Source organism: Enterobacter quasiroggenkampii (assembly GCF_043972695.1).
GTDB lineage: Bacteria > Pseudomonadota > Gammaproteobacteria > Enterobacterales > Enterobacteriaceae > Enterobacter > Enterobacter quasiroggenkampii.
Genome location: NZ_CP143745.1, coordinates 3,096,712 through 3,211,478 on the forward strand (window position 1 = coordinate 3,096,712; position 114,767 = coordinate 3,211,478).

Consider the following 114,767-nt stretch of genomic DNA (forward strand, 5'->3'; position numbering starts at 1 on the left):
CCTGCGGCAGGTCAATCGACGCCGAGAAGCTGCGGGTCAACAGCAGACCAAAAATGGCGATCCCCAGCCCAGCCCCCAGCTCATAGGACATGGTTTCAATCGCCCCTGCGGCGGCGGCTTTCTCCTTCGGCGCAGCAGCCATAATGGCGGAAGTCGAGGCCAGCAGCGCGCTGGCGGCACTGAAGCCGAGCAGCACCATCAGCCCCCACGCCTGCCACTGCTGCGTGCTGAAGTCGAGCGTCGACAGGCCGATAAAGCTGACGGCGCTGAGCCCCATGCCCCCCGCAGCGACAATGCGTAGCCCCAGACGGCCCACCAGCACACCGGCAATCGGTCCGCTGAACCCGCTAGCCACCATTACCGGGAGCATAAACATGCCCGCCTCGAACGGCGTAAAACCATGGACAAACTGCAGCTCCTGCGCCATCAGCAGCTCAAACCCGACCAGGGCAATCATGGCGGTCATCGCCATCACCACGCCGCTCAGAATAATGCGATGGCAGAAGAGACGCATATCGATCATCGGTACGCGGGCACGAAGCTGAATACGCACAAAGATAAACAACAGCACCGAGCCGGTAACCAGCGCGGCGGCCACCAGCCACGGCGACAGTACGCCCTTAAGCGCGGTTTTGGCGCTGTAGACCAGCAGCAAAATCGCCACAATCAGCATGATGGCATGGCTGATATTCAGCGGCTGCTCCGGGCGGCCCTGCTGACGGGGCACAAAACGCGCGGCCAGGGACACGACCACCAGCACGATCGGCACGTTGATTAAAAACACCGATCCCCAGTAAAAATGCTCCAGCAGCATACCGCCAATCAGCGGGCCAAACGCCGCCCCGCCGGAACCGACCGCCGCCCAGACGCCGAGCGCGATGTTGCGATCTTTCGCGTCGGTAAAAAGCGTGCGGATCCCTGCCAGGGTGGCCGGAATAATCATCGCCGCACCGATCGCCAGCGAGGCGCGCGCCGCGATCAGCCACCCTGCTGAGGGGGCAAACGCAGCCGCCAGCGATGACAGACCAAACAGCGTACTGCCGATCATCAACAGCCGTTTAAAACCGATGCGGTCACCCAGGGCGCCCATCGGCAGCACCATACCCGCCATCACCAGCGAGTAGATATCGATGATCCACAATAATTCGTTACCGCTGGCGCCCAGCGTCATGCTCAATGTTGGCGCCGCCACGTGCAGCACCGTCGCGTCAATCGCGACCGGGATATACACCAGCACGATAATCACTAACGCTAACCACTGACGAAACATAAATTTCCTTTTCATTTTAAACCTGGACACATGTCCAGATTGCGATCCTACGTAAAGTTGAACGCGTGTCCAGCTTTTTGTTACACTCGTTTCGTTCCCATTGAGAGTGAGTAACGATGCGATATCTGAGCAAGGATGAACGGCGCGAAGCCATCTTACAGGCCGCCATGCGCGTGGCGCTGGCCGAAGGACTGGCGGCAATGACGGTACGCCGCGTTGCGGCTGAAGCCGGCGTCGCGACCGGACAGGTTCACCATCATTTTACCTCCGGCGGGGAGTTAAAATCGCTGGCCTTCGTACGGTTAATCCGCGAACTGCTGGATGCGGATGTTGCGGGTGAACAGGCCGGATGGCGGGAACAGCTTCATGCCATGCTCGGCAGCGATGACGGCAGGTTCGAGCCTTATATTCGTCTCTGGCGTGAAGCGCAGATCCTGGCCAGCCGCGATGCCGACATTAAGGGCGCCTATGTGATGACCATGGAGATGTGGCATCAGGAAACGGTGACGTTGATCAACGCGGGAACGGAGGCCGGGGTATTTCGTCCCGGCGATCGGCCGGAAAATATCGCCTGGCGCTTGATTGGTCTGGTGTGTGGTCTTGACGGGATGTATATCTTAAACATGCCCGAAATGGATGAGGTCGCGTTCAACAGGCATCTCGATAAATTGATCGACCTTGAATTGAATTAATCCTCCTGAGTCGTTATTTAACCCATATATTAAGCGCCTGTTGCGTAGCACAGGTTCTTAATTTTCGCGCCCCCTTTCACACCCATTCATGCCATGAATATTTAACGCATTATCAGAAATAATGAGAGCCACCTCAAATTCCTTAACAAAAGAAACATATTGTACTAAATCACTCGCGTTCTCATATACACTTCATACTGCCCTTCCTATAAAAAGGACAATTTAGCCAAAAGTAAATAATACAATATTTGAGTAGATTTTCTCCATTACAAGCAAAGATAACTTTTTACTCAACGTGGGATTAAATCATGCCTTCATATGTTATGTCTGTTCGTAAAGCAACAAGAGGTAAATTTACCGCCGACATTGGTGGTACAAGCTATTTGGTTGTTCCTGATGGTGAGGACCCCAGCCCCGACCATGCCATTCCTGAGCAAAAATGGTTTGATCAGGTTATACAAGGTGCGCAGTGGAGAAACGAGAAAGGTGAAAAGCGCGGGGACTTACTGTTTTCTGTTCATGGTTACAACATGAGCGAGAGCGAAGTGATCGAGCGACACAGGCTTTTGGCAAACGGATTGTCTGATATTGGTTTTAAAGGAATAGTGGTTTCATTTGACTGGCCAAGTGATGATAAGGCACTGGCCTACTTACCTGACCGTCACAAGGCAAAACTTACCGCAATGCGCCTTATGACAGAAGGAATTTCCTACGTATCAGAAAAACAAAAACCCGACTGTCCCATCAATATTCATGTTCTGGGCCATTCAACTGGGGCTTATGTGCTCACTGAAGCATTTGATGATGCGGATGATACTAACCTGCCAAATAGTGCCTGGAAAGTGAGTCAGATCATTTTCGTCGCAGGCGATGTATCGAGCAGCGTAATGTCAAACCCTGACCCGCGAAGTGATTCGATTTACCGTCATGGCATTCGTCTCACTAATTATTCCAGCCGTCGCGACCAGGCTCTGGATATATCAAATGTCAAACGTGTCGGCGTAGCTCCTCGGGTTGGGCGTGTTGGTCTTCCTGAGAATGCACCTTCAAACGCAATAAATGTAGACTGCACGCAGTATTACGAAAAACTAGAAAGTGATTCTGCTATTCTCGAGCAGGATGAACCCGCAGGGATTAAAGGAATGCCATCCCATTCGTGGTATTTCGGAAATAAAATATTTACCCGAGATTTGTTTTGCACACTAATTGGCATTGATCGCTATGTTATTCCAACCCGATCGGTTGATGGCGAAGGAAAAACGATCCTTATTCGCTAAGCGGAATTTGTGACAGGTGCCGGGTGGCGGCTACGCCTTACCCGGCCTACAGTTTTAACCTTTCCTAGCCTGGTAAAGTGTAGCCGCCATCGGGCAATTAAGACTGCAACATGCCGTGTTGCAGCAGGAAAACCTACCACGGAATGCCAACGGGATAGAGAATCTTCAGTTCGCACTCACGCTGGACTGCGTGGCGGAAAAGGCCTGTATGAGCCGACGCAGTTTTACCCGGCGGTTTCAGCAAACGAACGGGGAGAGTTTTTCGAGCCGGCTGCTCAAGCAACGCATCACCGTCGCGCAACGTTACCTCGAAAAAACAGATCGGCCGGTTGACGATATTGCCGAGCGTGTCGGTTTTCCCTCGACAACGTCCTTGCGCCGTCACTTTAATAATCTGCTTAATACTTCGCGTTCCCGCTATCGACGCGAATTTCGTGGCTGATAGCAAGCGACGTTATTTCCCGTGACTTTCAAACCCGGCCATCACCGCCGTCAATTCTGCGAGTGAAAAACCGTGCTTAGGATCGTCAACGCCCAGCCCAAAGCGTTTCTGCATCAACTGGTAAAGCGCCTCAGCATCCGGCAAGTTGATCTGCTCCTCCACGTGACCGTTCTGCCAGTGGGTAAAGTTGAAGTTGGTCAGCGTCAGCTTGCCGCCGTCCGGCAGATGGCGGCACATCAGCAGATGATGGCGGAAGTGCGACTGCGGCCAGTGCGCCGACCAGAAATTCCCCATCACGTAATCACTGAAATACTGTGTCGTCAGGTCGAAATGGTACATCGACTGCCAGTGCTCGTGGTGACGGAACTGCAGCACCCAGTCGTTACCCTCGCTCAGCAGACGATACAGGCCGTGCGGCGTTTCCTGTTCCTCACCTGCGAGCAGACGAATTGGCGCCGTCAGCGTCTGGCCGCCAAACCCCACGTCCGCAATCCAGCGCTCGCCGTTAAGCTCAACCAGCAGCAGGCGGTGCGTGCGCGGCGGCATTTGCGGCGGGCTCGCTAATACCACGCGTCCCAGCACGCTGCGCACCGTGAAGCCGACTTCACGCAATACCCGCTCAAACAGGCCGTTTTGCTCAAAGCAATATCCTCCGCGACGGGCGGCGATCAGCTTGTCGACCAGGCACCGATCGTCAAGCTGGATTTCTCGCGGCAGCACGACGTCAATATTCTCAAAAGGGATCGCACAGTTATGGTGTAAATGCAGCGCTCGCAGGGTATCGATATCCACCCGTGTCGGTTGCGTCCAGCCGATGCGGGCGAAATAGGCGGTCAGGAATGGGGACATGAATCAGTTTCCTTTGATTGTGATGTTCTGTTTATAAACTAATTTTACGCACTCACTTTGATTTACGTGCTTTTTCGTCATACTCATCGTTACAGATGAGGAGATCCTATGAGCCACTTTCGCCCTGTTGAATTACGTCATGCCAGCCGTCTGCTGAACCACGGCCCTACCGTGCTGATCACCAGCCGCGATGAGAGCCTGGACAGACGTAACGTTATGGCCGCCGCATGGTCAATGCCCGTTGAGTTTGAACCGCCACGCATCGCGATAGTCGTGGACAAAAGTACCTGGTCACGCGAGCTGATCGAACGCAGCGGGAAATTTGGCATCGTTATCCCCGGCGTGGCGGCGGCCAACTGGACTTACGCGGTCGGCAGCGTCAGCGGGCGCGATGAGGACAAATTCAACTGCTATGGGATCCCGGTGGTGAATGGCCCAGAGCTCGGCCTGCCGGTCATTGAAGAGAAATGCCTGGCGTGGATGGAGTGCCGGTTATTACCCGTGACCTCCGCTGCAGAGAAATACGACACGCTGTTTGGCGAAGTGGTTTCAGCGGCAGCGGATGAACGGGCGTTTATCGCCGGACGCTGGCAGTTTGACGGGGATAAACTCAATACTCTGCATCATCTTGGAGCCGGGACGTTTGTGGCGAGCGGAAAGATGGTGAAGGCGCTGGATTGATTGTTTAAATCATATATGGCTGAATTATATTAAATTTCTATGGCATTTTATGTTTACTCTTGAGTTGTAAAACGGAGGATATTTCCGGAGTTGCAGCATTAGCACTCTCCCGTTAAGGAAATATCAATGTCATGGAATAAAGATGGCGCAATCTCCTATGCCAAATCACACGCCCAACCGAAGAGCACCGGTTATTGTGCTCGCTACGTCACCGAAGCGATCAGAACGGGGGGAAAATTAAAAATTCCCAATACGCGTCTGGCAAAAGATATGGGGCGTACATTGGTCAACGCTGGATTCCGCCTGGTATACGATCAACCTCATGCCGGAGACGTAGCCGTTATCCAAAATATAGTGGGTCACGATAGCGGGCACGTTTGCATTTATGATGGTCAGCAGTGGATAAGCGATTTTGTACAACGCACCCTGTATCCGGGACAGGCTTACCGAAACATACAGCCTCATTACGAACTGTTCAGGCACGACTAATGAAAATACTCTGCTTTTTCCTTTTTTCCCTGTCTCCCTTCGCGGTCGCAGATAGCCTATCTTCACCAGGCCAGGCTGCGCTTAAATTCAATCAATGGTATATCGCTCAGCTGAATCAGGACAAACCACCAGTGCTGAATCCAGACATTATGAATGAATACGTTGCCTCCGGGACAATTGATGCAATTAAGGAGATGTACTCAGGAGACAGTAACGAAAAAGACATGCCCGATGCTGATATGTTCATTAAAGCGCAGGACTGGGATGAGGACTGGGATCAGATAACCGTTCTGCATTCTGATTTTGATGCCGTTTGCACAAACGTTTATATCGCATTTGGTAAGAAACAAGATCACGTTGTAGCAGATTGTCTCGTTCAGGAAAAAGGGAAATGGAAAGTTCGATCGGCCACGCTGATCAAGTAATAAACGTCTATGAAAGCCCTCTGCTACAGCGGCAAAAGCACATGGTAGCCCAGCGACTACCATGTGCAATTCATTAACTACTTCGCACGCCGTGAAATAATCTCATCCGCAACATTCCGCGGGGCTTCCGCAAAATGGTGGAACTCCATCGTATACGTCGCGCGTCCCTGGGACATCGAACGCAATGTCGTGGCATAACCAAACATCTCTGCCAGCGGTACATCGGCGCGGATAATCTGGCTGCCGTACTGCTCTGCCATCCCCTGCACCATGCCGCGTCGGGATGAGAGATCGCCCATGATGTTACCGGCGTACTCTTCCGGTGTTTCCACCTCCACGTGCATGATCGGTTCAAGAATCACCGGATCCGCCCTGCGGGCCCCCTCTTTAAAGCCGAGGATCGCCGCCATGCGGAACGCCATCTCCGAGGAGTCGACGTCGTGATACGAGCCAAACGTCAGCGTCGCTTTGACATCGACGACCGGATAGCCCGCCAGCACGCCGCTGTTCATCGCTTCCCGCAGCCCTTTCTCAACGGACGGAATATACTCACGCGGCACCACGCCGCCCTTAGTGGCATCTTCAAATTTAAAGCCACTTCCGGGCTCCAGCGGCTCCAGGCTCAGCACCACATGGCCGTACTGGCCTTTACCGCCGGACTGTCGGACAAATTTGCCTTCGATATCCTTCACCGTTTTACGCAGGGTTTCACGGTAGGTCACCTGCGGACGACCGATATTTGCTTCGACGCCAAACTCACGCTTCATGCGGTCGACGATAATCTCAAGGTGTAACTCACCCATCCCGGAGATAATGGTCTGGCCGGACTCCTCGTCAGTGTGCAGGCGGAAAGACGGGTCTTCTGCCGCCAGACGCTGCAGCGCAATGCCCATTTTCTCCTGATCGCCTTTGGTTTTCGGCTCAATCGCCAGCGAAATCACCGGATCCGGGAACTCCATGCGCTCAAGCGTAATGACGGCGTTCGGATCGGTGAGCGTGTCACCGGTGGTCACGTCTTTCAGCCCGACGCAGGCCGCGATATCCCCGGCGCGCAGTTCGTCCACCTCGTGGCGATCGTTGGCATGCATCAGCACGATACGTCCGATGCGCTCTTTCTTCCCTTTCACCGGGTTATACACCGCGTCGCCTTTGCGCAGTACGCCAGAGTACACGCGGATAAAGGTCAGTTGTCCGACGTACGGGTCGCTCATCAACTTGAACGCCAGAGCCGAGAACGGCTCATCATCACTCGGGTGACGCTCCGCGTGCTGCCCTTTTTCATCCACGCCATCAATGGCCGGCACGTCCAGCGGCGACGGCATAAGCTCAATCACCGCATCGAGCATGCGCTGTACACCTTTGTTTTTGAACGCGCTGCCGCACAGCATCGGCTGGATTTCCCCCGAAATGGTGCGAATACGTAGCCCTTTGATAATTTCCGCTTCCGTCAGGTCGCCGGTTTCCAGGTATTTGTCCATCAATTCATCGCTGGCTTCCGCCGCCGCAGAGACCATTTTTTCCCGCCATTCCTGGGCGGTACTGACCAAATCGTCCGGCACGGGGGCATAGGTAAACACCATGCCCTGCGTCGCATCGTCCCACAGAATGGTGCGCATCTTGATCAAATCCACCACGCCGGTGAAGTGATCTTCGGCCCCCACCGGGATGACAATCGGCACCGGATTGGCCTTCAGGCGTTCCTGCATCATCCGCACGACGCGGAAGAAATCGGCACCCGGACGGTCCATTTTGTTGACGAAGGCCAGACGCGGAACGTGATATTTATTGGCCTGACGCCAGACGGTTTCCGACTGCGGCTGCACGCCGCCCACGGAGTCATACACCATCACGGCACCGTCGAGTACGCGCATGGAACGCTCCACCTCAATGGTGAAGTCCACGTGCCCCGGGGTGTCGATGATGTTGATCCGGTGCGGTTCATAGCCTCTGTCCATGCCTGGCCAGAAGCAGCTAACCGCCGCGGACGTAATGGTGATCCCGCGCTCTTGCTCCTGCGCCATCCAGTCAGTGGTTGCCGCGCCATCGTGTACTTCACCCAGCTTGTGGCTCATCCCGGTATAAAACAGGATGCGCTCAGTGGTGGTGGTTTTACCGGCATCGATATGCGCGGAGATACCGATGTTGCGATAACGTTCGAGAGGGATGGGTCGGGGCATGATATTTCCTTAGTCACTATGACATGTTTGTGACGACCAGGATGGTCGTGCATTCGTTCGTTTGCTATAATAGTCCTATTGTACGAGTATTATCGAACTATTTTTTAAGGGTTGACCTATTGTTGATATAGCTCAATCTGACGCCATACGCAGGAAAACGATGATCCCTAACCACCCTGAAACTGAACAAATACTGCTGGAAAATGTGCTCTTTGCCCTCGGCAACCCGCTCCGGCTATCGATTATTCGTCGGCTGGCCGATGGCAGCGAACTCAGCTGCAACGCGCTGCGCCCGGAAGATGTGGTGAAGTCCACGATGACCCATCACTGGCGCGTATTGCGCGACAGCGGGGTCATCTGGCAACGTCCGCAGGGACGCGAAAACATGATTTCATTGCGACGAGACGATCTGGATACCCGCTTTCCGGGGTTGATGGCGATCCTGCTGCAGGTTAAGTAACTTCTGTCCCTTCCAGGCGATAGACCGGGACCTGCCGGGTTGTTTTGGTAAGCGTATCGAACACCTCGGCGTTGGACGTCACGATCCGCATCCCTGTTTTGCGTAACCGTTGTACATCAGCCGCGATGCGCTGAATGCCAAACCAGAAAAGCCCGTCGAGCGCGGTCACAGACAGCCCGTTTTCCAGCGCCAGTTTGAGGCGCTCTTTTGGCGCTTTCACCTGCTGGGCAATTTGCCGGTAAGACGCTTCCGTCGCACCCGTGGCATCACTGCGCTGGATCCGCGTCTTCAGGTGATAGGTAAACTCGTCAGGTATGCCGTCCAGATCCCGTTTAAGGCTGTAGACGCAGCCAAAGCGCTTGCCATTGAACAGAACATTTTTCTGACTGAGCTGAAGCTCTTTTCTGACAGCATCAATCAACTGGGGCGCACGGGTGAGAAGCAGCCTGAAGGGCAGCTCGAAGCTGGTGACGTAATCCACATTAAGCAACGCGAGACGCAGACGATCCTCCGCACCGGACTGTTGCTCACGACACTCCTCCAGCACCTCCGCCCACTGGCGCGTCAGGCGCTCCGGTTCGGCGGCTTCGGTCAGGAGATATTTTTCAATCTGATAATCAACTCTTCCGGTCATCGTGTGGTATCCCGTCGCTGTGGCTGCGGTAATTCTATACAGCGCGGTGAGTTTTATAAAGGACTGAACCGCAGCGACACGCTGTAAATGTCGTTGCGATTCAGTATCCTGAGGTTTCGAATCAGTGCGCCATAACCCAGCCCATCAGCAGCGTGGCGAAAATGACCGTCGAGGCACCGCCGATACGCGTCGCAATCTGCGCGAACGGCATGAGCGACATGCGGTTGGAGGCGGACAGAATGGCCACATCTCCCGTACCGCCCAGCCCACTGTGGCAGCAGGTTACAATCGCCGCTTCCACCGGATACATATTCAGACGCGACGCAATCACGTAGCCGCTCAGCGCCATCGCAATCACCACCGATCCGCATACCACTACATAGCCCACCGAGAAGACCGACACCACGCTTTCAAGCGGCACGTATAGCATCCCGAGGCCGATCATCAGCGGCCAGACCAGCGCAGCCGAAACGAATTTATAGCAGCTGTGCGCCCCCTGCTCCATTGAGGCCGGGATCACCCTGAAGTATTTACACAGGACGGCAATCAGGATCATCAGCACCGGGCCGGGAATGTGGACCAGTTTTTCAAACAAGCCTCCGACGATGAAAAACGCGCACACCATCAGCAATCCGCCGCCCATCAGATGAAAATCTGTCTGCTGTGCGCCTGGCGCCCCGGCAAACAGGCTGGCGTCGTCTTTACTCCGCGTGAGCATGCCATTTCCTGAAAGCGCAGGACGTTTCGTCCCGAGACGCGCCAGCGAGCCCGCACAAATAATGGCGAAGATATTTCCGACGACCGCAGCGGGAGCCAGCTGCGCCACGTAGACGTCCGGCGTCTGCCCCAGTATGGCCGAATAGGCCAGAGACAGGGGCAAAATCCCCTCGCCAATTCCGCCGCCAATGATAGGGACAATGATAAAGAAGAAGGTGTGGTAAGGCGTATACCCAAACAGCGTTCCCACAATGAGGCCGCTCAGCACGGCCATCAATGTTCCCGCCACCAGCGGAACAAACATGCGCATCATGCCCTGGATCAGCAGCACCCGGTTCATCCCCAGAATACTGCCGACTACCAGGCAGGCGATGACGAAATAGAGCAGATTCGCCTCCTTCATCAGCAGATGCACCGTATCAAGGGTTTGTTTCCCGAATGCGCCAAAATAGACCAGCACGGAAGGCACCATCAGACACAGGATCGCCGGGCCGCCGATGTCCTTCAGCACGGGGATTTGACGCCCCACTTTGGCAAACGCAAAGCCAAGGGTCATGATGACTGCCAGTCCGCCTATCATATTTTTCGGCAGCAGCCCTGCCCAGGCGGACGTCGCCACAATCGCGGCAATCCCCACGAACAGCATCAACGGGACTGCGCCAACCTCAGTATTGTTGAGCCCAAAGGCGAAACGCGAGGTCGACAGCTCAGAAGTCGGTACAGGATTATCTTTCATATAATCACCTGAAATTTGTGTTCGGATATGCAGAGAACGGAATAAACGAAAACTATTCCTGATTCGAATAAATGTTCTTAAATAGAAAATAAAAACTTTGGTGGCCTTTTCTAAAAACAGGCTCAGCGTGAAATTAACATGCCCTCCCAAAGAGAAATGTGAACACAATAGCCCTTTCCTTTTAAATAATTTAATTCATTATTATGTAACTAAAGTTATTCATTACATTCAATGCAATTCTTTTGAAATTAATAAAACCAGAAAGAATGTGAACCTTGTCACTCCTGATCCGTTAGCTAAGCGCTAAATTAGCTCCCCAACAAAACACAGAAAACTCCGTGCCTTTATCATCCTTAAAGTCACTGTTTCTGCACGTCTTATTTCTGTTTCGTTTAAATATTCAGGAGTTGACCATGTCTCGTAAAGACGTTCTGTACACGCCCTATAATGGCGCCGTACTGCTGGAAAATCCGTTATTAAATAAAGGCCTCGCCTTTATTAAAGAAGAACGGGATAATTTTAATTTGCATGGATTATTGCCGCATAACGTTGAAACCATTGAAGAGCAAACCGAGCGCGCCTGGGTGCAGTTCTGCCATTTTAAAAGCGATATTTCCCGTCATGTTTATTTGCGCAATATACAGGACACCAATGAAACTCTCTTTTACAACCTCTTGCGTTCGCATCTGAAAGAGACGTTACCGATTATCTATACCCCGACGGTGGGTGAAGCCTGCGAGCATTTCTCCACGATTTATCGCCGCGCGCGCGGCTTGTTTATTTCATGGCCTAACCGCCATCGTATTGATGAGATGCTGCAAAGTTTCTCGCGCAACGACGTTCGGGTAATTGTGGTAACGGACGGAGAGCGCATTTTAGGGCTCGGCGACCAGGGTATCGGCGGTATGGGCATTCCGATTGGCAAGCTGTCGCTCTATACCGCCTGCGGAGGGATCCATCCGGCCTCCACCCTTCCGATTATGCTGGATGTCGGCACCAATAATCAGCAACACCTCGACGACCCGATGTACATGGGCTGGCGTCATCCGCGCATCAGCGACGATCAATACGCTGAATTTATGGATATGTTTATCAGCACGGTTAAAGCGCGCTGGCCCAACGTTCTCCTGCAATTTGAAGACTTTGCACAGAAAAATGCCACCCGGCTTCTTCAGCGCTACCGCGATCAGCTGTGCTGCTTCAATGATGATATCCAGGGCACGGCAGCCGTCACCGCAGGGACGCTGATCGCAGCGTCCCACGCGGCGGGCACGCGCATTCGCGATCAGCGCGTGGTCTTCCTCGGCAGCGGCTCTGCGGGATGCGGGATCGCTGAAAAAATTGTGGCGCTGATGGTCGATGACGGCCTGACCGAGTCCGAAGCCCGCAGCAGGATCTTCATGGTCGATCGCTTCGGCCTGCTGACCGACGACATGACCAACCTGCTCGATTTCCAGAAAAACCTGCTTACCGCGCGCGACGCCGTAAGCCGCTGGCAGGTAGACGCGAAGAATATTTCCCTGCTGGACGTGGTGAAGAACGCACATCCAACGGTGATGATCGGCGTTTCAGGTCAGCCGGGGCTGTTCAGTGAAGAGATCGTCAAAGAGATGCATCGCCACTGCCCACGCCCGATTATCATGCCGCTCTCGAACCCAACGTCGCGGGCGGAGGCCCAGCCTCAGGATCTTATCGCCTGGACCCAGGGGGCCGCGCTGGTGGCCACCGGCAGCCCGTTCGCGCCGGTATTCTGGGAGAATGCGCACTACGAGATTGCCCAGTGTAACAACGCCTATATCTTCCCGGGTCTTGGGCTTGGCGTTCTGGCCTGTAACGCGCGCCGGGTGACGGAAGAGATGCTGATGGCAGCAAGCCGCAGCCTGGCCGCCCAGTCTCCGCTCGTGACCACGGAAAGAGGAGGATTGCTGCCGCCGGTAGATCAAATTGAAACTGTCTCGCGCCAGATTGCCGTTGCCGTCGCCCGGGCCGCGATTGAACAAGGCGTGGCGCCATCGTTAGATGATGAAACCCTGCTGGCGCGTATCGAGAAGACCTGGTGGCAGGCGGACTATGCGCCGTACCGCCGATCCGCGTTGTAGCGCCGGTCATGCCCTCACCGCAGGGTGAGGGCATCGCTGTGGTGTCAGTGCTGTATGCCTGAGCGGTCAGAAAAATCGCTGGCGGAGAGATTATCACCCCGAGTTGCCGCCTGTTTCAGACGGGCATACCGATCAGGTACCCCTTCAGGACGCGTTTTGAAGCGACGGTGCAGCCACATATACTGCTCTGGGGCCATGCGTACGGCCTGCTCAATTGCCCTGTTCATCTGCGTCGCCACGGCTTCTTTATCGCCGCCCTGCAACGCCTCACTGATATCCTCCAGAATAATCAGCTCGTAACCGGTGCCATCCGCCCTGCGACGCGGCACAAAGGGGATGACGGCAGGCTTAGCGCTTTTGACCAGCATATAGCTGCCCGCCGTCGTTGCGGCATCCGGCACCGCAAAGAACGGCACAAACACGCTGTTGGTTTTGCCATAGTCGTGATCCGGGGCGTACCACAAAATTTCATTCTGCTTCAGCGAGCGGATCATTCCCTTTAAATCATGGCGATCGAGCATGGTTTTGTTGGAGCGCAGGCGCCCTCGCGTCTGAAGCCAGTCCAGCAGAGCATTGTTATTAGGGCGATACACCCCGATACCGGGGTTGAGCATGCCAAATATCCGCGCGCCCAGCTCAAGGGTCAGAAAATGCATCCCCACCAGCACCACGCCTTTTGCCTGCGCCCTCGCCTTTTCCATGTGCTCATACCCCTGCACGGTAAAGCATTTCTTCACCCGCCACGCAGGCCAGAACCATGCCATCCCAGTTTCAATCACCCCCATTCCTACCGATTCAAAATTACGCTGCAGCAATGACTCGCGTTCATCCTTTTTCATCTCCGGGAAACAAAGTTCCAGGTTGCGGCGGGCAATCTCGACGCGGCGAGGAAGTAAGCGCATCGCCAGTCGCCCCAGGCCATGACCGATTCTGAACAGAAGCGGATAAGGGAGCAGCATGATGAGCCACAGAGCCGCAATGCCGGCCCAGCTTAGCCAGTAACGGGGATGAAGAAAGGCGAATGAAAAACGGGGTAATTTTGTCATCAGAAAATTATCCTTTAACGTGTCTGTCCTTAATTGATTCTGTTGGAGATCTTTCCTAAGGATGAATAATATGCCAGTCAGAAACGTTAATTGTAGCGGATAAGACAAAACGCATTTTTATCGATTTTTGCGAAAACGGGAAAACAAGCCGGGGAGGATTTATTCGCTCCCCGGCAGAAGATCTTACATCGAATACCCGGGCTTCTTAATAAGCTCCTCCAGCTTCGGTCCAATTTCGGTATCCCAGACCTGCGCCTTCCAGTCTTCAGGCGCGATCTGCTTCAACGCCACCGACACGGAACTGTCTTTGCTGTTGAAATGGCGAATAATCACGTCGGCAATATCTGCCGCCAAGGCAGCTTTTTGTTCGTCGTTCAAATCACGGGGAAAACATTTGATATCTACGTGTGGCATGTACAGGCTTCAGGTTGTGAATGAGGGTTCCACGTTATCAGATAATATTGTTTGCCTTTAACACCTTGTGCAGTTCCGGTCGCTGACATACGGCGTCCGCAATCGCCGTGAATTTAGGGGTATTTTCGGCAAACCAGGCGTGACGGGGCCCCCAGGTGCGCGCCACCGCAATATACACATCCAGCAGCGTCAGCCGTTCCCCCAGCGCAAACGGGGCAGCCTTAAGCTGGCTTTCGAACCACAAATAAAGAGATTTCCGGTATTCGATGCAGTTTTTCTGCAGCTGTTCCGGCGCATCCGGCACCCAGCGTTCGGGATAGTCTGCATAGGTAAACGTGGGATAGACGTTGGCTACGAACCAGATGAGCAAACGCTGAAACTGCTGACGTTCAGCCTGCCCCACGGGCGGGGCGAGCTCGGGACACCGGTCGAGCACCATCAGGGCAATCGCCGCCGTTTCGGTCATGATGGCGCCATTTTCCAGCTCCAGCGTCGGCACCTGGCACAGCGGATTGAGCTTGTGCAGCAATTCACGCTGCGGACCGGGCTGGTCAAACCCGTCCACGTTGATAAATTGATAAGGGATATCAGCCAGGGTCAGCATCACCTCACTGATTGCCGAGCCCCAGCCGGGTACGCCATAAAGTTTAATCATGTTGCCCCCTCAGGAGTGAAATCCTAAGTGTAGAGCACCATTAGTATGTTATCCCAGGCGGGTTGACCTCCGATTGCGCCACCGCTTCGCCCTGCTCGCCCCAGCGCGCCAGCACCTTCTGGTACTCTCCGCGCTCAATCGCACCGTTCAGCGCGGCCTGCAAGGCATAAACCAGTTGATTGCCTTTTTTGGTCGTGGTGGCGACATAAGCTTTCTTCGGCCCTAAACCGACCACGCGGGTTTTGCCGGTGAGCGCCGCTTTGTAAGCTGAAACCGACTGGGGGCCAAAGAACACATCCGCCCTGCCGGACTGGATATAGAGATTGCCCGAGGCATCGTCGTGAAGATAGACCGGCAGCGCAGGCGCCCGCCCCGCCTTTTTATTTTCTTCGTTCCAGCCCAGCAGGATGCGCTCCTGATTGGTACCCGAGCCGACAATCACCCTTTTCCCGGCCAGATCTTCCGCGCTTTTGATTGACTGAATCTCGTTGGTGGATTTCACCGAAAATGCCAGCGAATCGACGCGGTAGGTCGCAAAATCAAACTTCTCTTTACGCTGTTCGGTCACCGCAATGTTCACCAGCGCCACGTCGTAGCGCCCGGAAGCGATTCCCAGCGGCCAGTCTTCCCACGCCGTCGGCACCAGCTTCAGCTTCAGCCCCAGGCTGCCCGCCAGCAGGCGGGCAATATCCGGGTCGCTGCCGATCCGCGTGCGGTTATCGCTGGCCAGTAGCGCCAGCGGCGGGGAGTTCAGCATCGAGACGGCGACCGTCAGCGTACCTGGCTCAACGAATTTATAACCGGCGGGGATCTTCGCCACGGCCTGCCGATCCACCGTCACCGGCAGCGGCTGCTCGTTGGCTTTCAGATCGATGCTGGCGTGGCTCGCCGTCGTAAAAAGCAGTCCTGCCAGAAGTCCATATTTCATCTGCGCTCCTTACAGCACTTTTGACAGGAACTGGCGCGTTCGCGCGTGCGACGGGCGGTTCAATACCGCGTCGCTGCTGCCCTGTTCCACGATTTTTCCGTCGACCATAAACACCACCTGATCCGCCACTTCCCGGGCAAAGCCGATCTCGTGAGTGACCACCACCAGCGTAGTGCCGGACCGGGCCAGTTTTTTGATTACGTCCAGCACTTCCCCTACCAGCTCCGGATCCAGCGCCGAGGTGGGTTCATCAAAGAGCATCACGCGGGGACGTAACGCCAGCGCGCGGGCAATCGCAATGCGCTGCTGCTGGCCGCCGGAGAGATGGCGGGACCAGGCATCGGCTTTATCCCGCAGCCCGACCACGTCCAGCAGGCTGTACGCTCTTTCCACCGCCTCTCTTTTGCTGAGCTTTTTATGCGCGATGGGCGCTTCAATCAGGTTTTCCAGCACCGTGAGATGGGGAAAGAGATTGAAGTTCTGAAACACATAGCCCACGTTGACGCGCTGTTTGAGGATCTCTTTCTCCTTCAGCTCGTAGAGCTTGTCGCCCTGGCGACGGTAGCCAATGTAGTCCCCGTCGATCTGAATAAAGCCTTCATCGACGCGTTCCAGGTGGTTAATGGTACGCAGCAGCGTCGATTTTCCCGACCCGGACGGCCCGAGGATGACCGTCACGGATCCCGGCGGGATCTCAAGCGACACGTTGTCGAGCGCCTTATGGCGTCCAAAATATTTGCTGACGCCAGTAATCGAGATATGTCCTTCAGGAGAGGCTTGCATGGATAGGCTCCTGTGCTGGCGTGGTGGTGACAGAACGGGTACGACGGGCGGCACGGTTCTGATTAACCGCAGAGCGGCGTTCGCTGCGGGCAAGTGCGCGTTCAACACCGTACTGGATAGCGGACAGGACGGTGGTGATCGCCAGGTACCAGGCGGCACCAACCATCAGCAGCGGAATCACCTCCTGCGTGCGGTTGTAGATCATCTGGATGGTATAAAACAGCTCCGGCATCGCCAGGACGTACACCATCGCCGTGCCCTTGGCGAGGCTGATGATTTCATTGAATCCCGACGGCAGAATGGTACGCAGCGCCTGAGGCAAAATGATGCGCACCGTGCGGCGCCAGGCCGGCAGACCGAGCGCGGCGGCGGCCTCATACTGCCCGTGATCGACCCCGAGGAAACCACCGCGAATGATCTCGGCGGTATAGGCGCTCTGCACCAGCGTTAGCCCCACCACGGCGGTAGAGAACTGCCCCAGCACGTTGATGGTTTCAAAACTGCCCCAGGTAATACCGGTAAACGGCACGCCGAGCGAGAGCGTGTCGTAGAGATAGGAAAAGTTGTACAGGATAATCAGCACGACGATCAGCGGCAGCGACCGAAACAGCCAGATGTACGCCCACGCCAGGCTGCTCAGCAGCCAGGATGACGAGAGTCTCGCCAGCGCCAGCATGCCGCCAAACACCACGCTCAGCGCGGTGCCGATCAGCGTCAGCAGCAGGGTCTGCCCGACACCTTCGAGGATCACCGGGTCGAAGAACCAGCGGGCGAACACCGCCCACTCCCAGCGCGGGTTAAAGGCTACGGACTGAATCACGACCGCCAGGACAAACAGCGCCACCGCGGCGCCGACGGCCCGCAGCGGATAACGCGCCGGGACCACCTTAATGGTTTCAACGTTGCTCATCGTCGTTCCTCATGCGGTTTTACTGAACGCTTCACGTACCAGCGTTTTGGTGAAACGCAGCCGACCGTCAAACGGCGGCTGGCTATACTCTTCCGGATCGCGGTTCAGATCGAACTGCGGCTGATAGCCCTGGCTAAGATAGAGCCTGACCGCTTCCGGCTGACGAAAGCCGGTTGTCAGGTAGATCTGACTGTACCCTGCCAGCACCGCCCTGCGCTCCAGCTCCTGCACCACGCGCCCGGCAAGCCCCTGCTGACGCAGGGTTTTGTCCGTCCAGATACGTTTGATTTCCGCGGTGCGTTCGTCGAACGGTTTGTACGCGCCGGTGGCAATAATCTTCCCGTCGCGCTCCAGGACGATAAACAGCCCCTGCGGCGCCAGATACCACTCGGTGAGCTCCACTTCAGCGTCTTTAGAGAAGTAGTCCCCGTAGCGGGCCGCATATTCCCCGAACAGCCCCTCGATAATGGGCTGAAGTTCGGCATCTTCCGGTGATACATCACGAAATCGTTCGCTCATTACGCCTCCTTAATCGCCCAGGCCAGCCGGGTTCACTTCGGACTGAGGAATGCGCTCAACCCCTTCTCCCCAGCGGTTCAGCACTTTGTCGTAATCGCCGTTTTTGATGACACCGTTCAGCGCGGTTTGCACCGGCTCAACCAGTCCGCTGCCTTTTTTCAGCGTCACCGCGATGTGTGCCGCCTTCGGCCAGCCGCCGTCGACGCTGCCCACCAGTTTGGTTTTCCCGTTCAGCGCCGCTTTCCAGGCGCCAATCACGTTCGGGCCAAAGTAGGCATCCGCGCGTCCGGACTGCAGCGCCAGGGTTTGGGCCGCATCGTCTTTGGTGTAGATCGGGGTAAAGGGCTTCAGCCCCTTCTTCAGGTTTTCGGCATTCCATGCCAGCAGGATGGCCTCCTGGTTGGTGCCGGAGCCGACGATAATCTTCAGCCCGGCGATGTCTTCCGCCTTCTGCAGCGATGTAATCGGGCTGGTGGATTTCACGTAAAAGCCGAGGGAATCCTTACGATAGGTGGCAAAATCAAACTTCTGTTTGCGCTCTTTAGTGACGGTGATGTTGCTGATGGCGGCATCGTATTTCCCGGACGCCACGCCCAGCGGCCAGTCCTCCCAGGAGGTGGGCACCACGTTGAGCTCCAGCCCGAGGCTGTCGGCGACCAGACGCGCGACGTCAACTTCGCTTCCCAGCAGCGTTTTGTTGTCGTCGGAGAAGACCGTCAGCGGCGGCTGGTTGAGTCCCGCCACCGCAACGGTAAATTTCCCGGGCACGGCAAAGCGATAGTCTTTCGGCAGCTGCGCTACCGCCTCGCTATTTTTCGCGGTGTTAATCGGGGTTTTATTGGCCTCGATGCTCACACCGGTGCCGTTAATATTGACGTTCTCTGCCCAGACGGCAGGGGTAAAGGCCAGCGCGAGCGCCAGAATAAGCGATGATTTCTGCATAGCGGGGTTCTCTTTTATTGTTGTGTGTACTGGTTTTTCGGTTGGTCTAAGCCAAGGCTTTCGCGCAGCGTGGTGCCCGGGTAGTCGGTACGGAACAGGCCGCGGGCCTGAAGAATGGGCACCACCTGATCAACAAAGCGCGGGAAGGTGTCCGGCGTGCCGCCCTGAATAATGAAGCCGTCTGCGGCATAGCCTTCAAACCAGGCCTGAAGACCGTCTGCCACCTCCTCCGGCGTGCCGAAAAAGCGCGGACGCGGCGAAGCGGCCTCCAGCGCCACCTGACGCAGGGTTAAGTTGCGTTCGCGGGCGTTACGCTTGATTTCATCGGTGGTGCTGCGGAAGCTATTTTTGCCTAAGTCGCCGATATCCGGGAACGGCTCGTCGAGCGGATACTGGCTGAAGTCGTGATGTTCAAAATAACGCCCAAGGTAATTGAGGGCGTCATTAATCGACACCAGCGCCGCCGTGGTCTGGTACTGGTTTTCCACATCATCGGCATCTTTCCCCACAATCACGCTGACGCCCTGGAAAATATGGAGATCCGACGCGCGACGGCCGTTTGTTTCCAGCTGCTGTTTTACGTCGCGGTAAAAGGCTTTTGCCTCGTCGAGCGTCTCGTGGTGGGTAAAAATGGCGTCGGCATGTTTCGCCGCCAGCTTTTTCCCGTCGTCCGATGCCCCGGCCTGAAAGACAATCGGGCGACCCTGCGGCGTGCGGCCAATATTCAGCGGACCGGCGACCTGGAAGAAGTCACCGTGGTGATCGAGCGTATGCAGTTTCGCCGGGTCAAAAAACTGGCCGCTCTCTTTGTTACGAATAAACGCGTCCCCTTCCCAGGAATCCCACAGCCCTTTCACCACGTCGAGATACTCATCCGCAATCCGGTAGCGCAGCGCATGCTCGGGGTGTTTTTCGCGGGAAAAGTTCTTGGCCGACCCTTCCAGCGGCGAGGTCACCACGTTCCAGCCCGCGCGGCCGTTGCTCAGGTGATCGAGGCTCGCGAACTGGCGCGCCGTGGTGAAGGGCTCGCTGTAGGAGGTGGATAAGGTTCCCACCAGCCCAAGACGCGAGGTGATGCTGGCCAGTGCGGAAAGCACGGTTAACGGTTCAAAACGATTCAGAAAATGGGGGATCGATTTCTCGTTAATATAGAGGCCATCGGCCACAAAGAGAAAATCGAGCTTCCCTTCCTCGGCCTTTAACGCCGTCGCTTTCACAAAGTCGAAATTAATACTGGCGTCGGCGATCGCTGCAGGATGGCGCCAGGCGGACATATTCCCGGATGCACCATGCAGAATGGTGCCCAGCCGCAGTTGTCGGGTTGCAGACATATTTATCTCTCCTGAATTAAACGTGTTGCAGGGCTTTTTCCGCAAGCTGTGCAAAATAGCGGGCGGCGGGCTCAATCAGTGCTTCATCCGGGTTAAAGGCCGGGTGATGTAAACCAAACGGACTGTTGCTGCCAATGCTGACAAACGCGCCGGGAACAGACTGCAAATAGACCGCAAAATCTTCCCCGCCCATATGCAGTTCCGCGTGCCGGGTTTCATATCCGGCCTCACGCGCGACCGAGGTGGCAAAATCAGCCCAGCGCTCGTCATTCACCAGCGCGGTAGGCCCGGCATACCAGGTGATATCAATCTGCGCGCTGAAGGCGCTGGCAAAACCGGCGGCGATTTCGCCCACGCGGGCTTTCACATTCTGCTGTACTTCCGTGCGATGGGTTCGCAACGTGCCTTCCAGCTCGACGCTTTCCGGCAGCACGTTCCAGGTGTTGCCGCCCGCAATACGTGTCACGCTCAGCACCACCGAATCCAGCGTGTTGACGTTGCGACTGGCGACGCTTTGCAGCGCCGTTACCAGCTGGCTCGCCAGCACAATGGCGTCGTTACCTTCATGAGGACGTGCGGCGTGCGCGCCTTTGCCGGTAATGCGGATCACGAAGCGGTCGACGTTGGCGTAGAACGGCCCGCCGCGGGTGGCGAACTCACCGACCGGCAGGCCGGGCTCGTTGTGCATACCGAAAATCGCGCTGACATCGCGCAGGGCACCGGCGCGCACCATGCTCTTCGCACCGCCAAAGTTCTCTTCAGCAGGCTGAAACAGGATGCGCACCCGGCCGTTAAGCGAGGCCTCCCGCTCTTTCAGCTTTAACGCGGCGCCGAGGATGACGCTGGTGTGAATATCGTGTCCGCAGGCGTGCATCACCCCTGCATGCTGTGAGCTAAACGGCACGCCGCTGCGCTCCTCGATCGGCAGCGCGTCAATGTCGGCGCGCAGCGCAACCAGCCTGCTGCCCGTTCCGATTTCCGCCACCAGCCCGGTCGACAGGTCGTAAGGCTGTGGGGTGATCCCGGCGTTGGTCAGCCACTGGCGCAGGCGCGCGGTGGTTTCGACCTCCTGGCCGGACAGCTCCGGGTTCTGGTGCAGTTCGCGGCGCCAGGCAATCAGTTGTTCGCCAAAACTCATACGGTAACCTCCTTGTTAAGACGCGCCCCGGCCAGCAGGCGCAGCGACGCAACGCGCGTAGCCCCCTCCGCTACCGGCGTGTCGATGATAAATTCGTCAATGCCCCACTGCTGATGCAGCGCGTTGAGCTGTTCCACTACCGACTCAGCGGTACCCGCCAGCAGCGACTGCGCCCGGCGTGCAATGCGCACCGGCTCACTGCCCGCCTGGCGTGCAAACGCGTAGGCCTGTTCTTCGCTGGCCACGGTGACACGCTGCCCGTTTGCCAGCTCAACGCCCCACACTTCGACCTTCTGCGCCAGCACGTCTGCCTCAGCCTGCGTCGGCGCGACAATCGCCTGCACCGCCACTATCACATCCCGCGCGCTGTTCTCACGCCAGGTCGATACCACCTCGCGCAGCAGTTCCGGGTCACCGTTCAGGTGTGCGGCAAACACAAAGTGCCAGTCGAGCCTGGCGGCGAGCAGCGCGCTTTCGGTACTCGCGCCCAGCAGAAAACCCTCAGCAGGCAACGGCGGCAGCGGCGTGGCGCGGACGGCCTCTTCATTAGCGTGATGCTCAGGACGGATCCAGCGGTCGAGCTGGGCCAGTTGTTCGGCAAAGCTGCCCTTTTCCTGTTGATTCAGGCCCTGCTGCAGCGCGCGGGTTGAGAGCGGTAATCCGCCGGGGGCTTTCCCGACGCCGAGATCGACGCGGCCAGGCGCCAGCGCGGCCAGCACGTTGAAGTTCTCGGCGACTTTATAGGGGCTGTAGTGCTGAAGCATTACGCCGCCGGACCCGACGCGAATGCGCGTGGTTTGCCCGAGGATCCAGGCAATCAGCAGCTCCGGCGAAGGGCTGGCAAGCTGTGGGGTGTTGTGGTGTTCGGCAATCCAGAAGCGGTGATAGCCCAGATTTTCTGCCTGCTGCGCCAGCGCCAGGGTACGCGCCAGTGCATCGGCAGCCGTTTCGTTTTCAGCGATGGGGCTTTTATCCAGAATGCTGATTCGCCATGACATGTTGCGTTCTCGTTTGACTTAACATGTCGACATTATTAAAGGCGCATTTCACCACTGAGAAACAATTAATTTACATTTAGTTTGCCGGAAAACAGATATATAAAACCCTGCTAAGAATAAGACTTTAAGGAGGCAATCAGAGATTCCACCTGCTCCCGACGGGTAATGCGGACGAAGCGAATATGGCTATATTGCGGGTTTTGCAGATCGGCTTCATAGCGCGTACGGTTATTACGCCAGGTTTTCATCGTCCAGATGATAATGGATTCTCTGCTGAAGAACGCGCGCCGGAAACTCTCTTTATTCCCCGTTCCCGGCCAGAGCTCGTGCTTATGCCAGGCCCGCTTCATTGCTCGCGTGACGGCCTGCCAGAGGGTGCGGGTAAACCCGTAATCCACCCACACCACCACATCGATATCGCGCCATTTCACAGGCCGCGTGCGGTTGTAGTTACCGTCCAGTACCCAGTCTGGCGAAGCCTGTAGCGCCTGCGCCAGCTTTGCCTGAAATTCGTCGTCCGGCGTGCCCTGCCAGTCAGAGCGCCAGTAGAGTCTGTCCATCTCGATACAGGGAATAGCCAGTTCGGTCGCAATCTGCTTCGCCAGCGTGCTTTTTCCACTCCCGCTGGTTCCTATGACGTTAATTTTCACCTCAGCCTCCCTGTATTCACGAAAATGAGACCAAATCATAGCGTTTTCATTCTGTTAACGAAACGCTATTTCAGCATGACAATTTTTCCAGGGAGGCGATCTCCCTCTTGCAGTTTGGCTTATGTCATTTATTTAAATCGATTCAAAATAACACCCACTAAAATATTTTCAATTTTATTACATTCGACAACATTAACATATTAAAAATAATGAATGCCGGGTATTTCGGAGGATCTCAATTTCAGCGAGAATATGCGCAGATCGTTATTAAAATAATCACTTTTATCTTGCCGGAGCGCTTTCCGGATTCTTTATTCTTGCACAACATCATGGAGTTACTCATGAGGCGTAACACCCCCGTTACACAAAACGAGTATTTACTTAACGCTGGTTCGACATTAATGTCCACCACCGATACAAAAAGTCATATAACTTATGCCAACTCCGCTTTTATAGAAGCCAGCGGATATAAAGAAGAGCATCTTCTGGGTGAGCCGCATAACCTCATCCGCCATCCCGACATGCCTGCCGAAGCGTTTGGCGACATGTGGTTTACCCTCCAGCAGGGTGAGACCTGGACAGGGCTGGTGAAGAATCGTCGTCATAATGGCGATCACTACTGGGTGCGTGCCAACGTGACGCCGGTCTGGCAGGGGGAATCCCTGACCGGCTATATTTCGGTGCGCAATATCCCCTCACGGGAGGAGATCGCGGCCAGTGAAAATCTGTATGCAAAAGTACGTAATAATGAATTAAAACAGTACCGTTTTTATAAAGGACTGTTCGTTCGGCGCGGTTTATTTTCCTTTTTATCGCTCTTTAAATGTCTCAGTACCGGAAAACGAATTCAGCTTGGTATTACTGCGACAGCGTTACTTTCCTGCCTGGCGGTATATTTATTCCGCGATCGTCTCGTTCAGGCCACCACTCTGGTGCTGCTTTTTTCTGCGCTGTCCTGTTATCTTCATGCGCAGATCGCCCGGCCGGTAAAATCCATTGTTCAACAGATGCAGCGCGTGGTTTCAGGACGTAAAACGGACTATTACCATTTTGACAGGATCGATGATATCGGGCTGATGATGCGCCTGGTGAATCAGTCTGGTTTAAACCTGAACTCGCTGGTTGATGATGTCGGGGCGCAAATCAGCGGTATTGGCACCATCAGCCAGCAGGTCGCGAAAGAAGGTGCGGCGCTGCAGACGCGCTCTGAGGAAACCGCAGATTTCTTGCAGCAAACCGCATCTGCGGTGGAAGAGATCGCCAGCGCCGTGAAGCAGACGGCCGAAACCGCGAACGAGGCGATTCAGATGGCGGATCGCACCCGCGACAGCGCCCACTGCGGTGAAGCGATGATGAAAGAGACCATCGGTATGATGCAGTCCGTTTCGCAGGATAACGGCCAGATCGTCGATATTATTAGCGTTATCGATCGTATTGCCTTCCAGACCAATATTCTTGCGCTGAATGCCGCCGTGGAAGCGGCGCGCGCGGGTGAAGCCGGCCGCGGCTTTGCCGTGGTCGCGGCTGAGGTGCGCAATCTTGCGCAGCACTCCGCGACGGCGGCGAAAGAGATCAAAGCGCTGATCGAGAAAAACGTCGCCAGCGTCAACGCTGGCGTGGAGAAGGTGGTACAAACCGAATCACAGCTGACGGTCATGATCGACCATGTTCTGCAGGTTTCCACCTTGATTAAGGAGATTGGCCTCGCCACGCAGGAGCAAACTCAGGCGCTGACGCTGATTAACGCCTCCCTCTCCCGTATCGGCGCAATGACCCAGAGCAATACGGGGATGGTGGATAACGTCACTCACGCCGCGAATCACCTGACGCAGCGGACGACGCGCCTGCAGCAGGCGATTGCCGTTTTTGGCGGTTAGCCGTTCGGGTACTGCTCGTCGGTCACTTTTTCCAGCCATGTTACCGGGCTGCCGTTTACCGCTTCGGCGATGGCAAGATGCGTCATCGCCGTTTGCGCACTTGCGCCGTGCCAGTGCTTCACGCCGGGTGGGATCCAGGCGATATCGCCCTGATTCAGGATTTCCGCCTCTTTGCCCCACTCCTGTAACCAGCCACGACCCTGCGTCACAATCAGCGTTTGTCCCAGGGGATGCGTATGCCAGGCCGTGCGCGCGCCCGGCTCAAAGGTTACGGTTGCCCCTCCGACGCTGGCAGGTTCGGTCGCCTGAAAGGGCGCGTCAATCCGAACAACCCCGGTAAACCAGGCTTCCGGTCCTCGTACTGAAGGTAATGAACCGCTGCGGATAATTTTCATCTTTTGCTCCTCGTTGACTGTTGCGTTAACAGTAGCGCAAAGCACTCCGCAGCATTAGGGTGCATAATCAGATAGGACACATGACTGAAACTCATAAATAGAACCGCGATGCTAAAAGATAATTTCAACGATCTGCTCTCCTTTATGGTGGTGGCCCGCGAGCGCAGCTTTACGCGCGCAGCGGCGCAGCTGGGCGTCTCGCAATCGGCACTGAGCCATGCGATGCGCAAGCTTGAGGCGCGATTAGACGTTCGCCTGTTAACCCGCACAACCCGCAGCGTGGTTCCTACACCCGCGGGTGAGCAGCTTTTTTCGCGCCTCAGCCCGCATCTGCTGGAGATCGAACAGGAACTCACGGCGCTTCGTAGCAGCCGCGACAAACCCGCAGGCGCTATCCGCATCGTCGTCGGCGAGCACGCGATGGACGCCGTGCTCTGGCCGGTACTGAAGCCTTTTATGCTGCAGTATCCTGACATTAACGTCGAAGTGACGGTCGACAATGGCCTGACAGATATCGTAGATGGCCGCTTCGACGCGGGGGTTCGCCTGGGTGAACAGGTGGCAAAAGACATGATTGCGGTGCGGATTGCGCCGGACATGCGCATGGCGGTCGTCGGCTCCCCGGATTACCTGGCTCGTTTTGGCGTGCCGCTCGTGCCGGAGCAGCTGGGTGAACACCGCTGTATCAATCTCCGCCTGCCCACCCGAGGGGGATTGTATGACTGGGAATTTGAGCGCGACGGGCGCGAGCTTCGCGTGCGGGTTGACGGACAGCTTACGCTGAATAACCTGTCGCAGCGCATCGACGCCGCGGAGAATGGTCTCGGATTAGCCTACGTGCCCGAGTCCTCGGTTCTGGACGCTCTGAATCAGGGACGGCTGGTCAGGGTCCTTGAATCGTGGTGCCCCACGTTTGAAGGATATCACCTCTATTATCCGAGCCGTCGGCAGCACACAACCGCGTTCAGGTTACTTCTCGATGCCCTGCAGCAGCAAAAATTTATACCATCTGGTAATAATTAAGAGAATCTGATGATTAAATAATCAACCCCACCATTGTTTTGACTAAAAACTCATCACGTTTCAGCGTGTTGTGATCCCCGTCTGCTCTGACCACACGATTTCCTTCGACGTGCATCACTTTCGGCACGGTTATATTTTGCGTCGCTTATGAATTGCAGGTAGGATGCCTCGCCATGTTTCGCCTTATCCATACGCAGAATGATTGGGGAGGCGACATGTGTTTGCGCAGAAGCAATCGTTTGTATTGCGCTCTGCCAGGCAGGACTATCACGATAATGGTTCAGACAGGCAAACAGGTAACTCAATGAAAACAAGCAATAAAAGCGCAGCCGATCATCATGCTGCTAAACGTCGCTGGTTGAACTCCCACGAAGAGGGCTATCACAAAGCGATGGGCAACCGTCAGGTTCAAATGATCGCCATCGGCGGCGCTATCGGAACGGGTCTGTTTTTAGGTGCTGGTGCACGCCTGCAGATGGCTGGCCCGGCTCTCGCCCTGGTCTATCTGGTGTGCGGGATCTTCTCTTTCTTCATTCTTCGTGCACTGGGCGAACTGGTACTGCATCGCCCTTCCAGCGGCAGCTTCGTCTCTTACGCACGTGAATTCCTCGGTGAAAAAGCCGCTTACGTCGCGGGCTGGATGTACTTCGTCAACTGGGCGATGACCGGTATCGTCGATATCACCGCCGTTGCGCTGTATATGCACTACTGGGGCGCGTTTGGCGATGTGCCGCAGTGGGTCTTTGCGCTTGGCGCGCTGGCGATTGTCGGCACCATGAACATGATCGGCGTGAAGTGGTTCGCGGAGATGGAGTTCTGGTTTGCGCTGGTTAAAGTGCTGGCCATCGTGGTGTTCCTGGTCGTGGGTACCGTCTTCCTCGGCAGCGGTAAGCCGCTGGATGGCAATGCCACCGGCTTCCACCTGATAACCGATAACGGCGGATTCTTCCCGCACGGTCTGCTGCCTGCGCTGGTTCTGGTTCAGGGCGTCGTGTTCGCCTTCGCCTCCATCGAGCTGGTGGGTACCGCTGCAGGTGAATGTAAAGATCCGCAGACGATGGTGCCAAAAGCCATCAACAGCGTGATCTGGCGTATCGGTCTCTTCTACGTCGGTTCCGTGGTGCTGCTGGTGCTGCTGCTGCCGTGGAACGCCTACCAGGCGGGCCAGAGTCCGTTCGTGACCTTCTTCTCTAAGCTGGGCGTGCCTTACGTGGGCAGCATCATGAACATCGTGGTGCTGACGGCTGCGCTCTCAAGCCTGAACTCCGGCCTCTACTCGACCGGTCGTATCCTGCGCTCCATGTCGATGGGCGGTTCTGCACCGAAGTTCATGTCCAGGATGAGCAAGCAGCACGTGCCGTACGCCGGTATTCTGGCGACGCTGGTGGTCTATGTCTTCGGCGTGTTCCTGAACTACCTCGTCCCGTCACAGGTGTTCGAAATCGTTCTGAACGTGGCTGCACTCGGGATTATCGCATCCTGGGGCTTTATCGTGGTCTGCCAGATGCGTCTGCGCAAGGCGATTAAAGAAGGCAAAGCCGCTGACGTCAGCTTCAAGCTGCCTGGCGCGCCGGTAACGTCCTGGCTCACCCTGCTCTTCCTGTTCAGCGTGCTGGTGCTGATGGCGTTCGACTACCCGAACGGCACCTACACCATCGCGACCATTCCGCTGCTGGCCGTGCTGCTGATTGCAGGCTGGTTCGGCGTGCGTAAACGCGTTCATGAAATTCACAGCACCGCGCCGGTTCATCCTGATGATGAAAAACACGACGCGCCGCTGGTGGAAGAAACCTCGCGTTAAGCATCCGGAAAGCATTAAAAAGGGAAGGCAAAAGCCTTCCCTTTTTTATCTTACAGCGCGATACGAATCACGTCGTCAGGCTGGGTGGCTTCCTGCTGGCGGGTGGATTTTTGTTTCACCGTCACGTACAGGGTTTTGCCATCCGCAGAGAGCGCCAGGCTGTTCGGGTAGACCGGCGTGTCGAACGTTTTAGTCACCTTATACGTTTTCCCATCAATCACGCTCACCTTGCCGGCTTCACGGTGCGTCACGTAGGCTTCATTGCGGGCCGGGTTAAACAGGACCGCCAGGGATTCCGGCGCGGCGATTTTCGCGATCACGCTGCCGTCTTTCAGGCTCACCACCAGCACTTCCGGCTGTTTTGAATCGGTCAGGAACGCACGCTGACCGGCTGTATCGAGGCTCAGGTTCAGGTAGAAGTGCTCTTTCCCGTCATCCTGCACTTTTTTACGGCTCAGGATTTTGTTCGTTGCCCTATCAATGGTTAACAGCTCGCCGTCCGCATTCGTGGTGTACAGACGTTTCGCCTGCGCATCCAGCGCCAGGCCGGTGCTGTAAGTACCGGTATTGGCAATGGTCTCTTTCAGCTTCAGCGTGGCGCCATCCACCACCCAAATCACGCTCTCTTTACCGACACCGGTGATGTAAATCGTGTTGCTTGCGTCATCCGCCACCAGCTGGCGCGGCTGCAGCGGTTTGACGGTTTCGCTGCGTTGACGCCCGTCCAGTACCAGTCGCCCTTTTACGTCCCCCGTTTTTGCATCAATCGCGGTTACCGCGCCGTTGATCGTATTACCGAACCACAGCGTTTGGGTCGCGTTGTCAAAGGTGGCACCAAAGGGTTTGAGATCGCTATGGATCGCCTGCGTCACGTCCAGCGTGACCGGATCAAGACGGTAAACAACCCCGCCCTTGTCGGTTTTACGGCTTTGCGAGGTCGCCACCCACAGCGCATTCTCCTGCTGGCTCACGGCCATTTCATACGCCCCTTTGCCCACCGCTTTACGCAGCACCTCTTCGGCGGCATGCACCTGGAACGTCCCGGCAAGCAGTAAAGTGGCAGACAGCAGTGACAGGCTCAGACGCGGCGAGCACAGATGACGTAAAGACATAACAATTCCTTTTCTGAAAAGTGGGGTTTGGGCTGACATCACTTCCGGCAGACAACGTCATGGCATTGCCTTTTGATAATGAGAATAATAATCATTAATCAGATGAATGTGGAGTTTTTCTTTCCCCTCTCGCCTTTCATTAACGCAATGTGCGGTTATAGTTTTCAAAACATTTACAAAACCTTTAACATGTATGGACATGTTCCATTTGGTTCGTTTACATACCACAACCGGTTTTATTCATGAAAATCATTTCTGCCCGTAAGGCTTCTCTCCCGCTGCTGCTGGTTCCTGTTATTTTTGCGCCGCTCACCGCCATGAGCGCAGAGGAACAGACCATGATCGTCAGCGCCACGCCGCAAACCGTATCGGAACTCGATACCCCGGCAGCGGTCAGCGTCGTCAATGGCGATGATATGCGCCAGGCTGCACCCCGCATCAACCTGTCTGAATCCCTTGGCAGCGTACCCGGGCTGCAAATTCAGAACCGTCAGAACTACGCCCAGGATCTCCAGCTGTCGATGCGCGGGTTTGGCGCTCGCTCAACCTTCGGGGTGCGCGGTATCCGTATGTACGTCGACGGTATTCCAGCCACCATGCCGGACGGACAGGGCCAGACCTCCAACATCGACCTCTCCAGCGTGGAGAGCGTTGAAGTGCTGCGCGGCCCCTTCTCAGCCCTGTACGGCAACGCCTCCGGCGGCGTGATTAACGTCAACACCCAGACCGGTCAGCAGCCACCGACTATTGAAGCGAGCAGCTATTACGGCAGCTACGGTACCTGGCGCTACGGTATGAAAGCCACCGGCGCGATGGGTGATGGCACCCACGCGGGCGATGTGGATTACACCGTTTCCACCACCCGTTTCACGACCAAAGGCTATCGCGACCACAGCGGCGCGCGTAAGAATCTTGCCAACGCGAAGCTGGGCGTGCGCATTGATGACGTCAGCAAGCTGACGCTGATCTTCAACAGCGTGGACATGAAGGCCAACGATCCGGGTGGACTGAATTATCAGGAGTGGCGGGACAACCCGCGCCAGTCGCCGCGCGGCGATCAGTTTAATACCCGTAAAACCATCAAACAGACCCAGGCCGGCCTGCGCTACGATCGCCAGCTCAGCGCTCAGGACGACCTCAGCGTGATGATGTACGCCGGCGAGCGTGAAATGACGCAGTATCAGTCGATTCAGGCGAAGTTTCAAAAACCTCCTACTCACTCCGGCGGCGTGATCGACATGCAACGCCACTATCAGGGCGTGGATACCCGCTGGACGCACCGCGGCGAGCTGCTGGTGCCGGTGACCTTTACCACCGGTCTGAACTACGAAAACCTGAGTGAAGATCGTCGCGGCTACGAGAACTTCGTGATGAGCAACGGCGTGCCGGACTACGGCGTCAAAGGCGATAAACGTCGCGATGAACGCAACCTGATGTGGAACGTCGATCCTTATCTGCAGAGCAGCTGGCAGCTGACGCAGAAACTCTCTGTCGATGCGGGTGTTCGCTACAGTTCGGTCTGGTTTGATTCCAATGACCATTACGTTACGCCGGGCAACGGCGATGACAGCGGTGACGCGAGCTATCACAAATGGCTCCCGGCGGGCGCCGTGAAGTATGCGGTGACTGACGGGTGGAACCTCTACGCTGCCGCAGGGCGTGGGTTTGAAACGCCAACCATCAACGAACTCTCCTATCGTGCCGATAATCAGGGCGGTCTGAATATTGGCCTGAAGCCATCCACGAATAACACGTATGAAGTGGGCAGCAAAACCCGAATCGGCAACGGTCTGCTGACGGCGGCGTTGTTCCGCACCGATACGGACGATGAGATCGTGGTGGACTCCAGCTCCGGCGGCCGCACAACCTATAAAAATGCCGGGAAAACCCGCCGTCAGGGTGTGGAAGTTTCCCTGGATCAGCAGTTCGCGGAGAACTGGAAGCTGAAGATGGCGTGGACGTATCTGGATGCCACCTACCGGACTAACGTCTGCAGCGACGCAGACTGTAACGGTAACCGTATGCCGGGGATTGCGCGCAACATGGGCTTCGCTTCGTTTGGCTGGCAGCCGGAGGAAGGCTGGTACGCGGGCACGGACGTGCGTTACATGAGCGATATCATGGCTGACGACGAAAACACCGCGAAAGCGCCGTCATATACGGTAGTCGGGCTGAATACCGGGTATAAGTTTAACTACGGCAACTGGGGAATGGACGTCTTTGGCCGCGTCGATAACCTGTTCGATAAAGAGTACGCGGGATCGGTTATTGTCAACGAGTCCAACGGTCGTTATTACGAGCCTGCACCAGGCCGTAACTATGGCGTCGGGCTGTCGGTCTCTTATCGCTTCGAGTAAGCAAAAAAGAAAAGTTTATTTTATAAATGAAATAACCCTCCTGATGGCAATAAGCCATCAGGAGTTATTCACCAGATAAATAATTAGCGGCGGTATATAGTCGCTCTGATAAATAATCTCTCAGTTAAAATATTGTCGCTGTAAAAGAGAATCCGCTTCATCAATCAACTTATCAATCGCCTTTTGGCTGGCCTCCACATCTCTCCGCTCAAGGGCTGAAAGAAGCTCGTCATAGTGATATGTTGCCGTTTTGATGTCGCTAAGCTCCTGGTGCAGATAGTTCATACAGGGGCCGATGCGGACCCATAGCTGTTCAATTAAGGCATTAAGCGTCGGCATTTCCGCATACTGATAAAGCGTAAACCTGAAGACACGATTCGCATGCAAGGCCTGCTGAACGTTTCCATTGCGCATGGCCTCATGGAAGGCCTCTGACATTTTGCGCAACGCCTCCAGCTTGCCGTCTGACATATTCAGGCATGCTGCGGCAACCGCCATTGGCTCAAGCTGTTTTCGGATAGCGTTAATCTCGTTATAACGCTCCAGCGTCACCTCAGGGACCAAAAAAGCCTGCGCTGGCGTGGCGTGAAGCGCGCCTGAGGAGACCAGACGCAGCAACGCTTCGCGGACCGGCGTAATACTGGTGCCTAATTTATCAGCAATCTCTTTCGTAATCAGTCGTGCTCCTGGTTTGAGGGAGCCTGTAATTAACGCCCCTTTCAAACTGTGTTCAACCTGCATGGTAAGGCTAACCCTTTGGGCTTTTTCTAAGTGATCCAAATCAAGCATGTGGAATTCCTGTAGCTAAAACTTAATGCTATTTTTAAACGCCAGTTTTAATAAAACGGCGCCGGTACGATATATCCTGTATCGTCATGCCTGGTGGTGGGAAGTACGTAAAACAGCAAAAAAAGCAAACATCATTTTTTTTTATCGTTTTCGGGCTCATCCGGGATGATGGCGCGAAAAACCGTGTCCAGTAATTAAAGACAATATATCGTATCTTCACAAATAAATATGGCGGGAAACCCCGCCATTGTGCGCTTTATTTATTGTCACTCGCGACGCGAATCACGACTTTGCCGAAGTTTCGTCCTTCCAGCAGGCCAATTAGCGCCTCGGGAGCGTTTTCCAGCCCGTCCGTCACCTGTTCGCGATAGTGGATTTTTCCCTCCTGCACCCAGCGCCCCATCTCTTCCTGGAACTCATGAATGCGGTGTCCATAATCCTGGCCGATAATAAAGCCCTGCATACGAATGCGTTTCTTGAGAAGGGTCGCCATCAGGAGCGGCAGGCGGTCCGGCCCGTCAGGCAGGCCCGTCGCGTTATAGCCGCTCACCAGGCCACACACCGGCACGCGCGCGGAGGTGTTCAGCAGGGGCAGCACGGCATCAAACACTTTCCCGCCGACGTTTTCATAATAGACATCAATACCGTTCGGACAGGCGTGTTTCAGCTGGTCGGCAAAATCCGCCGCATGGTGATCCAGACACAGGTCAAAGCCGAGAACCTCAACGGCATGGCGGCATTTCTCTGGGCCACCAGCTACGCCGACCACCCGGCAACCTTTGATTTTGCCGATCTGCCCTACTGTCGCGCCAACCGGGCCGGTCGCCGCAGCCACCACCAGCGTTTCACCCGCTTTCGGTTGCCCGATATCCAGCAGCCCCATATAGGCGGTAAAGCCCGGCATGCCCAGTACGCCCAGCGACCAGGAAGGATGAGACGGATTTTCGCCCAGCTTCACCAGGCCGCTGCCGTCCGAAAGTTCATACTCCTGCCAGCCGCTGTAGCCCAGCACCCATTCACCGGCTTTGAAGTCGGGATGGTTTGACTGCTCAACGCGGCTGACCGTTCCCCCCACCATCACCGCACCGATCTCAACCGGCGGAGAATAGGATGGCGCGTCGCTCATGCGACCCCGCATATAAGGATCCAGCGACAGCCAGACGGTACGAAGCAAAAGCTGCCCCGCACCCGGTTCCGGAACAAGCTGCGTTTCCAGACGAAAATTTTCCGCGACCGGTGCGCCCTGTGGACGAGAGGCCAGCACCCAGCGGCGGTTATGCGAAACAGAGTGATTCATCAGGATCTCCTTCTGGTACAAATGTCATTACAGCCTGGCTCACGTTCGGCGTTATCGCATTAGCATTACGAGCCAGACTGATTGAGGCGTACAACCAGATAGATGCAGGTTTCATTCGTCTCGTTGATGAACCGGCAGTCATTAGGCGGCCCCAGCTCAAGACAGTCTCCGGCGTGCATCTCGTGGCGGGTGTCGCCCTCCTGAAACACCAGCTCACCGGACTGCAGCCAGATAAGCTGACGCGCCAGCGCGTAAGAAGAGGCCGGCATCGGAACGTCGCTTCCCGCAGGCAGTTCCACCTGAACCAGGTCGATGGGCAGATCGGTACGGGGAGAAACATGGCGGCGGAGGTAGTGCGTCTGCGGATCGCGCCAGACGGGCTGGTTTGCCAGGCGCAGCAGCTTGCCCTCCTGCATTTCGGCCCGGGCAATCAGCGTTGACATGCTGATGCCAAACGCGCCCGACAGGCGGGCAAGCAAGGTGGCTGTCGGGCTACTGTCCCCGCGCTCTATCTTATGGATCATGGCGCGGGAGACCCCTGCCCGGTCCGCCAGCTCACTCAAGGACCATCCGCGAGACTCGCGTTCAAGGCGAATTCTTGCGCTAATCCGTTGATTCATTGTGTCTGTTATGGTGTTCATGACGTCATACTATAGTGTATGAACGGCATTTCAATGGGCTTTTGATAACAAAAAAATATGGCTTATGCCGTAGCGATCGGGCGATACAGTTGTGTAATATCGTAGCGATAACGTAATACTATAGTGAACAACACACAGAGGCTTCATCATGATCGTTCGTCATGCCTGCAAAGAAGACTGCGCTGCGATAGGCGAGATTTACAACCACGCGGTGCTGCACACTGCCGCGATCTGGAACGATAAAACCGTCGATACCGATAACCGAATCGCATGGTTTGAGGCGCGCTCGCTTGCGGGCTACCCGGTTCTGGTAAGTGAAGAGGACGGCGTAATCACCGGCTACGCCTCTTTCGGCGACTGGCGCGCCTTTGACGGCTTCCGTCATACGGTTGAGCACTCGGTCTATGTCCACCCGGCCCATCAGGGCAAAGGGATTGGCCGCACGCTGATGAAGGCGCTGATTAACGAGGCCCGCGCCATTGGGAAACACGTGATGGTGGCCGGCATTGAAGCGCAAAACCATGCCTCGATTCATCTCCATGAAACGCTCGGCTTTGTGACGACCGGACAAATGCCGCAGGTGGGAACCAAGTTTGGCCGCTGGCTGGACTTAACCTTTATGCAGCTGCAGCTGGACGAGCGCAGCGATCCGGACGCGATCCCATGAATCAGTCCCTGACCCTGGCGTTTCTGGTGGCGGCGGGCATCGGTCTGGTGGTGCAAAACACCCTGATGGTGCGTATCACCCAGTCCTCCTCCACCATTCTCATCGCGATGCTGCTGAATTCGCTGGTCGGCATCGTGCTGTTTGTCAGTATTCTGCTGCTGAAACAGGGCGTGGCCGGGTTCAGCGAGCTGGCCGCGACGGTGCGCTGGTGGACGCTTATCCCGGGGCTGCTGGGGTCGTTTTTCGTGTTTGCCAGCATCAGCGGCTATCAGAATGTTGGCGCGGCGACGACCATCGCCGTGCTGGTCGCAAGCCAGCTGATTGGCGGGCTGGTGCTGGACGTGCTGAGGAGCCATGGCATCCCGCTGCGCGCCCTGATCGGCCCGGTGTGCGGCGCGGTGATGCTGGTGGTCGGGGCCTGGCTGGTGGCGCGACGCCAGTTTTGATGGTTACAGTATGGTGCCGCCTTTCGTCAGCTGTTCCTCACGCGCGTCCATCTCCTCTTTATGCTGCTTACCATGGTGCGAAATCGCGGTGCGCAGACGCTGCTGCTGGGTGTAGCGATCTTCACGGCTGAGCTCTGCATCATCGCTTAATTCAATCAGCAGCTCGTTCATATGGGTAATCACGCTCTCTTCGATAGCGGCATCGACGCGGGCGATAACTTCGTTTAAATGTGACATTGTCACTCCTTGTTATGTGCCCGGTGGCGCTACGCTTACCGGGCCTACGGGTGCCAAATGTAAGCCGGGTAAGGCGTAGCCGCCACCCGGCTAAAAAGGCTTAGTTCAGCTTCGCTTTCGAGAAATCGCTGCCCATCAGGCTTACGCTGTACCCGGTCACATTGCTGCGGGTCGCGTAGAACGTTTTCCCGTTGGCCAGCGCGATCCACGGCGCCTGCTGGTAGAAGATCTCCTGCGCCTGGCCATAGAGCTTGGCGCGCTCAGCCGGGCTGCTGGTCAGCTTCGCTTTTTGTACCAGGGCATCATACCCCTTATCGCACCAGCGCGCGGCGTTTGAGCCGGTTTTAATGCTGTTGCAGCCGAGCAGCACATCGGCAAAGTTGTCCGGGTCGCCGTTGTCGGACATCCAGCCAAACAGCGCGGAGTCATGCTCGCCTTTACGCATTCCGGAGAGATATTCGCCCCACTCGTAGGAGACAATTTTGGCCTTCACGCCGACTTTTGCCCAGTCGCTCTGGATCATCTCCGCGATACGACGCGAGTTCGGGTTATACGGACGCTGAACCGGCATTGACCACAGCGTGACTTCCGCGCCCTTCTCCAGACCCGCCTGCTTCAGCAGGGCTTTCGCTTTTTCAGGATCGTAGCTGTAGTCCTTCAGGTCTTTATTGAAGCCCAGCATATTTGGCGGGATCGGCGATTTTGCCACCGTGCCCGATCCCATAAACACCGCATTAACGATGGCCTTCTTGTCAGTCGCGTAGTTGAGCGCCTGACGCACCAGCACGTTATCAAACGGTTTTTTCTCGGTATTAAACGCCAGATAACCAACGTTCAGCGCATCGACCGAGTGCAGCGTCAGGTCTTTGTTGTTTTTGATGGCGTCAAACTGAACCGGGGATGGCGCAGGAATAATCTGGCACTCGTTGGTCTGCAGCTTCGCCAGGCGGGTTTCCACGTTTGGCGTAATGGAGAAAATGAGATGCTTCGTCGGCACCTCGCCTTCCCAGTAGTTTGGGTTCGCGACGTAGCGGATCAGCGAATCCACTTTGTACTGCTGCAGCACGTAAGGCCCGGTGCCAATCGGCCAGGTGTCCACGTTCTCAGGCGTGCCTTTTTTCAGCATTGCGTCGGCGTATTCAGCGGAGAGAATCGAGGCGAAATCCATTCCCCAGTCGGCCAGAAACGCGGCGTTGGGTTCGCTGAGGGTGAACTGGACGTGATAATCATCGACCTTTTTAACGTCCTGGATCAGCTTATCGAGACCGACATCATTAAAGTACTCGTAGTTGCCCTGCGACACGTTGTGGTACGGGTGTTTAGGGTCTTTCTGACGCATGACCGAGAAAATAACGTCATCAGCATTAAAGTCGCGCGTCGGTTTGAAGTATTTGTTGCTGTTGAACTTCACCCCTTTACGCAGGGCAAATGTATAGGTCTTGCCGTCCGGCGAAATCGTCCAGGACTCCGCCAGCGACGGCACCGGGGTGTTTTTCACCGGGTCGAAATTGATCAGACGGTTATACAACACCTGAGAGCTGGCCACAAAAGACGGGCCAGAGCTGGCGATTTGTGGGTTGAAGGACTCGGGGGAGGCTTCTGAACAGTAAATAAGGGTGTCGTTATTTGCCGCCCATACGGCACCGGCTGGTAACAGCGCGCTCAGCGCAAGGGCGAGCAGTGTTTTCCCTGTAGACATGGTTATAACCCTGACAGTTTTATTATATAGGACAGTAATAACAGCACAGGCGTTTTGACCTGGCAAATAACGAAACACTATCAGGTTATTCTAAAGCCGCGTTTTTTGCTGTTTTAACCGCCAGCGCTCAAAAAGATGATTTGCCTTAAGTGCCATTATTCGTCAAGCACAACCGTCACTTTCTATGCCGCAAGAAATCGGCGCTTTTAGCGTCTCTTCCTCCGTTTGTTTGCTTCCTCGTTTCGTTAAAGTAATGGTGTGAAGAAGTATATGGGATCAAATCGTGGCAAAAACTCTTTTACGCAGCGGTAATCTGGATGATTTTCAGGCCGTTGGCGGCGGCGGACAAGCCGTTTTCGAATCAGCGTTGCAAATCCGGGAAGCGCTCCGTTTGCGCAAACAACAGGCCATCGTCGACTGTCTGGCGATTCCTCAGGTCAACGACAGCGGCGACCGCGTGGACTGGTATTCCCCGGTTGAAGGGAGCGTAATCAGCTGGAAAGCGGCCGATGAAGATGATCGCTATCGCGCCCTGCGCTATCTGGAAAACACGCTCGCCAGCGTCGAGTCATTAAGCAAGAAATGCCTGCAGTCGCCTAAAACCGCGCAACAGCTTTTTGGCTCTCTGCTGTCAAAGGCGTTTCAGTTTCCGGGCGAAAACTTCCTCTTCCTGGTGGACGGAAAGCCGGTCATTAGCTTCTGGGGGTTTGTAAACCTGAACGAGAACGCGCGCGACGATGTCCTCGACTGCCTGCGTGAATCGCTGATCCCTGAGCCAGCCCCCGTTGTGATTGACGATCCTGAACCCGAGCCTGAGCCAGAGCCGGTGATGACCTTTGAGCACGCTGACGAGCCGCTGATCGCCCCTTCCACGGTGGTGCGTATTACGCCGGAGGAGCTGTATGAGCCCGAACCGGCCCCCGCCTTTGCACAACCTGTTCAGGCGCCTGCTCCGGCGAACGTCGTGAAAAAGCGCCGCGTTCCCCTGTGGACCCTGCCGGTTGCCGCCGTGATCGTCGCTGCCATTGCCGCCCCGCTGCTGTGGCCAAAACAGGCACCTTCCGCCGAGCCCGCCCCGGCTCCCACACCTGAACCTGTGGAGATTGCGCCAAAACCGATCAAAGCGGTTGAGCCGCTGGCGATGAAGCTACCGCTGCATCAGGCGGAGGTCGTGGCCAGCAAAGAAAAAGAAGCCGCTCCGGCCGCTCCTGCGCCACAGCCCGCTCCGGTGGTGATTGTCGCCATCCCGAAAGACGCCATGGTGATGGAAGCGAATCAGGTAAAAGCGGGATCGACGCGCTTCCTGAACGGCACCTGGCGCGCCATCCTCGATGTGAAAGATCCGGTCACCGGCAAGCCGCCGTCGCTGCGCTATCAGATCCAGAACAATAAAGGTTTCGCCCGCGTTGTCCATGGCGACAACATTGTCTGCCGCGCGGAGGTCTTCTCCGGGCTGCACAGCAATGGCGAGCTGATGATTAAGAGTCGCGGCACTGCCCGCTGCACCGACGGTTCCCGCTACCCGATGCCGGAAATTGCCTGTAAAGCAGGCACCAGCGATATCGCAGAATGTCGCGCCCGTTATGATGCCAACACCGTCGTCCCACTGACGTTCAAGAAAGCAGGTGCCTGATCCTATGCTGGTAAATCTTTGCGACTATAAACAAAGCGTCACGCTTATTGCCAACAGCGGCGTGCAGTTCCTCGATTTCGGTCTGACGCCGCAGGACTCCGCCAGCAACGGGCGCTTCGTACGTAAAACCGCGAACGGCCCGCTATTGCGCCTCGATTTCGACCTGGTCAACGGTCGCTATACCCTGCCCGGCATGAACGGCGGGCAGCCTGAAGTGGTCAAACCGGAAACCACTATCCCGCTGCATCAGTCGCTGGCGGTACTGGATGGCGTCTGGCTTCCGGTTCCGTTCCTGCGCTTCAACCCGCCGCGGACCTTTGTTGAAGGGCCGGATAACTGGGCGCGCGTTCAGGTGCGCAAGCTTGACACCCCGGACACGGCAGGCAATACACACCGCGTCACCCTCGCGCTTGACAGCCAGATTGCCGATCATGCCACGTCCGCGCTCTCCCCGGTGGAGAACGATATTCTGAACGGCACCCGCTTCGCGCTGGCGTGGCGCGATAATGAGGTAGACAGTTTCCTCGATCAGACCTGGATTGACGGCTGGCTGCGCGAGGCGTTTACCCAGTATGCCGACGGCGTTGAGAACCGCTCTGAACGCGACCTGCAGCAGGCGATGCGCAGTTTTGAATATCAGGCCCACTGGCTTAACCTGCTGACCATGCTCGGTGAACAGCTCACCGTACCGGAAGTGAAATTTGTCACCCATACGCTCAGCACGCCTGCCATTCCGGTTGACCTGATCCTCGACGTGGGTAACACCCACACCTGTGGCGTCATTATTGAAGACCACGGCGATGCGAACGATGGGCTGCGTCAGACCGCCGAGCTGCAGGTTCGCTCGCTCAGCGAGCCGCAGTTCCTGAACGAGCCGCTGTTCACCAGCCGTCTCGAGTTTTCAGAAGCGCGCTTTGGCAAGCAGCACTTCTCGGTGGAAAGCGGTCGCGAAGACGCCTTTGTCTGGCCGTCGATTGTCCGCGTCGGCGATGAGGCCCGCAAGCTGGCGATGCAGCGTCTGGGAACCGAAGGCAACAGCGGTATTTCCAGCCCGCGTCGCTACCTGTGGGATGAAACCCCGGTCGTGCAGGACTGGCGCTTTAGCCAGATGAACAGCAAGACCCAGCGTGAACCGCTTGCCACCGCGTTCCCGCTGATGAACCTGATGAACGATGACGGCGAGCCGCTCTTCACGCTGCCGCAGGACGAGCGCCTGCCGGTCTTCTCGCCGCAATACAGCCGCAGCACCCTGATGACCCATATGCTGTGCGAGCTGCTGGCACAGGCGCTGGGGCAGATCAACAGCGTCGCCACGCGCCTGCGTCTGGGCTTCCCTGCCTCGCCGCGCCAGCTGCGCACGCTGATCCTGACGCTGCCCTCCGCCATGCCAAAGCAGGAGCGCGAGATCTTCCGTCGCCGCATGTTTGAAGCCATCGCGATTGTCTGGAAAGCGATGGGATGGCACCCGCAGGATGAGGATTTTGTCACCCGCAAACAGCAGGAAAAAAGCGTGGTGCCGGTACCTGAAATCCAGATGGAGTGGGATGAAGCCAGCTGCGGTCAGCTGGTCTGGCTGTATAACGAAGCCATCTCCCGCTTTGGCGGCCAGACCGAAGCCTTCTTCGCCTCCCTTGCCCGTCCGGACCGTGAACCTGAGCCGGGCAGCCAGCCGGGGCGCGCGCTGCGCGTCGCGTCCATCGACATCGGCGGCGGCACAACGGATATGGCGATCACCCATTATCAGCTGGATGACGGTTCCGGCAATAACGTCAAAATCACCCCGCAGCTGCTGTTCCGCGAAGGGTTTAAGGTCGCGGGCGACGATACGCTTCTGGACGTGATTCAGCGCTACGTGTTGCCCGCTCTGCAAACGCAGCTGCAGAAATCCGGTATCGCGGATGCCTCGCTGCTGATGGCCTCGCTGTTCGGTGACTCCGGGCGCATTGATACCCAGGCCGTGCTGCGCCAGCAAACGGCGCTGCAGCTCTTTATGCCGATTGGCCATGCCATTCTTGCCGGGTGGGAGTCCAGCGACGTTGACGATCCGCTGGCTGGTCTGCACGCCACCTTTGGCGATCTGCTGCCGCAGAAGCCGACCCGCAACGTGATGAACTATCTGCAGCAGGCGATCGACCATGCCCTGCCTGCGGGTTCTGACGCTTTTGACCTCTTCGCCGTGCCGCTGCACGTCAATTTCCGCGAAATGCAGGATGCGATGCTGGCCGGGCAGTTTACGCTGGCCTCCCCGCTCCATGCGGTGTGTGAGGCGATTTCCCATTACAGCTGCGACATTCTGCTGATCACCGGACGCCCGGGCTGCCTGCCTGGGGTTCAGGCGCTCATTCGTCACCTGCAGCCGGTACCGGTCAATCGCATCGTCTGGCTGGATAAATACCAGGTACATGAGTGGTATCCGTTCAGTCAGCAAGGGCGCATTGGCAACCCGAAATCGACCGCTGCCGTGGGGGCCATGCTCTGCAGCCTGGCGCTTGACTTGCGTCTGCCGCGCTTCAACTTTAAAGCCGCGGACATTGGCGCGTATTCCACCGTGCGCTATCTGGGCGTGCTGGATAACACCGTCAATACCCTGCGCGAGGAAAACGTCTGGTATCAGGATATCGATCTTGATAAACCCGGCGCGAAGCTTGATGCGCGTCTGCACTTCCCGCTGCGCGGTAACGTGACTCTCGGCTTCCGCCAGCTGGCAAACGCGCGCTGGCCGGCCACGCCACTCTACACGCTCAGCATTAACTCGGCCGAACTGGCAAAAGCGATTGCCGGCGACGGCGTGCTGAACGTGCGGCTCAAGCTCTGCGGCGGCAGCAAGCAGGAAGGTCCGGAGGCCTTCGAGCTGAGCGATGCCTGGCTGCAGGACGGCACGCCGGTGGCACCTGACGCATTAACTTTCAAACTGAATACCCTGGCCGATCGCCGACACAGCGGTAGCCACTACTGGATCGACAGCGGGAGCGTATACCTGAAATGACAGCGACCACGAACACCACTCAGGCCTTAATCGGGTGGATTAACGAGACGCGCCTGACCGCCCCTGTGCTGGATAACGATGCCGACGCCCTGCTTGCTCGCATCAACGCGGTGCAGGCGCGGGAGCAGGCCATTGAACGCGCCATGACCCGCCAGAGCAGCATTGGGCTTTACGGCCATTCGCAGAGCGCGAAAGCGCACCTGCTCTTATCGCTGTGCGGCAGCGGCAATGGTCGCCTGAACGTGACGCCAGGCCAGCGCACTTTTGACTATTTTTCGCATATCAATCCAGGACATGCCCTGACCAATATGGCCGTCCGCTTCACCCGGGAAATCCCGGAAGCGCTTGACGAGGCGTTTCCGCTGCGCCTGAGCCTGGTCACCGAGGCCGAGCTGGTACAGCTGTTTATTGCCCGCACGACGCAGCACCCGCAGATGCGCGCGGTGGATAAGGCGGTCATCGAGACACGTCTGGAAAAATGGCGCGGCCTGCGCCAGCCGCAGGGCGTGCCCGGCATCACCGCTCAGGAAGTGGGGGCAATTGCCCGCTTCTGGCAGAGCACGGTACCCGCAGCGAAACAGCAAATTGATGATGCCCTGTGGCATGAGTTTGCCCAACTGGTGCCTTCACTCGATCTCAGCACGCGAGCCAGCGTCTGGTCGCTGCTCTGGGGCGAACAGCAGGAACTGACCCAGCAGTGGTTAAACCTGGCCCATGTGCTGCACCAGACCAGCCATGCCAGCGAGCTTGCGGCCCCCCTTAGCCTGCTGGTGGACAGCTTTGGGCTGCCGGGTGAAGGGTTCCTGACGCACGACGGCTCGATAGCGCTTCAGCATGCACAGGAGACGCTTCTCCATCCGCTGAACAACGGTGAAATGCTTAACGCCATCAGCCTCCCGGTCGATGTGCTGGCCTTCCTGACCCGCGAACTGGTGCTGCCGGTTGAGAGCGGCGCGCTGGATAATGTTGATATCATTGATATCCCGGTGTTTGAAGAGCGCCATGCCGATCCGCTACGCCAGGCGAAATCCCAGTGGCTGCTTGAGCACTATCGCCAACAGCTCCAGCCGGATGTGCTGGTCATTTGCAACGCGACGGCGCAGCACGAACAGACGGCCAAAAAAGCAAAAGTGTTAATGAACTGGGTCAGGGAGACGCAGCCTGCCGAAGAATCTGCCCTGCCTGGGCTGGTGTGGGCGATCACCCCGCATGACGCCCGCTTTACCACCCGGCAGAACCTCGACGAAGCCGTACAGCATCTGCTCGGAAAGCCGGGCTTGCGCTGGGGCACCCTCCAGGCCCTGGACAGCCACAGCATGCAGCGCGTCATTGAGTGGCTGTCTCAGGCCACGTTGCCCGCGCAGCGACAGAAACGTCTCGGCACGCTGAAAAATGCGCTGCATCAGGAGCTCTCGGCGCTGATGCAAAGCTACCTGGCACCGCTGGTTGAGGAACCGGGTACCCGACGTGCTCAGGCAGAAAACATGGTGCGCATGCTGCAAAGCAGTGCCGCCCGCCACGGCGAGCTGCTTGAAGGCCTGCTGCCGCCGCTGAAGGCCTTTGAAACGCTGCTGGCCGTTCAGCAGCCGCGCGAGGAGCAGGTTAACGGGCTGTTTACGGATACCATTGACCTGTTTGCTGATAATGCCCAGGAAAGCGCAGGCCTGTTCCAGACCAAAGACAAAGCTCGTCTGGCGCACAGAGTATGGATAAATCATCTGCGCCAGTGGAGCCGCAACGAGGCGACCGCCGCCCGTCTTGGGCTGGATCCTGAGGTGTTACAGCAAATCGCGGATGTGCTGGTCGTCACCAGCTACCGGCTGAATCTGCCTCAACAGCTGCAGCGAATTGTCGAAGCAGATAAAAGTAGCGCTGCGCAACTGCATGCTGTGATGGGCAATTTCGTTGGCTGGCTGGGTTACGACCAGACGCCCGTGGCGACGCGTCCGGCAAGCCGCATCCGCAAGGGCCAGGCCATCTTCGTCACGCCGGTGGTCAGCAGCGCCGAACCTCGCCTGACGCGCCTGGGAGAACAGCCGGTCCATGCGGCTACCGCATATGTTTACGACTGGCTGGTCGCACTCTATAGCCGCGCGATAGAGAACATTGATTACCACCACCCGCATGATGTTCAGCCTGACGCACGTCAGGCACTACGTGCTTTAATAAAGTAGCCGCCCTTCTTGCCGGGTGGCGCTGCGCTTACCCGGCCTACATTTCGCAACGATGATACATTGCACAATAATCACTCCGTCATACATTCGGCTAAGGCCCGCGCCAGCGCAGAGGGGTTTTCCCAGGACATTGAGTGACCCGCCGCAGGAATAATTTTCACCTCAACGCCCTTCTGCTGGAGATTTTCCACATCGTCATCCGGCAGAGAGAGCTCGCCAAAAATCAACGTTACCGGGCAAGAGAGTGACAGGAACTGCGCTTCCCATTCCGGTTCAACGCCCGCGACCAGGCCAGATGCACCGCGCCAGACGGCATAAGCGGCATTGCTCTGCAGGCATCCCGCCCACGCTGTTTTTTCTGCGCTAAGCATGGCGTCATATCCGTGCTTCAGAAATTGTTGCTCTGATTGCGCCGCTATAGACCGGCTGAACATGCCCCCACCCGCGTGAAAATTGGGCTCTGACACCATCAGTCCCTTCACGCGCGTTGCCAGCAGCCCCGCCGTTTCGATAGCAATACTGCCGCCCATGCTGTGGCCATATAACCAGAAGGAATCCAGCTCAAGATGGTCAATCAGTTCCGCGACAACGTGCGCCTGGTCAGTGGTTTTATAGCTGTAGTGCTCAGGCTTATCGCTGTAGCCGCTGCCGGGCAAGTCGATGAGAATCGCTCTGCGCGCGCCAAAAAGCGGGTCACAAACGACGCGGGGATATTCATAGGAAGAGGCGCAGCCTAGCCCGTGAATGAACACCACGGGATCGCCGGTACCGGGCAAGTCGTGCCAGCGCACGGTGCAACCAGCCTGCTGCGAGTAAAAACTGTTCATAAGCACTCCTTTTATGATGCACTGTGTATTTATACAGTCATCAAGTCAGGAATGCTATGTTCATCTTTTAAAACTGGAAGCGTGCTTCAGAAAAGCGAGACCAGCAGCGCAACGGGAAAGCTCATTGGCCAGGTTGACCCCACCAGGAAAGCGCTGAGCAGGCGGATACGTTTGCGGTCTTTAGAGAGGAACCAGGTGATTAATGCGCAGATGGAAGCCATGATTGCGTAAAAAACCAACATCTTTTGATACAACGTCATTCTGTATACCAGAGCCGAAAAAATAACCGCACGCAATATGCGTCATATGTTGACACAGATCAAGTTTTTTCGTTACAGAATAACCACTTAAAAATTACGGCTAATAACAATTGAGTATCTTACGTAACACGTGTGGCGGGCAAGGAGAACGCCTGGCCGCGCAAGCGGCCAGGCTGAGCGGATCAGTGTTTGATCATCACATGCCTGACGACCGTATAATCCTCAAGCCCGTAGACCGACATATCTTTCCCGTAGCCCGATAATTTCATGCCGCCGTGTGGCATTTCGCTCACCAGCATAAAATGGGTATTCACCCAGGTGCAGCCGTACTGCAGGCGTGCGCTCAGGCGATGGGCGCGCCCCACGTCTTTGGTCCAGACCGATGACGCCAGGCCGTATTGCGAATCGTTCGCCCAGGCCAGCACCTGCGCCTCGTCATCAAATTCGGTGACGCTCACCACCGGGCCAAACACCTCGCGCTGAACGATGGCGTCGTCCTGTTTTGCTCCCGCCAGAAGCGTTGGCTGGAAGTAGTAGCCCGCCCCCTCTTTTTTGCTCCCGCCGGTGACAACCTGGATATGACCGAGCGCTTTCGCCTCATCGACGGCCTGGCAGACGCGTGAAAGATGGGCGGCCGAGCTGAGCGGTCCCAGTTCGGTCGAGGTGTCTTCCGGAGCACCCATTTTAAGACTGGCAACCGCGGCACCCAGCTTTTCCACCAGTTGGGCATAAATTCCCTTCTGGGCATAAATGCGGCAGGCCGCCGTACAGTCCTGCCCGGCATTGTAGAAGCCAAACGTTCGCACGCCTTCAACCACCGCATCCAGGTCGGCATCATCAAACACGATCACCGGCGCTTTGCCACCCAGCTCCATATGGGTGCGTTTAATCGAGGACGCCGTATGGCCGATGATATGTTCCCCGGTCGCAATCGAACCGGTCAGCGAGACCATACGGACCTTCTCGTGCCCGGTGAGCGGGTCGCCGACCGTTTTCCCACGACCAAACAGCACGTTCAGAACGCCCGCCGGGAAGATATCTTTTGCCAGCTCTGCCAGCTTCAGCGCGGTCAGGGGCGTGATCTCTGAGGGCTTAATCACCACGCAGTTCCCTGCTGCCAGCGCGGGGGCCAGCTTCCAGGCTGCCATCATCAGCGGGTAGTTCCACGGCGCGATAGAGGCCACCACGCCTACCGGATCGCGGCGAATCATTGACGTGTGGCCGTCAAGGTACTCGCCAGCGGCGAGGCCGTTCAGGCAGCGGGCGGCCCCGGCAAAGAAACGGAAAACATCGACCACCGCCGGAATTTCATCCCCCAGCGCGCAGTGTAGCGGCTTACCGCAGTTAAGGGACTCGAGCCGGGCTAACGCCTCGCCGTGCGCTTCAATCGCATCCGCCAGCCTCAGCAGGCACTCGGCGCGGGTTTTCGGTGTCGTTTGTCCCCACGCCGCAAAAGCACGATCAGCAGCCAGCACCGCCGCGTCGACCTGGGCCGCTGACGCCTCAGCAATTTCCAGCAATACCTCTCCGGTGGCCGGGTTATAAACTGGCTGTTTTTCACCTTCTCCGGCAACCAGCTCACCGTTTATCAGCAGATGTTTTTGCATAGCATTTTCCTGTTGAATTCACTGTTATTTCCCGCTACCGGCAATGTTTTCGCCGTCGCGGGTTAGCCACCAGGCTCCCAGAATGGGGATAGTTGTCACCAGCATCACCAGCAGAGCAACAACGTTGGTGACGGGCACGTCGCGCGGACGCCCGAGCTGGTTGAGCAACCACAGCGGTAACGTGCGCTCGTGTCCCGCCGTAAATGTTGTGACGATTATCTCGTCAAACGACAGGGCAAACGCCAGCATTCCCCCGGCCAGCAGCGCGGAACCCAGATTGGGCAGCACCACGTAGCGAAAGGTTTGCCACCCGTCAGCCCCGAGATCCATCGACGCTTCCACCAGGCTCCAGGAGGTGCGTCTGAACCGGGCAATCACGTTGTTAAACACCACCACCACGCAGAAGGTGGCGTGTCCGACGACGATGGTGAAAAACCCCGGCTCAAGATTGATCGTTTTGAAAGCCGTCAGCAGCGCCAGGCCGGTGATGATCCCCGGTAACGCAATCGGTAACAGCAGCAGCAGAGAGATCGCATTCTTGCCAAAAAACTCGCTTCGCCACAGCGCTGCTGCAGCAAGCGTGCCAAGCACAAGGGCAATGGCGGTGGAAAGCGCGGCAATTTGAAGTGACAACGTCACGGATTCGATAATGTCGCCGCGCCCCGCCGCCACGCTAAACCACTTCAGCGTCAGCCCCTGTGGCGGAAAGCTGAAGGCGGCGTCTTCGGTGTTGAAGGCATAGGTCGCGATAATCAGCAGCGGGAAGTGCAGGAAGATGACGCCTCCCCACGCTGCCACTTTCAGAAACAGCGGTGCGCGTTCAGAGTGCATCGAATGCTCCCAGACGTTTCACGAACGCCAGATAAAGAGAAATCAGCACGATGGGAACCAGCGTAAACGCGGCGGCCATCGGCATATTGCCGATAGCGCCCTGCTGGGAGTAGACCATGTTACCGATGAAATAGCCCGGCGGGCCGACCAGCTGAGGAACGATGAAGTCCCCCAACGTCAGGGAAAACGTGAAAATAGATCCCGCCGCAATGCCCGGAATGGCCAGCGGCAGAACGACATAGCGGAACGTCTGACGGGGACGTGCGCCGAGGTCGGCTGAGGCCTGCAGTAGCGAGGCCGGCAGGCGCTCCAGCGCCGCCTGGACGGGCAGGATCATAAACGGCAGCCAGATGTAGACGAAGACCAGAAACCGTCCCAGCCCGGAGGTGGACAAGGTGTTACCGCCCACTGCCGGGAGCGTCAGGATCGAGGTCAGAATCGGCTCCAGTCCGAGATGGCTGAGAAACCACTGCGCCACGCCGTCCTTCGCCAGCAGCAGCGTCCAGGCATAGGCTTTGACGATATAGCTCGCCCACATCGGCAGCATCACGGCGATATAGAAGAAAGCCTTCCACTTGCCGCTGGTGTATCGCGCCATGTACCAGGCCATCGGGAATGCGAGGATGGCGCTGGCAATGGTCACCGCAATCGCCATCGTTAACGTGCGCAGGATGATGTCGTAGTTTGCCGGGTTGAAGAGCGCCTGAATATTCGCCAGCGTCAGATCCGGCGTGACCGCCATGGTGAAATCGTCAAAGGTGTAAAACCCCTGCCACAGCAGCGTCAGCAACGATCCTAAATAGACGATGCCAAACCACATCAGCGGCGCAAGCAGAAGCAGGAACAGGCCGAGCGACGGTTTACGCCAGAACAGTGCGGTCATGCGACTTAAGCGGCCGCGCGGGGCGGGAGGATGCGCGACACTCATATCCATTTCACCTCTCCTCATGCAGGCGGATCATCGCGTCGCGTGACCATGACGCCATGACCGCCTGCCCTGGCACAATGCCGCTCAGCGGCGAGACGTCACTGAAGTTAGCCTGACTCACCAGCAGTTTGGCGCCATCGGCGAGTTTCAGCTCCAGACGCGTGGCCGCCCCCTGATACTGAACGGCCTGCACAACCCCCTGAACCTGAACGTCACCCTGTTCATTAAGGCGAATATGTTCAGGGCGCAGGGAAAAGGTGCCCTCCATCCCGCAAAGTGTCTGCGCAAGGCCCGCATCAAAAACGTTAGAGGTGCCAACAAAGCTGGCGACAAACGGCGTGCGCGGACGCATGTAAAGATCGCGCGGGGTATCCACCTGCTCGATTCGCCCGTTATTGAACACCGCCACCCGGTCCGACATGGAAAGGGCCTCGCCCTGATCGTGGGTGACAAAAATAAAGGTGATGCCGAGTTCTTGTTGAAGCTTCTTCAGCTCGAACTGCATCTGTTCCCGCAGCTTGAGATCGAGCGCCCCTAAAGGCTCGTCCAGCAGCAGGACGCGCGGTTCATTCACCAGCGCACGGGCGATGGCGACACGCTGACGCTGGCCGCCGGAAAGTTGCGAAGGTTTGCGGGCGATGGCAAAGCTCAGGCCCACTTTTTCCAGGGCATCACGGGCCTGGGCATGGCGTTTTTTCTTGTCGACGCCTTTGACCATCAGCCCGTAGGCAACGTTGTCGAGGATCGACATATGCGGGAACAGCGCGTAGTCCTGAAACACGGTGTTCACATCCCGCTCCCAGGGGGGCAGTTCGCTCGCCTCTTTGCCGAAGATAGAGATCGTGCCGCCTGACAGCTGTTCAAAACCGGCGATCAGACGCAGGCAGGTGGTTTTGCCGGAGCCCGAAGGCCCCAGCATGGAGAAAAACTCTCCGTCACGAATCGCAATGGTGACTCCATCCACCGCCCGGACGTCGCCGTACAGGCGGGAAACATTGTTAAACTCAACTGCGTACGTCATGTTCTGCTCCCGGGCAATTAACGACCGCCCATGATGGCGATGTAATCCTGCGTCCAGCGGCTGTAAGGGACAAATTTGCCGCCTTCTGCGATGGGGGTTTTCCAGAACATGATTTTGTCGAACTCGTTATAACCGTTTGTTTCGCAGCCTTTATCGCCCAGCAGCGTGCTGGCTTTACACCCTTCCGGAACCACAGGCAGGGAACCAAACCATGCAGCCAGATCGCCCTGCACTTTCGGCGTCAGCGACCAGTTCATCCATTTGTAGGCGCACATTGGGTGTTTAGCTTGTGCGTGCAGCATGGTGGTGTCCGCCCAGCCTGTCACCCCCTCTTTCGGGAAGACGGTGGCAATGGGCTGGTTCTCGGCCTTCAGCGCATTCGCCTGATACGGCCAGGCGCTGGAGGCCACGACACCTTCGTTTTTGAAGTCGCTCATCTGGACGGTGGTGTCGTGCCAGTAGCGGTGAATCAGGGCATGCTGGTCGCGAAGCACCTTAAGCACGGCGGCATACTGTGCTTCGGTGAGCTGGTACGGGTCTTTGATACCCAGCTGCGGCTGCGTGGCTTTGACGAACAGCGCGGCATCGGCGATGTAAATCGGGCCGTCATACGCCTGCACGCGTCCCTGATTGGTTTTACCGTCCGGCAGATCCTGTTTAGTAAAGACCACGCTCCAGCTGTCCGGCGGCGTCGGGAAGGTTTTGGTGTTGTACATCAGCAGGTTTGGCCCCCACTGGTATGGTGTGCCGTAGACCTTGCCCCCGACGTTAAACCATTCCCCTTTCACAATCCGTTCGTCGAGGGTTTTCCAGTTGGGGATAAGATCCGGGTTAATCGGCTGGACGCGTTTGCCCATGATCAGCCGCAGTGAGGCATCACCTGAGGCGGTCACCAGATCGTATCCCCCTTTCGCCATCAGGCTGACCATTTCATCCGACGTGGCTGCCGTTTTGACGTTGACCGCACACCCGGTCTCTTTTTCAAACTGGGTGACCCAGTCGTAGTTTTTATCCGTCTGTCCCCGCTCGATGTATCCCGGCCAGGCGATAATATCCAGTCGACCTTCCCCGTCGCCAATGGCCTTGGGGGGTTCTGCGGCTTGCGCTGTCATGATAGTCATGCCGAGCGCACACAGGCTGCTGCGGGCAAAATTTTTGCTCATAAGAGTTACTCCTGTCGCAATGAAATTTAGCGGCAGCCGTGCCGTAAAAATATCTCCCTTATTAAACGTAGACCGCGCAAATGCGCCGCACCGTACTGCTTCAGGAAATTTCATCAAGGTGTGACCGAGGGCGCATTCCCCGTTAACTGGATTATAGACAAGGAGTTAGGCGCGAGAGACGGTATGCAGATTTCCTATGACAGGTCACCGCGAAATATTCGCAGTGCCGTCATCAGGATAAGAATTGATTATTTAAATAACGGAGAAAGGATTATTCCAGCATCGTGCTAATTAATTTTCCTAACTGAATGACCGCCTGCTCTTCCCGCTCTCCCCAGGCCCAGGAAGTATTAAATCGAAAGAACGGCGTCCACGCGTCAGAGGTGGAAAACATCTTTCCCGGGGCAATGCTGATGTGGTGCGTTAAGGCCTTTTCGCTCAGCAGCCCCGCATCCAGCGGTGCCGGCAGTTCCAGCCATAAAAAGTAGCCGCTGTCGTTATGGTGAATTTTGACACCGGCAGGCATATGGCGCAGAAGTGACTGCCAGGCCTGCTGCTTCCGCTCGGCTAGCGTACGCCGCAGGCGGCGCAGGTGGGCGTCGTAGCGTTTGGTCGCCAGGTAATCCACCAGCGCCAGCTGCATGGGAGAACTGGTTGAGAGCGTGCTCATCAGCTGCAGCTGCTGAATGCGACGCGCGTGTTTTCCTGCCGCCACCCAGCCGATGCGAAAACCGGCCACCAGACATTTTGAAAAGGACGAGCAGTGAAGCGTCATGTCCTGACGATCCCACGCTTTCGCCGGGAGCGGCTTTTCGCGGCCAAAATAGAGCTCGCTGTAGACGTCATCTTCAATCAGCGGGACGTTGTGCTGCGTTAACAGCGCGACAAGCTGCGCTTTTTTCTCCGCGCTCAGCGTGAAGCCGAGCGGGTTTTGGCTGTTGGTCATGATCCAGCAGGCTTTAACCGGGTACTCATTCAGCGCCTGTTCAAGGGCGTTGAGATCGATCCCCTCGCGGACGTCTGTCGCAATCGACAACGCTTTAAGCTTCAGGCGTTCCAGCGCCTGCAGCGCGCCGTAGAAACAGGGGTTTTCGACAATCACCCAGTCACCCGGCTCGGTCACCGCCTGCAGGCTAAGATTCAGCGCCTCGAGCGCGCCTGCGGTGATCACGATCTCTTCCGGGGAGATGTTCATCCCCTGCTGCGCGTAACGACGGGCAATGGCGTGGCGAAGATCGACGTTACCCGGCGGCAGGTTCTCAATCACGCTCATCGCCGTCGCGGTTTTACTGACGTTAGCCAGCGAGCGGTTGAGCTGCTGAAGCGGGAAAAGCCGGGGATCGGGAAACGCGGAAGCAAAGGGAACTACGGAGGGGTCGCGGCTGGCCTGTAAGACGTCGAAGATATAGGTATTGATATCCACCGCTTCGTCACGCATCACCTGAGCGGGTGGCGCAGGCTGTTGTGCGGTCGGGCGCGAGGCAACGTAATAGCCCGACTGCGGTCTGGCGACGATGCGCCCCTGGCTTTCCAGCATCTGATACGCGTGGCCAACGGTCATAAAACTCATGCCGCTGCTTGCCACCTGCTCTCGCAGGGAAGGCAGCTTATCGCCCGGCAGCCATACGCCAAGCTCAATCTGCGAGATAATTTGTTGCGCCAGACGCTGGTATTTTTTCATCAGATTCTCCTTACGCCCGATAGTGTATATCAGCTGGAGAAAAAGAGAAGATTTAGCTAACTGTTATAGTCTGGAAGATGAGTTACTTACGGTATTCGGTCACATGGCTCTGAGCGGAATGCGCGGCGGCCAGGTGGTCGAGCGTGATCATCGGCGATTTGCAAAAAATGCATTTCGCGCCAAACGGGTTTTTCTCAGATACATCAAAGGCTGAGGTACGGTACTGCGAACCATGGCAGCATGGGCAGCGAAAATGGATATAAGAAGTCATAGGATTCTCCTGAAACGTTAAAACGTAAATTACTAATGGGCCGATTGGGCATAATGGTTTTAAACAAAACGAATCGGAATGTAGATAAAGACCCAAGAGAGGCTGCGGAGAGGCACAACGTGATGAGAACTGCTTTAAAAACTACGTCAGATATTTATTTGGACTCAAAACCAGAAGACCATTAACGCACGGCGCTGACGACAAAGCAAGCGGTTTAATGCGGAAAATTCATAAAAAGAATGTTTTTATTCCCTCATGCTCGTCCAGTTTTTTAAAAATTGATGTTTACAACTCTTGACCATAAATACATAACCCCATGAAATATAAATATAATATATAACATTTTTTGCCTACTCATCTCACCAACCACAGAGTATTAACAACAGGCTAATGAACACTCTGCTACTTGTCTTTCTCAAGCAGGAATTGCGCCCTTACCTTACAGAAAGGAATTATCAATGAGTTGGAATAAAGACGCGGCTGTTTCTTACCTCCGCTCGCATGCGCTTGGACACTCTCATAACGAATGCGCGAAGTTTACACGTCGTGCCATAATCGCTGGCGGCATTACGCTTGAACGCACACATGATGCGAAGGATTATGGACCAAAACTATTGCGTGCAGGTTTTAGGGAGGTTCCTCCCGGTTCGACGTTGCTTAGCGGAGATGTCGCTGTAATTCAGCCCTATCCAGGGGGAAATTCAAGCGGCCATATGACAATGTTCGACGGCACCCGGTGGATCTCAGATTTTACCCAGCTCAGTATGTACCCCGGGCCGGGTTACCGCCGCGCACAACCAACCTATAAGATTTACAGGATGAGTCGATGATGAGGGGGATTATAATTACTTTGCCGTTATTATTATCAGCTTGTACGTGCGTACCTCAGCAGAATGCTGCCGAACGGGCGGAAGAATTTTATTCCACATATCTGACGTTTTTTGCGGAAAGTGATGGTGAATACCCTCAGCTTAGAGAGTACGTTGCGGCAGATACACTATCCCGACTTAACGAGATAGAGTCTATTCCTGAGCAGGAAATCCTGGGGTCAGATTATTTCGCTTATATTCAGGATTATGATCCCTCCTGGGTGAAGGGGCTTGAGGTTGGTGTGGCGCATCAGTTCATCAATGGCGAAGTTCTTCCTGTCAGGATTGGTATTGAGAACGGCGGGTTTCTTAATCTTGAAGTCTATATGCGTCGTGAAGACGGAAAGTGGAAAATTTACCGCGTGAGTGACGTAACCGATCACTACGAGCACCCCATATTTAATGCTGGAGCAATTACTCGAGCAAAGTCATTAGCGGAAAGCGGACTTTAAGCACATCTATAAACAATACACTGGCAAACTGTTATAGGTAAATATGCCGGGTCTGTTTCTGCAACCCAGAGCTGGCGCGGCTTAGAATGGCATCGACATAATTACATCGCGGAGTTTTGCATGTTTGGTTTGGATGCTTTTCACCTTGCGCGGATACAGTTTGCCTTTACCGTATCCTTTCACATTATTTTCCCGGCCATCACCATTGGTCTCGCAAGCTACCTTGCCGTGCTCGAAGGGCTGTGGCTGAAAACAAAAAATCCGATCTGGCGCTCGCTGTACCATTTCTGGTCGAAGATTTTTGCCGTCAACTTTGGCATGGGCGTGGTCTCCGGGCTGGTGATGGCCTACCAGTTTGGCACCAACTGGAGCGGCTTTTCACAGTTTGCGGGCAGTATTACCGGCCCGCTTCTGACCTACGAAGTGCTTACCGCCTTCTTCCTCGAAGCCGGATTCCTCGGCGTAATGCTGTTCGGCTGGAACAAAGTCGGGCCTGGGCTGCACTTCTTCGCTACCTGCATGGTCGCGCTGGGGACCATCATCTCTACATTCTGGATCCTCTCTTCAAACAGTTGGATGCAGACCCCGCAGGGCTATGAGATCGTCAACGGTCAGGTGGTGCCGGTAGACTGGTTCGCGGTGGTGTTTAACCCCTCCTTCCCTTACCGCCTGCTGCACATGTCGATAGCCGCGTTCCTGAGCAGCGCCCTGTTTGTTGGCGCATCCGCGGCATGGCATCTGCTGCGCGGCAATAATACCCCCGCCATCCGGGCAATGTTTTCGATGGCGCTGTGGATGACGCTGATTGTCGCCCCCATCCAGGCCCTGGTTGGCGATATGCACGGGTTGAACACCTTAAAGCACCAACCCGCCAAGATCGCCGCCATTGAGGGCCACTGGGAAAACCCGCCGGGTGAGCCGACCCCGCTGCTGCTGTTTGGCTGGCCGGATATGGAGCAGGAGCGCACCCGCTTTGGACTGGAGATCCCCGCGCTCGGCAGCCTTATTCTGACGCACAGTCTGGATAAACAGGTTCCGGCGCTGAAAGAGTTTCCAAAGGAAGACCGCCCGAATTCCACCATCGTCTTCTGGTCGTTCCGCATTATGGCGGGCCTGGGCATGCTGATGTTGCTGCTTGGGGTAACGGCACTCTGGCTGCGCTATAAAAAGCGCGTTTATTCATCGCGCCCTTTCCTGTGGTTTGCGCTGCTGATGGGGCCATCCGGGCTGATTGCCATTCTGGCCGGGTGGATCACAACGGAAGTGGGCCGCCAGCCGTGGGTGGTCTATGGGCTTCAGCGAACGAAGGATGCGGTTTCTGCCCATGGTGATTTGCATATGAGCGTGAGCCTGCTGGCCTTCTTCATCGTTTACACATCGGTATTCGGCGTGGGTTACAGCTATATGGTGCGCCTCATCCGAAAAGGCCCGCAGCCGCATGAGTCTTTCGCCACCGAGTCCGATGGACGTCCGGCGCGCCCGCTTTCTGCCGTCACAACTGAACATAAGGAGCAGCCATAATGGGTATCGATCTTTCCATTATCTGGTTTGTGATCATCGTCTTTGCCACGCTGATGTATATCGTGATGGACGGTTTTGATCTGGGGATCGGCATTCTGTTCCCGGCCACGCAAAACGCCGACGATCGCGACGTGATGGTCAACAGCGTCGCGCCGGTCTGGGACGGGAATGAAACCTGGCTGGTGCTGGGCGGTGCCGCCCTGTTCGGCGCATTCCCGCTGGCCTATGCGGTCATCGTTGATGCCCTGACCATTCCGCTAACGTTAATGCTGATCGGACTTATTTTCCGCGGGGTGGCATTTGAGTTTCGCTTTAAAGCCACGCCTGCGCACCGTCCGTTCTGGGATAAGGCGTTTATAGGTGGTTCCATTCTGGCGACGTTTACCCAAGGCGTGACGGTGGGCGCCGTCATTAACGGCTTTACCGTCACCGGCCGGGCCTATACCGGCGGCCCCTTTGACTGGTTTACCGCGTTTAACCTGTTTTGCGGCGCGGGCCTAATGGTGGCCTACGCGCTGTTAGGCTCGACCTGGCTGGTGATGAAAAGCGAAAACGCGTTGCAACAGCGGATGCGTGAAGTATCGAAAACACTATTAATCGTGCTGCTGGCGTTTATTGCCGCCATTAGCCTCTGGACGCCGCTGGCGCAACCGGCCATCGCCGCGCGCTGGTTTACGCTGCCGAACCTGTTTTATCTGCTGCCCGTCCCGGCGCTGGTCTTGATGTTGAGTCTGTACCAGTGGCGCTGCCTGAATAATCCCGACAGCCATAGCCGTCCGTTTATTCTGACGCTGGGGCTAATCTTCCTCGGCTTTAGCGGGCTGGGGATCAGCATCTGGCCGCATATTATTCCACCGTCGATCACCCTGTGGCAGGCCGCCGCACCGACGCAAAGCCAGGGCTTTATGCTGGTCGGCGCGCTGTTGATCATTCCCGTAATTCTGGTCTACACCTTCTGGAGTTACTACGTTTTCCGCGGCAAAGTTCAGCATGGGGAGGGTTATCACTGATGCAACAACCGGTCTGGAAAAGATTGCTGTGGCTGGCCATTATCTGGGGCGGCAGCGTACTGGCGCTGGCTGCGGTCAGTATGCTCTTCCGTATGCTGATGACGGCAGCAGGGTTTAAATCGCATTAACTTCATCCCGGGCAACCGCAGCGTTGCCCGTCTCCTTCCCCCCGCACTTTCAGATAAACCCCATTAACGCACGGCAGAGTATCGTTACACTGGAAAAAGATTCACAATATTTATAGTTTGAGAAGAAAAATGAAAAAGCTCATTGCGTTAAGTGTTATCAGTCTTGTCCTTACCGGGTGCGTTAATCCGGGTAAAGCCTCCGTTCAGCCGGAGCAACTTCAGAACCACCGCTTTGTGCTGGAAAACGTGAACGGTAAGGCGGTTAAGACCGCGACAACGCAACCTGAGATCAGTTTTAGTGCCCTGCCTGATATCAGCCTGGTGAATAACATCAGCGTTTCTGGCCAGATGTGTAACCGCTTCAACGGACAGGGGAAATTGTCCGAAGGCGAGCTTAAAGTGAAAACGCTGGCCATGACGCGCAAGCTCTGTACTGAACCGCAGCTGAATGAGCTGGATCAGGCCATCGGCGACATGCTGCGCAAAGGGGCGCAGGTCGACCTGACGGAAGACCAGTTAACGCTGGCGACAGCCGATAAAACGCTGATGTTTAAGCGTGTAGAATAATCAGTAGTTACCGCAGCTTCCAACGGCAAGCGACTGTTCACTACAGCGTTTGCCGTTTGGCAAGGCGCACATCCCAATCGCAGAACCATCAAGCTGGCGGGCAACCGACAGCGAGCCGCCAATCATCGCGCAGTTAGCCTGACCCGAGCTGGACATCGCCGCCTTCATTCCCGGCGCCACGTGGGCTGCCGTTGCCTGCTGAACGGGTTCACTGCTACATGCCGACAACAATAATGCGGCACACCCTACCCAAAATGCTGAGCGCATGCTCTCTCCCCCATGAATAATGCGAAACCTATGCATAATAGGCATCCCATCCCGTGTCGTCGAGAGCGGAAGCGCGTATTTATGCGCTCCAGAAACAATTTCTCGCAATTTTTTCGCCAAAAGTTTGATCTACTCATTGATGGCGAGAATACCGAGGACACAAAAGCGAAAATCGTAAAATCCCCCGTTTGCTAGAATACACAGATAATATTCAGGGTTTGTCGTCGTAATACAGACCCCTATTTTTTGCGCAATGTAAGGGTGTTGTCCTATGCAAACTATTGACGGTAATGGTGCAGTTGCCTCAGTCGCGTTTCGCACCAGTGAAGTTATCGCCATCTACCCGATTACGCCAAGTTCTACCATGGCTGAGCAGGCAGACGCCTGGGCGGGTAACGGGTTAAAAAACGTCTGGGGCGATGTCCCGAGAGTGGTTGAGATGCAGTCTGAAGCCGGTGCGATTGCCACGGTGCACGGCGCGCTTCAGACCGGCGCGCTTTCCACGTCTTTCACCTCTTCTCAGGGATTGTTGTTAATGATCCCGACGCTGTACAAACTCGCCGGGCAACTGACCCCCTTCGTTCTGCACGTCGCGGCGCGGACCGTCGCCACCCACGCGCTCTCTATCTTTGGCGATCATTCAGACGTGATGGCCGTGCGCCAGACCGGCTGCGCGATGCTGTGCGCCAGCAGCGTTCAGGAAGCCCAGGACTTTGCCTTAATTTCGCATATCGCCACGCTCAAAAGCCGGGTGCCGTTTATTCATTTCTTTGACGGTTTCCGCACCTCTCACGAAATTAACAAAATCGTCCCGCTGGCTGACGAGACAATCCTGAATCTCCTCCCGCAGGCGGATATCGACGCGCATCGCGCCCGCGCCCTGAATCCGGAACACCCGGTGATTCGCGGCACGTCGGCGAACCCGGATACCTATTTCCAGTCCCGTGAGGCCACGAACCCGTGGTACAACGCGGTTTACGACCATGTTGAACAGGCGATGAATGACTTTGCCGCCGCGACCGGTCGGGAATACAAACCCTTTGAGTATTATGGCCATCCGCAGGCGGAACGGGTCATTGTGTTGATGGGCTCTGCCATTGGCACCTGCGAGGAAGTTGTTGACGAGCTGCTGACGCGCGGCGAAAAGGTTGGCGTGCTTAAAGTGCGTCTCTATCGGCCGTTCTCGGCGAAACATCTGATTTCGGCACTGCCGGAGAGCGCGCGTACCGTTGCGGTGCTCGATCGCACCAAAGAGCCGGGCGCCCAGGCGGAGCCGCTGTATCTGGATGTGATGACGGCCCTGGCCGAAGCCTTTAATCATGGCGAACGTGAAACACTGCCGCGCGTGATCGGAGGGCGGTATGGTTTGTCCTCCAAAGAGTTCGGACCGGACTGCGTGCTGGCGGTATTCAACGAGCTCAGCGAAGCGAAGCCCAAGCCGCGCTTTACCGTCGGCATTTATGATGATGTGACCAATCTGTCCCTGTCGTTGCCGGAAAACACCCTGCCCTCAACCGCCAAACTCGAGGCGCTGTTCTATGGTCTGGGCAGTGACGGCAGCGTCTCTGCGACCAAAAACAACATCAAAATCATCGGGAACTCCACGCCGTGGTACGCCCAGGGGTACTTCGTCTATGACTCCAAGAAAGCCGGCGGTCTGACTGTTTCCCATCTGCGGGTGAGCGAACAGCCCATCCGCTCTGCGTATCTTATTTCTCAGGCTGATTTTGTTGGCTGTCACCAGCTGCAGTTTATCGATAAATACCAGATGGCCGAGCGCCTGAAGCCTGGCGGTATTTTCCTCCTGAATACGCCATACAGCGCAGATGAGGTCTGGTCGCGCCTGCCGCAGGAAGTGCAGGCGGTGCTGAACCAGAAAAAAGCCCGTTTCTTTGTGGTGAACGCGGCGAAAATTGCCCGCGAATGTGGCCTTGCCGCGCGTATCAATACCGTTATGCAGATGGCCTTCTTCCATCTGACGAATATCCTGCCGGGCGACAGCGCGCTGGCGGAACTGCAGGGCGCGATTGCCAAAAGTTATAGCAGCAAGGGCCAGGAGCTGGTCGAACGTAACTGGCAGGCGCTGGCGCTGGCGCGCGAGTCGCTGTTCGAGGTGCCTCTGCAGCCGGTCAATGCCGCAAGCCCGAACCGCCCTCCAGTCGTGTCCGATGCGGCGCCTGATTTCGTGAAGACCGTGACGGCGGCGATGCTGGCCGGGCTGGGTGATGCCCTGCCCGTCTCTGCGCTGCCGCCAGATGGCACCTGGCCGATGGGCACCACCCGCTGGGAAAAACGAAACATCGCCGAAGCGATCCCCATCTGGAAGGAAGAGCTGTGTACCCAGTGCAACCACTGCGTGGCAGCCTGCCCGCACTCTGCCATTCGCGCCAAAGTGGTGTCACCGGAAGAGATGGAGGCCGCGCCGGCCAGCCTGCATTCGCTGGATGTGAAATCGCGCGATATGCGCGGACAGAAATACGTTCTGCAGGTCGCGCCGGAAGATTGCACCGGCTGTAACCTGTGCGTCGAGGTCTGTCCGGCGAAAGACAGGCAGAACCCGGAGATCAAAGCCATCAATATGATGTCGCGTCTGGAGCATGTTGAAGAGGAGAAGGTCAATTATGACTTCTTCCTGAATCTGCCGGAAATCGATCGCAGCAAACTGGAACGCATTGATATTCGCACTTCACAGCTGATCACGCCGCTGTTTGAATACTCCGGCGCCTGCTCAGGCTGCGGTGAAACGCCGTATATCAAGCTGCTTACCCAGCTATACGGTGACAGGATGCTGATTGCCAACGCTACCGGCTGCTCATCTATCTATGGCGGTAACCTGCCCTCCACGCCGTACACCACTGACGCCAACGGTCGCGGTCCTGCGTGGGCAAACTCGCTGTTCGAGGACAACGCCGAATTTGGCCTGGGCTTCCGCCTGACCGTTGACCAGCACCGCGCACGCGTGATGCGCCTGCTGGAACAGTTTGCCGGGCAGATCCCCGCCGGGCTAAATGACGCGCTTCACGCGGACGCGACGCCAGAGGTACGTCGTGAGCAGGTTGCTGAGCTACGTCAGGCGCTTCAGGGCGTGGCGGGCGCTGAACAGCTGCTGACCGACGCGGACGCGCTGGTTGAAAAATCAATCTGGCTGATTGGCGGTGACGGCTGGGCTTACGATATCGGCTTCGGTGGACTGGATCACGTGTTGAGCCTGACCGAAAACGTCAATATCCTGGTTCTGGATACGCAGTGTTATTCCAACACCGGTGGCCAGGCGTCGAAAGCGACGCCGCTTGGCGCTGTGACGAAATTCGGTGAACACGGCAAACGCAAGGCACGTAAAGATCTCGGCGTGAGCATGATGATGTACGGTCACGTTTACGTCGCACAAATCTCGCTGGGTGCCCAGCTTAACCAGACGGTGAAGGCTATCCAGGAAGCGGAAGCGTATCCAGGCCCGTCGCTGATCATTGCCTACAGCCCGTGTGAAGAGCATGGTTACGACCTGGCACTCAGCCACGATCAAATGCGACAGCTGACCGCGACCGGCTTCTGGCCGCTGTACCGGTTCGACCCGCGCCGTGCGGACGAAGGTAAGTTACCACTGGCGCTGGATTCACGTCCGCCGTCAGATGCCCTGGCCGAGACGTTGATGCAGGAACAACGCTTCCGTCGCCTTAACGCGCAGCAACCGGAAGTGGCCGAACAGCTATGGAAAGACGCCGCGGCCGATCTGCAAAAACGGTATGATTTCCTGGCGCAGCTGGCGGGTAAAGCCGAAAAATCGACCAGCGACTAGTTTCTCAGCCCGGCGTGTCCGGGCTTTTTTTTGCCATAAAAAAACCCGGTGTGAATACACCGGGCGAATCCAGATAATCATTAAATATCTATTTAATTTCCTAAATAATATTTACGCGAATTATGGATAAATAATCTTAAAGGCATATAACGCCGCCAAGAATAGCTTACTTAACGCCTGATTAATAATTTTAATTTTATATACTTTGCATTAAGACATTCATCAAACCAATGACTATTACCGTTGATTTATTCGGTTTAGATTTTACTTAGTTCGTAACAATTATAATTTATTACTCTTACTCAGGAGTGATTTAGCATGAGACAACTTTCTCATTCAGGAAGTTCAACAGGTAATTAAATAAAAACAACCGCAAAGGAATATCATAATGCAAAGAAAAGTACTGGCCCTGATGATTCCGGCTCTGTTAATGGCTGGCGCAACTCATGCAGCAGAGATTTATAATAAAGACGGTAACAAATTAGATCTGTACGGAAAAGTAGATGGTCTGCACTATTTCTCCGACGATAAAGGCGCTGACGGGGATCAAACCTACATGCGTCTGGGCTTCAAAGGCGAAACCCAGATCAACGACATGATGACCGGCTACGCGCAGTGGGAGTACAACATTCAGGCTAATAACACCGAAGGGTCTGATAACCAGTCCTGGACGCGTCTGGCCTTCGCCGGTATCAAAGTGGGTGATTATGGCTCGTTTGATTATGGTCGTAACTACGGTGTTCTGTACGACGTGGAAGGCTGGACCGATATGCTGCCTGAGTTCGGCGGGGACTCCTACACCAAAGCCGATAACTTCATGACCGGCCGTGCCAACGGCGTGGCCACCTACCGTAACACCGACTTCTATGGTCTGGTGCAGGGTCTGAACTTTGCGCTGCAGTATCAGGGCAAAAATGAAGATGCCAGCAACAATCAGGAAGGCACCAACAACGGTCGCGACACGCGTCACGAGAACGGTGACGGCTTCGGTATTTCTACCACCTATGACTTCGGCATGGGGATTACCGCAGGTGCAGCCTATACCTCTTCTGACCGTACCAACGAGCAGGTGATGAATACCACTGCGGGCGGCGATAAAGCGGATGCCTGGACTGCGGGCCTGAAATATGACGCCAATAATATCTACCTGGCGGCAATGTACTCTGAAACCCGCAATATGACGCCTTACGGTGATAACACCGACGCCGTGGCCAACAAAACCCAGAACTTCGAAGTGACCGCACAGTACCAGTTCGACTTCGGCCTGCGCCCGTCCCTTTCCTACCTGCAGTCTAAAGGTAAGGACCTCGGCAACGGCCAGGGCGACCAGGATCTGGTTAAATACGCTGACATCGGCGCGACCTACTACTTCAACAAAAACATGTCCACCTACGTTGATTACAAAATCAACCTGCTGGATGAAGATGACAGCTTCTACAAAAACAACGGCATCGGCACGGATGATGTCGTGGCACTGGGCCTGGTTTACCAGTTCTGATTGCCAGAGCCCGCATGATGATGCGGGCTCCCCCCTTTTTGACGCTCGTCACAAAAAACAGGTTCAGGAATCGTGTGGTTGAGGGTAAGTTGAGGGAAAGCTGGTTAAACTCAGGTGATAACCTTTTCATCACCAGGGATAACAGCGTTGTTTGGTCGTGTATCCGTTGCCGTACTTACTCTTTTAGCGCTTATCTGGATAGCGTTAATTTTTGATTTTGCTGATATTGTCGGTCATCTGGGCGCGGTGTTGAACCACCTCGATGGCGTTTAATATTGCTCCCGCGGAAATAAAAAGCCACCAGCAGTGCCGGTGGCGGGTAAACGCGCAGTTCGCGTTATTTTTTCACGGGTTGAGGCTTTTTATCACCTGATTCAGGGGCCTCACGCGGATCGTCTTTTTCAACACAGAGCATAATTTCTCCTGTTTCAGATAACCACCCTCCACTATAGCCAGGCTGATTACAGAGTGGCCAGGCGGCAATTACGCCTCAACTGCCCCTTTCTTGCGAAAAGAGAGGTAGCCAAACACCCCACTGTCTCCATCCGAGGGATGGTTTACCCCGTCCATTACCGTCACTTCAGGGAAATCGAACGGTGAGACGTTTTCGAAGCAGGCAACGTTCACGCCGTATTCGTTTGGATTGGAACGCCGCTGATGGAACGTGTAGATCCCGCACACCGAGCAGAAGAAGTGCCGTGCCGTCCCCGTGTTAAAGCGATACTCCGTAAGCTTATCCTCACCTTTGGTCACGGTAATCCCTGACAGCGGCGCAGAGACGACGACCGCGCCCCGCATGCGACAAAAGGAACAGCTGCAGCGCCGCGCGGTATTCAGGCCATCCGTGAGCGCAACGGTAAAGGCCACCGCACCGCAATGGCACTGCGCATTACGACATTCAGCCATAGGCTATACCCCTTTTCTCACCAGCTCGGCGGCTTTGACGAAAACCTCGTCTTCTACACCATCGCCTTTTTGCCTGCCGAGCCTGACCAGTTCATCGACAATACTGTTGCGATGGATCGGTTTCTGCGCTGAAACCAGCCCAATGACGGCGGCCCCAATCGCCAGCCCCACTAAACCTGTTTGTTCGTCTTTGTTCATCATGCTCATGCTCCTGATACAACAGACAAGCGTAGCAGGAATCCGGTAAAACGGAATGAGGACACTCGCTTTGTGAATATAATTTACGTAGTTCAGACAGGTACGACTTCTAAAATCGACAGATACGAACGGGTGTCTATTATAGTGTTTAGCTTCAGACTGGTCTTTTCAAACAAGGTCTGATACTCAGACTCCGTTCTTGCCCGCCCTCCATCAAAGCTTGTTAAAAGAAGAAGGTCAATTTCAAATCGTCCCTGCTCATTATTTTCTTTTTTTATAAGTGGTTCAAAAATTAATAATCGGGAATTTTCTTTCATTGCATTTCTACACGATTGAAGTATCTGAACCGCTTTCTCATCAGGCCAGTCCATCAAAATATATTTAAGCAGGTAAATATCCGCTACAGGACAGGCTTCAAAAAAGTCACCCTCAACTGCCTTCCATCGACGATTGTCATTTAACAGGTACAGTCGATTCCGCTCAAGCACGTCTTTTTGATCGAACAGGATCCCTGTTAAGGTCGGATTTCGGCGTAAAACAGCCAGCAATAAATTACCCAGCCCACCGGCAATATCGGCAACGATAGCATTTTGAGGAAACGAATAGCTATCGGCTATGACTTCATTCTCTACGGATGACATAGAGGCCATACCCGCATGAAAAATGTTGCTGTCAGTCATCGTGTCATCATGCTGCCAGTAGTCGTAAAAAGGCTTGCCAAACAAATCATTAAAAACAGGTTTGCCTTGCAATATCTCATCCATTTTAGCCGCTGGCTGCCAGAATGTTGGGTCTGTCAGCATGAGCACCGCCGCACGCAATGAAAATTCATGCTCAGAACACAGGAACTGTGCTGAATGGCTAAGGCTGTATTCAGCTTCGGACAGTTCGTTGAATACTCCACGAGAGGATAATACGCGCATGATCCGATGAAGATAGTCGCCATCGACATTAAGCTCCTCCGCCAGTTGCGTAACGGATTTTTTTCCTTCAACCAGACGATCTGCAACGCCTAATACTGCGACAGCCCGAAGTGCTGCCTGCCAGACAAAACCCATGCTTTGCTCTAACAAACACATTCCTTCTTTACGGCTTAGCAAATCCAGACTATTAGGATGTGACATTTTCTACTCCTTACCAATAAAGATGTGCTGAACAACTAAAACGCCGTTAGCAAGCGTAAGTCTGGTAGCGAGCTTTATCCATAATGTCAGTAAGGATTATTTGTGCGGTTTCGTACCGTTTAGCATACAGTCCATTTCAATACGTAAAAAAACAGGGCCACTTACTCCATATTTTGATTAATAACACCATGACACTATTATTTCATAAATGATTACCATGATAGAAATAATACCTGTCGTGAGACAGACATTTCATCGTCAGAATCTCGGTGCCAGCCCGTATTTTGGCGTTTTGATATTTGCCGCCCAAATTTTGATATCGTTTTGCAGGAGAATAGTGAAATCAGATTTCAAATGCGTCACCATGCCATTGACGCTGTCCGCATCCACAACTGAAAAATGTTCAATTCTGTTCTTCCCTATCTGAACACAAGCATATTTGGCGGGAAGCACTGTACCATTCACATTGAGTGGCAGCTTATTCTCACCACAGCGCCCTTCCGTAATATATGACACCAGCAAATTAGCGGATTTCCTCCCGGGCTGGGATACGCTCACCATGACGGGATAACCTTCCGAGGTCTGCGTCATATCATAAAGCACCGCATTTTTCATATACCAGGTATTATATTCCCGCTCCTGAAAAGCGGACCAGGCAGGCGCAGAAAAAAGCGCCAGCACTGCCAGCATAATAGATACTATTTTCATGGGATGTTATCGTCCGTGGTGTTGCACGTATTATTCAGATTGTGCAAAAAACAGCAACAACTTAAGAATAGTCCTACTACTATTGGCAGTGATGGAGGATCAATTAACGACGCGCGACGCGGTCTGTTTCCTGTTGCTAACGTATCTTCGCTTTATTTATTCCGACTGGCCGTTCGGATCGCTTCCAGACCGACGCGCTGTCCGAATGACAGCTCTAACGTATTTCCATCGGGATCGGCAAAAAAGACATAGTATCCGACGGGGTCGCCTACATTCTCAGGCGCCTTCCTTAGCACACCTTCAGCGGTGGCCATCGCGGTTTTTCTGTCAATTTCTTCGCGGGTCGCGCAGGCAATTCCCAGATGCCCGAAACTGCCCAGCGGCGTATCGGTCACGGTATCGGCCTGTACAAGAACCAGTGCAAAAGGACGGGTATGGTCGCTAAGCCATGCGACTTTTCTTGCATCAGGCATGTCGGGTTCACGTAAATGAATGACCTCCATACCGGCATAGCGACGATAGAAGGCAATACTCTTTTCCAGGTCCCTGACCATAAACGCGACATGAGTGAAACCTACATCAATGTCTTTCATTTTAAGATGTTACTCCTTTATCAACGTAGTGCTGACATCTTAAAAGCTCAAGTTAACTTGATGTCAATACGCTCATAAAGAAGAAACAGGCGAGAAATGGTAAACCGCCGCCATCACGGCAATGCTAACGACAATGCTTAAGAAAAAGTAGGTTTTAAAGGGCTGCTTTTGCGTTTTATGGCGAAAGAGCTGCTGGCCCACAATCGCGCCAGGCCAGCCGCCGGTTACGCCAAATACCAGCAGCGTGGCTTCCGGTACCCTGCGCATACCCTTACGCGCTGCCTGTTTATCGGCGCCATACATAGCCATCGTCAGCACATTGATCAGCAGAAACCACATAGCCAAAGGGTTAGAGGCAAAAAGGCTGCCGATTGCAGCAAAGATCAGGAGTAAATAACAAAAGCGATTGAGGGTCATAGCACCAGCCACCGGGTTGTTTAGCAATTACGAAGCCGCATTATACCCCATCTTGCTGACGCATCTTCAAGCCAGGTTAATATGTAAGCATGACTGCATCGTCATTTCGCAGTCAGCATTTTTTTCTTAAAAAATTATCCGGAAACGCCTCACGTCCAAAACACACCGCCAGAGCAGTTGCTTAACAAGTTAAACATGATTGCATCTATTATTCAGCCGTGAAGTCGGTAATATTGACCAGGATCAACTTTAAAATTTCACCTTAGACACTTCATTCTTTTTTAGTATGTAATCTCTACAGCAAAGGTTGAAAACAATTAAATTGACCACAAAGCACTCAGATAACAAAATAGCACCGTAGTTAAAACAATAACGGTCTGCATTTTATTTGGGGGATGATGCCCCCCTTTTTTTCTTTATCGCAATTCCGGGGAAAACCTCACTCCACCCTCACTTTAACCTTTGGCTTCGACAAAAGGATTTTTATCAACTCCTTAAAAGGAACAGGTTTGTAGAAGAAGTAGCCCTGTAAAAACGTGATGTTATTGCGGATGAGATAATCAAGCTGTTGCTGGGTTTCAACCCCTTCCGCCACAATACGGATTGACAGTTTTTTTGCCAGTTCCAGTACCGAATCCAGGATCAGGGTGGAATCCTCATTGGCATTCACTCTGGCAACAAAGCTTTGGTCGATTTTGATGTAATCAATATGCAGGTCCTGCAGGTAGGACAGGCCAGAATAGCCCGTTCCAAAATCATCCAGCGCAATTGCAAATCCGTTGTTATGCAGCTCATTCAGGGTCTTAACGAGATGTTCATCTACGTGGAGGGGCTCGCGCTCGGTCACCTCAACGACAAGGTTAAGATCCTGTTGCACAAAGCTGCGCTTGTAATTTAGACACTCTTCAAAAAAGGTAGAGGCCACGATATGAGATGCACTGAAGTTAATTCCTACATGGAATCCTTCCGGCAGCAGTGTAGAAATTGAGTTCATCTGCATTGCAACCTGACGCATTAAGCTTTGGGTTAATGGAATAATTAACCCTGATTTTTCAGCAAGAGGAATAAACGACGAGGGAGAAATAAACCCTGATTGCGGATGCTTCCATCTGGCCAGCACCTCGACACCGCGCAAGGTGCCCTCTCTGCCGCTCACGACGGGTTGGTAATAGGGAATAATTTCATTTCTGTAGATGGCGGTGCGCAGCGAATCTTCAGGCGATATATCCTTAGAGAGATAGCGTTGCAGAAGATAAGCAGGAAGAGAGGAAATGAGCAGCAGAAATAACAGCACCCCACCGGCCTGGTCGAATAATCTCGTCAGGCTAAAAAGAGGCGGAGCGTTAAATTGAATCGCGAAGGGATAATCAGCGTCTTTTACCGTCAGTACATCTTTGTTTGCATGGGGTGCCGTCAATACATCGCCGGATGGGCCTAAACGACGATTGCCGACTTGCAGTGAATACGCCACGCCACGTAATGGCATATTCAGCGCATCCCGGATATGGCTGTCGCTGATGCTCACCATGATTCGGCTTCCGGCATGGTTTGTCTGGTATAAGAGAACCGGCAGGCCGTTGACCGTACTTTTCGATGGAACAAGGAGCAATGATGCCTGAGGCAGCGCTGAGCTGTTAACCAACAACACGCGATTTCCCGGTAAAGAGGAGCACCAGACCGCATCTTGTTTCAGAATAACGATCGTTCTCAGATGGGGTTGTAATGCCGCTTCAGTACCGAGCCGATACTGCCCTTCAGCATCACACTCATTCTCAGCAAGCTGCATTGCTATATGGGTCGCATGACGAGCTTCTTTAAGAATGACGTTCATGTTTCGCACGACATAGTGCGCCCCTGCAAGGCTGTCAGCCCGTGCAGAATACCAAACCTGTAAATTGATGATAAAAACGCCCAGCATAAAAATTGCCGTGGCTGCAGCTAAGGAGACAGGTGCATGGCGCATTCAGAGTTCTCGACTCGAGTGACGTTGCCGCTTCGGTGATGCTGAAGTGATTGAATTGTCTTCGTCTTAAGCATGGTTGATAAAGAAAGAAATACCATGTCATGCGTCAGAAATTTTCCCGCAAACCAGCCTCCATCGTTGCACCTTCTCAAATGGGGAAATAAAAAGGCCGCCGAACGGCAGCCCTGGTTGATACGTGCTTATTAGTACTGCTTTATTGTCTTGACCGGCGTTCTTTCTGACCAGTCAGGCCGCTCGCCTGCCATGATTGCGCGCTGTTGTGATGGCGTCACAGACTGCGTTATTTCAGGCATCGATTTGTATTCAGGTTGCTGAGGTGGGCTGAGAACCAGATCGGCGCTACAGCCTGACAGTAGCAACGCCACCAGTAGCGATGAATTAAGCTTGAACACGTTAACCCCTTCCAATGGGATAAAAGTTACAGAAAAAGCGTGGTGTCGGTTCTATCCCGGTGACTTTTCTTTGTTATACAACATCACGCGCCTGGCTACCGGCAACAGATTCACCACACAGATAACCCCACAAGGATATATTTACTCGTGCAATAAGCGCAACGCCTTGTTTTCCTGCCCACCAGTGAAAAAAGGTGTCAGTAAAGCAGAGTACGCTTCTGGTATCGACGATGTTTATGCTAAAACCGCTGGTATGTTTCTTTTGATAAAAGCTATGAGGGAAGTTGAATGGTGACGGTTGAGGAATTAAAAATGAAATACCCGGGCGCGCAGGCCTGGCAAATGGGTGACAGCCCGGAACTGGCGAACGAACTAGCGGACCTGATTAAAAAAGGGCTCAAAACGGCCACCTGCGGATCTTTTGCCTCGTACTTGCAGGATGTATCTGCTCCGCGGATGGGGAGCTATAACATCATTCTTGATGGCCAGAATGTCCCGGTCTGTGTGATCCGGCTGGTTTCCATGCGACTGGTGCGTTTTTGCGATGTTAATGAGGAATTCGCTCGTAAAGAGGGTGAAGGTGATTTAAGCCTTGGATACTGGCAGACGGAGCATCAGCGATTTTTCTTCCGCGAAGGCCATTTTTCTGAAGATATGGAACTGGTCGCAGAAGAATTTGAATTGGTTGAGGTGCTGTAAGCGGAGATAAAGTGGCAGAGGTGTATCTGTTACTTAGCTACCCTTTATCACGTATCGGCGCCAGATTTCACGCAGCAGTAAAACGTGCTGGCATTCGCCGCCGGAATCCGTACCATACGCGGCATACAATTTTTGCCCCTGCTGGCTCCGAAGGTAGTACTCAATGCAAGAGAATCAAGAGATTAACAAAAAAGAGCAATACAATCTTAACAAACTGCAAAAGCGACTGCGCCGTAACGTGGGCGAAGCCATTGCAGACTTCAACATGATTGAAGAAGGCGACCGCATCATGGTTTGCCTGTCAGGGGGTAAAGACAGCTACACCATGCTGGAGATCCTGCGTAATCTTCAGCAAAGTGCGCCGGTGAAATTTTCTCTGGTGGCGGTCAACCTTGACCAGAAACAGCCGGGTTTCCCGGAACACATTCTGCCGGAATACCTCGAGAAGCTGGGCGTTGAGTACAAAATCGTCGAAGAAAATACCTACGGTATTGTGAAAGAGAAGATCCCGGAAGGGAAAACCACCTGCTCTCTGTGCTCTCGTCTGCGCCGCGGCATTCTGTATCGTACCGCGACGGAGCTGGGCGCGACCAAAATTGCGCTGGGCCATCACCGCGACGATATCCTGCAAACGCTGTTCCTCAATATGTTCTACGGCGGCAAGATGAAAGGCATGCCGCCTAAGCTGATGAGCGATGACGGTAAACACATTGTGATCCGCCCGCTTGCCTACTGCCGTGAAAAAGACATTGAGCGTTTCTCTCAGGCGAAAGGGTTCCCGATCATTCCATGTAACCTCTGCGGCTCTCAGCCGAACCTGCAGCGTCAGGTGATTGGCGACATGCTGCGCGACTGGGATAAGCGCTATCCGGGTCGTATCGAAACCATGTTCAGCGCCATGCAGAACGTCGTCCCTTCCCATCTCGCGGATGTGGAGCTGTTCGACTTTAAAGGCATCAACCATGACTCAGACGTGGTGAATGGCGGCGATCTGGCGTTTGACCGGGAAGAGATCCCGATGCAGCCAGCAGGCTGGCAGCCGGAAGACGATGACAATCAGTTTGAAGAGTTGCGTCTGAACGTGCTTGAAGTGAAGTAAGCGGTTAGCGTCTCAGAAACACCTTCTGAGACGCTTCATGCTTTATTTCAGCAGGCGTACGCGGCAGGTTTTACCCTTAATTTTCCCGTTTTGCAGCTGCTTCCATGCCTTATGGGCAACCGCCTGGCGAACCGCCACATAGACATGCGCCGGATGGACAGCAATCTTACCGATATCCGCCCCGTCCAGCCCCACATCCCCGGTCAGTGCACCGAGTACATCACCAGGACGCATCTTGGCTTTTTTACCGCCATCAATGCACAGGGTCGCCATTTCGGCCTCCAGCGGCACAAGGCTGACGCCGGCTGGGGGATTCATCCAGTTCAGCTTAATCTGCAGCATTTCAGAGAGAATATTGGCGCGCTGCGCCTCTTCAGGTGCGCAGAAGCTGATCGCCAGACCGCTGTTTCCTGCGCGCGCGGTACGGCCAATACGGTGCACGTGTACTTCCGGATCCCACGCCAGCTCAAAGTTCACCACCAGCTCAAGCGATTTAATATCCAGACCGCGCGCAGCAACGTCGGTCGCAACCAGCACGCGGGCGCTGCCGTTCGCGAAACGGACCAGCGTCTGATCGCGATCGCGCTGTTCCAGATCGCCATGCAGCGACAGCGCGCTCTGCCCGGCGGCATTCAGGGCATCACAAACCGACTGACAGTCTTTTTTGGTATTACAGAACACCACGCAGGAGGCAGGCTGATGCTGGCTCAGCAATTTCTGCAGGAGCGGGATCTTCCCCTGCTGCGAGGTTTCAAAGAACTGCTGTTCGATCGCGGGCAGCGCATCTACGCTGTCAATTTCAATGGTAAGGGGATTTTTCTGCACGCGGCCGCTGATGGCGGCAATGGCTTCCGGCCAGGTTGCGGAGAACAGCAGCGTCTGGCGATCGGCCGGTGCGAAACGGATCACCTCGTCAATGGCATCGCTGAAACCCATGTCCAGCATGCGATCGGCCTCATCCATAACCAGCGTTTGTAGCGCATCCAGCGAGACGGTGCCCTTCTGCAGATGATCGAGAAGACGGCCAGGCGTCGCGACAATAATGTGCGGGGCATGCTGGAGCGAATCACGCTGGGCGCCGAACGGCTGCCCGCCGCAGAGGGTTAAGATCTTGGTATTGGGCAGGAAACGCGCCAGGCGACGCAGTTCACCCGCGACCTGGTCTGCCAGTTCGCGGGTCGGACACAGCACCAGAGACTGGGTCTGAAAAAGCGCCGCATCGATATGCTGCAACAGGCCAAGGCCGAATGCCGCCGTTTTTCCACTGCCCGTTTTCGCCTGTACGCGCACGTCACGGCCCTCGAGAATGGCAGGTAAGGCGGCCGCCTGAACAGGCGTCATCGTGAGGTATCCCAACTCGTTGAGGTTATCGAGTTGGGCGGCGGGCAGAACATTCAGGGTAGAAAAAGCGGTCACTGTAGTCTCTCGTGGTGATCTTTGCAGTCAGATGGCGCGTATCCTCGCAGATCTCGCGGTTCGATGCGACAATTTAATCGGTTCTTCATCGGGCGGCGGGTCCGGCATCGGCTGCGGACGCGGGATGGGATCGGGCATGGGTACCGGATCGCTGGGGATAGGATCGGACTGACGCGATTGTGGCAGTAGCAGAGCGTTAAGGATGCTCATCATTCCCTCCAGAATTTGCTGTCGTCCCTTTTAGGGTAGACGCTGAGAATCAGGAGGCAAAAAAAAGCCGACTATGAAGTCGGCGTCGTACGAATCAATTGTGCTATGCAGTAATTCAAAAAAGGAAGTAAGACAATATGGAGCGCAACGCCCATCGCTTGACGTTGCATTCACCTGCGGGAGTAATATTGCACCTTACGGGGTAGATGTTTATTGACTTCGCTCAATTAAAAGAGCGTTTTAATCCCGGAAGAAGACGAAAAAAGCGTAAATTTACAGCCATTTACTACGATGCAACCACCATGCAACACCCCCAATCAAAACAACTAACATCACGCAAAAGGCCGTAAAGCCGTAGCGATAAGCGCCCCCGGGAATTCCCCCCAGATTGACGCCAAACAGCCCGGTCAGAAACGTGCTGGGTAAAAACACCATCGCCATCAGGGACATCGTATAGGTTCTTCGCGCCAGCGACTCCTGCATCACCTGCGCGATTTCGTCCGCCATCACCGCCGTTCTGGCAATACAGGAATCAATTTCATCCAGCCCGCGGCCCAGCCTGTCGGCAATATCCTGCATTCTGCGTCGATGGTCGTCGTTCATCCAGGCGAGCCTTTCGCTGGCCAGCCGCGCATACACGTCGCGCTGCGGCGTCATGTAGCGGCGCATCACAATCAACTGCTTACGCAACAAGGCCAGAAAACCGCGCGGCGGGATCTGTTGATCGAGCAGGTTATCTTCCAGGTCGATGATTTTGTCGTGCAGTTCTTCAATAAACTCACTGGCGTGATCGGTAAGCGCGTCACAGACGTCCACCAGCCAGCTGCCGCAGTCAATCGGCCCGGTGCCCTCTTTCAGATCGTTGACGATGTCATCCAGCGCCAGAACCTTACGCTGTCGGGTGGAGACAATCAGCCCATCGTCCATATAGACCCGCATCGCAACCAGCTGATCCGGACGTTCATCCGTGCTGCCGTTAATACAGCGCAGGGTGATCAGCGTCCCGTCCCCCATTCGGCTCACGCGGGGGCGCAGGCTTTCACCCGCCAGCGCATCGCGTACGTTGTTAGGCAAGAGCGGGGTCGACGCCAGCCAGTCAGCGCTGTCCGGGTGGGTGTAGTTCAGATGCAGCCAGCAGGGATGCGCACTGTCGATCACATCATTGTCTTCCAGCGGCCGGGCACCGCCGCGACCGTCCAGCACCCACGCAAAAACTGCGTCTGGAACGTTTAGTTCAGATCCTTTAATGCTTTCCACAGCTCCTCCGCCTTTTAGCTCTTTCGGTGTCAGTCTAGCTTTCATCAGGGGTTAAGCAACAACTATGTATGCCATCGCGCTGAAATCGTTCATGAAATGTACATGCCATGCGTTTCGCCCGGCGGCACTACGCTTGCACGGGCCTACAGTGAAGGGTGTAATGTATTGATATTGTGGCAGCGTGTAGGCCGGGTAAGCGCAGCACCACCCGGCAAGAAATACGGCGAGAATGTTGCGGTTTTGTCAGAGAGAGTGCTCTGGCCGCGGGAGGAAGGATGGCGAGCCGCCAGGTAATGAGGACAACGATCCCTGATCAAGTCTGAAATTACGCGTGCGGGCCTGGAGCTCAATCACCTGATTGCGCAGGACATCAGAGGAGCCGTTGAGTTCCTCCGCCATCGCCACGTTGCTTTGCGTGACCCTCTCCAGCTCCGAAAGTGCCAGCGTGATCTGGGAGATGCCTTTCTCCTGCTCAGAGGTCGACGCGGAAATTTCATCCATCAAGCGGCTGACGTTCCCCGAGCCCGTCACAATTTCATGCATATTCTTCTCTGCCTGTGACACCACGGTCGCGCCCTGCGTGACGTTACTGCTGGTGACTTCAATCAGCGCTTTGATATTCTTCGCGGCCTCTGCGCTGCGGTGTGCCAGGTTTCTGACCTCCTCCGCAACGACAGAAAAGCCTTTTCCGTGGTCGCCTGCCCTTGCTGCCTCAACGGCCGCGTTGAGCGCCAGAATATTGGTCTGGAACGCAATGCCGTCAATCAATGAAATAATCTCCGTCATCTGCTGGGCGCATTCGGTAATGGACTGCATATTGTTGGCGACCTGCCCCATCAGCTCCCCGCCCTTGCGCGCCTGCAGCGTCGCCACATTCGCCTGTTCGCTCGCCAGGCGGGTGTTATCGGCATTGTTTTTGGTGCTCGCCGCCATTTGCTCCATGCTGGCTGCGGTTTGCACTAAAGACGCAGACTGCTGTTCGGTTTTTACCGAGAGCTGAGCGCTACGGGCCGAGAGCTGATCCGATAAGGTCATGGCGGTTTGCGACGACGCCCTGATCTCGCGCACCAGCGTCGCAATGTTGCCGGAAAGGCTATTGATCCCGGGAATTAGTCGACCCGCGCAGTTATTGCCAAACTCCGGGATAGAAACCCCAAGGTTGCCTGCTGTCACCTCTTCAATACTTCTCTTTACCGTATTGATCGGCGTCACAAGATAGCGGGTCATATAGACCCAAAGCAAAAATAGCGCAACGAGATTGATAACGTTAAGGGAAATAAAGAGAGAGGACTTGCTGGAAATTAGAACAACGACACCTGCGTTTACCAAAAATAGCGATAAAAGGAACCCGATAATAAAGGTCCTGACACTAATATTTCTTAGCATGATGATACCCACGTTTTATATTTTGGTCGGCATCTAGACTTATAGCATTGGCTCAGACGTTTTTCCTCGCAAACTTCACGGGATTGTTTTTTCGCCGTTAGCAACCTGGGATTTAGCTTAAGTCAGATAAAAAGAGCGTATTAGTGAAAATGTTCTTCGCAGCGTGCTGTGATACTGGTCTGCCGCCACGTTAAGCGATACCATCCGCTGCGGCGCACTGATACAATCGCCGTTATATTTAAGGAGCTTTGCTACTTTTATTCGCTCTTGTTTAGCAATGCTTAATACGTTAACAATGAGAATATATTTTATATTCTTAATGCGTTTTAGAGTATTAATATGACTGGTCATTTTACACGATAAAAAACTAATATTGTTTGAATGCGCATGTTCGTTGCCAGATAAAGATGTGCCCGGCAGGCGAAATCGGTAACCCTCTCAGGCGTGGGATTGCATAATGCTCAATATATCGTGGGACCCTGTGTTAATCGCTATCTCTTATCTGGTGGCGTTTATCGCCTCCTTTGTGGCGCTGGACAGTGCCGGAAAGATTCCCCTTTCCAGCCGAAAGGCTGCCCTGTTCTGGCGTATGGCCGGCGGCATCTCGCTCGGCATCGGCATCTGGTCGATGCACTTTATCGGCATGCTGTCGATGCAGATGCCCATGATGATGCGCTATGATCTCTGGTTAACCCTTGCATCCCTGGGCGTCGCGGTTATTGCGTCGACCACGGCCCTTGATATTGCAGTCGCGGGAAAAAAACGGTCTCTCTTTCGCCCCATCGTTGCCACCGCAATCCTGAGCGCAGGCGTGGTATCCATGCACTATATCGGTATGGCGGCCCTGATGCTGGATGGCAGCATCATCTGGGATCGCCGTATTGTGGGGTTGTCCGTGGTCATTGCCGTGGTGGCTTCCGGCACTGCGCTGTGGCTGGCTTTCCGCCTGCGAGACAAAGGGGTTTTTATTGAGCGCCTTCTCGCGGCCCTGGTCATGGCCGCCGCCATTTGTGCGATGCACTATACCGGCATGAGTGCCGCGCATTACCCGGAAATGTCGCATACCCTTCCCGGTGGGATCGGCGAGCTCGGGTTATCCATCTGGGTTTCGGTCACCACGCTCTGCCTGCTTGGCGTGATGTTAATTATTTCCCTTGTCGACTCTCACCGGCGTACCGGCCGGCTGACGGACAATCTGCGGCAGCTCAATCGGCAGCTTGAGCTGCAGGCGCGCTTTGATGCGCTCACCGGACTCGCGAATCGCCATCAGATGGACATCCGCATGCAGGACTGCCTGCGCAGCGCGTTGCTGAGTAACAGGCAATTTGCCGTCATTTTCCTGAACGTCGATCATTTCAAACGCGTCAACGATACCTGGGGTCACAGCGTCGGCGATGAGTTATTGATCACCGTTGCTCAGCGCATCACTTCCCGTCTCACGCGTGAGATGACCCTGGCAAGGCTGGGAGGTGACGCCTTTATTCTGCTGGTACCGGAATGCGACGACGACAAACTCAACGCCCTGCTCGCGTCGTTGCTTGAGGATGTGCGACGTCCTCTTTCGATCTGTGGTCATACGCTAAGCACGACAATCAGTGCGGGCGTCAGCCTCTATCCTCAGGATGGCGAAACGCTGCATGAGCTAAAGCTCAAGGCGGATGCAGCCCTGCATCACGTCAAAGACGACGGCCGGAACGGCTGGGCGCACTACCGCTCCGAGATGTCGACAGCAATCCCGGCAAAACCCGGTTTTCTGCAGGAACTCTCTCAGGCGCTTGAGCGCGATCAGTTTGAACTCTGGTACCAGCCAACCTGGTATGCACAAGAGAAGACTATCCATGGTTTTGAAGCCCTGCTGCGCTGGCGGCACCCTGAGCAAGGCGTTGTTCTGCCGGGCCTGTTTATCCCCTCGCTGGAACAAACCGGCTTAATTATTCCGGTGGGCAACTGGGCCATTGAAGCGGCATGTCGACAACTGCATTTCTGGACTGAACAAGGGTTCAGCCAGTGGACGCTGTCGCTCAACCTGTCCCCCGTCCAGTTCGAACAGCCGGACATTTTCCACATCGTATCGTCGATGCTGGAAAAATATAGCTTGTCCCCATCCAGGCTGATCCTTGAGGTTACGGAGAGCACCGCGCTGAAAAATCTCGACCGCAGCATTGAGTTACTCAACGCGTTTAATCATGCGGGGATCACCGTCTCGATTGATGATTTCGGTACGGGCTACTCGAACCTGCTGATGCTGAGCGTGCTGCCGGCAAAAGAGCTCAAGATCGACAAAAGCTTTGTAACGTCGATGCTGGAAAATGAAAAAAGCTACAAGCTGGTTGAAACCATCATGAGTATCGCCCGAACCATGGAGATGAACGTGGTGGCTGAAGGGATTGAAACCCAAGAGCAGCAGGAGGTTCTCACCCGTCTCGGCTGCGACTACCTGCAGGGTTATCTTTTCTCCCGTCCCTTACCTGCCGAACAGGTGCCGTGGCTGCTTCTGCAGATAAACTCCGACAGGCAAATTATACCCATTAATAAAATTCAAACGGACCCCGCATTTATTTCGCAAAAAAACCATGCCTGACGGGGTTGAGTAGAGTATGTTTCAAAGCAGTAGACACTCGTCACGTCTGTCATGATTGTCAGGCGCATTGAGCCGATGAACAGGAAATGCCTATGTCGCAAAACGGTTTTGAAGCGCTGAACGTCATTAAAACACCCGTGTGGCTGATTTCCCCCGCTTCGGAAACGATCGTTTTTGCGAATGTGACCGCAACGCAGCTCATGGGAGAGAAGACGCTGGACCAGCTGCGTAAAGGCCTCTATTCCGCGAATGCACAGCACCTCCTGTCGATGTATGTACCTGAACTGAAAACCGGGCAGGAGATCGTCGAAATCTGGACAATAAGCCGGGATGGACAGGATACGCCGCTAAGCTGTCGTCTCTCGCTTGCCCATTATGCCCCCTGGGGGGATGTGATTGTTTTCGAGGGGATCGCCCAGCACATTCTCTCTGGGCTAAAGGCCAGCCGCTCCGCAACCTACCGGCGGAAAAAACAGGGGTTTTACGCCCGTTTTTTTCAGACCAACAGCGCGCCGATGCTGTTAATCGATCCGGCCCGCGATGGCCAGATTGTTGATGCTAACCTGGCCGCGCTCTATTTTTACGGTTACTCACATGATGACATGTGCAGTAAACATACCTGGGAAATCAATACTCTCGGGCGAGACGTGTTGCCCATTATGACTGCGATTGCCGCGCTGCCCGGCGGCCATAAGCCGCTCAACTTTGTTCACCGCCTTGCCGACGGCTCTACCCGCCACGTTCAGACGTATGCCGGCCCCATTGAGATCTACGGTGACAAGCTGATGCTGTGCATCATCCACGATATCACCGAGCAAAAAAGACTGGAGCAAGAGCTGCAACATGCCGCGCTACGTGACTCCATGACCGGGTTACTCAACCGTCGCCAGTTCTACGCGATTACCGATCCCAAAAACCTGAATCATCTTCCTGCCCAACAGCAGTTTAGCCTGCTGCTGGTGGATACCGATCGCTTCAAAAACATCAACGACCTGTTTGGTCATTTGAAGGGCGATGAGGTGCTTATCGCCCTCTCCCGAACGCTGGAAGCCTGTAGCCGGGAGAATGACCTGGTATTCCGCTGGGGAGGCGAAGAGTTCGTTATCCTGCTGCCGCATACCCCTCTCGACATCGCGTTGCAGATTGCCGAGTCGATCCGTGCAGCCGTTGCCCGCATTACGATTCCGGGCTTACCGCGGTTTACCGTTAGCATTGGCGTGGCGCGACATAACCAGGGCGAGACGATTGATGAGCTGTTTAAGCGGGTAGACGACGCGCTGTATCGCGCTAAAAATGACGGACGCAATAAAGTCCTTGCAGCATGAAACTGGAGTATATGGGAAAGCCCCGCTACAATGCCTGCCTCGACTCAATTAACTTCAGGTGGGTATAATCTGCAATGGGAAAAACAGAAATAATACTCATCTTAATTATTTTGCTCCTTATTATATTTGGCTTATGGTTTATTTTTAGCGGTGAGATCTGGTACCTCGTCGAATTTCTCGAAAATAGTCTCTACCCGACCTTCGATGCACCATAACGCACGTTTAATATCGTGTTTCACCTACCGAATTTGTCAGGTATCTGCAAGCCTGACAGCCGCGTAAGATACGCGCCGTTATCCTCCAACTACGTTGATAACGAATCACTTATTCATTTGCTTATGTTGCCCGTGCTCTGACGGGCTTTTTTATTTCCGGCATTTCAGCCACGCCAGGCTATATCTTAATCATCTTTAATGACAAGGGAGAGGAATGATGAGCAAGAAGATCCTGATGCTGGTGGGCGATTATGCCGAAGATTACGAAACCATGGTGCCTTTTCAGGCTTTGCAGATGATTGGCCATCAGGTGGATGCAGTCTGCCCCGACAAACCAAAAGGCGACTACATCATGACGGCAATCCATGATTTCGACGGCGCCCAGACCTATAGCGAAAAACCCGGTCACCGCTTTACCCTCAACGCCGACTTTTCCGCCGTAAAGGAGCAGGACTACGACGCGCTGCTCATCCCCGGCGGCAGAGCGCCCGAGTATCTGCGGCTAAATGAGGATGTGTTAAAGCTGGTACAGGCATTTGACGCCGCGCGCAAACCGATTGCTGCAGTGTGCCATGGCCCGCAACTGCTCGCTGCCGCGGGCATCCTGAAAGGCCGTACCTGTAGCGCCTACCCGGCTTGTGCACCTGAGGTACGCCTCGCGGGTGGACACTACGCCACCATCGGCATCGATCAGGCCCATGTCGACGGCAACCTGGTGACGGCTCCCGCCTGGCCCGCCCATCCGCAGTGGCTGGCGAAGTTTAGTGCGTTATTAGCACAATAGCGCGCCGGTATCAGTCCGGGTGAATACCGTGCGGGTGGAGCGGAGCCATGTTTTCAGGACTGGCGCGAGAATGCGTCAGTTCTCGTTTTAACCGTTGGCACATCCCGCTTTCTCCCCGAAGAGCGCTGTGATATTAGCCCATCAACACCTGCAGGGCATCCTGCCGATTGGCCTTAATAGAAAAAATACGATCCATCCTGGTCAGCTTAAAGAGATCGTGTGTATTGCTGTTAAGCGAACACAGCACCAGCTCACCCTTGCCGTTTAAACTCTTGAGTATGGATACCAGCGCGCCGAGACAGCTGCTGTCAATAAAATCTACGTGGCTGAAATCCAGCAATATCTTTTTATTACTTTTTTCAATCACCTCCAGCACCTGCTGCTTAAAGGTCTGCTCGACAGAAGCATCCAGCCTGCGAACCAGCGGAACGACAATCTGTACGTCATTTTCACTCTGTATTTCAAAGTTCATAATCAGCCTCGCATCAGGGGCGTAACGTGTTCCCGAATGATGATCATAGTGCACCGATATCGCTCCCGGAAGGCAACCGGAAGCATGACCATCAGCAATTTATTCCCCAAATATCCCTTGCATAGCCCTGAATGGTTCTGTCACTCGAAAACTCTCCCATTCGGCTAATATTTAGCAACGCTTTTCGATGCCACTGGCGGGGATGTTCAAAATCAGCCATTGCCTGACGTTGGGTTTGACTGTAGCTGTCAAAATCCAGCAGATGACAATAATGATCGGCTGTTGTCAACATATGGTGTAGCGGTGCAAAAATTTCGCGATCGGCGCTAAATTCACCTGAAATAAGCGTATCCACTATACGCATCATTCGAGGATCGCTCTGACGATAGAAACGATTATTATCGCCATTTGAACGCATTTCATTGACTTCTTCAGCCGTCGCGCCGAAAAGATAGAAGTTTTCTGCCCCAACAGCATTAAGAATTTCAATGTTGGCACCATCATACGTACCCATTGTTAACGCACCATTCAGCGCGAACTTCATATTACTGGTTCCAGATGCCTCCGTACCTGCTGTGGATATTTGTTCAGACAGGTCTGTTGCCGGTATTATGCTTTCGGCTAAGGAGACTTTGTAATCCTCAAGAAAAATGACTTTCAGCTGTCCGGCAATACGCGCATCGCTGTTGATTTTATTCGCAACAGCATTAATTAACTGAATAATAAGCTTTGCCATTCGATAACCGGGTGCCGCTTTACCTGCAAAAAGATGCACCTTAGGCGCTATGGTTCTCCCATTCTCTTTAATATCAATATAGAGAGAAATGACGTGCAGAATATTCAGAAGCTGGCGCTTGTATTCGTGAATGCGTTTTACCTGGCAATCAAACATTGCCATCGGGTCCAACATAATCCCATAACGATGTGAAACAATCTGGCTCAGCGCGGATTTATTTTTGAATTTAATGCCGCGAATATGATCGATCACCCCCGTATCATCCGCATGCTTCTCCAGCTGTCGAAGCATATGTAAATCCGTCGGCCATCGGGTGCCCAATTGCTGATTCAGAAATGCGGCAAGATTTGGGTTAGCCTGCTGCAACCATCTGCGCGGCGTAATGCCGTTGGTCTGATTAATGAATTTATCTGGCGTAATAAAATAAAAATCGGGAACCAGGTGCGTTTTGATAAGCTCGGAATGGAGCATTGCCACCCCATTAACACAGTGACTCCCGACGATGGCCAGATTTGCCATCCTGATGCTTTTCTCGTTGTTCCCCGAAAACAGTGACAAGGAGGTCAATAAGTGCGGTTTGTCTGGCCATCGGGAGGCGACATCCGCAAGAAAACGGTGGTTAATCTCAAAAATAATCTGCAAGTGTCGCGGCAACAATTTTTCGAACAACGCCACTGGCCAGGTCTCCAGAGCCTCGGGCATCAACGTATGGTTGGTGTATGCACAGGTTCTTTGGGTGATATCCCAGGCCTGGTGCCAGGGAAGGCTGTATTCATCGACAAGTATTCGCATCAACTCGACAACAGCCAGCGCTGGATGCGTATCATTTAGCTGGATGGCGACATGCCGCGGCAGTAACGAAATGTCAGTTTCAATCTCAGCGTATTCGCGAAAAATATCTCGCAAGGTACATGCTACAAGAAAATACTCCTGAGTCAGTCGCAGCTCCTTGCCCGAGAGGATCTCATCAGAAGGATAGAGTATTTTTGAAATATTCTCGGAGGCGATTTTTTCACTGACCGCTTTGATGTAATCGCCATGGTTGAAAATATGAATATCAAAAGAGTTAGAGGCTACGGCACTGTATAAACGAAGCTTATTCGTGGTGCTACCTCTGTAGCCAGAAACGAAATAGTCATTTGGGATACCAACGATGGTATTCCACCCCAACCACATTGGATTATAATTCCCGTCAGCATCATCTGCATGCTCGATATATCCACCAATTGGGATCAGCATTGCCTGGCTATGATGTTCAACCAGCCAGGGGGAATGCATGGAATGCCAGTCGTCCGGATGTTCGATTTGCTGACCATTCTGAAAAGACTGCCTGAATAAACCATATTCGTATTTAATGCCATGACCTGAGGCAGCAATGTCTAACGTTGCCATTGAGTCAATAAAGCAGGCAGCTAACCGCCCAAGGCCACCATTTCCAAGCGCGGCATCGGGTTCTTCGTCAAGAATACCATCGAAATCAAACCCCAGGTCAGTGACAACCTGACGCATATCATCAAGCAAATTCAGGTTCATCAGGTTATTGCGTAATGACTGCCCAAGCAAAAATTCCATCGAGAGATAATAAACGCGTTTTTTCTTTTCCACGCGTTGCCGGGCCTGACTATCGAGAAAGCGATCTTGCTGAAAATACCGCACTGCCAGCGCCACAGCATTGAATATATCGCCGTTGGTAGCCTTGTCTATGCTAACGCATAATGTATATTTTAATTGTGTTTCGACAAGTTCACGCAACTCTCTGTTAGTGAAAGACATGTTGACCTCACTGGAGTTACTGCATGTTTTTAATATGCAGAACACAAGATATTATTTTGTTCAAGTGTAGACGGCGATATTCAACTCATGCAATTTTTACCCACCATTGCGTATGGTGTTGTTTTTGTATCGCCTGAGAAATATCAGCAGTAAGTATCGTCAGGAAAGTGCGACGTTCTGCTGTGGCGGGAGAGAATCAGAAGGAGCAACTGGCGCTAAGCTCCGCGCCAGTTCTGGATTTGGTAGCAGCGACCCCCTACTCGTCAGTGCTTCTCAATATACATCGTCCGGCTATACGCCACGTCTTCCGGGTTATTAATGGGGTACCCTTTCACCCAGGGTTTAATCAGTCGACCGTTGGTGTACTGGTAAATAGGCGCGATAGGTGCTTTCTCCATAAGGATTTTCTCCGCCAGGTTGTAGTCGGTGTTACGCGCTTTCGCCGTGGTTTCGAGCGTCGCCTGGTGGATAATTTTATCGTAAGCCGGGTCATTAAAACGCGAGATATTGCCGCTGTGGGTTGAGGTCAGCAGGGACAGGAAGGTCGAGGGCTCGTTGTAATCCCCCACCCATGACGCGCGGATCACGTCAAAATTGCCGGTATTGCGGCTGTCAATGTAGGTTTTCCACTCCTGGTTTTGCAGCTTAACATCCACACCGAGATTTTTCTTCCACATGGACGCCACCGCAATGGCGATTTTCTGGTGGTTTTCCGACGTGTTGTACAGCAGGTTCAGCTTCAGCGGACGCTGAGGGCCGTAGCCTGCGGCCTGGAGCAAGGTTTTGGCCTGAGCGTTCAGCTCCTGCTGGGACATCTGCTCGAACGGTGAAGGTTCAGGCGTGAAGCCCGCCGTCACGTCAGGGGTAAAATGCCAGGCCGGTTTTTCGCCGGTACCCAGTACCTTTTCCGCCATAATGCGGCGATCGATAGTCATACTCAGGGCAAGACGAACCCGGGCATCGGCCGTCGGCCCCTTTTGCGTATTAAACGCGTAGTAGTAGGTCCCGAGCTGAGGCGGCGTATACACCTGTCCCGGAATGTCCTTCAGGAGCTTCTGATACATGTTTTTCGGGAACGATTCGGTAATATCGATATCCCCTGCCAGATAGCGTTTCGTGGCGGACGATTCCTGGTTAATCGGAATAAAGGTCACTTTTTGCAGGACAGTTTTCGCATTGTCCCAATAGTGGGTGTTCGGCACGACAACCAGTTTTTCATTCACCACGCGGTCGTTCAGGACGTAGGCGCCATTACCGACCAGCGCTCCCGGACGCGTCCACTCTTTCCCGCTTTCAACGTTCGCTTTTTGCACCGGATAGAAGGCGAAGTTTGCCGTCAGGTTGCTAAACCACGGTAGCGGTTTATCCAGCTGGACGCGCAGCGTCCTGGCATCCACCGCCGTCACGCCCAGGGTATCAGGCGCTGCCTTACCGTCGATGATAGCCTGCGCATTGTTGATACCTGCCAGCGCTGCAAACCAGGCAAACGGAGAGGTCGTTTTTGGGTCAACCAGACGCTGCCAGCTGTAGACAAAATCCTGCGCGGTGACCGGCGTACCGTCAGACCATTTTGCGTTATCACGCAGGGTGAACGTCCAGGTACGGTTATCGTTACTCTGCCAGCGCGTCGCCACGCCCGGAGTCAGTACCCCTTTCTCATTCTGATTCACCAGCCCTTCGAAAAGATCGCGAATCACCTGAATCTCTGGCAACCCCACCGCTTTTGCCGGATCGAGCGAAGCCGGTTCATCTTTAATATGTCTGACCAGCTCCTGTTTTTGCGCCAGCACCGTGCCCTGTGGGACATCAGCAGCGTATGAGAGTGTAGAGAGCCCGCACAGGCACAGTGCGGTGAAAAGACGCGAAACAGGATGCTTCATAAGATCCCCTTTAAAAAATTCAGGTAACAAGCAGATGCGTAATTATTTGTTTCGACAATAAGAAATGCAAATAACTTACGCCTGAATAGTGATTTAAGGCAATTCTCAGCCGCTACGGAAACTATTTGATTAACAGCGGCTTTTGCACAACACTGCCAGTAGAGACTTCTTTATCAGGATTTCGTATGGCAACCACCCGACCCCGCGCGGAACGCGGCGCCTTCCCTCCGGGCGCTGAACAATATGGCCGCTCATTTTTAGGCGCATCGCTGATCTGGTTCCCGGCACCCGATGCCGATCGCGACAGCGGTTTGATTATTGCCGGCACGCACGGTGATGAAAACTCGTCTGTCGTCACGCTCTCGTGCGCGCTGCGGACATTGACCCCTTCATTACGACGTCATCACGTGATTCTTGCCGTCAATCCGGATGGCTGTCAGCTGGGATTGCGGGCGAATGCGCGGGGCGTCGACCTGAACCGTAATTTCCCGGCAGCAAACTGGCGCGCTGGCGAAACGGTTTATCGCTGGAACAGCTCCGCCGAGGAGCGAGACGTGGTGTTGCTGACGGGAGACAACCCTGGCTCAGAGCCGGAAACGCAGGCGCTGTGCCAGCTTATCCATAAGATCCACCCCGCCTGGGTTGTCTCCTTTCACGATCCGCTGGCCTGCATTGAAGATCCGCGCCACTCTGACCTGGGCGCGTGGCTGGCACGGGCGTTCGACCTGCCGCTCGTCACCAGCGTGGGTTATGAAACACCCGGATCATTCGGGAGCTGGTGCGCCGACTTAAGCTTGCCCTGCATCACCGCTGAGTTCCCGGCGATCTCCTCCGACGAAGCCAGCGAAAAATACTTAAAAGCCATGATGGAGCTTCTGCGCTGGCAACCTCAGAGATGAAGCACGCCGCTGGTAAATTTCAGGGCCGGTGAAACGTCAACCGCCAGCCACGTCGGGCCATCCAGATCGGCGAAACGGACCTGATTGACCAGCGGCAGCGCCGCACCGATCGCCCGGGAGGTGCAAAGCATGCATCCCAACATCAGGTCGAACCCCTGCGCCCTGGCGTCCGCCGCCAGAGCCAGGGCTTCAGTCAGTCCGCCTGCCTTGTCGAGCTTGATATTAACCATGTCATAGCGGCCCTTAAGCTCGCTCAAATTCTCGCGGGTGTGGCAGCTTTCATCCGCGCACACGGGCAACGGATGGATAAAATTCTTCAGCGCCGCATCCTCTTTTACCGGCAGAGGCTGCTCCAGCATCGCCACGCCCAGATCGGCCAGCAGCTGGCATCGCGCGGCCAGCCCTTCGGGATGCCACGACTCGTTGGCGTCCACAATCAGCGTGGCTGAGGGGACCGCCGAGCGAATGGCGACCATCCGCTCGCTGATCAGACGATCGTCTAGCTTCACTTTTAACAACGTGGCTCCGGCGTCATAGAGCGCTTTCGCACTGGCGGCCATCTGCTCCGGCTCACCAATCACGACCGTTTGCGCGGTCACGATCGATTCGGGCACGACCACGCCCAGCAATGACGTCAGCGATTTTTGCTGCTGAGCGGCTTCAAGGCTCCAGAGCGCACAGTCGATGGCGTTGCGCGCCGCCCCGGCGGGTAAACGCTGCTGTAATGCCTCGCGCGTGAGCCCTTTTTGCAGGTCTGGCACCAGGGTCATGATCTGCGCCATCACGGACGCAAGGCTTTCCCCATAGCGCGGATAAGGCGTACATTCCCCGACGCCTTTCACACCCTCTTCTTCAATTTCAACCACGACCACGCTGGCTTCACTTCGGCTGCCGCGGGAGATCACAAACGGGGTATGCAATGGCCAGGCTTCTTCATAGACCTTAACGCTTCTCATCACTGACTCCTTGCGGCCCGGAAAGGCGAAAAATTTGGTTTGCCGTGTTATCTGCTGATGGCATACACTAGCCACGACGTTAACTATATGTAAACAGGAAGATATCTATGTCACAACTCGTTCATTTCCAGGGCAACCCGGTTGCTGTAGCAGGTTCCATTCCGCAGGCTGGCAGCAAAGCGCAGGCATTTACTCTGGTGGCTAAAGATCTGTCTGACGTCACACTGGCTCAGTTTGCGGGCAAACGCAAAGTACTGAACATTTTCCCAAGCATTGATACCGGTGTTTGTGCCGCATCCGTGCGTAAATTCAACCAGCTGGCGACTGAAATGGACAACACCGTTGTGCTGTGCATTTCCGCTGACCTGCCGTTTGCCCAGTCCCGTTTCTGCGGTGCCGAAGGCCTGAGCAACGTTATCACCCTCTCCACCCTGCGCAGCGCAGATTTCCTCGAGAAATACGGCGTCAGCATTGCGGAAGGCCCACTGAAAGGTCTGGCAGCACGTGCTGTACTGGTTCTGGACGAAAACGACACTGTCGTCTTCAGCGAACTGGTTAACGAAATCACCACCGAGCCGGACTACACTGCCGCGCTGGACGTGCTGAAAGCATAATAAGTCCTTAGCATTCTATACAACTTATTCTCAACCTCGCTTCGGCGGGGTTTTTTATTATATCAAAGCTGAATCGTTAAATCATAAATACTCGTATGTCACATTAATCCTGCAATGATCAGAGCAATATGTAACATGACCGTGATCAACAACGCATAATAATCGTTAAAATCCCCTATTTTCATCCCGAGTGAAGCCCATCACATTTCCCTTTTTGTCTAAACATTAGATTTGCTTACGAAAGAAGATAATCGTTTCAGCAAAAAGGATAAAATATGAAGATCAAATTCGCTTTTACGCTTCTGGCGGTCCTGGTTTCTGGCCATGCCGCGGCTAAAACCTGGGTGCTGACAAGTGCTGAAAGCAGCGTAGAGAAAGGAAACTGGAAGATTTCCAGTGATGAGCTGAAAGTTAAAGATCAGACGTTCAGCATTGAGCAAAAAATCTTACACGGCGGCAAGCAGGAAGGCAGTAAAGTCATCATTATTAGCAGTAAAGATGGCCTGACGATTACCCTGAGCCCGACACGCGGCATGAACCTTCTGCACGTTGAAGGGTTTGGCACCCGACTGGGATGGAATTCACCCGTCAAAGAGGTCGTCAATCCTGCCTATATCAATCTTGAAAGCCGAAACGGTCTCGGCTGGCTGGATGGTTTCAACGAGATGATGGTGCGCTGTGGCTACGAGTGGACAGGTCATCCGGTCACCGCAGATGGGCAAATTTACACCCTTCACGGCAGGGCCGGAAATACACCGGTATCGCAGGTGGAAGTTGAGGTGGCGGATACCGCCCCGCATGAGATCCGCGTTCGGGGTTTGATCAAAGAGAGCACGTTCAAAAAAGCGGATCTGCAAACCATGACCGAACTGCGCTACGTTCCAGGGACCAACCAGTTCAGTCTGCATGATGTTCTGACCAACCATGCCGATTACCCTCATGATTATCAAATCATCTATCACAGCAACTTCGGGACGCCGATCCTCGAAGAAGGCGCTCGTTTCCTTGCGCCGGCCGTGAGCGTGAGCCCATTCAATGACTACGCCAAAGCGGGCGTAAACGACTGGCAAACCTACGCCGGGCCGACAAAAGGCTTTGATGAGATGGTCTTTAACATTCAGCCGCTCGCCGACAACAACCACGAAACGCTCGCGGCAGTGGTCAATAAAGCCGGCGATAAAGGCGCGTCAATCCAGTTTGATACGCGCCAGCTGCCCGTGCTGACCTTATGGAAAAACACAGACACGCTGAAGCAGGGTTATGTCACGGGCATTGAACCGGGCACCAGCTACGCCTACCCCGTCACGATTGAACGCGAACAGAAGCGGGTTAAGCAGCTGCAGCCTGGCGCCAGCGCGCAGTTTGATCTGACCTATACCCTGCTCCACAGCCCGCAGCAGGTAAAAGAGGTTGAAAGCAGGATTGCGTCGATTCAGGGTGAGACAAAAACAGACATCGTTAACACGCCGCTGGCGAAGGAATAAATCTAAAGAGAAAAGTAAAAAGCCTCTTTGCAGAGGCTTTTTTGTTATTCGTCACCTTTCTTATGATTCAAACCATATTCACGTAGCTTATTTGCGATCGCGGTGTGCGACACGCCAAGGCGTTTTGCCAGCTTACGGGTGCTGGGATAGCTGCGGTACAGCTGCGTCAGCACAGAGCGCTCAAAACGGCTGGTGATATCATCCAGCGACCCTTCCATCGCCTCTTCGCCTACGGATACCGTCCCGGCGTCGTAATCCGGCAACAGGATATCCTGCGGACGCAGCTCATACCCTTCAAGCTGGGTCAGCGCGCGATAAACGGCGTTTTTAAGCTGACGAATGTTGCCCGGCCAGCCGTAGCGCATGAGCACCGTGCCCAGATCGGCAGACAGCTTCGGACGCGGCACACCCTGCTCGTCGGCAAAGCGGGCGACGAACAGCTCCGTAAGCGGCATGATGTCCTGCGGGCAATCGCGCAGCGGCGGAATGTTCAGCGTCAGGACGTTAAGGCGGTAATAGAGATCCTCGCGGAAGATCCCCTTTTGCACCAGTTCCACCAGATTCTTCTGGGTGGCGCAAATGACGCGCACGTCCACATGTACTTCGTGATCCTCACCGACGCGGCGGAACGTGCCGTCATTCAGGAAACGCAGCAGCTTAGCCTGCATACGCGGCGACATTTCGCCGATCTCGTCCAGCAGCACCGAGCCGCCGTTAGCCTGCTCGAAGAACCCTTTCTTGCCCTCCGGCGCGTGACCAAACAGCTCGCTTTCAACGGCATCTTCCGGTATCGAGGCGCAGTTGAGTGCCAGATAAGGCTTGGCCGCACGCGGACTCGCCAGATGCACGGCGTGAGCCAGCAGGTCTTTCCCGGTGCCGGTATCCCCGGTAATCAACAGCGGCGCGGTCAGGCTTGCGAGCTTACGCGCCTGATCAACCACATGACGCATTTTCGGGCTGACGGCAATAATCTGGCTGAATGCGCCAACGTCCTGACTGGAGAGGTTTTGCAGCTGACGACCCATGCGCAGCGTCGAGCGCAGCATGATCACCGCCCCGGTCAACACGCGGGTATTCCCTTCCCCTTTCAGATAGACCGGCGTGATCTCCATCAGGAAATTCTGCCCGTTAATCACCACATGCTCGCTGTGCGTGTTCTGCGGATTGCTGTCCAGCCAGCGCTGGAAGTTAAAACCGGGGATCAGCTGCGCGGCGTGATGATTGCTCAGCTTCTCCTGACTCTGTGCGAAAAGCTGGCAGCTCGCGTGGTTAACGCGCTCAACTTTGCTTTTCAAATCCAGGGAGAGGAACGGCTCAGGCATGGCTTCCAGCAGCGCGCTCAGCGCCAGGTGCTCACGCTCGGACGGCATCCAGGGAATGGTGCGCACATCCGTAACGCCAGCGATACGGCGGATTTCCGCCATCAGGCTACTGAAGGTATTAAATTCAATTTCGGCAAAATTGAGGTAAATTCGCCCGACAGGATCGATCTCAATGCCACGTAAATCAATGCTACGTAAAACAAGAAGATCGAGTAATTCGCGGGTCAGACCGAGACGGTCTTCACAGAAGACTTCAAGACGCATGGGAAATTCACCGTTTTAAGCCAATAACAGTAAAATGATATGTCAGAACACGGTGATCCGGAAGATGGCTGTCAACAAATATTGACAGCCAGCACGATTAGTGAACAAAACCTCACGGCGCAGGTTTTTTATTGAGCGTCTCTTTGAGCTGGCCGATCAGTTCACGCCTGAAATCCCCCAGCCGGGGCTTATCGCCGTCAATCCAGGGCAGCGGACGGCAGACTTCCATCGCTTTAATCCCCAAACGCGCGGTTAATAATCCCGCACCGATGCCCTGAGCCGCACGGGCAGAGAGACGCGCCGCCAGATCCTGCGACATCCAGTCCATTCCCACTTCGCGCACCAGCTCACTCGCCCCGGCAAATGCGATATTGAGCAGGACCAGCTTAAACAGTCTGAGCCGACTGTAGTAACCCAGCTCTATACCGTAAAGGTTCGCAATACGGTTGATCAGGCGCAGGTTACGCCAGGCGATAAAGGCCATATCGACCAGCGCCAGCGGGCTGACGGCAATCATCAGGGTGGATTCCGCCGCAGACCGGCTGATTTCGCGCCGCGCCTGAGCATCCAGCACCGGCTGAACCATGTGGGAATAGAGTGTCACCACTTCCCGGTCATTCTGGGTCTCATGGATGGCGGCGTACCAGCGCTGAAGCGCCGGGTGCGACTGATCAATTCCGGCCTGACTGGCCAGCTTTTCACAGAATGCGCGGCCTTTCCCGGTGCCGTGGCTGTGGAGCAGATCCCGCGCTTCATCACGCTCGTGTGCGCGCTGGCGCAGACGCCAGAGTCGACGCCATTCGGTGGCAACCGACCCGACGCCCGCCCCCACAATCAGCGCGCCCGCGGCGCATCCGCCCAGCGCGACCCAGTCCTGAGTTTGCCAGGCATTCATCGTCCACTGCACGCCCTGCCCAACCACGCTTACGCCAAACAGCGCCAGACCGGCGATAACCATCCTGCGCCACAGGCTGCGTTTTGGACGCAGCGCGGCGTCCACGACCGCCTCCGCCGGACCGTCCTCAACAGCGGGCTCGTCCTGCAGCGCCGGGGCAAAGTTATCGGCCTGGGTTCCGCTGAACGTCTGCGCCGTTTTGAACGCCTCCTGGGCGTCCTGCTCAAGCGTTCCGGTAAAGTCAATGCGCGGTTTTAATGGTTCCGTCATCGCAATTTATCTCCAATCAAAAACTCCAGCGCCGCATCCAGACGGATGTGCGGTAATGGCCTGTCGACGCTCATTGCCTGCGGGCGGAAGGCTTCAAACTGGAAGCCCTGATTCTGCCAGAAGGCCTGACCCGGCAGCCGCGCAGGCACTTCGCCCGGATACACGGTAAGCGGTTCACCGTCGCTGAGTCGGTTCCCGCGTAATGCCGGTATTTTCTCGCCGTTAAGGTCAATCAGCCCGCTTTGCGTTGCCTGCACCGACGCGAGCCCAAGGCAATCCATGCTGATCCCTTCGAAGGCGGCGTTTTGCCAGGCGTCCTGCACCAGCTGCTGCAGCAGCGACACCATATTGGCATGCTGGTCAACCGTGACGTGATCGGCTTTTGTGGCCGCAAAGAGCAGTTTGTCGATCACCGGTGAGAACAGACGGCGGAACAGCGTTCGCTGTCCATAGTGAAAACTTTGCATCAGCTGCGTCAGGGCAAGGCGCATATCGTTGAATGCCTGTGGCCCGCTGTTGAGCGGCTGCAGACAATCCACCAGCACAATCTGACGGTCAAATCGTAAAAAGTGGTTCTTATAAAATCCCTTAACCACTTTTTCACAGTAGTAATGGTAACGCTCGCGCAGCATCCCGGCGTTAGTGTGCTTATCAGCCTGCGCCAGCGTCGACTCGCCAACCCCGTCCACATCTGGCCAGGGGAAAAACTGAAGCGCAGGCGCGCCTGCTAAATCACCCGGCAGAACAAAGCGCCCCGGCTGAATGAAGTGTAACCCTTCCTGTTTACACTGGTGTAAATACGCCGTCCAGGCGTCGGCAATGGCCGCCAGACGGTTTTCATCTGCTGGGGCAAGCGGATCCAGCCCTTCACACAGCTGGCGCCATTTGGCTGACCACCCGGCGCGCTGCCCCTGCAGCAATCCCGTCATCTGGCGTGACCAGCTGAGGTAATCCTGCGCCAGCATTGGCAGGTCGAGCAGCCATTCGCCGGGGTAATCGACGATTTCAAGGTATAGCGTGGAGGTATCCTTGAAATGGCGCATCAGGGATTCATTCGAGCGGAAACGCAACGCAAGACGAATTTCACTGACCCCTCGCGTCGGCGTCGGCCACGCGGGCGGATCGCCATACAGCTGCGCCAGCCCTTCGTCATAGGTAAAACGGGGAATACCAAAATCGCGCTGAGGGACGCGCTTAACGCCCAGCAAACGCTCTTCCCGCACCGCGCCAAGCAACGGCAGACGCGCCCCGGCGTGCAGGTTCAGGAGCTGGTTCACCATCGCGGTGATAAACGCCGTCTTACCGCTGCGGCTCAATCCTGTCACCGCCAGTCGCAGATGACGGTCAACGCCGCGGTTTACCAGTGAATTGATTTCGTTTTTAAGTCGCTTCATCGCCGTCCTTCGTTGCCTGGAAGCCTTGAATTCATGGCTTCAGAATACAATAAATGGGGGCAGATCGTTGATTATCAATTCTTATTTATTGCTATTGCCGTTTTTTCTCCAGTAAGATGAACGACATTGCTGTCAGTTCTGAGTGAGTAAGGTGTATGTCACCCACCATTTATGATATCGCACGGGTTGCGGGCGTATCGAAATCAACCGTTTCCCGCGTTCTGAATAAACAAACGAATATTTCTCCCGAAGCACGTGACAAAGTGCTGAAGGCGATTGATGAATTAAATTATCAGCCCAACAAACTGGCTCGCGCCCTGACCTCTTCAGGATTCGATGCCATTATGGTTATTTCGACCCGTTCAACCAAAACCACTGCCGGCAACCCTTTTTTCTCCGATGTTCTTCATGCCATTACGGCAAAAGCGGAAGAAGAAGGATTCGATGTTATTTTACAAACCTCAAAAAGCAGTGAAGACGATCTGCTGAAATGCGTGAGTAAAATAAAACAGAAGATGATCAAAGGGATCATCATGCTGAGTTCGCCCGCAAATGAATCCTTTTTCACCACGCTGGATGCGTATGGCGTACCGGTAGTGGTTATCGGTAAAGTGGAAGGCGAGTATCAGAATATTTACTCCGTCGACACGGATAATTTTCATGACAGCGCCACGCTGACGGAAACCTTTATTAAAAACGGCCGCAAGAAAATTGCCTGTCTGCATGCGCCGCTTGATTATCATGTTTCAATCGATCGCCTGGCGGGTTATAAAGCCAGTCTGGAAAAGCACCATATTGCGATGAACCCGGACTGGATCATGGACGGCGGTTATACCCATGAGAGTGCGCTTAAAGCGGCTCTGGAATTGCTCTCATCACCCACGCCGCCTGATGCCGTATTTGCTACCGACAGCATGAAATTACTCGGCCTTTATCGCGCGGCGGATGAGTTGAATCTGATGATTCCGGAACAGGTGGTGATAGCCGGATACAGCGACCCGATGCTGTCTCTCATTTTAACGCCCGCACCTGGCGGCTTTGATATCCCCACCCGAAAACTGGGGGAAGAGAGCTGCGATCTTCTCTTCAGGCGTATCGCGGGCCATCCCGCCCCGCAAAAAGTGCTTGTCGATACGCATTTTTTACTGGCGGCCTCGCTGCGCTAAAACCAGGGGCTTGTAGCCCCTGGAAGCCCCTCGGTCAGAACGCGTAATTTACCCCAACGCCCGCATAGTGGAAGCGGTCGTTGTCACCCTCGTCATGGTTTTCCCATTCATAGGCGTATTCAAGCGTCATGGATAAACCGTTGTTGAAGTCATAGGCGTACTGCATACCCAGGCGGTTGAAATTATGCCCTTCACGCTCAGGATCGTCCTGCCAGTCCCAGTTCGACCAACGATCGAGCCCCAGTCGCGTATAAGGCGTTAAGGTCGTCTGGCCCAACGAAATAGGGAGATAGGCGCGAATTTCCTGGGTGGAGAACTCGCCGTTATTACGTGAACTGTCCATATTGAAACCGCGCTCTAAATAGTAATTTACTTTAGCGGCAAAGGTTTCGTTAATGGTCCAGGTAAAGCCCGTTTCGGTTTCGACACGGCTGTCTGAATAGCCGGTTTTTTCCAGATCGTTGGCAAATTGATACATGGCAAACCAGCCGCCAAAACGCCAGTCGTCGGTTAATTTTATATCCCAGTCAGGCTGAATTTTGTAGCGCTGCATATTTGCGCTGCCGTCTCTGGCGCCGTGTTCATCCTTAAAGTGATAACCATAATTACGGAAGCCGCCGGTCAGACCGAACGTAAAATCATCGGTTCCGATAAAGCGATAGCGTAATTCAAATTCCGGGCGATCAAAATAGGTGCCACGGGTCATGCTGCTATAATCAACCGGCCCTTCCTGATACATTGCCAGCGAAATAGTCCAGGCATCCCAGGTTGCATTAAACCACACGGAAGGTTCATATAACCCGTCTTTATCCTCCCCCTGGCCTTCGACGTTTTCTATTTCATACATCGCGCCAATATTAAATTCCCACTGTTTAGCCGTTTCTGTTGCATGTGCACAGCTAACCCCTGCGCACAGCACGAGCGCAGCACTTTTTAGTAGAGTACTCATCAAATATTCCCTTTATAAGTAACAAACAAAAAAACCGGAAATGGATATTTCCGGCGAACACCTTTCTTATCTAATAGCCGCTTCGGTTTCAGCGTCGAAGAAATGGCACTTATTCATATCGAACTGGATGCCGATATTATCCCCAGCGGCATAATCATTCGCGGCTCCCGCGCGAACAACCAGTTCATGGCCACCAACGGTGGCGTAGAGCATGAACTCTGCACCGGTCAGTTCGGCCACGCTGACTTTTGCCGCGATGTTTTCACCGCTACTCTGCTGGGTGAGAATATCTTCCGGGCGGATCCCAAAGACCACGGCTTTACGCTCATACCCTGCGGCATGCAGTGACGCGAGTTTGTCTTCGGGGATCTCGAGACGCAGCGTTTCCGTGACGAAATAGCGGTCGTCGATGGCGCCACGAACAAAGTTCATGGCTGGCGAGCCAATGAACCCCGCAACAAACATGTTTGCCGGCTCGTTGTATACCTGCTTCGGTGCACCAACCTGCTGAATAATGCCGTCTTTTAAGATCACAATCCGGGTCGCCATCGTCATGGCTTCCGTCTGATCGTGGGTCACGTAAATCATCGTAGTATTGAGCTTCTGATGGAGCTTGCTGATTTCAGCCCGCATCTGCACGCGAAGCTTGGCATCGAGGTTGGAGAGCGGTTCATCCATCAGGAAGACGCCCGCTTCCCGAACTATCGCCCTGCCCAACGCCACGCGCTGACGCTGGCCACCGGACAGCGCGCCGGGTTTACGCTTGAGGTACTCCCGTAAGCCGAGGATCTGTGCCGCCCAGTTAACGCGCTCTTCGATAACCGCCGGGGCGATTTTCTGCATCTTCAGGCCAAAGGCCATGTTGTCGTAGACCGTCATATGCGGGTAAAGCGCATAGTTCTGGAACACCATGGCGATGTCGCGTGACTTGGCGGGCACGTCGTTCATGCAAACGCCGTCGATGACCAGTTCGCCGGCGGAGATTTCCTCCAGCCCGGCAATCATGCGCAGCGTTGTCGATTTACCACAGCCAGACGGACCGACAAAAACGATAAACTCCTTGTCCTCGATTTCGAGATTAAAATCCTTCACCACGTGGACCTGGTTATCGTAAATTTTCTGAATATGTTTCAGTGACAGTTGTGCCATTTTTAATTCCTTATCAATACGCTCGGGAGGCCCAGAAATCGGTCAGGCATTTCCAGGTCAGTTCCTGCGTTGAATGGAGCTGTAATCCCGCATGGGTCAGGCCTGAGCCAATCCCGACCGACAGCATGCCCGCCGCGTTGATCGCCGCCACGCCTGCTGGCGCATCTTCGACCCCGATGGCCGCACCAGGGCGGACGTTCAGGCCAGCACAGGCGGCGAGGAAGATCTCCGGATCCGGTTTTGAACAGACAATGCGGGAGGCATCAGCGCAAAAATCAAAGGCGTCATGAATACCCAGGGCATGCAGTATTCCAGGTGCATTGAGGGAAACGGAGGCGAGCCCAATTTTCACCTCTGCCGCTCGAATGTCCGCCAGCACCTCCCGGATACCCGGCAGCAGCGACGCCTCGGTCAATGACGACAGCGATGCGACGTAGAGCGCATTTTTCTTCCCCGCCAGCGCCAGACACTGTTTATCGTCAAACGCCCCCTCTTTCCCACCGTGTCGCAGGATCCGCTGCAGGGATTCCATGCGGCTAATTCCCTTCAGCTCCTCGTTAAACACCTCATCGATAATGATGCCGATCTCCTGCGCGACCGAACGCCAGGCGAGAAAGTGCAGATGTGCGGTATCGGTGATAACCCCATCAAGATCGAATACAACGGCTTCAGGCTTCATCGCTGGCCTCCGTGGTAGCGGTCCCATTAAAAGATGTAAGAAATTCCCTACGAGAGAATGCCTGCCGCTCCGATACGCAAACCGTTTTTCCCCACAGCGTTAACGTGACGGGCGCGGAGGTATCGATGGTTAAAACGTCATTTTCAAACGTGAAGCGCAGGCGTGCGTTCTGCCAGCGCAGCGGGAAGGCAAGTTTTCGCCAGTGAGCGGGTAGCTTCGGCGCAAGGTGCAGCTCGCCCTCAACAATCTGCATGCCGGCAAACCCCTGAATGACGCCGGACCAGATGGCACCCGTGGCCGCGGCATGAATGCCGTCATCGCTACTGTGCGGATCGTCGTCCAGATCGATAGCCACGCCAGCGCGCCAGAAGGCGTAAGCCCCTTCCGTATCGCCACAGCGGGCGGCCACAATGCCGTGAATAGCCTTGCTCAGTGAAGAGTCATGGATCGTCCGCGGCTCGTAAAACGCCAGGTTGGCCGCGCACTGGGCTGGGGTAAATTTCTCCGGCAACAGGTAGTTAAGCATCACCACGTCAGCCTGCTTGAGGATTTGCATCTCGTTAACTTCCGCGCGAGAGTAATCCAGCAGGATGGTCTGCTTACCCGCTTTGGCTTTATAGCGGCTTAAATCGATGGCGGGTTTCGCCATGAACGAATCGTCCTGCGGGATCACTCCCCCGGCGTCGGCTTCCGGCAGCCACAAGCGGGCCAGGAAGGTGGTCGCCTTCTCCATGAAGCAGGCCTCTTCACGCTCAAACATCGACATAAACCGGCATGCGCTGGCCACGTTGTGCCAGGCAAGATAGTTGGTGTAGGCGTTGTTATTCACATGCTCGGTGTATTCGTCCGGCCCAATCACATCATGAATTTCCAGGCGCCCGTTGACCTCCGTGGCGCGGCCCATCCAGAACGTTGCCGTCTCCACCAGCAGGGTCAGCCCTTCATTACGCATAAACGCGTCATCGCGCGTGGCCTGCCAGTAGGCCACAACGGCCCAGGCAATGTCCGCCACGATGTGGTGTTCGGCCAGGGCGGAGGCCACTTTCTGCCGCATGCCCGTACGGATGTTGATAGCCGCAAACTCCGGCGTCTCCTCTTTGCCGCTCGCGGCACTCTCCCACGGGAACAGCGCGCCCGGCCAGCCGTTGCGGCGGGCTTTTTCCCGGGCCCCGGCCAGGTTCAGCCAGCGATAGCGCAGCAGACTGCGGGCCACTTGCGGACGAGTGAAAAGATGGAAAGGCAGCAGGAATATTTCGGTGTCCCAGAAGACATGGCCTTTATACCCCTCGCCGGTCAAGCCCTTAGCGGCAATGCTGCTCCGCTCATCATGGGCTGGCGTCATGGTGGTCAGATGCCAGACGGCATAGTCCAGCGCCATCTGATCGTCAGGAGATGCAGAAGCCACTTCCACCCTGGCGTCACGCCAGACGTCTTCCCATGCGCAGGCTGAACTTTCCAGCAGCGAGGCATAACCCCTTGCCGCACAAACCTTGAGATCCGCCAGCGCGCCGCGCGCGAAAGATTCCTGCGACAGGGCTTTATCGCTGCGATGGACCACCCAGACAAACTTATCCAGCGTGACAGTGTCACCCTGCGGTATCGTCAGGGAATAGTGAGCAGAGAGCCGACGATTTTTAGCGGTAAAGCAGCTTTCGCTGTCGGCTGATAGCTGACAAAAGGCTGAGATGACAACATCAGCGGCCCGGTCCTGCGTTTCATACACACCCTGCATATAGTGCTGGTCGAACACCCTGACGGAAATTTCATCCAGATGCTGCCGGCCCGTATTGGTTTGTGTCGCATCAATGCCGGTTTTCATCACCACCTGCGAGGCATCATCCAGCGGGGTGATCGCAAGCTGCATGGCCACAAGCGGCAGCTGATCCAGAGAGACAAAACGACGACTCTCCAGGCGATAGCGCTTTCCGTTGGGCGAACGCCAGACGACGCGGCGATGCAGTTCGCCGTTGGCAAACGCCAGCTCGCGCTGCCACTCAAGAATGTCCCCGGCCAGAAGGGTGTAATTCACCCCGTCCAGCTCAACCTCGATACCGGTGATATCGGGCAAATTGATCAGCTCAGTGGTCTCGTTACGTCCCGCCTGATGATAGAGACCCGCAAGATACATTCCTCGGGTTTGCTGGGTGTAATCTTCTTCATGCGCAGCGCGAATGCCCATGTAGCCGTTACCGCATGCCATAATGGATGCGTACTTATTCAGACTGTGCGGACAAAAGCCCGGATCGGTTAATACAGACACGCTCAGCATAATGTTACGCTTTCCCCTGTTTCTGCCGACTGATAAAGCGCCGCGACAAGCTGCTGAATCACTAGCCCCTGTTCAGCATCTGCAATCATTACGGGCTCTCCCTGCACGTGGCGGACAAAGGCCTCCATGCTGCGTAAATGGCGCTGGTCGTCAGCCTCTTCACGCTGAACCAGGGTTTGTAACGTCCCGGCGTCATCCTGATAAACGTGGGCCGGGAAAAGCGTCGCCCCCGCCTTTTCACCGCAAAAGGCGACATTCATGATCGACTGCTCGCGGATATTCAGCGCGAACGAGGTGTCCAGACGCAAAATGCCGCCGTTGCAGAATTCGATAGTGCCAAACAGGGCATCTTCCACCGTAAACTGTGCGGGATCCCACGCGCCGAACTGGCCGCTGCTTTTTTGGGTTCCCAGCCTCTGGAAGCCGTGCGCCGTGACTCTTTTGACCGCCGGGAAACCCAGTACGTACATCGCGGCATCCAGCATGTGAATGCCAATGTCAATCAGCGGCCCACCGCCCTGCAGCGCTTTGTTAGTGAAGACGCCCCAGCCCGGCACGCCACAGCGCCGCAGCGCCTGCGCCGAGGTGAAGTAGATTTCGCCCAGCGTTCCGTTCATCACGGCCTCGCGCAGCAGCTGCGTGTCGAGCGCGAAACGGTGATGAAAATCATATGCCAGCACCTTCCCCGCCTTGCGTGCAGCTATCCGCATCTCATCGGCCTCTTGCGGCGTCATGGCGGGCGGTTTTTCGCACATCACATGACAGCCAGCCTCCAGCGCCGCCATCACATGCTCAAAATGAAATCGGTTTGGCGAACAAACGCTCACCACATCCGGCTTAACCGCCTCCAGCATGGCGCACGCGTCCTGCCACGCCGACGGTATGGCATGACGCTTCGCAAAAGCCTGTGCCTGTTCGAGGCGGCTGTCCATGACAGCCACCATCTGAACATCACTGCGCGTGGCGTAATACGAGGCATGCACTTTGTCCGCAACCTGCCCGGCGCCAATGATGGCGACGCGCAGTGGCGACGTTGTTGAAGCACTCATCACGCTCGTCATCCTTAGCATTCACGTAAATAAGTGAGGGAATCCCGATAAGCCTGAGCGGGATCTTCAGCACGTACGCGGCACTCGTAAACCACATAGCCCTGGTAATTATCCGCACGCAGCTGATCGAACAGGCTGGCAAAATCGAGGCTACCGCTTCCCGGCTGGTAACGGTGGTTATCAGCGATGTGCACGTGGCCCAGCAGATCGCGATGCTGATGCAGCGCCTCCGTCAGCGAATCTTCTTCAATGTTCATATGATAGAAATCACCGATGATCTGCACGTGCTTGAGGGCGTTCTCTTCGATATAGCGTCGTGCGTCAGCCAGGGTGTTGATCATGTGATCCTGATAGCGGTTCAGCGGCTCCAGATAGACGGTGGTTCCGGTGCGCGCTGCCACCTCATCCAGCCAGCGCAGCGAAGCACTTACCGCTTTGCGGTCGCCTTCGAGGCTGCGTGGTGAAGTCATTGGCGGTAAACGGAAGGTGAACATGCCCCAGGCTGCAGGTACGATAATGCCCTTGCCGCCCACTTCGGCCAGCGCTTCCAGAATGCGTTCAATCTGGGCTAAGCCGTTCAGACGACGCTCTTCGATAAAGTCACCAATCCAGCCATCGTATCCGCCGCAGGCGGTCGTGACCGGCAGGCCGGTGGCCTTAATCGCCGCTTTCACCTCGGCGAGGTTTTCCACCAGCAGCTTGCCGTCAATTTCATAGCCATCAAAACCCATCGCTTTGATGTACTCGAATTTCTCCAGGATATTGCCCGGGAAAAAGGCCTGATTTTGTGTTGCGATTTTCATGAGTTGCTTTCCTTAGCTTAAAAAGTGACGCCCATTTTGATGCTCAGTTCCGGATGCTGATCCACATATTTCATGTAGCTTTCAGCGCTGCTGGTGAAGGTCACGACCGGGTCGATCAGATCTTCACAATTCAGATAACCGTTCATCAGCAGTTCCCAGCAGGTCTCTTCAATACGCTTGCGGCTCCAGCGCGGGTAGTCCGGGTTTGGCTCACTGCAGGCGCGGGAGAAGACAATCTTCGCGTTGTTGAAGTGCGCTTCACGCCCCAGATTGAAGCCTGCAGCGAACGGTTTAGCGAACGCAACGTAGGAAATAGTGCCGCCGTAGGCGAGGCCGCGCAGTGCGGACTGCAGCGCATCGGCAAAGCCGCTGGTCTCGATGATCACATCTGCGCCCTGCTTTCCGGTCAGCTTTTTAATTTCCAGACCGACATCTGTGCCGATTGGGTTGAGGCAGTAGTCCGCGCCATGACGGCGGGCAATGTCGCAACGGTGTTCGATAGGATCCACGCCGATGACGACTGACGCGCCGGCTTTTTTCGCCAGTTGGATCGCAATCTGCCCAATCGCGCCGAGGCCTACAACCACGACAAAATCCCCGACCCGCACGTTGGCATCACGCACGCCGCTCATGGCAAACTGTGCCGGATCGTAGCAGACGGCGTTCTTCCAGGAGGCACCCTGCGGCATTTTGCGCAGCTTGTAGTTGTTGACGGCATTCACGATGACCGTCTCCTGGAGCGGCCCGTAACAGCAGACGCGATCGCCCGTCTGGTATTCCGTGACGTCAGCGCCGCATTCGATAATGTCGCCAACAATCATATTGCCCAACTGGAACTTACCGAATTCTATCCCGCGGGCCGCCCCCTCTTCGCGCGGGGTAAACATCTGCCACTCCGCATTGAACTCTTCATCGATAAACGGACTTGCCGCGCGGAAATCCACCACTTCGGTACCGTGTTTCGGTGCGCCAAAGCAGGCACGAATTTTCACTTCATGTCCCGCAACCGGGCGGTCTTCATACTCTACGAGCGCCGCCACGCGTGGCGCTGTCGCAACTAATTTTTTCATGATTGACTCCTTGTTAAAATTGGCCGCCTCAGCCCTTCACGCCACCGGCGGTCAAACCACTTTTAATAAAACGTTCAGACAGGGCGTACATGATGACCACCGGAAGTGCCGTCACCAGCGATGCCGCCATCATGCGACCCCAGATATAATCAGGTGTGCTAAAGAGCGTGTTCAGCCCGACCGGCAAGGTGAAGTTGCTGGCGCTGGACAGGAAAATGGACGCAAACAGATAGTCGTTCCACGCCACCATGAAGCAGTAGACAAACACCGATACGAGCCCGGATATCGCCAGCGGCACGGTAATACGGAAGATGATTTGCAGGCGGTTAAGGCCGTCCATCATTGCGGCTTCTTCTATTTCGTCCGGAATGGTGTCGAAGTAGCTGCGCAGCATGAACACCGCCGTCGGTAACGTCTGCGTCACCATGGTGATAATCAGCGCCAGCTCGGTGTCGTAGATCCCCAGCGCGGTGATGATTTTGAACAACGGCACCACCAGCAAGATGCCGGAGAACATGTAGACGGTGTAAAAACTCGCATTGATCGTCGTGCGGCCCTTAAAACGCAGCTTGGACAAGGCGTAAGCGCCCAGCGTACCGAGAAACACGGCAATCACCGATGAGGTCAGCGACACCACCATGCTGTTTCTGAAGTAATCCACAAACGGGAAGATCAGCGGGTTAAAGATGTCGATGTAATGCTGCAGCGTCCACGCCTGCGGCAGAATGGTCGGATGGAGCGAGATCGCCTCTTTGGCGCTCTTGAATGACGTCATCAGCATCACGAAGAACGGGAAAAGCGTGATGATCAGAAATACCGCCAGCCCCAGATAAAAACCAATACGGCTCAGTACGCGTTTATTTGTTGCCATTGAGGTTCACCCTTTTTCTGGTCAGCAGAATCACAGCGAAGATGATCACGAACAGCACCACAGAGATCGCCGCTGCTTTGCCCAAGTCGTTGAAAGCGAATGCGGTTTTGTAGAGATAGACGCCCAAAATATCGACCTTCGTGGTCAGCAGGTAGACGTCAGCAAACATGTAGAACATCCAGATGGTACGAAGCGTGACCACCGTGGCCAGCACCGGCATAATCGCGGGCAGCGTGACGATACGAAAACGCTGCCAGGCATTCGCGCCGTCCATTTCCGCCGCTTCATACAGGGATTTATCAATGGTCTGTAAAATCGCCAGGAATGAGATAAACGCGTACGGGAAGTAACGCCAGATCGCGAACAGCACCACCAGTACGAAGCTGCTGTTCGGGTTGTCAAACCACAGCGGCGCCTGGTCATACAGGTGCAACAGGTCTACACCCAGATAGTTCACGATGCCGTAGCCGTTGTTGAACATGTATTTCCAGGCAAACACCAGCGAAATAGACGGCGTGACGTAGGATAAAATCACCAGTGAACGTGCCGTCTTGCGCAGGCGAAACTCGCGATTGAAAAAGATGGCGACGGCAAGCCCCAGCACCGTGCTGCCAATCACTACCAGCGCCGTGTACCAGAAGGTCATCCACAGCGAGTGCCAGAAAGCGGCATCGCTGAGAATGCGAATGTAATTGTCCAGTCCGACAAACACGGCGCTAATGCGCGGATTGAGCGGCAAGCGTAAAAAACTGATTTCAATATTGGAAATCATTGGCCAGGCCACCAGGCCCCCCAGCAGTATCAGGCTGGGGGCCAACAGCAGCATGGCGAAAGGCATATCTGAACGACCAGAAAACAACGTCTTCATAATTTCCTTCCGCAGAGCGCTCCTATCGTTGTGTAATGAGATCAGTCAGTCGCTTCTGGCTGCTGCTTAACGTTGTGTTAAGGTCCTTCTGCCCCACCGTGACGTTATGCACCATGGAACTGATAATGCCGGAGCCCGTCACGTCGCCCATGCGGGTGAAGTTTTTATCCCCCACGGCGCCAAACACCTGCACGTTCGGGAACTGCGCAATCAGCTCATAAGGCAACTGCCCAAACGCTTTAATCACGTCGTTGTTTTTCCAGGTCTCCGTGCCCACCACCAGTTTGTTTACCGGCAGCGCCGCGCCCGGCGACATCATGACCCAGTCCGTCGCGTTTTGAGCCTGTTCCATCCAGGTAACAAACTTCTCGGCCGCTTTGGTCTCCGCTTCGGTTTGTCCGGTGGTGATCGTGAGCGAGGTGATCATGCCGTACACCGCCGATGACGTTTCAGTCGGTACAACGAAGCCCAGATTAGAAGGGTTTCCGTCCTTGTAGACGGCAGGCAGGATGTAGGTGGAGTAAACCGCCATCGGCGCAGAACCGTTCATGAAGGCGTCTTTGATCTCCATGACATCGTTCGAACCCGGCATGGTGGTCGCAGCCAGCGCTTTATAAAACGCCAGCGCTTTTGCCATTTCCGGGGTATCGATATCGACATTGCCTTTTGCATCAAACACGTTCGCGCCACCGGAAAGGGCAAACTGAGAGAATGACTGCTCGGTCATCACGCTTTCCGCCGTCGGCAGCGCGATGCCGTAATGCTTTTTAGCCGGGTCGTTCAGGCGCTGGCTGGCTTGCAGAAGCTGTTCCCAGTTATGCGGCTCCTCAATGCCCGCCGCGGCCAGCACATCTTTGTGATACCAGACGCCGGAAAGCCAGGCGCTGACCGGCACGCCCGTCCAGGCTGCGCCATCTTCCGTACGGACTACGCGTAAGATTCCGTCATAGAAGGTGTTTTCCCCCACCGCCTTAACGGCTTCCGCGATAGCGTCACGATCCAGAAGCTGTTCTTTATCCATCACTTTTGCGTAGTCATGGCTGACCTCAATCACTTCAGGCAGCGCGCCGGTTCTTGCCAGCGTAATCACCTTGGTGTTGTAGGCATCCTCTTCCACCGGTACCTGTTTTACCGTGATGTCAGGGTTCTCTTTCTCGAATTTTTCGATCAGTTTCGTAATAACGGCCTGACGCTCCTGCTCTACCGACGAGTGCATAAACTCAATGGTGACAGAGGACGCTTTGTCATCCTTACAGCCTGATAACAGGGCGCACGAAACCAGTGCTGATATCAGCACAATTCTGGGTGTTTTCATGTTTAAGGTCCTTTTTAGTTTTCTTTAATCCACAAAACCTGCCATGGATTTAGGGTCAGAGTCGTATCGGTAATATCTTCTCCGCTAATCAATTCCCTTCCGGCGTGAATATCAGCTCCAACCGTTTGAGGAGCATCACTGAAATTAAATAGCGCTGTTATTTTTTTACCACAATCCGCCACGCGAACAATTTTTAAAACATGCTCGCCTGACGTGCTAAAATAAGCCTGACTGTCAGGGTGAAATGCTTTTTCCGCACGACGCAGTACGATTAACTGGCTTAACGCACAATAGACCTGATAACGCAGACTATTTTTATCTTCAAGCGCACTATCAATTTTTCCTGCGGTATATTTTTCGCGATTTATCGCACGGTTATATCCCAGACGCTCTACCCCGTCATAATCATTACGGGAACCGAGAATACTCTGGATATAAATCGCAGGCACACCGGGGAAGCTTAAAAGGACGGCATGGGCCAGAATAAACCGGGCAATGCGATCGCTATCATGACTTTCTCGCGTACTTAATGCATCCAGATAGGTCACATTAATTTCATAAGGGCTTCGTGTGCCATCCGGGTTATTTTTCCAGTTAACCAACGCGCCTTCAGACTGCAGCTTCTCTACAAGCGAGAGGATCTCCGACTCAGGTAATATTCCGCGTAATGGGTTAAGACCAATGCCATCATGCGAGGCCAGGAAGTTGAACCAGGTGGTTTTGGTGGAAGGCAACGCCAGCGACGCCGCCCACTGGCTCAGCGTGCGCACATTCTGACAATGCACCGCATGCAGCACCAGCGGGGGCAACGAGAACTGATAAACCATCTGCGCTTCATTTTCGCCGTTACCGAAGTAAGAGACGTTATCTTTATGCGGAACATTCGTCTCGGTGATTATCACCGTGCCGGGGGCAACCGCCTCGGTAATGACGCGGAAAAGCTGGATGAGCTGGTGGGTTTGCTCAAGGTGAATGCAGCTCGTTCCCGGTATTTTCCACATGAACCCAACGGCATCCAGTCGAATATATCGCGCCCCTTCAATAAGGTAATGCAGCAGTACGTCGACCATCGCAATCAGCACCTGCGGAGAGGCGAAGTTGAGATCAACCTGGTCCTCACTGAAGGTGGTCCACAGGTGTCGTACGCTGCCATCATGAAGCGTGAAAGGGGTAAGAAGCGGTAAGGCACGCGGACGCGTCACCGCGGATAAATCTGTTTCAGGATCGACAGAAATAAAGAAATCATCATACCCTGGCATTTGCTTCAGGTAATTAGCAAACCAGGCACTTTTGGCCGACATATGATTGCAGACGAAATCAAACATCAGGCTGGCTGACTGTTTTAATTCAGCAACATCTCGCCATGTTCCGGTTTCAGGCGCAACTTCATGATAATCAATGACAGAAAAGCCGTCGTCCGAGGACCACGGATAAAAAGGCAAAAGATGGACATGAGAAAAAGAACGCGAAAGCCATTTGTTATAAAAACGTGTAAAAACAGGGAGTGTTTTCTCACCTTTCGCTGAAAACTGGTCGGCATAGGTTATCAGAACGACATCTTTTTCATCCCAGCCCATTTTACGCTTTTCTGTAATAACAGAGGCGGCCTTTTCAATATTTTCCAGCAACACATGAAGATGTGCTTCAGAAAACGTTTTTCCATAAACAAGATTAATGAGTGCTTTAATTTTTTCGTTCACTTGATTTTCCATGGTAGCGGTCCCACGGAGTGGCAATCTACTCCCATGAAAAATATCTGTCAACGGACCGGGCAGGAGAAAAACACGATTGCAAAGCAGCTCAGCACAATATTGTGAGCTGCCGCAAAGAAAGCAGGGTTAACGAGGAAGTGCGGTTAATCATCGCCAGCCCCTCTCCTGGAAGAGTAAGGGCTAACGCGTGAGGGAATTACTGGGACAAGTAGCGGCGCGACAGCCGTTTTGCCACTTTTTGCAACAGCGGTTCGAGCGCCACGGCCAGAACCATTCTGACTGGCTTGCGGGCAACAGATTTTATCGCCCACCCCGCCACGCCTGCCGGGCCGAAACGTAACGCGGTCAGCAGGACCAGTTTACCTGCGATTTTGAGGCCGGGTTTAACCTTCTGACCGGCCTGTTGCCAGTGTTGTTTCATCTCTTCTCTCTCTTAAAGCTGACGAAAACGACTTCTCAGCGTAAAAGTATCCGACGTGACATAGCGTTCCATTTCCCGTAACCGCTTCTCCCCGGCAGCGAGTTGTTCATCAACAGCATTAAGGAGATCGCTGCTGGTGGGGGCGCCTTCCGCCGCCAGTTCTCCTTCCGGCATCGGGTCAAGAACAAACGACAGCACGATGTACGCGACCAGGGTAATAAATGCCAGACCAAAGAAGATCGACAGCACCGTCACCACGCGTACCAGCTTAACCGGGACGTCAAGATAATGAGCCAGCCCGGCACAGACGCCGCGTACCATGCCCTGCTGTGGAATTCGCCACAGTTTTTTGTTCAGATTCAGTCCAGACATTAACGGTCCCTCCAGTTTGGATGTTCAGCATCCAGGATGGCTTCCAGCGCCTGAATGCGTTCGCGCATTTTGTTCGCCTCGTCGGAGAGCTGTACCAGACGCTGTTGTTCACTCTGGGAGAGTTCGCCCCGTGAGGAACGGTTGCTGTAGTGCAGCCATAGCCAAATCGGCAAAACGAACAGCACGAAAATAGTCAGGGGAATAGCCAGAAAAAGCGCGCTCATGTGTACTCCTTGTCTTACGATGCGGCACGTTCAGGTGCCGCACGAATTATTATTGGTTATCTTGCTTCATTTTGGCTTTCAGTGCCGCCAGCTGCTCGCTGATTTCATCATCGGCCTTGAGGTCAGCAAACTGCTGATCCAGCGACTTCTGCTTACCGATACCGTGACTTTCGGCTTCCGCTTCCATCTGGTCGATACGACGCTCAAACGACTCAAAACGGGCCATCGCTTCATCAAGCTTACCGCTGTCGAGCTGGCGACGCACGTCACGGGAAGAGCTTGCCGCCTGATGACGCAGGGTCAGCGCCTGCTGACGCGCGCGGGTTTCGCTCAGCTTGTTTTCCAGCTCGCCAATCTCTTTCTTCATGCGGGTGAGCGTGTCATCCACCAGCGTCACTTCATGCTCGAGCGTCGCGACCATGTCTGCCAGCTTCTGTTTTTCGATCAGCGCCGCACGGGCCAGATCCTCTTTGTCTTTGCGCAGCGCGAGTTCTGCTTTTTCCTGCCATTCGTTCAACTGAGCGGTGGCCTGTTCAATACGACGAGTAAGCTGTTTTTTCTCCGCCAGCGCGCGGGCGGAGGTAGAGCGGACTTCAACCAGCGTGTCTTCCATTTCCTGAATCATCAGACGCACCAGCTTCTGCGGATCTTCCGCTTTCTCCAGCAATGAGTTGATGTTGGCGTTCACGATGTCGGCAAAACGAGAAAAAATACCCATAATTGACTCCTCATAGTTCTGTTATCGGGCGATGCCCTGCTGCACAGATAATACAAATCTCATGCCAACTTTTTATCTTATTGATTTAACAGGTCATGGTTGATTTTCATGCAGTGAAGAACTATTCTTGCCTGGTGAATATCGCTAAGGAGTGGTTAATTTCATCATGCCTGGATACAAAGACAATTTACTCGGCGAAGCAAACAGTTTTCTGGAAGTGCTGGAACAGGTTTCTCGCCTGGCGCCGCTCAATAAACCGGTGCTGATTATCGGCGAGCGCGGTACGGGTAAGGAACTCATCGCCAACCGTCTCCACTACTTATCCGGGCGCTGGGACGGCCCCTTCATTTCCCTTAACTGCGCGGCGCTGAATGAAAACCTGCTCGACACCGAGCTCTTCGGCCATGAAGCGGGTGCGTTTACCGGTGCCCAGAAACGCCATCCCGGACGCTTTGAGCGCGCCGACGGCGGTACGCTGTTTCTTGATGAACTGGCCACCGCGCCCATGCTGGTGCAGGAGAAACTGCTGCGCGTGATTGAATACGGCGAGCTGGAGCGCGTCGGCGGTAGCCAGCCGCTGCAGGTGAACGTGCGCCTGGTGTGTGCCACTAACGCCAACCTGCCGGAGATGGTGGCACAGGAGAAATTCCGTGCCGACCTGCTCGACCGCCTGGCCTTTGACGTCGTGCAGCTTCCTCCGCTGCGCGAGCGAAGAAGCGACATTATGCTGCTGGCAGACCAGTTTGCGATTCAGATGTGCCGCGAGCTCGGACTGCCGCTGTTCCCCGGCTTCAGCGATTATGCACGGGAGACGCTGCTCTCGTACCACTGGCCGGGCAATATCCGCGAGCTGAAAAACGTCGTGGAGCGTTCCGTCTATCGCCACGGCAGCAGCGAGACGGAGCTGGACAACATCATTATCGATCCTTTTCAGCGCAGCGCCCCGACCTTGCCCGCACCAGCATCTCCAGGCGACGCCCCTGCTCTTCCCCTTGATCTGCGCCAGTTCCAGCACGACCAGGAGAAACAGCTGCTGGAGCAAAGCCTGAAGATGGCGAAATACAACCAGAAACGGGCGGCTGAACTGCTGGGTTTGACCTACCATCAGTTAAGGGCATTGCTCAAAAAGCATCAAATGCGATGACAGTGTCTATCACTTTAAAATTCACTTATTTTATGAAAAAAAAGCAATAGATGAATCAAGAAGAATAAGGATATTATTAAGATGGCTATTTTAGATTTTTTGATTTCTCTCGCATTCTGCTTAGTCGGTATTTTCTACATCTGGCATACAAGTAAAGCTCTGAGGACAGGAGTTTTTATTGGCTGGCTCAACGGAACCTATGAGAAGTATTATGTTCATTGCTCTAAACACCCCTGGAAATTCTATTTTAACCTTTTAACCATGGCGAGCGGTGGTTCGTTACTTTTAGCTGTCGGCATCATTTCACTTGATCAAAATAACTTTATTTTCAAGACACTAAGCTCACTATTCCAGTGATGCGCTTGCTTCTGGGCACTCTTATTATTCATTATGTAGCTATCTCAGGACACTCTTTTGAATTAGTGAATTGCCTCATGGCTTATTATTTTACCGCCGTGAGCATTGACTTTTTTGACCACACGAATAGAGTCTGTGTAGAAAAAAGACGAAGCGTCATCCCACTGGCAGAATTCAATTTCACGCTTTAAGAATTCGTCATAATAGACAACCCCAGCCTTGCAACGGCAATGTTTTCCGCATGAAGGTCCTGGGTAGTTCATCCTGAAAGGGTAAGTTCCGCTAACTGTTTGCGTTGCACTGGAAACGATGATTGCTTCAGTGCTTTCCCAGAGTGTGAAAGATACGACACCCACTACAAACACAAAACAAGCCAGGAAAAACTTAACGCGCTCCAGTTTACCCTCTTTGCTTTTGACGCGTGACGAAACGCGCCATGATGCAAAGGCACCTATAGCGACTGAAATCAAGATAATTGGACAATAAACAGAACCTGGTTCTATCAAGTACGCATCGCTTGTATAGATGTCAAGCCGACACATCCCGTAAAACCATAATCCCAGGCAAAAGTATGCAAACACTTCGCGTTTGGCGGGTAGTCTGAATGCCATAACTTGTTTTACTTTAGTAAAAAATCATAATATATCAGACACATATTAGAATTAAAATGATATCGCACCTGGAATGTACCCTGCATTCCTGTCATTTTACCCAGCGAAGACGTAACTATACCGACTGACTTTGCGAAACCCTGTCTGCCGGGTTAAATCCTTCGTTTATAGCGAGTCAGATACGCCACGAAAATGCTAAGATAGTCCATGAGGTATATTCAAAGTGGATTGCAGGTATGAACGTGCATCGGGTTGTGACGCTGAGTGACCGACTGCAAACGTTACTGCCCCCATTATGCCCTCAGGCTTAAACGATACTGGATAATGTCGTTTAAAATTAGTAGGATAGCCACTTCATATTTAATACCTTAAAAATTATGCGTCTGGTTTTATCGTCCTTTTTTGCACTTGGTCTGTTTAGCAGCCAGGCCTTTGCCGCGCCCGGGCAAACGCCGCAGCCTGACATTCGTGACAGCGGCTTCGTCTATTGCGTAAGCGGCCAGGTGGATACCTTCAACCCGCAAAAAGCGGGCAGCGGCCTGATTGTGGATACCCTTGCCGCGCAGCTTTACGATCGTCTGCTTGATGTTGACCCGTACACCTACCGTCTCGTGCCCGAGCTTGCGGAAAGCTGGGAAGTGCTGGATAACGGCGCAACCTACCGTTTTCACCTGCGCGATGATGTCGCGTTTCAGCGTACGCCGTGGTTTACCCCCTCGCGCAAGCTGAACGCGGATGACGTGGTCTTCACCTTCCAGCGTATCTTCAACCGCAACCATCCGTGGCATAACGTTAACGGAAGCAATTTCCCCTATTTCGACAGCCTGCAGTTTGCCGACACCGTGAAAAGCGTACGTAAGCTCGACAACCGCACGGTTGAATTCACGCTGACGCGCCCGGATGCCTCCTTCCTCTGGCACCTGGCAACGCACTATGCATCCGTCATGTCAGCCGAATACGCGGCTCAGCTGACGAAAAAAGATCGTCAGGAACTGCTCGATCGCCAGCCGGTTGGCACCGGTCCGTTCCAGTTGGCCGAATACCGCGCTGGTCAATATATTCGTCTGCAGCGCCATGAACACTTCTGGCGCGGTACGCCGCTGATGCCGCAGGTGGTGGTCGATCTCGGCTCTGGCGGAACGGGGCGGCTCTCGAAACTGCTCACCGGGGAATGTGACGTGCTTGCCTGGCCCGCGGCCAGCCAACTCACGATTTTGCGCGACGATCCGCGTCTGCGTCTGACGCTACGCCCGGGGATGAACATCGCGTATCTGGCCTTTAACACGGATAAACCGCCGTTGAACAACCCTGCCGTTCGACACGCCCTTGCGCTGGCCATTAACAACCAGCGTCTGATGCAGTCGATCTATTACGGCACGGCGGAAACCGCCGCCTCAATTTTACCGCGCGCCTCGTGGGCCTATGACGGTGAAGCTAAAATTACGGAATACAATCCGGCAAAAGCGCGTGAACAGCTGAAAGCGCTGGGGGCGGAAAACCTCACGCTGCAGCTTTGGGTGCCCACCAGTTCCCAGGCGTGGAACCCCAGCCCGCTCAAGACCGCCGAACTGCTGCAGGCAGATATGGCGCAGGTAGGCGTCAAAGTGATCATCGTACCGGTAGAGGGCCGTTTCCAGGAGGCGCGCCTGATGGATATGAATCATGATTTAACCCTCACCGGCTGGGCCACCGACAGCAACGACCCGGACAGCTTCTTCCGGCCGCTGCTGAGCTGTGCGGCGATAAACTCGCAGACCAACTACGCCCACTGGTGTAACCGGGAGTTTGACGGCGTGCTGCAAAAAGCGCTGGCTTCCCAACAGCTGGCCTCGCGCATCGACGCCTATGATGAAGCGCAGAAGATCCTTGCTCAGGAACTGCCGGTGCTGCCGCTGGCCTCTTCCCTGCGCCTTCAGGCGTATCGCTATGATATTAAAGGCCTGGTGCTGAGCCCGTTTGGCAACGCCTCGTTCGCCGGCGTGTCGCGTGAAAAAGAACAAGAGGTGAAAAAACCATGATTATTTTTACCTTGCGTCGGCTCCTTTTGCTGCTGGTGACGCTCTTTTTCCTGAACTTTGTCGGCTTTAGTCTGAGCTATTTCACACCCCACGCCCCGCTCCAGGGATCGTCGCTGTGGGATGCCTGGCTCTTCTGGTTTAACGGGCTGCTGCACTGGGATTTCGGCGTATCCAGCATTAACGGGCAGCTTATTTCCGATCAGTTGAAAGAGGTTTTCCCGGCCACGATGGAACTGTGCATTCTGGCCTTCGGTTTTGCCCTGATGGTCGGGATCCCCGTGGGCATGCTGGCCGGGATATATCGCAACAAATGGCAGGATAAGTTTATCAGCGCCCTCGCCCTGCTCGGCTTCTCCATCCCGGTCTTCTGGCTGGCGCTACTGCTGACGCTTTTCTTCTCGCTGACGATGGGCTGGCTACCGGTTTCTGGCCGTTTTGACCTGCTCTACACGGTTAAAACGGTGACGGGCTTTGCCATCATCGATGCGTGGCTGTCTGATTCGGTGTGGCGTCACGAGATGATCGTCAGCGCCCTGCGCCATATGGTATTGCCGGTGCTGACGCTGGCGGTTGCGCCAACAACCGAAGTGATCCGCCTGATGCGCCTGAGCACCATCGAGGTGTTTGACCAGAACTATGTCAAAGCCGCCGCCACGCGCGGACTGTCGCGCCTGACCATCCTGCGCCGCAACGTCCTGCACAACGCGCTGCCGCCGGTTATTCCGCGTCTGGGATTACAGTTTTCCACCATGCTCACGCTGGCCATGATCACCGAGATGGTCTTTAGCTGGCCTGGCCTGGGACGGTGGCTGATTAACGCTATCCGCCAGCAGGACTACGCCGCGATTTCCGCAGGCGTGATGGTGATTGGTTCGCTGGTGATTATTGTCAACGTGTTGTCCGATATTCTGGGTGCCATGGCCAACCCATTGAAGCATAAGGAATGGTATGCCTTACGATAGCGTATACAGTGAAAAGCGCACGCCCGGTGTGCTGCGTACCGTGTGGCGTAAATTCTATGGCGATACCACGGCAATGATCGGCCTTTATGGCTGTGCCGGTCTGGTGTTGCTGTGCGTCTTTGGCTCCTGGTTTGCGCCGTATGGCATTGACCAGCAGTTCCTTGGCTATCAGTTGCTGCCGCCGTCCTGGTCCCGCTACGGGGAAGTCTCCTTCTTCCTGGGGACGGACGACCTCGGACGTGACGTGTTGAGCCGCCTGCTGAGCGGTGCGGCCCCGACGGTGGGCGGCGCGTTTGTGGTGACGCTCGCGGCCACGATCTGCGGGCTGGCGCTGGGTATTTTTGCGGGATCCACGCATGGCCTGCGCTCGGCGGTGCTTAACCACATTCTGGATACGCTGCTGTCGATTCCGTCTCTGCTGCTGGCGATCATTGTGGTTGCCTTTGCCGGTCCGCACCTGTCTCATGCCATGTTCGCCGTCTGGCTGGCTATCCTGCCCCGCATCGTGCGCTCGGTTTACAGCATGGTGCATGACGAGCTGGAAAAAGAGTATGTCGTCGCTGCGCGTCTGGACGGCGCGACCACCTTCAACATCCTGTGGTTTGCCGTGCTGCCTAACATCGCGTCCGGGCTGGTCACCGAGATCACCCGCGCCCTGTCGATGGCGATTCTGGACATCGCGGCGCTCGGCTTC

At 54.8% G+C, this 114,767-nt stretch carries 107 protein-coding genes and 3 pseudogenes (2 of these 110 only partly in view); 42 read left to right on the forward strand and 68 right to left on the reverse strand.

Annotation, left to right across the window (positions count from 1 at the left end; translation table 11 throughout):
- A protein-coding gene (locus tag V1572_RS14885) for an MFS transporter (protein ID WP_090392474.1) crosses the window boundary here: on the reverse strand, positions 1-1,270 show its 5' portion. It extends 218 nt beyond the left edge of the window; 1,270 of the gene's 1,488 nt are visible here — the first part of the coding sequence; its start codon is at positions 1,268-1,270; the stop codon falls past the left edge of the window.
- 116 nt (positions 1,271-1,386) lie between these two features.
- Between V1572_RS14885 and V1572_RS14890 the strand changes: the two genes are divergently transcribed.
- The 3 genes and pseudogenes from V1572_RS14890 to V1572_RS14900 form a co-directional block, all read left to right on the forward strand.
- Positions 1,387-1,962, forward strand: coding sequence for a TetR family transcriptional regulator (locus V1572_RS14890; protein WP_262805193.1), 576 nt, complete (start codon positions 1,387-1,389; stop codon positions 1,960-1,962).
- Between the two features lie 308 nt (positions 1,963-2,270).
- Complete coding sequence (locus tag V1572_RS14895) at positions 2,271-3,239, forward strand: alpha/beta hydrolase (protein ID WP_252077078.1); 969 nt, start codon at positions 2,271-2,273, stop codon at positions 3,237-3,239.
- Positions 3,240-3,396: 157 nt separating this feature from the next.
- Positions 3,397-3,681, forward strand: a pseudogene (locus V1572_RS14900) (helix-turn-helix domain-containing protein); the annotation flags it as partial.
- 12 nt (positions 3,682-3,693) lie between these two features.
- Here V1572_RS14900 and nhoA read toward each other — a convergent pair.
- On the reverse strand, positions 3,694-4,530 hold the full coding sequence (gene nhoA, locus V1572_RS14905) for an N-hydroxyarylamine O-acetyltransferase (RefSeq protein WP_252077076.1): 837 nt from the start codon (positions 4,528-4,530) through the stop codon (positions 3,694-3,696).
- Positions 4,531-4,638: 108 nt separating this feature from the next.
- Here nhoA and V1572_RS14910 point away from each other — a divergent pair, with 108 nt between their 5' ends.
- The 3 genes from V1572_RS14910 (at position 4,639) to V1572_RS14920 (ending at position 6,125) form a co-directional block, all read left to right on the forward strand.
- Entirely contained in the window at positions 4,639-5,211 is a 573-nt protein-coding gene (locus V1572_RS14910; protein WP_033145657.1) for a flavin reductase family protein, read from the forward strand.
- Positions 5,212-5,337: 126 nt separating this feature from the next.
- Complete coding sequence (locus tag V1572_RS14915; protein ID WP_024909588.1) at positions 5,338-5,700, forward strand: hypothetical protein; 363 nt, start codon at positions 5,338-5,340, stop codon at positions 5,698-5,700.
- On the forward strand, positions 5,700-6,125 hold the full coding sequence (locus V1572_RS14920) for a DUF3828 domain-containing protein (protein WP_395299326.1): 426 nt from the start codon (positions 5,700-5,702) through the stop codon (positions 6,123-6,125). The genes V1572_RS14915 and V1572_RS14920 overlap by 1 nt, the downstream gene beginning before the upstream one ends.
- A gap of 77 nt (positions 6,126-6,202) precedes the next feature.
- Here the strand turns inward: V1572_RS14920 and fusA are convergent, their stop codons facing one another.
- Positions 6,203-8,302, reverse strand: coding sequence for an elongation factor G (gene fusA / locus V1572_RS14925; protein ID WP_039262847.1), 2,100 nt, complete (start codon positions 8,300-8,302; stop codon positions 6,203-6,205).
- A 160-nt stretch (positions 8,303-8,462) separates the two neighbouring features.
- On the opposite strand from fusA, the gene V1572_RS14930 reads away from it, so the two are divergent.
- Positions 8,463-8,762: an ArsR/SmtB family transcription factor gene (locus V1572_RS14930; RefSeq protein ID WP_008501755.1), complete on the forward strand. Its 300-nt coding sequence runs from the start codon at positions 8,463-8,465 to the stop codon at positions 8,760-8,762.
- On the opposite strand, the gene V1572_RS14935 is transcribed toward V1572_RS14930, so the two are convergent.
- Together V1572_RS14935 and V1572_RS14940 are read right to left on the reverse strand one after the other, a co-directional pair.
- Positions 8,755-9,396, reverse strand: coding sequence for a helix-turn-helix domain-containing protein (locus tag V1572_RS14935; RefSeq protein WP_045908811.1), 642 nt, complete (start codon positions 9,394-9,396; stop codon positions 8,755-8,757). The two genes, V1572_RS14930 and V1572_RS14935, sit on opposite strands and share 8 nt — an antisense overlap.
- Before the next feature lie 121 nt (positions 9,397-9,517).
- Positions 9,518-10,849, reverse strand: coding sequence for a 2-hydroxycarboxylate transporter family protein (locus V1572_RS14940; RefSeq protein WP_395299327.1), 1,332 nt, complete (start codon positions 10,847-10,849; stop codon positions 9,518-9,520).
- A 413-nt stretch (positions 10,850-11,262) separates the two neighbouring features.
- On the opposite strand from V1572_RS14940, the gene V1572_RS14945 reads away from it, so the two are divergent.
- Positions 11,263-12,948 carry an NAD-dependent malic enzyme gene (locus V1572_RS14945; protein ID WP_126533813.1) on the forward strand — a complete coding sequence of 562 codons (1,686 nt, stop codon included), beginning with the start codon at positions 11,263-11,265 and terminating at the stop codon, positions 12,946-12,948.
- Between the two features lie 44 nt (positions 12,949-12,992).
- On the opposite strand, the gene V1572_RS14950 is transcribed toward V1572_RS14945, so the two are convergent.
- The 11 genes and pseudogenes from V1572_RS14950 to V1572_RS15000 all read right to left on the reverse strand — a co-directional run bounded on the left by V1572_RS14950 (position 12,993) and on the right by V1572_RS15000 (position 23,262).
- Positions 12,993-13,994 carry a Kdo(2)-lipid IV(A) acyltransferase gene (locus tag V1572_RS14950; RefSeq protein WP_126533812.1) on the reverse strand — a complete coding sequence of 334 codons (1,002 nt, stop codon included), beginning with the start codon at positions 13,992-13,994 and terminating at the stop codon, positions 12,993-12,995.
- A 183-nt stretch (positions 13,995-14,177) separates the two neighbouring features.
- Complete coding sequence (gene pptA, locus V1572_RS14955) at positions 14,178-14,408, reverse strand: tautomerase PptA (RefSeq protein ID WP_008501760.1); 231 nt, start codon at positions 14,406-14,408, stop codon at positions 14,178-14,180.
- Positions 14,409-14,445: 37 nt separating this feature from the next.
- Positions 14,446-15,063 (reverse strand): glutathione S-transferase family protein, encoded by a 618-nt coding sequence (locus V1572_RS14960; RefSeq protein ID WP_045908816.1) that lies wholly within the window; start codon positions 15,061-15,063, stop codon positions 14,446-14,448.
- Between the two features lie 40 nt (positions 15,064-15,103).
- Positions 15,104-15,991, reverse strand: coding sequence for an ABC transporter substrate-binding protein (locus V1572_RS14965; protein WP_262811396.1), 888 nt, complete (start codon positions 15,989-15,991; stop codon positions 15,104-15,106).
- Positions 15,992-16,000: 9 nt separating this feature from the next.
- Positions 16,001-16,774: an amino acid ABC transporter ATP-binding protein gene (locus V1572_RS14970; RefSeq protein ID WP_048029837.1), complete on the reverse strand. Its 774-nt coding sequence runs from the start codon at positions 16,772-16,774 to the stop codon at positions 16,001-16,003.
- Entirely contained in the window at positions 16,758-17,684 is a 927-nt protein-coding gene (locus V1572_RS14975) for an amino acid ABC transporter permease (RefSeq protein WP_023327573.1), read from the reverse strand. The genes V1572_RS14970 and V1572_RS14975 overlap by 17 nt, the downstream gene beginning before the upstream one ends.
- Positions 17,685-17,693: 9 nt before the next feature.
- On the reverse strand, positions 17,694-18,203 hold the full coding sequence (locus V1572_RS14980; protein ID WP_008501765.1) for a GNAT family N-acetyltransferase: 510 nt from the start codon (positions 18,201-18,203) through the stop codon (positions 17,694-17,696).
- A 9-nt stretch (positions 18,204-18,212) separates the two neighbouring features.
- Positions 18,213-20,476: pseudogene (locus V1572_RS14985) on the reverse strand (NtaA/DmoA family FMN-dependent monooxygenase).
- A gap of 16 nt (positions 20,477-20,492) precedes the next feature.
- A complete protein-coding gene (locus tag V1572_RS14990; RefSeq protein ID WP_045908821.1) occupies positions 20,493-21,614 on the reverse strand; it encodes an amidohydrolase in 1,122 nt (373 codons plus the stop codon).
- Positions 21,611-22,612: an LLM class flavin-dependent oxidoreductase gene (locus tag V1572_RS14995; protein WP_395299328.1), complete on the reverse strand. Its 1,002-nt coding sequence runs from the start codon at positions 22,610-22,612 to the stop codon at positions 21,611-21,613. Before V1572_RS14995 ends, V1572_RS14990 begins: the two co-directional genes overlap by 4 nt.
- Before the next feature lie 110 nt (positions 22,613-22,722).
- Positions 22,723-23,262, reverse strand: coding sequence for an AAA family ATPase (locus V1572_RS15000; RefSeq protein WP_235404669.1), 540 nt, complete (start codon positions 23,260-23,262; stop codon positions 22,723-22,725).
- Between the two features lie 341 nt (positions 23,263-23,603).
- Between V1572_RS15000 and V1572_RS15005 the strand changes: the two genes are divergently transcribed.
- Positions 23,604-25,139 (forward strand): methyl-accepting chemotaxis protein, encoded by a 1,536-nt coding sequence (locus tag V1572_RS15005; RefSeq protein ID WP_262777874.1) that lies wholly within the window; start codon positions 23,604-23,606, stop codon positions 25,137-25,139.
- Here the strand turns inward: V1572_RS15005 and V1572_RS15010 are convergent.
- Positions 25,136-25,534, reverse strand: coding sequence for a cupin domain-containing protein (locus V1572_RS15010; RefSeq protein ID WP_262796296.1), 399 nt, complete (start codon positions 25,532-25,534; stop codon positions 25,136-25,138). The genes V1572_RS15005 and V1572_RS15010 overlap by 4 nt on opposite strands.
- A 108-nt stretch (positions 25,535-25,642) precedes the next feature.
- On the opposite strand from V1572_RS15010, the gene V1572_RS15015 reads away from it, so the two are divergent.
- Together V1572_RS15015 and ansP are read left to right on the forward strand one after the other, a co-directional pair.
- Positions 25,643-26,557, forward strand: a complete 915-nt coding sequence (locus V1572_RS15015) for a LysR family transcriptional regulator (protein ID WP_262796297.1) — start codon at positions 25,643-25,645, stop codon at positions 26,555-26,557.
- Positions 26,558-26,861: 304 nt separating this feature from the next.
- A complete protein-coding gene (ansP, locus tag V1572_RS15020) occupies positions 26,862-28,358 on the forward strand; it encodes an L-asparagine permease (protein ID WP_023618706.1) in 1,497 nt (498 codons plus the stop codon).
- A 50-nt stretch (positions 28,359-28,408) separates the two neighbouring features.
- Here the strand turns inward: ansP and V1572_RS15025 are convergent, their stop codons facing one another.
- Positions 28,409-29,470 carry a YncE family protein gene (locus V1572_RS15025; protein WP_395299329.1) on the reverse strand — a complete coding sequence of 354 codons (1,062 nt, stop codon included), beginning with the start codon at positions 29,468-29,470 and terminating at the stop codon, positions 28,409-28,411.
- Between the two features lie 242 nt (positions 29,471-29,712).
- Between V1572_RS15025 and pqqU the strand changes: the two genes are divergently transcribed.
- Positions 29,713-31,827: a TonB-dependent receptor PqqU gene (pqqU, locus tag V1572_RS15030; protein ID WP_277717722.1), complete on the forward strand. Its 2,115-nt coding sequence runs from the start codon at positions 29,713-29,715 to the stop codon at positions 31,825-31,827.
- A gap of 120 nt (positions 31,828-31,947) precedes the next feature.
- Here pqqU and V1572_RS15035 read toward each other — a convergent pair whose 3' ends face one another.
- From V1572_RS15035 to V1572_RS15045, 3 genes are all read right to left on the reverse strand, one after another.
- Positions 31,948-32,616 carry a GntR family transcriptional regulator gene (locus V1572_RS15035; RefSeq protein WP_252077064.1) on the reverse strand — a complete coding sequence of 223 codons (669 nt, stop codon included), beginning with the start codon at positions 32,614-32,616 and terminating at the stop codon, positions 31,948-31,950.
- A gap of 256 nt (positions 32,617-32,872) precedes the next feature.
- The gene (locus tag V1572_RS15040) at positions 32,873-33,913 is read right to left on the reverse strand and encodes an NADP-dependent oxidoreductase (RefSeq protein WP_395299330.1); all 1,041 of its coding nucleotides are present in this window, start codon (positions 33,911-33,913) and stop codon (positions 32,873-32,875) included.
- Positions 33,914-33,978: 65 nt separating this feature from the next.
- On the reverse strand, positions 33,979-34,554 hold the full coding sequence (locus V1572_RS15045) for a helix-turn-helix domain-containing protein (RefSeq protein WP_008501301.1): 576 nt from the start codon (positions 34,552-34,554) through the stop codon (positions 33,979-33,981).
- A 148-nt stretch (positions 34,555-34,702) separates the two neighbouring features.
- Here V1572_RS15045 and V1572_RS15050 point away from each other — a divergent pair, with 148 nt between their 5' ends.
- Positions 34,703-35,221 (forward strand): GNAT family N-acetyltransferase, encoded by a 519-nt coding sequence (locus V1572_RS15050; protein WP_023292298.1) that lies wholly within the window; start codon positions 34,703-34,705, stop codon positions 35,219-35,221.
- On the forward strand, positions 35,218-35,667 hold the full coding sequence (locus V1572_RS15055) for a DMT family transporter (protein WP_008501299.1): 450 nt from the start codon (positions 35,218-35,220) through the stop codon (positions 35,665-35,667). Before V1572_RS15050 ends, V1572_RS15055 begins: the two co-directional genes overlap by 4 nt.
- A gap of 3 nt (positions 35,668-35,670) precedes the next feature.
- Here the strand turns inward: V1572_RS15055 and V1572_RS15060 are convergent, their stop codons facing one another.
- Together V1572_RS15060 and V1572_RS15065 are read right to left on the reverse strand one after the other, a co-directional pair.
- Positions 35,671-35,904 carry a YdcY family protein gene (locus V1572_RS15060; RefSeq protein WP_008501298.1) on the reverse strand — a complete coding sequence of 78 codons (234 nt, stop codon included), beginning with the start codon at positions 35,902-35,904 and terminating at the stop codon, positions 35,671-35,673.
- Between the two features lie 100 nt (positions 35,905-36,004).
- On the reverse strand, positions 36,005-37,603 hold the full coding sequence (locus V1572_RS15065) for an ABC transporter substrate-binding protein (RefSeq protein ID WP_395299331.1): 1,599 nt from the start codon (positions 37,601-37,603) through the stop codon (positions 36,005-36,007).
- Positions 37,604-37,886: 283 nt separating this feature from the next.
- On the opposite strand from V1572_RS15065, the gene V1572_RS15070 reads away from it, so the two are divergent.
- Genes V1572_RS15070 through V1572_RS15080 form a run of 3 tightly spaced genes read left to right on the forward strand, consistent with a single transcriptional unit; the run spans position 37,887 to position 44,396 of the window.
- The gene (locus V1572_RS15070; protein WP_395299332.1) at positions 37,887-39,236 is read left to right on the forward strand and encodes an SrfA family protein; all 1,350 of its coding nucleotides are present in this window, start codon (positions 37,887-37,889) and stop codon (positions 39,234-39,236) included.
- Positions 39,237-39,240: 4 nt separating this feature from the next.
- A complete protein-coding gene (locus V1572_RS15075) occupies positions 39,241-42,222 on the forward strand; it encodes a virulence factor SrfB (RefSeq protein ID WP_008501295.1) in 2,982 nt (993 codons plus the stop codon).
- Positions 42,219-44,396 (forward strand): virulence factor SrfC family protein, encoded by a 2,178-nt coding sequence (locus V1572_RS15080; RefSeq protein WP_395299333.1) that lies wholly within the window; start codon positions 42,219-42,221, stop codon positions 44,394-44,396. Before V1572_RS15075 ends, V1572_RS15080 begins: the two co-directional genes overlap by 4 nt.
- Positions 44,397-44,467: 71 nt before the next feature.
- Here the strand turns inward: V1572_RS15080 and V1572_RS15085 are convergent, their stop codons facing one another.
- From V1572_RS15085 to V1572_RS15125, 9 genes are all read right to left on the reverse strand, one after another.
- Positions 44,468-45,223 carry an alpha/beta fold hydrolase gene (locus tag V1572_RS15085; RefSeq protein WP_395299334.1) on the reverse strand — a complete coding sequence of 252 codons (756 nt, stop codon included), beginning with the start codon at positions 45,221-45,223 and terminating at the stop codon, positions 44,468-44,470.
- A gap of 86 nt (positions 45,224-45,309) precedes the next feature.
- Entirely contained in the window at positions 45,310-45,483 is a 174-nt protein-coding gene (locus V1572_RS15090) for a GhoT/OrtT family toxin (protein ID WP_013096478.1), read from the reverse strand.
- 182 nt (positions 45,484-45,665) lie between these two features.
- Complete coding sequence (patD, locus tag V1572_RS15095) at positions 45,666-47,090, reverse strand: aminobutyraldehyde dehydrogenase (RefSeq protein WP_223539046.1); 1,425 nt, start codon at positions 47,088-47,090, stop codon at positions 45,666-45,668.
- A 24-nt stretch (positions 47,091-47,114) separates the two neighbouring features.
- A complete protein-coding gene (locus V1572_RS15100; protein WP_008501291.1) occupies positions 47,115-47,921 on the reverse strand; it encodes an ABC transporter permease in 807 nt (268 codons plus the stop codon).
- The gene (locus V1572_RS15105) at positions 47,911-48,855 is read right to left on the reverse strand and encodes an ABC transporter permease (RefSeq protein WP_008501290.1); all 945 of its coding nucleotides are present in this window, start codon (positions 48,853-48,855) and stop codon (positions 47,911-47,913) included. Before V1572_RS15105 ends, V1572_RS15100 begins: the two co-directional genes overlap by 11 nt.
- 1 nt (position 48,856) lies before the next feature.
- Positions 48,857-49,870, reverse strand: coding sequence for an ABC transporter ATP-binding protein (locus tag V1572_RS15110; RefSeq protein ID WP_395299335.1), 1,014 nt, complete (start codon positions 49,868-49,870; stop codon positions 48,857-48,859).
- A gap of 17 nt (positions 49,871-49,887) precedes the next feature.
- The gene (gene ydcS, locus V1572_RS15115; RefSeq protein WP_024907240.1) at positions 49,888-51,033 is read right to left on the reverse strand and encodes a putative ABC transporter substrate-binding protein YdcS; all 1,146 of its coding nucleotides are present in this window, start codon (positions 51,031-51,033) and stop codon (positions 49,888-49,890) included.
- A 271-nt stretch (positions 51,034-51,304) separates the two neighbouring features.
- A complete protein-coding gene (locus tag V1572_RS15120) occupies positions 51,305-52,714 on the reverse strand; it encodes a PLP-dependent aminotransferase family protein (RefSeq protein ID WP_032674890.1) in 1,410 nt (469 codons plus the stop codon).
- Between the two features lie 82 nt (positions 52,715-52,796).
- Entirely contained in the window at positions 52,797-52,985 is a 189-nt protein-coding gene (locus V1572_RS15125) for a hypothetical protein (protein WP_032645155.1), read from the reverse strand.
- 458 nt (positions 52,986-53,443) lie between these two features.
- Between V1572_RS15125 and V1572_RS15130 the strand changes: the two genes are divergently transcribed.
- From V1572_RS15130 to hslJ, 6 genes are all read left to right on the forward strand, one after another.
- Complete coding sequence (locus V1572_RS15130; RefSeq protein WP_045326584.1) at positions 53,444-53,815, forward strand: hypothetical protein; 372 nt, start codon at positions 53,444-53,446, stop codon at positions 53,813-53,815.
- Positions 53,812-54,306, forward strand: a complete 495-nt coding sequence (locus V1572_RS15135; protein WP_229225951.1) for a YbjP/YqhG family protein — start codon at positions 53,812-53,814, stop codon at positions 54,304-54,306. The genes V1572_RS15130 and V1572_RS15135 overlap by 4 nt, the downstream gene beginning before the upstream one ends.
- 120 nt (positions 54,307-54,426) lie before the next feature.
- On the forward strand, positions 54,427-55,827 hold the full coding sequence (locus tag V1572_RS15140) for a cytochrome ubiquinol oxidase subunit I (protein ID WP_262801624.1): 1,401 nt from the start codon (positions 54,427-54,429) through the stop codon (positions 55,825-55,827).
- On the forward strand, positions 55,827-56,837 hold the full coding sequence (gene cydB / locus V1572_RS15145) for a cytochrome d ubiquinol oxidase subunit II (protein WP_395299336.1): 1,011 nt from the start codon (positions 55,827-55,829) through the stop codon (positions 56,835-56,837). The genes V1572_RS15140 and cydB overlap by 1 nt, the downstream gene beginning before the upstream one ends.
- Positions 56,837-56,965, forward strand: coding sequence for a DUF2474 domain-containing protein (locus V1572_RS15150; protein WP_008501283.1), 129 nt, complete (start codon positions 56,837-56,839; stop codon positions 56,963-56,965). Before cydB ends, V1572_RS15150 begins: the two co-directional genes overlap by 1 nt.
- A 129-nt stretch (positions 56,966-57,094) precedes the next feature.
- On the forward strand, positions 57,095-57,532 hold the full coding sequence (gene hslJ, locus V1572_RS15155; protein WP_048029814.1) for a heat shock protein HslJ: 438 nt from the start codon (positions 57,095-57,097) through the stop codon (positions 57,530-57,532).
- On the opposite strand, the gene V1572_RS15160 is transcribed toward hslJ, so the two are convergent.
- Positions 57,533-57,799: a DUF333 domain-containing protein gene (locus tag V1572_RS15160; RefSeq protein WP_023312003.1), complete on the reverse strand. Its 267-nt coding sequence runs from the start codon at positions 57,797-57,799 to the stop codon at positions 57,533-57,535.
- A 271-nt stretch (positions 57,800-58,070) separates the two neighbouring features.
- Here V1572_RS15160 and nifJ point away from each other — a divergent pair, with 271 nt between their 5' ends.
- Together nifJ and ompC are read left to right on the forward strand one after the other, a co-directional pair.
- Positions 58,071-61,595 carry a pyruvate:ferredoxin (flavodoxin) oxidoreductase gene (gene nifJ, locus V1572_RS15165; RefSeq protein WP_395299337.1) on the forward strand — a complete coding sequence of 1,175 codons (3,525 nt, stop codon included), beginning with the start codon at positions 58,071-58,073 and terminating at the stop codon, positions 61,593-61,595.
- A gap of 388 nt (positions 61,596-61,983) precedes the next feature.
- Complete coding sequence (gene ompC / locus V1572_RS15170) at positions 61,984-63,093, forward strand: porin OmpC (RefSeq protein WP_045908842.1); 1,110 nt, start codon at positions 61,984-61,986, stop codon at positions 63,091-63,093.
- A gap of 337 nt (positions 63,094-63,430) precedes the next feature.
- On the opposite strand, the gene V1572_RS15175 is transcribed toward ompC, so the two are convergent.
- The 8 genes from V1572_RS15175 to V1572_RS15210 form a co-directional block, all read right to left on the reverse strand.
- Positions 63,431-63,508: a hypothetical protein gene (locus V1572_RS15175; RefSeq protein WP_223239581.1), complete on the reverse strand. Its 78-nt coding sequence runs from the start codon at positions 63,506-63,508 to the stop codon at positions 63,431-63,433.
- A gap of 68 nt (positions 63,509-63,576) precedes the next feature.
- Complete coding sequence (locus V1572_RS15180) at positions 63,577-63,999, reverse strand: GFA family protein (protein WP_045908843.1); 423 nt, start codon at positions 63,997-63,999, stop codon at positions 63,577-63,579.
- Between the two features lie 3 nt (positions 64,000-64,002).
- Positions 64,003-64,200 carry a hypothetical protein gene (locus V1572_RS15185; protein ID WP_023616678.1) on the reverse strand — a complete coding sequence of 66 codons (198 nt, stop codon included), beginning with the start codon at positions 64,198-64,200 and terminating at the stop codon, positions 64,003-64,005.
- A gap of 89 nt (positions 64,201-64,289) precedes the next feature.
- Positions 64,290-65,321 (reverse strand): methyltransferase, encoded by a 1,032-nt coding sequence (locus V1572_RS15190; RefSeq protein WP_196352180.1) that lies wholly within the window; start codon positions 65,319-65,321, stop codon positions 64,290-64,292.
- A 258-nt stretch (positions 65,322-65,579) separates the two neighbouring features.
- Positions 65,580-66,029 (reverse strand): hypothetical protein, encoded by a 450-nt coding sequence (locus tag V1572_RS15195; RefSeq protein WP_111966586.1) that lies wholly within the window; start codon positions 66,027-66,029, stop codon positions 65,580-65,582.
- Between the two features lie 152 nt (positions 66,030-66,181).
- Complete coding sequence (locus V1572_RS15200; RefSeq protein ID WP_045908846.1) at positions 66,182-66,622, reverse strand: VOC family protein; 441 nt, start codon at positions 66,620-66,622, stop codon at positions 66,182-66,184.
- 72 nt (positions 66,623-66,694) lie between these two features.
- A complete protein-coding gene (locus tag V1572_RS15205; protein WP_196346425.1) occupies positions 66,695-67,039 on the reverse strand; it encodes a DUF1294 domain-containing protein in 345 nt (114 codons plus the stop codon).
- A gap of 439 nt (positions 67,040-67,478) precedes the next feature.
- On the reverse strand, positions 67,479-69,002 hold the full coding sequence (locus tag V1572_RS15210; protein WP_395299338.1) for an EAL domain-containing protein: 1,524 nt from the start codon (positions 69,000-69,002) through the stop codon (positions 67,479-67,481).
- A 405-nt stretch (positions 69,003-69,407) separates the two neighbouring features.
- Between V1572_RS15210 and V1572_RS15215 the strand changes: the two genes are divergently transcribed.
- From V1572_RS15215 to ttcA, 4 genes and pseudogenes are all read left to right on the forward strand, one after another.
- The gene (locus V1572_RS15215; RefSeq protein WP_395299339.1) at positions 69,408-69,710 is read left to right on the forward strand and encodes a hypothetical protein; all 303 of its coding nucleotides are present in this window, start codon (positions 69,408-69,410) and stop codon (positions 69,708-69,710) included.
- On the forward strand, positions 69,704-70,114 hold the full coding sequence (locus V1572_RS15220; RefSeq protein WP_395299340.1) for an ASCH domain-containing protein: 411 nt from the start codon (positions 69,704-69,706) through the stop codon (positions 70,112-70,114). Before V1572_RS15215 ends, V1572_RS15220 begins: the two co-directional genes overlap by 7 nt.
- Positions 70,115-70,152: 38 nt before the next feature.
- Positions 70,153-70,242 (forward strand): annotated as a pseudogene (locus V1572_RS15225) (hypothetical protein); the annotation flags it as partial.
- Positions 70,243-70,277: 35 nt separating this feature from the next.
- The gene (gene ttcA, locus V1572_RS15230) at positions 70,278-71,213 is read left to right on the forward strand and encodes a tRNA 2-thiocytidine(32) synthetase TtcA (protein ID WP_048029802.1); all 936 of its coding nucleotides are present in this window, start codon (positions 70,278-70,280) and stop codon (positions 71,211-71,213) included.
- 42 nt (positions 71,214-71,255) lie between these two features.
- Here the strand turns inward: ttcA and dbpA are convergent, their stop codons facing one another.
- From dbpA to V1572_RS15250, 4 genes are all read right to left on the reverse strand, one after another.
- The gene (gene dbpA, locus V1572_RS15235) at positions 71,256-72,629 is read right to left on the reverse strand and encodes an ATP-dependent RNA helicase DbpA (RefSeq protein ID WP_126533759.1); all 1,374 of its coding nucleotides are present in this window, start codon (positions 72,627-72,629) and stop codon (positions 71,256-71,258) included.
- A gap of 27 nt (positions 72,630-72,656) precedes the next feature.
- Positions 72,657-72,821 carry a hypothetical protein gene (locus V1572_RS15240; protein ID WP_304665500.1) on the reverse strand — a complete coding sequence of 55 codons (165 nt, stop codon included), beginning with the start codon at positions 72,819-72,821 and terminating at the stop codon, positions 72,657-72,659.
- Positions 72,822-73,112: 291 nt separating this feature from the next.
- Positions 73,113-74,096 carry a zinc transporter ZntB gene (zntB, locus tag V1572_RS15245; protein WP_023292275.1) on the reverse strand — a complete coding sequence of 328 codons (984 nt, stop codon included), beginning with the start codon at positions 74,094-74,096 and terminating at the stop codon, positions 73,113-73,115.
- Between the two features lie 243 nt (positions 74,097-74,339).
- On the reverse strand, positions 74,340-75,482 hold the full coding sequence (locus V1572_RS15250; protein WP_395299341.1) for a methyl-accepting chemotaxis protein: 1,143 nt from the start codon (positions 75,480-75,482) through the stop codon (positions 74,340-74,342).
- 457 nt (positions 75,483-75,939) lie between these two features.
- Between V1572_RS15250 and V1572_RS15255 the strand changes: the two genes are divergently transcribed.
- The 4 genes from V1572_RS15255 (at position 75,940) to V1572_RS15270 (ending at position 80,387) form a co-directional block, all read left to right on the forward strand.
- Positions 75,940-78,063: a putative bifunctional diguanylate cyclase/phosphodiesterase gene (locus V1572_RS15255; protein WP_045908853.1), complete on the forward strand. Its 2,124-nt coding sequence runs from the start codon at positions 75,940-75,942 to the stop codon at positions 78,061-78,063.
- Between the two features lie 92 nt (positions 78,064-78,155).
- Positions 78,156-79,388, forward strand: coding sequence for a diguanylate cyclase domain-containing protein (locus V1572_RS15260; protein ID WP_395299342.1), 1,233 nt, complete (start codon positions 78,156-78,158; stop codon positions 79,386-79,388).
- Between the two features lie 74 nt (positions 79,389-79,462).
- Positions 79,463-79,603 carry an Ecr family regulatory small membrane protein gene (locus V1572_RS15265; protein ID WP_395299343.1) on the forward strand — a complete coding sequence of 47 codons (141 nt, stop codon included), beginning with the start codon at positions 79,463-79,465 and terminating at the stop codon, positions 79,601-79,603.
- Between the two features lie 217 nt (positions 79,604-79,820).
- The gene (locus tag V1572_RS15270; protein ID WP_080347316.1) at positions 79,821-80,387 is read left to right on the forward strand and encodes a DJ-1/PfpI family protein; all 567 of its coding nucleotides are present in this window, start codon (positions 79,821-79,823) and stop codon (positions 80,385-80,387) included.
- Positions 80,388-80,520: 133 nt separating this feature from the next.
- Here the strand turns inward: V1572_RS15270 and V1572_RS15275 are convergent, their stop codons facing one another.
- The 3 genes from V1572_RS15275 to V1572_RS15285 form a co-directional block, all read right to left on the reverse strand.
- Positions 80,521-80,859, reverse strand: a complete 339-nt coding sequence (locus V1572_RS15275) for an STAS domain-containing protein (RefSeq protein WP_157189288.1) — start codon at positions 80,857-80,859, stop codon at positions 80,521-80,523.
- Between the two features lie 91 nt (positions 80,860-80,950).
- The gene (locus tag V1572_RS15280; protein WP_353143078.1) at positions 80,951-83,368 is read right to left on the reverse strand and encodes a glycogen/starch/alpha-glucan phosphorylase; all 2,418 of its coding nucleotides are present in this window, start codon (positions 83,366-83,368) and stop codon (positions 80,951-80,953) included.
- A 263-nt stretch (positions 83,369-83,631) separates the two neighbouring features.
- Complete coding sequence (locus V1572_RS15285; RefSeq protein ID WP_395299344.1) at positions 83,632-85,248, reverse strand: ABC transporter substrate-binding protein; 1,617 nt, start codon at positions 85,246-85,248, stop codon at positions 83,632-83,634.
- Between the two features lie 185 nt (positions 85,249-85,433).
- Between V1572_RS15285 and mpaA the strand changes: the two genes are divergently transcribed.
- Entirely contained in the window at positions 85,434-86,147 is a 714-nt protein-coding gene (mpaA, locus tag V1572_RS15290; protein WP_104950820.1) for a murein tripeptide amidase MpaA, read from the forward strand.
- On the opposite strand, the gene ycjG is transcribed toward mpaA, so the two are convergent.
- Positions 86,138-87,103, reverse strand: a complete 966-nt coding sequence (gene ycjG, locus V1572_RS15295; protein ID WP_048029793.1) for an L-Ala-D/L-Glu epimerase — start codon at positions 87,101-87,103, stop codon at positions 86,138-86,140. The genes mpaA and ycjG overlap by 10 nt on opposite strands.
- 107 nt (positions 87,104-87,210) lie before the next feature.
- Between ycjG and tpx the strand changes: the two genes are divergently transcribed.
- Together tpx and V1572_RS15305 are read left to right on the forward strand one after the other, a co-directional pair.
- Positions 87,211-87,717 (forward strand): thiol peroxidase, encoded by a 507-nt coding sequence (tpx, locus tag V1572_RS15300; RefSeq protein ID WP_023335907.1) that lies wholly within the window; start codon positions 87,211-87,213, stop codon positions 87,715-87,717.
- Between the two features lie 275 nt (positions 87,718-87,992).
- A complete protein-coding gene (locus V1572_RS15305; RefSeq protein WP_048223577.1) occupies positions 87,993-89,201 on the forward strand; it encodes an aldose 1-epimerase family protein in 1,209 nt (402 codons plus the stop codon).
- 44 nt (positions 89,202-89,245) lie between these two features.
- Here V1572_RS15305 and tyrR read toward each other — a convergent pair whose 3' ends face one another.
- The 3 genes from tyrR to V1572_RS15320 form a co-directional block, all read right to left on the reverse strand.
- Positions 89,246-90,787, reverse strand: coding sequence for a transcriptional regulator TyrR (gene tyrR / locus V1572_RS15310; RefSeq protein WP_008501254.1), 1,542 nt, complete (start codon positions 90,785-90,787; stop codon positions 89,246-89,248).
- Positions 90,788-90,899: 112 nt separating this feature from the next.
- Positions 90,900-91,952 carry a YcjF family protein gene (locus tag V1572_RS15315; protein WP_048223579.1) on the reverse strand — a complete coding sequence of 351 codons (1,053 nt, stop codon included), beginning with the start codon at positions 91,950-91,952 and terminating at the stop codon, positions 90,900-90,902.
- Positions 91,949-93,346, reverse strand: a complete 1,398-nt coding sequence (locus tag V1572_RS15320) for a YcjX family protein (RefSeq protein WP_045415711.1) — start codon at positions 93,344-93,346, stop codon at positions 91,949-91,951. Before V1572_RS15320 ends, V1572_RS15315 begins: the two co-directional genes overlap by 4 nt.
- A 155-nt stretch (positions 93,347-93,501) precedes the next feature.
- On the opposite strand from V1572_RS15320, the gene V1572_RS15325 reads away from it, so the two are divergent.
- A complete protein-coding gene (locus tag V1572_RS15325) occupies positions 93,502-94,512 on the forward strand; it encodes a LacI family DNA-binding transcriptional regulator (protein ID WP_032674909.1) in 1,011 nt (336 codons plus the stop codon).
- Positions 94,513-94,546: 34 nt separating this feature from the next.
- Here the strand turns inward: V1572_RS15325 and V1572_RS15330 are convergent, their stop codons facing one another.
- The 15 genes from V1572_RS15330 to pspA form a co-directional block, all read right to left on the reverse strand.
- Positions 94,547-95,461, reverse strand: coding sequence for an OmpG family monomeric porin (locus tag V1572_RS15330; RefSeq protein WP_262777924.1), 915 nt, complete (start codon positions 95,459-95,461; stop codon positions 94,547-94,549).
- 66 nt (positions 95,462-95,527) lie between these two features.
- On the reverse strand, positions 95,528-96,610 hold the full coding sequence (locus V1572_RS15335; protein WP_262777926.1) for an ABC transporter ATP-binding protein: 1,083 nt from the start codon (positions 96,608-96,610) through the stop codon (positions 95,528-95,530).
- A 13-nt stretch (positions 96,611-96,623) separates the two neighbouring features.
- Positions 96,624-97,289 carry a beta-phosphoglucomutase gene (gene pgmB / locus V1572_RS15340; RefSeq protein WP_262777929.1) on the reverse strand — a complete coding sequence of 222 codons (666 nt, stop codon included), beginning with the start codon at positions 97,287-97,289 and terminating at the stop codon, positions 96,624-96,626.
- Positions 97,279-99,558, reverse strand: coding sequence for a glycoside hydrolase family 65 protein (locus tag V1572_RS15345; protein WP_353143064.1), 2,280 nt, complete (start codon positions 99,556-99,558; stop codon positions 97,279-97,281). Before V1572_RS15345 ends, pgmB begins: the two co-directional genes overlap by 11 nt.
- Positions 99,552-100,610, reverse strand: coding sequence for a Gfo/Idh/MocA family protein (locus V1572_RS15350; RefSeq protein ID WP_395299345.1), 1,059 nt, complete (start codon positions 100,608-100,610; stop codon positions 99,552-99,554). Before V1572_RS15350 ends, V1572_RS15345 begins: the two co-directional genes overlap by 7 nt.
- A gap of 11 nt (positions 100,611-100,621) precedes the next feature.
- Positions 100,622-101,410, reverse strand: a complete 789-nt coding sequence (locus tag V1572_RS15355; protein WP_045908869.1) for a sugar phosphate isomerase/epimerase family protein — start codon at positions 101,408-101,410, stop codon at positions 100,622-100,624.
- Positions 101,411-101,427: 17 nt separating this feature from the next.
- The gene (locus tag V1572_RS15360) at positions 101,428-102,480 is read right to left on the reverse strand and encodes a zinc-binding alcohol dehydrogenase (RefSeq protein ID WP_048029783.1); all 1,053 of its coding nucleotides are present in this window, start codon (positions 102,478-102,480) and stop codon (positions 101,428-101,430) included.
- A 28-nt stretch (positions 102,481-102,508) separates the two neighbouring features.
- On the reverse strand, positions 102,509-103,351 hold the full coding sequence (locus tag V1572_RS15365; RefSeq protein ID WP_008501243.1) for a carbohydrate ABC transporter permease: 843 nt from the start codon (positions 103,349-103,351) through the stop codon (positions 102,509-102,511).
- The gene (locus tag V1572_RS15370) at positions 103,338-104,219 is read right to left on the reverse strand and encodes a carbohydrate ABC transporter permease (protein WP_045908871.1); all 882 of its coding nucleotides are present in this window, start codon (positions 104,217-104,219) and stop codon (positions 103,338-103,340) included. The genes V1572_RS15365 and V1572_RS15370 overlap by 14 nt, the downstream gene beginning before the upstream one ends.
- 22 nt (positions 104,220-104,241) lie before the next feature.
- Positions 104,242-105,534 carry an ABC transporter substrate-binding protein gene (locus V1572_RS15375; RefSeq protein WP_063621847.1) on the reverse strand — a complete coding sequence of 431 codons (1,293 nt, stop codon included), beginning with the start codon at positions 105,532-105,534 and terminating at the stop codon, positions 104,242-104,244.
- A gap of 14 nt (positions 105,535-105,548) precedes the next feature.
- Positions 105,549-107,246, reverse strand: a complete 1,698-nt coding sequence (locus V1572_RS15380) for an alpha-amylase family glycosyl hydrolase (RefSeq protein WP_395299346.1) — start codon at positions 107,244-107,246, stop codon at positions 105,549-105,551.
- A 196-nt stretch (positions 107,247-107,442) separates the two neighbouring features.
- Positions 107,443-107,667, reverse strand: a complete 225-nt coding sequence (pspD, locus tag V1572_RS15385; RefSeq protein WP_023312043.1) for a phage shock protein PspD — start codon at positions 107,665-107,667, stop codon at positions 107,443-107,445.
- A 12-nt stretch (positions 107,668-107,679) separates the two neighbouring features.
- Positions 107,680-108,039, reverse strand: coding sequence for an envelope stress response membrane protein PspC (gene pspC, locus V1572_RS15390; protein WP_023617934.1), 360 nt, complete (start codon positions 108,037-108,039; stop codon positions 107,680-107,682).
- A complete protein-coding gene (gene pspB / locus V1572_RS15395) occupies positions 108,039-108,263 on the reverse strand; it encodes an envelope stress response membrane protein PspB (RefSeq protein ID WP_023312045.1) in 225 nt (74 codons plus the stop codon). The genes pspC and pspB overlap by 1 nt, the downstream gene beginning before the upstream one ends.
- 49 nt (positions 108,264-108,312) lie before the next feature.
- Positions 108,313-108,981, reverse strand: a complete 669-nt coding sequence (gene pspA / locus V1572_RS15400) for a phage shock protein PspA (protein WP_023617933.1) — start codon at positions 108,979-108,981, stop codon at positions 108,313-108,315.
- A 151-nt stretch (positions 108,982-109,132) separates the two neighbouring features.
- Here pspA and pspF point away from each other — a divergent pair, with 151 nt between their 5' ends.
- Positions 109,133-110,125 carry a phage shock protein operon transcriptional activator gene (pspF, locus tag V1572_RS15405; RefSeq protein ID WP_262777938.1) on the forward strand — a complete coding sequence of 331 codons (993 nt, stop codon included), beginning with the start codon at positions 109,133-109,135 and terminating at the stop codon, positions 110,123-110,125.
- 81 nt (positions 110,126-110,206) lie between these two features.
- On the forward strand, positions 110,207-110,482 hold the full coding sequence (locus V1572_RS15410; protein ID WP_395299347.1) for a hypothetical protein: 276 nt from the start codon (positions 110,207-110,209) through the stop codon (positions 110,480-110,482).
- Positions 110,483-110,544: 62 nt separating this feature from the next.
- On the opposite strand, the gene V1572_RS15415 is transcribed toward V1572_RS15410, so the two are convergent.
- Positions 110,545-111,093, reverse strand: a complete 549-nt coding sequence (locus V1572_RS15415; protein WP_139177171.1) for a hypothetical protein — start codon at positions 111,091-111,093, stop codon at positions 110,545-110,547.
- Between the two features lie 377 nt (positions 111,094-111,470).
- On the opposite strand from V1572_RS15415, the gene sapA reads away from it, so the two are divergent.
- The 3 genes in view from sapA to sapC are tightly spaced (each overlapping or abutting the next) and all read left to right on the forward strand, a layout consistent with a single transcriptional unit that may run on beyond the window.
- A complete protein-coding gene (sapA, locus tag V1572_RS15420; RefSeq protein ID WP_395299348.1) occupies positions 111,471-113,111 on the forward strand; it encodes an ABC transporter substrate-binding protein SapA in 1,641 nt (546 codons plus the stop codon).
- Positions 113,108-114,073 carry a putrescine export ABC transporter permease SapB gene (sapB, locus tag V1572_RS15425; protein WP_069719064.1) on the forward strand — a complete coding sequence of 322 codons (966 nt, stop codon included), beginning with the start codon at positions 113,108-113,110 and terminating at the stop codon, positions 114,071-114,073. The genes sapA and sapB overlap by 4 nt, the downstream gene beginning before the upstream one ends.
- Positions 114,060-114,767 carry the 5' portion of a putrescine export ABC transporter permease SapC gene (sapC, locus tag V1572_RS15430; RefSeq protein ID WP_045908876.1) on the forward strand. 183 nt of this gene lie beyond the right edge of the window, so 708 of the gene's 891 nt are visible here — the first part of the coding sequence; its start codon is at positions 114,060-114,062; its stop codon lies off the right edge, out of view. Before sapB ends, sapC begins: the two co-directional genes overlap by 14 nt.

Bases quoted from the DNA above. Each gene is read 5' to 3' on its own strand.
- V1572_RS14890 (WP_262805193.1), top strand. From the start codon at position 1,387: ATGCGATATCTGAGCAAGGATGAACGGCGCGAAGCCATCTTACAGGCC.
- V1572_RS14895 (WP_252077078.1), top strand. From the start codon at position 2,271: ATGCCTTCATATGTTATGTCTGTTCGTAAAGCAACAAGAGGTAAATTT.
- nhoA (WP_252077076.1), bottom strand. From the start codon at position 4,530: ATGTCCCCATTCCTGACCGCCTATTTCGCCCGCATCGGCTGGACGCAA.
- V1572_RS14910 (WP_033145657.1), top strand. From the start codon at position 4,639: ATGAGCCACTTTCGCCCTGTTGAATTACGTCATGCCAGCCGTCTGCTG.
- V1572_RS14915 (WP_024909588.1), top strand. From the start codon at position 5,338: ATGTCATGGAATAAAGATGGCGCAATCTCCTATGCCAAATCACACGCC.
- V1572_RS14920 (WP_395299326.1), top strand. From the start codon at position 5,700: ATGAAAATACTCTGCTTTTTCCTTTTTTCCCTGTCTCCCTTCGCGGTC.
- fusA (WP_039262847.1), bottom strand. From the start codon at position 8,302: ATGCCCCGACCCATCCCTCTCGAACGTTATCGCAACATCGGTATCTCC.
- V1572_RS14930 (WP_008501755.1), top strand. From the start codon at position 8,463: ATGATCCCTAACCACCCTGAAACTGAACAAATACTGCTGGAAAATGTG.
- V1572_RS14935 (WP_045908811.1), bottom strand. From the start codon at position 9,396: ATGACCGGAAGAGTTGATTATCAGATTGAAAAATATCTCCTGACCGAA.
- V1572_RS14940 (WP_395299327.1), bottom strand. From the start codon at position 10,849: ATGAAAGATAATCCTGTACCGACTTCTGAGCTGTCGACCTCGCGTTTC.
- V1572_RS14945 (WP_126533813.1), top strand. From the start codon at position 11,263: ATGTCTCGTAAAGACGTTCTGTACACGCCCTATAATGGCGCCGTACTG.
- V1572_RS14950 (WP_126533812.1), bottom strand. From the start codon at position 13,994: ATGACAAAATTACCCCGTTTTTCATTCGCCTTTCTTCATCCCCGTTAC.
- pptA (WP_008501760.1), bottom strand. From the start codon at position 14,408: ATGCCACACGTAGATATCAAATGTTTTCCCCGTGATTTGAACGACGAA.
- V1572_RS14960 (WP_045908816.1), bottom strand. From the start codon at position 15,063: ATGATTAAACTTTATGGCGTACCCGGCTGGGGCTCGGCAATCAGTGAG.
- V1572_RS14965 (WP_262811396.1), bottom strand. From the start codon at position 15,991: ATGAAATATGGACTTCTGGCAGGACTGCTTTTTACGACGGCGAGCCAC.
- V1572_RS14970 (WP_048029837.1), bottom strand. From the start codon at position 16,774: ATGCAAGCCTCTCCTGAAGGACATATCTCGATTACTGGCGTCAGCAAA.
- V1572_RS14975 (WP_023327573.1), bottom strand. From the start codon at position 17,684: ATGAGCAACGTTGAAACCATTAAGGTGGTCCCGGCGCGTTATCCGCTG.
- V1572_RS14980 (WP_008501765.1), bottom strand. From the start codon at position 18,203: ATGAGCGAACGATTTCGTGATGTATCACCGGAAGATGCCGAACTTCAG.
- V1572_RS14990 (WP_045908821.1), bottom strand. From the start codon at position 21,614: ATGAGTTTTGGCGAACAACTGATTGCCTGGCGCCGCGAACTGCACCAG.
- V1572_RS14995 (WP_395299328.1), bottom strand. From the start codon at position 22,612: ATGTCATGGCGAATCAGCATTCTGGATAAAAGCCCCATCGCTGAAAAC.
- V1572_RS15005 (WP_262777874.1), top strand. From the start codon at position 23,604: ATGAGGCGTAACACCCCCGTTACACAAAACGAGTATTTACTTAACGCT.
- V1572_RS15010 (WP_262796296.1), bottom strand. From the start codon at position 25,534: ATGAAAATTATCCGCAGCGGTTCATTACCTTCAGTACGAGGACCGGAA.
- V1572_RS15015 (WP_262796297.1), top strand. From the start codon at position 25,643: ATGCTAAAAGATAATTTCAACGATCTGCTCTCCTTTATGGTGGTGGCC.
- ansP (WP_023618706.1), top strand. From the start codon at position 26,862: ATGAAAACAAGCAATAAAAGCGCAGCCGATCATCATGCTGCTAAACGT.
- V1572_RS15025 (WP_395299329.1), bottom strand. From the start codon at position 29,470: ATGTCTTTACGTCATCTGTGCTCGCCGCGTCTGAGCCTGTCACTGCTG.
- pqqU (WP_277717722.1), top strand. From the start codon at position 29,713: ATGAAAATCATTTCTGCCCGTAAGGCTTCTCTCCCGCTGCTGCTGGTT.
- V1572_RS15035 (WP_252077064.1), bottom strand. From the start codon at position 32,616: ATGCTTGATTTGGATCACTTAGAAAAAGCCCAAAGGGTTAGCCTTACC.
- V1572_RS15040 (WP_395299330.1), bottom strand. From the start codon at position 33,913: ATGAATCACTCTGTTTCGCATAACCGCCGCTGGGTGCTGGCCTCTCGT.
- V1572_RS15045 (WP_008501301.1), bottom strand. From the start codon at position 34,554: ATGAACACCATAACAGACACAATGAATCAACGGATTAGCGCAAGAATT.
- V1572_RS15050 (WP_023292298.1), top strand. From the start codon at position 34,703: ATGATCGTTCGTCATGCCTGCAAAGAAGACTGCGCTGCGATAGGCGAG.
- V1572_RS15055 (WP_008501299.1), top strand. From the start codon at position 35,218: ATGAATCAGTCCCTGACCCTGGCGTTTCTGGTGGCGGCGGGCATCGGT.
- V1572_RS15060 (WP_008501298.1), bottom strand. From the start codon at position 35,904: ATGTCACATTTAAACGAAGTTATCGCCCGCGTCGATGCCGCTATCGAA.
- V1572_RS15065 (WP_395299331.1), bottom strand. From the start codon at position 37,603: ATGTCTACAGGGAAAACACTGCTCGCCCTTGCGCTGAGCGCGCTGTTA.
- V1572_RS15075 (WP_008501295.1), top strand. From the start codon at position 39,241: ATGCTGGTAAATCTTTGCGACTATAAACAAAGCGTCACGCTTATTGCC.
- V1572_RS15080 (WP_395299333.1), top strand. From the start codon at position 42,219: ATGACAGCGACCACGAACACCACTCAGGCCTTAATCGGGTGGATTAAC.
- V1572_RS15085 (WP_395299334.1), bottom strand. From the start codon at position 45,223: ATGAACAGTTTTTACTCGCAGCAGGCTGGTTGCACCGTGCGCTGGCAC.
- V1572_RS15090 (WP_013096478.1), bottom strand. From the start codon at position 45,483: ATGACGTTGTATCAAAAGATGTTGGTTTTTTACGCAATCATGGCTTCC.
- patD (WP_223539046.1), bottom strand. From the start codon at position 47,090: ATGCAAAAACATCTGCTGATAAACGGTGAGCTGGTTGCCGGAGAAGGT.
- V1572_RS15100 (WP_008501291.1), bottom strand. From the start codon at position 47,921: ATGCACTCTGAACGCGCACCGCTGTTTCTGAAAGTGGCAGCGTGGGGA.
- V1572_RS15105 (WP_008501290.1), bottom strand. From the start codon at position 48,855: ATGGATATGAGTGTCGCGCATCCTCCCGCCCCGCGCGGCCGCTTAAGT.
- V1572_RS15110 (WP_395299335.1), bottom strand. From the start codon at position 49,870: ATGACGTACGCAGTTGAGTTTAACAATGTTTCCCGCCTGTACGGCGAC.
- ydcS (WP_024907240.1), bottom strand. From the start codon at position 51,033: ATGAGCAAAAATTTTGCCCGCAGCAGCCTGTGTGCGCTCGGCATGACT.
- V1572_RS15120 (WP_032674890.1), bottom strand. From the start codon at position 52,714: ATGAAAAAATACCAGCGTCTGGCGCAACAAATTATCTCGCAGATTGAG.
- V1572_RS15125 (WP_032645155.1), bottom strand. From the start codon at position 52,985: ATGACTTCTTATATCCATTTTCGCTGCCCATGCTGCCATGGTTCGCAG.
- V1572_RS15130 (WP_045326584.1), top strand. From the start codon at position 53,444: ATGAGTTGGAATAAAGACGCGGCTGTTTCTTACCTCCGCTCGCATGCG.
- V1572_RS15135 (WP_229225951.1), top strand. From the start codon at position 53,812: ATGATGAGGGGGATTATAATTACTTTGCCGTTATTATTATCAGCTTGT.
- V1572_RS15140 (WP_262801624.1), top strand. From the start codon at position 54,427: ATGTTTGGTTTGGATGCTTTTCACCTTGCGCGGATACAGTTTGCCTTT.
- cydB (WP_395299336.1), top strand. From the start codon at position 55,827: ATGGGTATCGATCTTTCCATTATCTGGTTTGTGATCATCGTCTTTGCC.
- V1572_RS15150 (WP_008501283.1), top strand. From the start codon at position 56,837: ATGCAACAACCGGTCTGGAAAAGATTGCTGTGGCTGGCCATTATCTGG.
- hslJ (WP_048029814.1), top strand. From the start codon at position 57,095: ATGAAAAAGCTCATTGCGTTAAGTGTTATCAGTCTTGTCCTTACCGGG.
- V1572_RS15160 (WP_023312003.1), bottom strand. From the start codon at position 57,799: ATGCGCTCAGCATTTTGGGTAGGGTGTGCCGCATTATTGTTGTCGGCA.
- nifJ (WP_395299337.1), top strand. From the start codon at position 58,071: ATGCAAACTATTGACGGTAATGGTGCAGTTGCCTCAGTCGCGTTTCGC.
- ompC (WP_045908842.1), top strand. From the start codon at position 61,984: ATGCAAAGAAAAGTACTGGCCCTGATGATTCCGGCTCTGTTAATGGCT.
- V1572_RS15175 (WP_223239581.1), bottom strand. From the start codon at position 63,508: ATGCTCTGTGTTGAAAAAGACGATCCGCGTGAGGCCCCTGAATCAGGT.
- V1572_RS15180 (WP_045908843.1), bottom strand. From the start codon at position 63,999: ATGGCTGAATGTCGTAATGCGCAGTGCCATTGCGGTGCGGTGGCCTTT.
- V1572_RS15185 (WP_023616678.1), bottom strand. From the start codon at position 64,200: ATGATGAACAAAGACGAACAAACAGGTTTAGTGGGGCTGGCGATTGGG.
- V1572_RS15190 (WP_196352180.1), bottom strand. From the start codon at position 65,321: ATGTCACATCCTAATAGTCTGGATTTGCTAAGCCGTAAAGAAGGAATG.
- V1572_RS15195 (WP_111966586.1), bottom strand. From the start codon at position 66,029: ATGAAAATAGTATCTATTATGCTGGCAGTGCTGGCGCTTTTTTCTGCG.
- V1572_RS15200 (WP_045908846.1), bottom strand. From the start codon at position 66,622: ATGAAAGACATTGATGTAGGTTTCACTCATGTCGCGTTTATGGTCAGG.
- V1572_RS15205 (WP_196346425.1), bottom strand. From the start codon at position 67,039: ATGACCCTCAATCGCTTTTGTTATTTACTCCTGATCTTTGCTGCAATC.
- V1572_RS15210 (WP_395299338.1), bottom strand. From the start codon at position 69,002: ATGCGCCATGCACCTGTCTCCTTAGCTGCAGCCACGGCAATTTTTATG.
- V1572_RS15220 (WP_395299340.1), top strand. From the start codon at position 69,704: ATGGTGACGGTTGAGGAATTAAAAATGAAATACCCGGGCGCGCAGGCC.
- ttcA (WP_048029802.1), top strand. From the start codon at position 70,278: ATGCAAGAGAATCAAGAGATTAACAAAAAAGAGCAATACAATCTTAAC.
- V1572_RS15250 (WP_395299341.1), bottom strand. From the start codon at position 75,482: ATGCTAAGAAATATTAGTGTCAGGACCTTTATTATCGGGTTCCTTTTA.
- V1572_RS15255 (WP_045908853.1), top strand. From the start codon at position 75,940: ATGCTCAATATATCGTGGGACCCTGTGTTAATCGCTATCTCTTATCTG.
- V1572_RS15260 (WP_395299342.1), top strand. From the start codon at position 78,156: ATGTCGCAAAACGGTTTTGAAGCGCTGAACGTCATTAAAACACCCGTG.
- V1572_RS15265 (WP_395299343.1), top strand. From the start codon at position 79,463: ATGGGAAAAACAGAAATAATACTCATCTTAATTATTTTGCTCCTTATT.
- V1572_RS15270 (WP_080347316.1), top strand. From the start codon at position 79,821: ATGAGCAAGAAGATCCTGATGCTGGTGGGCGATTATGCCGAAGATTAC.
- V1572_RS15275 (WP_157189288.1), bottom strand. From the start codon at position 80,859: ATGAACTTTGAAATACAGAGTGAAAATGACGTACAGATTGTCGTTCCG.
- V1572_RS15280 (WP_353143078.1), bottom strand. From the start codon at position 83,368: ATGTCTTTCACTAACAGAGAGTTGCGTGAACTTGTCGAAACACAATTA.
- V1572_RS15285 (WP_395299344.1), bottom strand. From the start codon at position 85,248: ATGAAGCATCCTGTTTCGCGTCTTTTCACCGCACTGTGCCTGTGCGGG.
- mpaA (WP_104950820.1), top strand. From the start codon at position 85,434: ATGGCAACCACCCGACCCCGCGCGGAACGCGGCGCCTTCCCTCCGGGC.
- ycjG (WP_048029793.1), bottom strand. From the start codon at position 87,103: ATGAGAAGCGTTAAGGTCTATGAAGAAGCCTGGCCATTGCATACCCCG.
- tpx (WP_023335907.1), top strand. From the start codon at position 87,211: ATGTCACAACTCGTTCATTTCCAGGGCAACCCGGTTGCTGTAGCAGGT.
- V1572_RS15305 (WP_048223577.1), top strand. From the start codon at position 87,993: ATGAAGATCAAATTCGCTTTTACGCTTCTGGCGGTCCTGGTTTCTGGC.
- tyrR (WP_008501254.1), bottom strand. From the start codon at position 90,787: ATGCGTCTTGAAGTCTTCTGTGAAGACCGTCTCGGTCTGACCCGCGAA.
- V1572_RS15315 (WP_048223579.1), bottom strand. From the start codon at position 91,952: ATGACGGAACCATTAAAACCGCGCATTGACTTTACCGGAACGCTTGAG.
- V1572_RS15320 (WP_045415711.1), bottom strand. From the start codon at position 93,346: ATGAAGCGACTTAAAAACGAAATCAATTCACTGGTAAACCGCGGCGTT.
- V1572_RS15325 (WP_032674909.1), top strand. From the start codon at position 93,502: ATGTCACCCACCATTTATGATATCGCACGGGTTGCGGGCGTATCGAAA.
- V1572_RS15330 (WP_262777924.1), bottom strand. From the start codon at position 95,461: ATGAGTACTCTACTAAAAAGTGCTGCGCTCGTGCTGTGCGCAGGGGTT.
- V1572_RS15335 (WP_262777926.1), bottom strand. From the start codon at position 96,610: ATGGCACAACTGTCACTGAAACATATTCAGAAAATTTACGATAACCAG.
- pgmB (WP_262777929.1), bottom strand. From the start codon at position 97,289: ATGAAGCCTGAAGCCGTTGTATTCGATCTTGATGGGGTTATCACCGAT.
- V1572_RS15345 (WP_353143064.1), bottom strand. From the start codon at position 99,558: ATGCTGAGCGTGTCTGTATTAACCGATCCGGGCTTTTGTCCGCACAGT.
- V1572_RS15355 (WP_045908869.1), bottom strand. From the start codon at position 101,410: ATGAAAATCGCAACACAAAATCAGGCCTTTTTCCCGGGCAATATCCTG.
- V1572_RS15360 (WP_048029783.1), bottom strand. From the start codon at position 102,480: ATGAAAAAATTAGTTGCGACAGCGCCACGCGTGGCGGCGCTCGTAGAG.
- V1572_RS15365 (WP_008501243.1), bottom strand. From the start codon at position 103,351: ATGGCAACAAATAAACGCGTACTGAGCCGTATTGGTTTTTATCTGGGG.
- V1572_RS15370 (WP_045908871.1), bottom strand. From the start codon at position 104,219: ATGAAGACGTTGTTTTCTGGTCGTTCAGATATGCCTTTCGCCATGCTG.
- V1572_RS15375 (WP_063621847.1), bottom strand. From the start codon at position 105,534: ATGAAAACACCCAGAATTGTGCTGATATCAGCACTGGTTTCGTGCGCC.
- V1572_RS15380 (WP_395299346.1), bottom strand. From the start codon at position 107,246: ATGGAAAATCAAGTGAACGAAAAAATTAAAGCACTCATTAATCTTGTT.
- pspD (WP_023312043.1), bottom strand. From the start codon at position 107,667: ATGAAACAACACTGGCAACAGGCCGGTCAGAAGGTTAAACCCGGCCTC.
- pspC (WP_023617934.1), bottom strand. From the start codon at position 108,039: ATGTCTGGACTGAATCTGAACAAAAAACTGTGGCGAATTCCACAGCAG.
- pspB (WP_023312045.1), bottom strand. From the start codon at position 108,263: ATGAGCGCGCTTTTTCTGGCTATTCCCCTGACTATTTTCGTGCTGTTC.
- pspA (WP_023617933.1), bottom strand. From the start codon at position 108,981: ATGGGTATTTTTTCTCGTTTTGCCGACATCGTGAACGCCAACATCAAC.
- V1572_RS15410 (WP_395299347.1), top strand. From the start codon at position 110,207: ATGGCTATTTTAGATTTTTTGATTTCTCTCGCATTCTGCTTAGTCGGT.
- V1572_RS15415 (WP_139177171.1), bottom strand. From the start codon at position 111,093: ATGGCATTCAGACTACCCGCCAAACGCGAAGTGTTTGCATACTTTTGC.
- sapA (WP_395299348.1), top strand. From the start codon at position 111,471: ATGCGTCTGGTTTTATCGTCCTTTTTTGCACTTGGTCTGTTTAGCAGC.
- sapB (WP_069719064.1), top strand. From the start codon at position 113,108: ATGATTATTTTTACCTTGCGTCGGCTCCTTTTGCTGCTGGTGACGCTC.